Raw genomic sequence first — 115,343 nt, 5'->3', positions numbered from 1 at the left:
CACCTTTAACAGGTGATGCACCGATTGCCTATACAATCGAAGAAGCAACAGAAACGACATTGAAATCTTTGGAGCCATTAGGTGAAGAGTACCAAGGTATTTTGAAAGAAGCATTTGATAATCGTTGGATTGACTGGTACGAAAACGAAGGAAAACGTTCGGGCGCTTATTCTTCAGGGGCATACGATACAAATCCGTACATCTTGATGAACTGGCAAAACTCTATGAACCAACTGTATACATTGGTTCACGAATTAGGTCACAGTGTTCACAGCTACCACACACGTAACAGCCAACCATATGCGTATGGCGATTACTCTATTTTCTTAGCTGAGATTGCTTCAACGACAAACGAAAATATTTTAACAGACTATTTATTGAAAACTCAAACGAATCCAGCTGTTCGTATCTATGTTTTGAACCACTACTTGGATGGTTTCAAAGGAACTGTTTTCCGTCAGTCACAATTTGCGGAATTTGAACATTACATCCACCAAAAAGCGCAAGAAGGCATTCCTTTGACACAAGAGTTCATGACAGAGTACTATGCTGATCTAAATGCACGTTACTACGGCGATGCTGTTGAACGTGATGAAAATATTGCCTTGGAATGGTCACGCATTCCACACTTCTACTACAACCACTATGTTTACCAATATGCGACAGGTTTTGCTGCAGCAACAGCACTATCTAAACGTATCTTGGAAGGCGAAGAGGGTGCATTGGATAAATATCTGACATACCTGAAATCAGGAAGCAGCGATTACCCAATTGAAGTGATGAAGAAAGCTGGTTTGGACATGACAGATGCGACATACTTAGAAGATGCAATGAAAGTATTTGAAGCACGCTTGAACGAACTGGAAGAACTTTTAGCAGCGGAATAGAATAGAGTGGACGTCGGATTTGTCTTTTTGAGCAACGCCACTATTATCCGTTAATAGTAAAGGGGCCGGGAGTTTTTCCCGTCCCCTTTACTATAGATACAGAAAGAGGGTGGGACCGCGGTCCCACCCTCTGATTTTATTTAATAATCTGTAAGTAACTTTTTCCGACTGAGCGGGCTTTTTTCTGGTGTGGCATTTGTGACTGGTGATCTAATGAATTCGCATGATTGAATGCTTTTTCAATTAGTTCACAATTAATGACATCTTCCAGTAAAACACCAAATTGTTGATTGAAGTTATCAAAAATGACCAAAGAAGGGTTGTTTGAGATATTCATCTCTTGCGCTATTTTTTGGTCAGCATCGTAACTACTTTTCACAAAAGATGATGCCTTATCTTCAAGAAACATTTCTACATCCAGATTTGCGCCTTTAGCAACTTCGATCAATAGGTCAGAAGAGTACTCGGCCATATTAATGTTTAATTCTTTTTGCAGAAGCATCAAAAATTTTCTTCCGCGTTTTTTGCCTTGCATCAATGCAGCTTTATAAGCGAGACTAGCCTCATAGATGGTTTCGTAAATTTGATTACGCAATTGTAAATCATTCGTTGGCATATTTAAACGCTTCATGTACTGGGTGACGGTGCTAAAGTTATGGAATGTCAGGAAACGGAAATGGACCTTAAATCCCTCATTTAATTCAAGACTTTCAATAAAATGCAGAACTTCATGTTCAGAGTTCAGACATTTTAAACCAATTGGATTAACAAATAAGTAAAGCTCGAAAACGTGTTGAGAGGGATTTAATTTGCGATATGAATTATTATTAGATTGCATAATATCCCTTCTTTATACTGTGTTTTGTTCCATTCAAATGTGAGGACATCATCTACAGAAACGGACTTACATTTCTATTAGATGTAGTTCTTATACTGCTATTATTATATGACAAAAAAAGGATGGAAGTAAAATAAGATGCCTACGAAAGGCATCTTAAAATACACATATGTTCACAATGTTGCCACAAAAGCACAGAAAGCTTGAAAATTATGTTCTTTAACTTAGTCAATCAATAAACATATGTTACTTATTGGGGTACTTTAGAGCACGGGCAATCTTTTGGACGGTTTCCCGGCGGTTGATATTTCGAGCAATAAGAAATTGTTCAAATTCGCGAATACCGTTCTCTAAATCATCTGTTTCGTATTCCAATTCGTAATCATTTTGATCTTGGTAGTAGCTTGCATCTAGGAAGTAGGTTCCAGATTCAGCCGGAATTTCATACCGGACCGTTGAAAGTTGTCCCACCTGTTCCAAATCGGCGACATTAATGCTATGCTCCGCCAATTTTTTTGCGATAAAGCCATCTCGCTTCAGTTCGCCGCTATCGACAAAGTTCTGTCCTTCTTCATGGGTCAGGCGATCTGTCGTCTCCAACATTTTGTGTTCACTAATCGGCGACTTCAAAGTCTGTTCTGCATAATTATCATATAGACGAATACGCAGACCCATCCCCAGCTTGCGTAACTTCCAGTCCGGGCTGTCATAATACACATTTGTCTGTTGAACAGGTTCCGTATCCTCTAAGTTAAAATCAATAATAAGCATTTCATATTCTTCTTTAGTAAGTAAATTTTTGAGTTCTGTTTCTACTTGTTGGCTCATCCGCTCACGACCTTTCTTATAAAAAACGAACAAAATCGTTCTCATCTTCTCCTAATAGTATCATAACGTTCCGAAAAAGGCGCATTTAGACATACGAATAAGGTAAATTATGCTAAAATATACTTATAATCTAATCGTAAGAATGGGTGTCGGGAATGGAAAATGAATTTGTCGAAGACTGGGGTGTCTTTCTTGCTCCCTATGAACAAGCAGTTGAAGAGTTAAAAATTAAACTAAAAGGCATTCGTAAGCAATATCGTGAAACCAACTCACATGCGCCGATCGAGTTTATTACGGGGCGAGTAAAAACCAAAGAAAGTATTTTGGAGAAAGCTGAAATACGTAACATCGCTTTGGACCGTTTAGAAGAGGATATCCAGGATATTGCCGGTATCCGCATCATGTGTCAGTTTGTAGAAGATATTCATGAAGTAGTACGTTTGCTGCGCAGTCGTAAGGATTTCGAAATCACCATTGAACGCGACTACATTACGAATAAAAAAGCAAGTGGGTATCGTTCGTACCATCTGGTAATTGAGTACCCGGTTCAGCGTATTGAAGGGGAGAAAATTGTTATTTGTGAAATACAAATACGAACTTTGGCAATGAACTTTTGGGCGACCATTGAACATACTTTAAACTACAAATATATGGGGGAATACCCACAGGAATTACATAATCGTTTGATTAGAGCAGCCGAAGCGGCGTTTCTTTTGGACAAAGAAATGTCGGAAATTCGCGAAGAAATTATGGAAGCCAATTATTACTTTTCAGATAAAAAGAAGAATGTCGATTAGGAGTGCTTAATATGCGTGTAGCATTAGTCAGTTATGATAAACCGAAGACAGTTGCTCTAGCCGAGGACTTTATCCGTAAAACAGCCGGGACAGCGATTGTTATTGATGAAGAGAATCCTCAGCTCGTTGTGACAATCGGCGGAGACGGAACACTTATCTCGGCGTTTCATAAATATAGTCATTTACTAAATACGGTTCGTTTTATTGGAATTCACACAGGACATCTGGGTTTTTATACGGATTGGCGTGACTATGAACTGGATGACATGTTAGAAGGTTTAAAACATGATAAAGGGGAGAGTGTCAGCTATCCACTTTTGGATGTGCGCGTGAAGTACCGCGACGAAACTGAACCAAAGCGCTTTTTAGCTTTGAATGAAGTCGTATTAAAGAAAATTGATGGTACGATGGTGTGTGATGTTTTCGTTAAAGATGAATTATTTGAAACCTTTAGAGGAGACGGCATCTGTGTCGCAACGCCGACCGGTTCGACTGGTCTCAGCAAATCGTTAGGTGGAGCCGTTATTCACCCGCGTACCGAAGCGATTCAATTAACAGAGTTAGCTTCCGTTAACAATCGCATTTACCGAACCCTTAGTTCACCCATGGTTATTGCCAAGGATGAGTGGATTGTGGTGGAGGCGGCCGACCAAAAAGGTTTGATTTTAGCGATAGACAATTTAACGTTCGAAAATCAACAAATTGAAAAAATTGTGTATCGGATTGCCAAAGAACGTGTACATTTTGCACGTTATCGTCATATGCATTTTTGGAATCGTGTAGAAAATGCATTTATTGGGAAAGTTGGAGAACAGGATTATCAGGATGGGAGTCATTAAAGTGCCAAACATACTAATTATGCGACCTTTAAAAGATAAACATTTAGACGAAATCAGACAATCATTGCCAGATTATGAAGTTTTACTGGAGCCCGAAGAAGCAAAATTGGCCGAGACAGAAATTATTGTTCATTGGACACCGGACATTCAAGAGCTTTGGGAAGCAAGTAAATTGCCAAACTTGAAGTGGGTTCAGGCGATTTCAGCAGGGATCAATTATTTGCCGCTGGAGGAATTGCATCAAAAAGGAATTATTCTAACCAATGCCAGTGGAATCCATAAATATACCATCACTGAATATGTAATTGGTGCCTTGCTCTATTATTTACGTGACTTTGGAAAGTTAAAGAGAAACCAAGAAAATCAAAGATGGGATGTAGCGGTTCAAACAGAACAGCTGCATGAAAAGACGCTGATGATTTTTGGAGTTGGGAATATCGGGCGCCAGTTGACTGTTGTGGCCAAGGCATTCGGGATGCGGGTGATCGGTGTCAATACTTCCGGGAAAAAAGTGGAAGAAGTGGATGAGACCTATTCACAAGCGGAAAGTACCAACCACTTGAAAGAGGCAGATGTAGTTGTCAGTATCTTACCACAAACGCCCCAAACAATCGCTTTTTTTGATAAAGAGCGCTTTGCTAAAATGAAGCCAGGGACGCTGTTTGTTAACGTTGGGCGCGGAAGTTCCGTTGTAATAGACGATTTGATCGAGGCGTTGAATCAAGACATTTTAGCCTTTGCAGCTTTGGATGTTTTCAATAATGAGCCATTGGAAGAAGACAGTCCCCTTTGGCAGCACGAGAAAATAATGATTTCTCCGCATAATTCCGGAAGCATAGCGCATTTTCGTGAGGCACTCTTTTCTGTGATTGGGCCAAACGTTGCGTCGTATGCCCAAAATGGAAAACCAACTATAAATGTGATAGACTACGAGAAAAGTTATTAAGATACTAGAAACCTGCGGAATATTTCGGCAGGTTTTCTGTTGATAAGAATTGGAGCAATAGATGTGATTTATGAATGGCATTTTGAACGGGATCAGGATATTTTGTTACGCACGTTCTTGAGAGAACAAGGCGTTTCACGAAAATTATTAGCGCGAGTTCGTCACCATGGGGGCAAAGTTTGTATCAATGGTGAAGCATCGCATATGCGTACACATTTGAAACAGGGCGACTTTATCAGTCTGCATGTTCCAGATGAAGGGGAGCATGAAACGACTGTTCCGAGTGCGATACCTATTTCTATTTTATTTGAGGATGAGCACTTTTTAGTCGTTGACAAACCGTACGGCGTGGCTTCGATTCCGTCGCGACAGCAGCCGGATATGTCGATGGCCAACCGCGTAAAGGGCTACTACCAATCGCAAAACTATCCCGATCAGGTGATTCATATCATTACACGTTTGGATCGTGATACAACAGGCGTGATGTTATTTGCCAAGAATAAATATACGCATGCCTTAATGGATCAACAATTGCGTAAAAAGACAATTGAAAAAATCTATTACGCTATTTTGACAGATACGGCTCGTTTTTCCGCGGATCACGGTTTTATTGATGCGCCAATCGGCCGGACGGAAGATTCCATCATTACCCGGATGGTAAGAGAAGATGGGAAAGCAGCATTAACGGAATACTGGCGGGAAGAAAAATTTTCTGAAGGGGAACTCGTGCGCATTAAGCTGCACACAGGCCGTACGCATCAAATACGGGTTCATTTCGAACATATGGGCGCACCGCTGTTAGGGGATAATTTATATGGCGGTCGTGCGGATGATTTGATGCCGCGTCAGGCGCTGCATTGCCGTGAAGTATCGTTTATCCATCCTTTTACCGAAGAAGAAATGACCATTGTTTCGCCGCTACCGGCGGATTTTTATAACTGGATCGCATCCCAACGTGGAAAAGGAGGAGTAATGGATGCAAGAACAACAATATGAGTTCGACCTTGATTATGAATCAGCACATGTAAAAGAAATATTATTACAAGAAGATATGGAAGCTTTTCGCGAGAATTTCTTATCCTATCCTCTTTATGACCAAACCCAGATTTATTTGAGTTTGGAGCAAGAAGACCGCATCCGCATGTATCATTATTTGTCGCCAAAAGAAATGTCTGATATGTTTGAGATATTGGAAGAAGATGTCGAATCTATCGAAGTGTATTTGATGGAAATGAACAAACAATATGCGGCCGATATGCTCGCAGACATGTACACGGATAACGCGGTAGATATGTTACAACAACTACCTGAAGAAGTGATACCAACTTATTTGCGTCTGATGGATAGAGAACAGGCATCACAAATTCGCGATATTATCGATTATGACGACGAAACGGCCGGCGCGATTATGACGACGGAATTTATTTCGTTGAAGGCCAATCAAACGGTTCGTTCCGCAATGGCCTTATTGAAAAGTAAATCGTCTGAAGCAGAAATGATTTATTACCTCTATATTATTAATAATGAAAATCAATTAGTTGGTGTTCTATCTTTACGTGATTTAATTATGTCGCATGAAGACAGCATGATTAGCGATATTATGAGTGATCGGGTTGTAACTGTTAATGTCGACGATGATCAAGAAGATGTGGCGCATGTGGCGCGTGACTATGATTTCCTGGCGATGCCGGTAGTGGATGAGAACAATATCCTTTTAGGTATTATCACAGTCGATGATATTTTGGATGTTATGCACGAAGAAGCGACTAGCGACTACTCCGGTTTAGCGGCGGTAGACGTTGACGAGACGACTTCCAATCCCTTTAAAGCAGCTGGGAAACGTTTGCCTTGGCTGATTACGCTCTTGTTCTTGGGAATGGGGACTTCATCACTCATTAGTAATTATGAAGGACTTATATCAGAAGCAGCTATTTTATCAGTATTTGTAACATTGATTACGGGTACGGCCGGTAATGCGGGGACACAATCATTGGCGGTTGCCGTGCGGAAAATTGGTCAACCAGAATCAGAAAAACGGAATTGGATGGCGATGTTGACACAAGAAACAATGACCGGACTGATTTCCGGCGTTGTAACCGGTCTAGCCATTACTTTAGTAGTGGGCATTTGGCAAAACAATTTTATTCTAGGCGGTATTATTGGATTCTCTATGTTGTCAGCAATCACAGTGGCGAACTTGGCAGGGAGTTTGATTCCTATTTTGATGGATAAGATTGGTTTTGATCCGGCGGTAGCCAGTGGGCCGTTTATTTCTACTTTTAGTGACTTAACATCTGTTTTAATTTACTTTAATATCGCTAAATATTTTATCGAAAACGTTTTATAAAAGAGAAGCAACCCAAGTCGGGTTGCTTCTCTTTGTATGTTTAGATTGATGAGAGATAGGCTCCTGAATCTAAGCCTTATTGTTCTGTGTGCGTTTTTCGATTGGAACGTTATCATCCCAATTTAATTGCGTAATGTTCCAATAAACAATTATTGGAACATTCTAATCGGAAATTGGTATCGAAATGTTCCAATAACTAAAGATTGGAACGTTTTAACCAGTGTTTAATCAGCATTTGTTCTAATATCTAGATTATCTTCTCCACATCATGGTGAAGGATACCGGCTTCTTCGTATTCATCGCCAAAAACGGTATAACCTATTTTTTCATAAAAAGGCAACGCTTGGTTTTGTGCACCCAGAATAATCCGCTTCGCACCATTTTCACGCGCAATGGTTTCCATTTCGTTCATTAATAAATTACCTAGTTGCTTCCCGCGTTCGCTCAGAAGGACTGCAACGCGCTGAACTTTGTAATTTTCTTTGTCCAAAGGGAAGAGGCGGGCTGTCGCTATCGGATTATGATTGTGATCATAGCCGACGACGTGAATGCAAGAAGATTCTTTCTCATCTACCTCGATTGCAGGAGAAACGTTTTGCTCGTTTACGAACACAGTCAAACGGATTTCCAATGCATCTCGATAAATAGGAGATTCTATATCGGTCGTTCGTTCAAATCGCAGCATTATCATTCTCTTTTCTTTGGGAATTTTATTCTTTTTTATTTTAACAATTGGCGAATATGAAATCAATTGACATTTTTAAGCTTTTTTTGTTGCATTTATTCTAAATGTGAGTAGAATTCATGTAGGAGTAATCTTTTTAACACAGATTGTTCACATATTCATTTGAAGGTAAGATTCATGACGCGAAACATTGTTCATAATCATACAAATATATTTAGGGGGCTTTTTAAATGAAAGTTGTAGTAGTTGGATGTACGCATGCTGGAACGTCAGCTGTTAAAACAATCCTATCAGAAAATCCAGGAGCAGATGTAACGATCTTCGAACGTAACGATAACGTTTCATTCTTGTCTTGTGGTATTGCATTATATGTTGGTGGCGTAGTTAAAGAAGCAGAAAGCTTATTCTACTCAAACCCAGAAGAACTTAAATCACTTGGCGCTACAGTAAACATGGAACATGATGTAACAAACATAGATACAGAAAACAAAGTTGTTTCTGTGAAAAACTTACAAACAGGCGAAACTTTTGAGCAAGCATACGATAAATTAGTTATGACAACTGGTTCATGGCCAATTATCCCGCCAATCAAAGGTATCGAGAGCAAAAACGTTGTATTGTGTAAAAACTACAACCAAGCTCAAGAAATCATTGCACGTAAAGTAGACAAAACTAAAATCACTGTTGTTGGTGGTGGATACATCGGAATCGAATTAGTAGAAGCATTTGCTACTGATGGTAAAGAAGTAACACTTATCGACGGTCTTGACCGTATCTTGAATAAATACCTAGATCCAGAATTTACTGACATTCTAGAAGACGAATTGCGTAACCGTGGCGTTAAAATTCAATTGAACGAATTAGTTCAAGGATTTGAAGATAATGAAGCGGGTGACATCACTACTGTTGTAACAAGTGGTGGTTCATACGAATCTGAACTAGTTATTCTATGTGTTGGATTCCGTCCAAGCACTGAATTGTTGAAAGACAAAGTTGACATGTTGCCAAACGGCGCAATCATCGTTGATGATTACATGCGTACAAGCAACCCAGATATCTTTGCTGCAGGAGATAGCTGTGCAGTTAACTACAATCCAAACGGTGGACATGCATACATTCCATTAGCAACAAATGCTGTACGTATGGGATTCTTGGTTGGTAAAAACATTTTCGAACCAAAAATGAAATACCGTGGAACACAATCTACATCAGGACTACACTTGTTCGGATTTAACATTGGTTCAACTGGTGTTACTGACTCAAGTAGTAAAGCATTCGGACTAGAAACAAAATCTGTATTGTTCGAAGATTTCTACCGTCCAGAATTCATGCCATCAAACGAAAAAATCCTTATGAGACTTGTGTACGAAAAAGATACACTTCGTATCGTTGGTGGACAAGTAATGTCTAAATATGACGTTACACAATCTGCAAACACATTGTCATTGGCAATTCAAGGCCGCATGACTATCGAAGACTTGGCATTGGTAGACTTCTTCTTCCAACCACACTTCGACCGTCCATGGAACTACTTGAACTTGTTGGCTCACAAAGCTCTAGAACAAGAAAACATGTTAAACCATGTTGACGTAGAGTCATTTGACCAAGCATAATAATCGTGATTAAAAGACAGGGTGAGAGCCCTGTCTTTTTGTGTAGCTGGAACTAAAAGAGCTCACTCAACCGTGAATTTTAATTTGAGTGAGCCCTTTCCCAGTCGCTGGTGGCCACCACGAAAAAAAACTTGTATTTTAAGGAAATTCAAGTGATAATTAACGTATTACATTTAAAAGGAGAAATAATAAAATGAACGCAGATCCCGACAGTCAGAATTTGATATGGCAGTTGTTATTAGTAGCTTTGTTGACTGGCATTAATGCCTTTTTTGCATCAGCGGAAATGGCTTTTGTATCATTAAATAAAAATAAAGTAGCTAATGAGGCCATTAAAGGTGATGAAAAGGCGCGTAAAGTATTAGCACTATTAGATAATTCCGACGATTTCTTAGCAACCATTCAAGTTGCCATTACATTGGCTGGTTTCTTATCAAGTGCATCCGCAGCAAATTCTTTTGCGGGAATCTTAGAACCCTATCTCACAGCACTTCCTGGCGCAAAACAACTCGCAGTATTAATTGTAACGGTTTTGTTATCGTATATTTCGCTTGTTTTTGGAGAGTTATTTCCGAAACAGGTTGCGATGCAGAATTCTGAAGAAATCGCCTATCGGGGATCCGGTATTATTACGATTGTACAAAAATTCATGAAACCTTTTGTGCGATTGCTTTCTTTCTCTACTAGTCTTTTAGAAAAAATTACACCGATAACATTCAAGGATGACAGCGAAAGTTATTCACGTGAAGAAGTGCAAACATTATTGAAACAAAGTAACTCGGAGGGAACGATTGAAGCCCAAGAGTTTCGTATGTTAAAAGGTGTTTTGGCAATGGATAACAAGTTGGCGCGTGAAGTGATGGTGCCGCGTACGGATACATTTATGTTGGATATTACAGCTGACACGTACGAAAATATTAAAGAAGCCCTTGATTCTCCCTATACACGAATCCCGGTTTACAATGATGATAAAGACGATGTAATCGGCTTGTTACACTTGAAAAACTTATTAAAAGAATCGCGTGTAACGCCACTAGAAGAAATTGATTTACGAAAAATCCTAAATCGTCCCTTATTTGTTCCTGAAACAATTACAACGGATGAATTGATGGCCGTCTTAAAACGCAGTCATAACCAGTTGGCAATTCTACATGATGAATACGGTGGGATGGTTGGAATCGTCACATTGGAAGATATTTTAGAAGAAATTGTCGGAGATATCGAAGATGAGTATGATGAGGCTTACGTGTTAATTGAACGCAAAGATGAAAATTATTTTGAAGTGGATGGTGCGACACCATTGTATCGCTTCAATGATTTCTTCCGCACAGAATTAGAGTCGACTTTTGTCGATACAATCGCGGGGTATCTATTAACGGAAATCGGCATGCTACCTGAAAATGGAGAGTCAGCAACTATCCAGGTAAACGGCTTAGAAATCAAAACACTTGAATTTGACAACAATCGCTTGGCCAGAGTGGGTGTGCGTTATATTGACGGCACGCATCATGAAGTACCGGAACGACTTGTTGTGGATGAAATTCCAAAAATGAGTAAATAAAGAAAGCGAATAACTTCTAAGCTCCGGTTAACTCTTCGCAGTTGCCGGAGTTGTCATTTATGTTTATAATAGCTAAGGCTATTCACGAGAATACGAAGTAAGAAAGGATTAATCATGGCACAAACACTAACAGATAAAGTAAACACACGAAAAACATTTGCAATTATCTCTCACCCGGATGCTGGTAAGACGACGATTACAGAGCAACTCCTATTATTTGGGGGAGCAATCCGTCAAGCGGGTACGGTAAAAGGGAAGAAATCAGGGAAATTTGCTAAATCCGACTGGATGAAAATTGAGCAACAACGTGGTATTTCCGTAACAAGTTCAGTTATGCAAGTGGATTATGATGGGTTACAAATCAATATTTTGGATACTCCAGGACATGAGGATTTCTCAGAAGATACATACCGGACACTGATGGCAGTAGACAGTGCAGTCATGGTTATCGATAGTGGTAAAGGGATTGAGCCGCAAACGAAAAAACTATTTAAAGTTTGTCGGATGCGCGGTATTCCGATTTTTACCTTCATTAATAAATTGGACCGTGATGGACGCGAACCGATGGATCTTATTGCTGAATTGGAAGAAGTATTGGAAATCGATGCATACCCAATGAACTGGCCAATGGGAATGGGTAAAAACTTCCTTGGTATCTACGATATTTACAATAACCGTGTTGAATTGACACACCCTGAGCAAAACGGGGACAATGATTTCTTGCCATTGGATGAAGATGGTGCAATCATTGGCGACTATCCTATTACAGAATCAACAATCTACACACAAGCTATGGAAGATGTTCTTCTATTAAACGAAGCAGGAAATCCATTCGATGAAGAAGCAATCGCTAACGGCGAATTAACACCGGTATTTTTCGGTTCTGCTTTAACAGGTTTTGGAGTACAAACATTCTTGGACGCTTACATCGACTTTGCGCCGAGTCCAGCAGCTAAGAAAACGGAAGAGGGAGAATTAATTCCAACTTCTAAAGAAGATTTGACTGGGTTTATTTTCAAAATTCAAGCCAATATGAACCCTGCTCACCGTGATAGAATTGCATTTATGCGTATCTGCTCGGGAGAATTTGAACCGGGTGTGGATGTTACTATCCAACGTACAGGTAAAAAACTAAAATTGTCACATACAACGCAGTTTATGGCGGACTCCCGTGAGTCAGTGAAAAGTGCCGTTGCAGGCGATATTATCGGTCTGTATGATACGGGTAACTTACAAATCGGCGATACGCTGTATGAAGGTAAAAATAAAGTTCAATTCGAGGCATTACCACAGTTTACCCCTGAATTATTTATGAAAGTAACGCCTAAGAACGTTATGAAACAAAAATCATTCTACAAAGGGATTCAACAATTAGTTCAAGAGGGTGCCATTCAGCTGTATAAAACGTACCATACGGAAGAATTTATTTTGGGTGCTGTCGGACAGTTGCAATTTGAGGTATTCCAGTTCCGTTTGTTGAATGAATATAATTCTGAAGTAGATATGACTCCAATGGGATCCAAAATTGCACGTTGGATTGAAGAAGAGGATCTAGATGTGAACATGTCATCAAGTCGTAACTTGTTATGCAAGGACCGCTTTGATAACCCAGTATTCCTATTCGAAAATCAATTCGCTATGCGTTGGTTCGAAGATAAGTACCCTGAAGTTAAATTAAAATCCTTACTATAAAAACCAAAAAAAGATGCGTGCTGTAATCAGCGCGCATCTTTTTTGATATAAGATAATTCCACAAAGTTGTGTCCGGGCATCACTTCAACATCAACTTCTTCCGTCCAGTCTGTTAATTTGTTGCGAACAAAATCAATTTCATTTTGTTTAACGCGTCTGTTCCGATTCAGAAGAATGATGTCTTCGTGTGTTGGGGCACCCGTAAAAATTACTGTTGTTTGTCCGAGCGAATAAACCTTGACGAAGTTTGCGTCCGTATTGGCTAATTGCTCACGTACAAGTTCCGGATGGCTATTGGTTACGTCAATTAGTTTCATATAATACCCCCCTCTGCTTTTTCAATTACCCTCATTATAAACCTTTTCTAAAAATTAAAGAAGCATAAGGGAAAATTAAACCGGAAAGCATCATAACCTTCATAGTAACACGCAAGCAAAAAGGCCGGGAAATAACTCCCGGCTCCTCTACTATTAACGAATGATTTCCCACTTTAGGACATAACTGGGTAATGATGCCCGAATCATTCCTCACTTTAGGACATAACTTTGTAATGATAGATAATAGTGGCGTAAACGTGCTAAAATTTCTATTCTGTTTCGCGTACTTCTTCTTCATCTTGTAGCTGTTCTTCCTCTGCTTGCTTTACCTCGATATTTCCTTCTGAATCGATATCGAAGGCCAAGTTTTTAACGGAAGGGTGGTCTAGATAGTAGTCTGCGACGTGGTCTTCGATTTGTTCTTGGATAATCCGACGTAATGGACGTGCGCCCATAGCAGGGTTATATCCCAAATCGATTAACTTCGCTTTTGCTTCATCACTGACCTTAATCGTAATTTCCTTATCAGCCAAAGCGTTGTTTACATCATCCATCATCAACGTCAGGATGCTCGTCAAATCTTCTCTAGATAAGGATTTGAATTCCACGATGGCATCGAACCGATTGATAAATTCTGGTTTGAAATAATTACCCAGTTTATCAATGATAGAACGTGTTGTTCCAGAAAGAGCAGCACCGAACCCCACACTTGCTTCTTGGTCGCCGGTTCCCGCATTACTTGTCATAATGATAATTGTATCCTTAAAGCTTACCACACGCCCTTGAGAGTCCGTTAAACGCCCGTCTTCTAGAATTTGTAAGAAGAGGTGCATGACGTCTGGATGGGCTTTTTCAACTTCATCCAACAACACAATACTATATGGATTTCTACGGACACGCTCTGTCAATTGTCCAGCTTCTTCGTACCCGACATAGCCAGGAGGAGAACCAATCATTTTAGAGACAGCATGTTTTTCCATGTATTCACTCATGTCGAAACGAAGAATAGAATCTTCCGTTCCAAACATTTCATTAGCCAGTTGACGTGCCAATTCTGTTTTACCGACACCAGTAGGTCCAACAAATAGGAAAGAACCGATAGGGCGGTTTTTACGAGAGAATCCGACACGGTTACGGCGAATCGCTTTCGAAACTTTCTCAATTGCTTCATCTTGACCAATGACATGTGCTTTCAAGTCAGTATCCAGATTTTTCAATTGTTTCTGTTCTTTTTCTTGTAATTCTCCAACTGGAATATTTGTTTTAGTTTCCACGATTAATTGGATATCTTTCTCTGTCACACGGTTATTGTTATCCATCGAAGTCGGATTTTCTTTCATATTGCGCAAGTTCAGTAGTTGATCACGGTAATAAGCTGCTTTTTCGTAATCTTCAGCATTTAGGGCAGCATCTTTTTCTTTTTCCGCCGCTGCAATGCGTTCTTCGATTTCTTTTGGATCTACAATTTTCAGAGTCAGATTTTTCTTGGAACCTGATTCGTCCAATAAGTCGATGGCTTTGTCAGGCAAGAAACGATCTTGAATGTAACGATGCGATAGTTTAACAGCAGCTTCCAACGCTTCATCTGAATATTTAACATGGTGGTATTCTTCATATTTCGGACGTAATCCTTGCAGAATAATCAATGTTTGTTCAGGTGTAGGCTCGCTGACACGTACGGGTTGGAAACGACGTTCTAAAGCAGAGTCTTTCTCGATTTTACGATACTCATTTAACGTTGTCGCACCAATGAGTTGTAATTCGCCACGCGCTAGGGCAGGTTTCAAAATATTTCCGGCATCCATACTTCCTTCGGCACTACCGGCACCAACGATTTCGTGGATTTCATCAATAAACAAAATAATTTTATCGTTTTGACGGACTTGGTCCATTAATTGTTGCATCCGTTCTTCGAATTGACCGCGGATTCCTGTTCCTTGCACGAGAGAAACGACATCTAAACGAATAAGCTCTTTGTCCAGCAGTTTCTGCGGAACATCACCATCCACGATTTTTTGTGCTAAACCTTCGACAACGGATGTCTTACCAACACCTGCTTCACCCGTTAAAACAGGGTTGTTTTTACTACGGCGATTTAGAATTTCAATTACACGGGCAATTTCGCTGTCGCGACCAATCACCGGATCAATCATTCCTTGACGTGCCAATTCGGTTAAGTTAACACCGTACTGACCTAATAACCCGCCGTCCTTGCCGCCATCTTTACCTTGTTGCGGTTGTGGACCGTTTGGTTGTTTTTGGGCACGGTTTTGTTGTTGAGCTTGGCGGAAGAATTGCTCTAAGTCGCCGAAGTTAAACGGATCGTTACCCATTTGATTTCTGAAGAAGCCCGAGTTAGGATTTTGACCGCGAGAGGCCGTTAGTTGCTGATAGCAGTTTTGACATAAATCAATTTTTTGAGTTTGACCATTTAGTGACGCATAGAGATGGATGGATGCTTCATTTTGGCCACAATTTATACATTTCATATTATTAAACATCCTTTCTTTATCACGTTTTAATTTTACTTGCACTATTATTATACATTGACCAATTTTGACTTTCAAGTATTTTGAACAATTAATGACCAAATAGGTTGCAATCCATATAAAAACACCTAAAAGAGTTGTTCTAAGTTACAAAAAATGGTAATCTAGTTCTATGAAAGGGTTATATTCCTTTACTTATAGAAGAATTTTTTAGAGCGCTTTATAATATCTAAAAGTCATCGGTTGATGTATAATCTAAATGTTGAGGAATACTTTCCAAATTCATATAAAAAGGGGACCAACGTCATGGAGAAAAAAGACTTTCATATTATTGCTGAAACAGGTATTCACGCAAGACCAGCTACATTGTTAGTTCAAACAGCTAGCAAATTTAACTCAGATATTAACCTAGAGTACAAAGGTAAATCTGTAAACTTGAAATCAATCATGGGTGTTATGTCTCTTGGTGTAGGCCAAGGTGCAGAAGTAACAATCACTGTTGATGGACAAGACGAAGCTGAAGCAATGGAAGGCATCGTCGAAACACTTAAGAAAGAAGGTTTGGCTGAGTAATGACTAACCAGTTAGTAGGAATTGCTGCTAGTGATGGAATCGCCATAGGAAAAGCATATCTGCTAACGGAGCCAGACTTATCTTTTGATAAAGTTTCAATTACAGATCCAGAAGGCGAAATTAAGCGCCTTCTGGATTCTTTTGAGAAATCAAAAAATGAAATCCAAGGTATCCGTGAACATGTGGCTAAAGCTGTTGGTGAAGATGAAGCGCAAGTATTCGACGCACATTTAATGGTATTATCCGATCCTGAACTATTTGATGGCATTAAAAATGATATTACAGAAAACATGATAAACGCTGAAGCAGCTTTATCAACAGTTGCAAAAATGTATATCAACATGTTTGAGTCAATGGAAGACAATCCATATATGCAAGAACGTGCAGCTGATATTAAAGATGTAACTGAGAGAGTAATGGGACACTTATTAGGCGTTAAAATCCCTAGCCCGGCTACTATCAATGAAGAAGTTGTAATCGTAGCCAAAGACTTAACACCAAGTGATACAGCACAATTGAATCGTGACTATGTTAAAGGTTTTGTAACCGATATCGGTGGACGTACATCTCACTCCGCTATTATGGCGCGTTCTTTAGAAATTCCTGCTGTTGTAGGAACGAAAGAAGTAACACAAGTAATCGCTGAAGGTGACATGGTTATCATCGATGGTCTAGAAGGCGACATTATTATTCGTCCGAATGAAGAAACAATTGCTGTCTATCAAGAAAAAGCTGCTGCTTTCAAAGAGCAACAACTTGAGTGGGCTAAATTAAAAGATTCAAAGAGTTTGTCTAAAGATGGCAAACAAATTGAAATCGCAGCAAATATTGGAACACCTAAAGATTTAACAGGTGTTATCGAAAACGGTGCGGAAGGAATCGGTTTGTACCGGACAGAGTTCTTGTACATGGATTCAGAAGACTTCCCAACTGAAGATGAACAATACGAAGCTTACAAAGCAGTTCTTGAAGGTGTAAACGGACAAGCAGTTGTTGTTCGTACGATGGATATCGGTGGCGATAAAGAATTGCCATACCTACAATTACCTGAAGAAATGAACCCGTTCTTGGGTTACCGCGCTGTTCGTATTTCATTGGCGGAAACAGAAATGTTCCGTACACAATTGCGTGCATTGCTACGTGCATCTGTACATGGTAAATTACGCATTATGTTCCCAATGATTGCAACAGTAAATGAGTTCCGCGATGCGAAAGCTATCTTGGACGAAGAGAAAGCAAAACTAGAAGCAGAAGGAACAGAAGTTTCAAATGAAATCCAAGTGGGTATCATGATTGAAATTCCTGCTGCAGCAGTATTAGCTCATCAATTCGCTAAAGAAGTTGACTTCTTCAGTATCGGAACAAATGACTTGATTCAATACACAATGGCTGCTGACCGTATGAATGAACGCGTGTCATACTTGTACCAACCATATAACCCTGCTATTTTAACATTGTTGAAACATGTTATTGATTCAGCACATGCTGAAGGCAAATGGGTTGGTATGTGTGGCGAGATGGCCGGCGATCAAACAGCTGTACCATTGTTGCTAGGTCTAGGTCTGGACGAATTCTCAATGAGCGCTTCAAGTGTCTTGAAAACAAGAAGCTTAGTGGCTAAATTGGATTCCAAAGAAATGGAAAAACTAGCAAATAAAGCAATCAACGAATGTGCAACAGTTGAAGAAGTTATTGCTTTAGTTGAAGAAATGCAAGAATTAATTAAATAATAAAAAGCAGCTCCGTTGTTATTTTACCAATCCTGTAATGAGGGTTCGTGATGTAATGGGGGGGCTTTTTTTTATATAGCAATAAACTAAGCGAATTCGCTTCGAAGCAAAGTTTATTTTCCGATTGATGAAACTGGCGGGCTTGAAGGCCGTTATCCGCCGGAAACGCTATGCCTATAAACCGCACAAGCCAGCACATGTGGTAGAGAACATCCTGAACCGGGAATTCCGAAAGGCCTACCAGCCGATGACAGTGCTGTTGACCGATGTCACGGAATTCAAGTACGGGCAGCAATCCAAAGCTTATCTCAGCGCGATTTTGGATTATGGGGAAAATAAAATTGTGGCCTATCAACTGTCGAAGGCGAACAACAACGCCTTGGTCCGAGATACCGTCAGCCAAATCAAGGACCAGCTTATCCCAAGCAAAACGCTGCTGCACAGTGACCGCGGGTTCCAGTATACCTCGCATGGCTTCAAAAAAATCGTGGCAGAAAACCGCCTCATCCAGAGCATGTCCCGAGTGGGCAAATGCATCGACAACGGGCCGATGGAGAACTTCTGGGGAATCATCAAAGAGGAGATGTACCGCCTCAAGACCTATCAGAGTTTTGAGGAACTGGAGCAGGATATTAAACAATACATTGCTTTTTATAACACCCGACGGGTGACCTTGAAGATGGGCTTGGGGATTCCAGCTTAAAAAATATGATGCTAGTAGATATAATTTTAGGAAATCCCGCAGGCCGGAGGGCATTTCCTTCGCCAACACCCAATACGGGGGCAATTAAAAATGCCATGCACAACAAACGTTATACATGGCATAAACTATTTTGTTTTTTTACCTGTCTACTTGACAGGGGGCAGTTCAAGTTTTCTTTTTTTGTATTTATGCTAAAAACAGAGTACTGTATAATTACGTATCGTTTGGATGATGGAGGAAATCATCGTTTTTCAAGTTAATATAGGACTAAAGTGCTATGCTCTTTTAAGGATTTTTGGTTTATACTTTACTCAAATGAAAGATGTAAATGAAAAGAAGGTGAAGACATGAGAATTGGAATGTTTACTGATTCATATTTTCCACAGATAAGTGGGGTTTCGACATCCATCAAAATTTTAAAAGATGAGTTGGAAGCGCGTGGACACGAAGTGATTATATTTACGACGACAGATCCCCATGCTGTTGTGGAACCGAATATCGTCCGCTTAACTAGTATTCCTTTTTTATCATTCAAAGAACGGCGCATTGCGATTAAAGGATTTTCCAAAGCGCTGAAAGAAGCGAAGAAATATAAAATTGATATTATTCATACACATACCGAATTTAGTTTAGGGATTGCAGGGAAATATGTCGCAAAAATGCTCGATATACCAAGTATCCATACGTACCACACGATGTACGAGAAATACGTACACTATATAGCAAGAGGCAAAATAATCCGTAAAAACGATGTTATTCGTCTGAGTAGAATATTTTGTAATCGGACAGCGGGTATTATTGTTCCAAGTCAATTAATGAAAGAAATGCTTATGGATTATGGCGTGAAGGCTGAGATTCGTGTGATTCCAACAGGGATTCCTATTCCAGAAGCTATACCAGGCATACGTGAGAAGATGCGTCAGCAGCTTGGATTGAAAGATGATGAAATTGTACTTCTTTCCTTGTCACGTTTGGCTTATGAAAAGAATCTTCACAAGACAATTAATGCCTTTCCGGCAGTATTGAAGAAATATCCGAATGCAAAGCTCGTATTTGCGGGAGATGGTCCAGCTCGTGAAGATTTAGAAACACTGGTTAGAGACTCCAAACTGACTGACTCTATCTCATTTGTTGGGGAAGTTGCTTACGAAGCTGTGCCGAACTACTATCAAATGGCAGATGTTTATGTCAACGCATCAGAATCAGAAACACAAGGACTGACGTACTTGGAGAGCATTGTAAATGGCTGTCCGGTCGTTGCCAAACGAAATGACTATTTATCAGAAATTATTCGGAACCCATTATTAGGTTCACTTTTTACCGAAGATGATGAAATGGCAGAACATATCATCCAGACCATTGAAATGACACAATCTAATCAGCAACAATTAGAAGAAGCAGAGCTTATTCGTGAAATATCAGCGGAAACTTTTTCAAAGCGTGTGTTGAGCTACTATCGCAATGTGATTGCAAATGATGTCTTTGAAACGGAAAAGAAAAAGACAACGATTTTAATGAGGAAAATTAAACAGATTAACCGTTAATACTTGAAAGAGGGGGAGACAAAAAGTCTCTCCCTCTTTTTCTGTAGCTATCCAACTCAATTCTACGAATTAGAAATCTTATGAAAATCCCGAGTGATTCACGCTGTCAAAAAGCTTTTTTCTTCTGTACATTATTGGGAATGCACCTACTAGGAGTGTTATACTAAGAGTGTATGGTTAGAGCTTTAGAGGAGGTAGATTATATTGGGAGAAAAAATAGGATTTGTGGGAACCGGAGTGATGGGTGCTTCGATGGTCCGCCACCTTTTAAATGCCGGACATGAAGTACATGTCTACAATCGCACAAAGAAAAAAACTGATTCACTTGTTGAAGCGGGTGCTATTTGGCAAGAATCGCCGGCTGAAGTGATGAAACAGTCAAATGTAATCATAACGATTGTCGGGTATCCTACTGATGTGGAAGAAACCTATTTTGGCGAAAAAGGCATTTTGAATGCTGTCAAATCAGGTGACGTTTTAATTGATATGACCACAAGTCAGCCAAGCTTGGCTGTTAAAATTTATGAAGCTGCAAAAGAAAAAGGCGCTGAAGCTTTAGATGCACCAGTATCCGGTGGAGACAAAGGGGCACAAAACGGGACATTAACTACAATGGTTGGTGGCGACCAAGCAACTTTTGAAAAAGTGAAACCTATTTTGGATGTCTTTTCCGGTAAAGTGATGTTGCAAGGTCCAGCAGGCAGTGGACAGCACACAAAAATGGCGAATCAAATTATGATTGCCGGAACGATGACTGGGATGACAGAGTTAATGGCTTACGCCAAAGCAGCGGGCTTGGATGTTGCTAAGGTTATTGAGCAAGTGGGTTCGGGAGCAGCGGGAAATTGGTCACTGGCCAACTACTCACCACGTATCCTTACTGATGACTATTCACCCGGATTTTTCGTCAAACATTTTATCAAAGACCTGAAAATAGCATTAGAAGAGGCTGATAAGCTCGGAGTCGATTTACCAGGTACAACACTTGCAAAAGACCTCTATGAGCGTCTTGCAGGCAAAGGATTTGAGGATGCCGGCACGCAGGCACTCATTAAACTCTGGTGGGAAGCGTGATTTCTGAAAAAAATTAATGCCTTCTAAGTGAAATAATGCTAGAATAATAAAGAAGTTAGTCTGGAAAGGGGAAAAATATATGAAACCTTCACAATTATCAGCTATCATCCGACGTTTAGAAGTGATGATGGAAGACGACGGAGAAATCGAAGTTCGTCGCTTTGAGAAAGACGGCAACGAGCGATGCGTTGTAAGATATAACCGTGAATCCCAAATGTTTGAACTAGAAGAATCAGCGAGCAATCAAACGTACGAATTTGATGATTTAGATTTAGTAGCAATCGAAATTTTCGAATTGATACAAGACTAAGCAATTGGAAAAGGGGGTGGAACGCAAGTTCTGCTCCTTTTAGTATATATAAATGGAGGGAGAAGCACATGGAACCGACAATTAAAGTAGCGTTACTTGGGTTTGGGACGGTTGGAAGTGGTGTCTATCAGATGCTGACCGAGAATAAAAGCAAGATAACTCAAAAGAAACAAGTGGATTTTGAAATCTGTAAAATATTGGTTGGTAATAGAACCAAACACCAAGCAGCTATTGAGAAGGGCGTTCCAATTACCACGGATTTTTCGGAAATTTTGAATGATCCGACCATACAAATTGTTGTAGAGGTAATGGGGAGTGCTGAAACGGCCAGAGAATATATCATCCACTCACTTGAAGCAGGGAAACACGTGGTAACGGCCAACAAAGATGCATTGGCGTTATACGGTGATGAATTGACGCGTGTTGCAAAAGAGAATAATAAGAACTTATTTTTTGAAGCCAGTGTCGCCGGTGGTATCCCCATCATCCGGGCACTAACAGATAGTTTTATTGCGGACTCTATTCAAGAGGTCAGCGGTATCATTAATGGGACGACCAACTTCATTATAAGCCGTATGAGTGAAGAAGGAGAATCTTACGAGCAGGCGTTAGCACTCGCTCAGGAGAAAGGTTTTGCAGAAGCCGATCCGACCGGGGATGTGGAAGGTTTGGATGCCGCGCGCAAGTTAATCATCTTGGTGAAGCTGGCATTTGGCTACCGAATGAAGCTTGATGACTTTCCCGTGTCAGGTATTACCCAATTGAAACAACACGATTTTGATGCAGCCAAGCACTATGGCTTCACACTCAAGTTAATCGGTAGTGCGAAGCAATTGGAAGAAGGGTTCACAGCCCGTGTCGGTATGTATCTGGTTCCGCTCGCTCATCCATTGGCCATGGTTAAAAACGAGTACAATGGTGTTTTTGTAAAAGGTGAAGCGATAGGTGAAACCATGTTTTACGGGCCGGGTGCAGGAAGTCTCCCAACTGCCAACAGCGTGGTAGCGGATATTTTGGCCATTTCGGATCGTATCAAGTGGCAACAGACGGAATCGTTCTTGCCACTCGTTTCCAATGATTATTCATGGCATCAAGCGGGTACCTTGGTTACCGATGCCTTAGTTCGTGTTGGTGATCAAGAGGCAGTAGCATCGCTAGTCTCTCAAAAATTGAACGGCGAGGTTTCGAAATATGGGGCCGACTACATGTATCTTTCCAATATAACAGAGCAACAGTTGGAAGAGTTGGAAGCTAATGAACGCGTTGAAGCGATTTATAGAAAATTATAAAGAGGGATATTATGACACACATTATCGTACCGGCAACATCTGCAAACCTTGGGCCAGGCTTTGATTCTTTCGGAGTAGCGGTATCTTTATACCTCGACTTGGAAATCCTTCAACCTGCTTCAGAGTGGATTATCACTCATGAACTGGACGGTCTCCCCCATGATCGTTCCAATTTGATTATTCAAACGGCGCTGGAATTAGCACCAAACTTAGAACCCCATCATTTGAAAATGACTTCCGAGGTTCCACCGGCACGCGGTCTGGGCAGTAGCTCGGCAGCGATTGTAGCGGGAATAGAATTGGCGAATTTTCTAGGAAAACTTAACTTAACGGCTGATGAAAAAATCCAGATTGCGTCACGGATTGAAGGGCACCCTGATAATGTAATGCCTGCGATTGTCGGCGATTTTGTCGTCGGTGCAAATGTAGCGGGACAGGTATTTTGGAAGCAGATTCCATTCCCGGATGCATGTTTCGTATCGGTTATTCCTAAACGTGAACTAAAAACGACGGAAAGCCGTTCGGTTTTGCCGAAGGAACTACTATTCCCGGAAGCTGTCCAAGCCAGTAGTATTGCCAATGTATTGCTTTCTGCTCTGCAACAAGGCGATTTGACCACGGCAGGGAAAATGATGGAGGCAGATTTGTTTCATGAACCTTATCGGGCAACCCTGATTCCGGAAGTCGTACAGCTGCGTAAAATCGCTCATGAAGAAAAAGCCTATGGAACTTACTTAAGTGGTGCAGGTACGACGGTTATGACCGTGATTGCATCCGAATACGCACCTGCATTAGTGGAACGTGTGAAAAATGAAATGCCGGACTGTCTGGTTCATCTTACGAAAGTGGATAAACAGGGCGTTCGAATTGTAAAAGCGGACTGAGAGAAACTTCTCAGTTTTCTTGTGTTTCTTTGCTATTCTTCTATAATAAAGGTAAAATAAAATGCTTAGTAAAAAAGAAGAGGAGAACATATGCTGGATAATTTTAGGCCAACATGGATGGTGGAAAATATTTATCAAATTTCCCCGGAAAAGTTAAAAAAACATAATATAAAAGCTGTTTTCGCTGATTTAGATAACACGCTTGTTGCTTGGAATAACCCGAACGGGACACCGGAGTTGCTGGCGTGGATTGAAGACGTAAAAGCAAACGGGATTCCTGTTGTTATTGTTTCCAACAATAAAGATGAACGTATTAAGATTGTTGCAGATCATTTGGGACTCTATTATATTGCACGTGCGTTGAAACCATCGCGCCAAGGCTATAGACGTGCCAGTAAAAAAGTTGGCATCCCATTGGAGAATTGTGTCATGGTCGGAGACCAATTGCTGACAGATATTCTTGGAGCTAACCGGGCAGGGCTACGCACGATTTTAGTACGTCCTATTGTACAATCGGATGCTTGGAATACAAGCATAAACCGCTTTTTCGAACGGTTTATCATGCGTCACCTATTAAATAAAAACCCGGATATGAAGTGGAGGAATGAACTTGACTGAGGAAGAATTATTTTGTATCGGCTGTGGAGCCAAGATTCAAACAGAAAATGCTGACGAGCGTGGGTATACACCAAATAGTGCATTAGCAAAAGGAATCGAAACAGGCCAGTTGCTGTGCCAACGTTGTTTCCGTCTGCGCCACTATAACCAATTAGAAAAAGTTGAAGCTACGGATGATGAATTCTTGGCGATGTTAAACAGCATTGGCGACGAGGATGCGTTGGTTGTTAAAGTTGTCGATATTTTTGACATGTATGGTAGTATGATTCCGGGCTTGCATCGCTTTGTAGGTAAAAACCCAATCTTGATAGTGGGTAATAAAGTGGATGTCTTGCCACGATCTGTGAAACATTCACGTGTTACGCATTGGATGATGAAGCAAGCACGTGCAGCAGGACTAAGACCCGTTGACGCGATGCTCGTAAGTGGTAAAAAAGCAACGTACATTGATGATTTATTGAAGAAGGTTGAAGAACTGCGTGAAGGCCGCAATGTTTACGTTGTAGGTGTTACAAACGTTGGTAAATCAACTATAATGAACCAAATCATCAAAGCAGCAACAGGGAACAATGAAGACGTGATTACAACGTCACAATTCCCTGGAACGACATTGGATCAAATTCGTATCCCTCTTGATGATGGATCGAGCTTAATCGATACACCGGGAATTATTCACCGTCACCAAATGGCACATGTTTTATCAGAAAAAGATTTACATCTTGTGTCACCGCAAAAAGAATTGAAACCAATGACATATCAGTTGAATGCTGGTCAAACTCTGTTTCTTGGAGCAATTGCTCGCTTTGATTATGTATTGGGTGAACGTGCATCCTTCACAGGATATTTCTCAAATGATTTAAAGATTCACCGTACCAAAACTGAAAAAGCAGATGCCTTTTATGATAAACATAAAGGTGGACTGCTACAGCCGCCAAGTGAAACAGAAATTGAACAGTTTCCGAAATTAGTGCGTCGTGAATTCGTAGTGAAAGAACCAACGGATATTGTATTCTCCGGCCTTGGATGGATAGCTGTCCATAAACCGGGTAAAGTAGCCGTATGGGTTCCAGAAGGCGTAGACGCAGTTATTCGTGAGCCAATTATTTAGAATTGAGGGAAATTATGGAATTAAGAGGAAAGCAAAAACAATTTTTAAAGAAAGAAGCACATCATTTGCAACCTATTTTTCAAATAGGAAAAGCAGGTTTAACGGACGAAATCATTCGTTTAATTGATGAAGCATTAGAAAAAAGAGAATTAATCAAAATTAACTTGTTACAAAATACGGATGAAGTAGCGGCTGACGTTGCTGAAGAAGTAGCAGAACGCATTGATGCTTTCGTTGTACAACAAATTGGGAAGACTATTATTTTCTTCCGCGAATCATCGAAAGAAAAATATCAAAAGATTTCCGTACAAGTTAAAAAGATATAAGTAGAAAGGTGAATGGCATGGTCAATTTGATTAACGTGTTCGAAAAGTTGGATTTTTTCGTGCTGGCAGATACTGAACCACTTGAAGAGGGGCCAGAGCGCAAAAGAGTCGGCATTCTAGGAGGGACATTCAATCCTCCCCATCTCGGGCATCTTATTATGGCTGAGCAAGCAGGGAAGCAACTCGGACTGGACAAAGTATACTTTATGCCAGATGCCGAGCCGCCACACGTCGATCAAAAGCCATTCATCCCAGGTAAACACCGAGCAGAAATGGTTCGACGCAGCATCCAGGGCAATCCAATGTTTGAACTTGAAGATTGTGAATTGCAACGGGGCGGTAAAAGTTACACCTTCGATACAATGATGGAATTGACAAAAAATAATCCGAACACCGATTATTATTTCATCATTGGGGGCGATATGGTGGAATATTTACCGAAATGGCACCGAATCGATGAGCTTCTCACCATCGTAAATTTTGTTGGTGTGGCGCGTCCCGGATATCCAAAAGTGAGCTCCTATCCGGTTATCTGGGTAGATTCCCCTGAAGTCGCGATTAGTTCAACCCAAGTTCGTAAAATGGTAAAGAATCGTCAATCCATTCGTTATCTTGTTCCGGAAGAAGTGGAACAGTACATCGTTGAGGAGGATCTTTATCTTGACTAATATGTATACAAAATGGGATAGAGCAGCGCTTTTGGAAGAAGTCTCTTTGAGGGTGAAAAAAGCACGTTTTGCGCATATTTTAAGAGTAGAAGCGAAAGCTATTGAATTAGCGCATAAATACGCGGGCGATGTAGAAGCTTGCCAATTAGCAGCTTTACTGCACGATTATGCAAAAGACATGCCGCGTTCTGAAGTTGTAAAAATTCAGCAAGCAGCGCATATTGACGCTGAAATGCTGGCTTTTGGCAGCCAGATTTGGCATGGTCCGGCAGGGGCTTATTATGCAAAAGAAACATTTGGAGTAACTAATCAAGAGGTGCTGGATGCTATCTATCAACATACAATTGGTGGCGAACAGATGAGTCTGGTATCCAAAATTGTTTTTATTGCCGATTATATCGAAAACGGCCGTGATTTTCCGGGAGTATCTGAAGCCAGAGAACTTGCCAATCAGGATCTCGATGCAGCAGTCATCTATAAAATCAAACAAACCTTGAAACATTTAGTAGACCGGGAAGAACGTATTTATCCCGGCACCTTAACTGTCTATAACCAATGGATGCAAAAAATGGAGGATTAATATTTTGAAAAGTGAAGAAATTTTAGAAGTTGTAGTAAGAGCGGCTGACGATAAGTTAGCAGAAAATATAGTGGTAATGGATGTTCGTGGTCTAACGTCAATCGGTGACTATTTTGTAGTCATGAACGGTCGTAACGAACGTCAAATGGGTGCGATTGCGGAAGGTATTACTCAATCCGTTCATAAAAACAAAATCCCATTGAAAAATCAAGAAGGAAAAGATTCAGGTAACTGGACTTTGATCGACTTGAGCGACGTAATCGTTCATATTTTTAGTAACGACGAGCGTTCATACTATAACTTGGAAAAACTATGGAGCGATGCACCGTTAGTAGATATTTCTGAGTGGGTAACTGAGTAATGAGTTATCACATCTTCTCCTATTTTTATGATAAAGTGATGGATCAGTCCGTTTATGATGACTGGATGGCATTTATAAAAAAATACCAACCAGCTGATAAGAACCTGGAGATTTTGGAACTTGCTTGTGGAACCGGACAGATTGCGGTGCAATTGGCTAAAAGAGGTCACGATGTAACGGGATTTGATTTGTCAGAGGATATGCTTGTTCTAGCGAATGAACGGATGCAAGAAGAAAATGTTTCGTTTGAACTCTTACAGGGGGATATGCGTGAACTGGCAGATATTGGGCACTTTGATGTCTGTACGTGCTTTTCCGACTCATTATGTTACTTGAGGGAAGAAAACGACTTAAAGGCCGTTTTTGAGGGCGTGTACGCGAATCTAAAAGACGAGGGTGTCTTTTTATTCGATGTTCACTCCTTACATCAAGTGAATAACGTATTCCCTGGTTATCAATATATTCACCAAGATGAAGATGATGTTTTCTTGTGGGAGAGTTTTGAGGGCGACCTAGAGAACTCTGTTGAGCATTTATTGACGTTTTTCGTCGAAAATGAAGATGGTTCGTTTAATCGTCTCCAAGAACTACACGAGGAACGCGTATTTGAAATCGCAGTCTACAAAAAGTTACTAATCGAAGCTGGGTTCAAGTCAGTCGCTTTAACCGCCGATTTTGGTCGCGAGTCTGTTTCAGAAACCAGTCCACGGTGGTTCTTTGCATGTAAAAAGTAATAAAAGGAGGAAGCGATGAAAAGTTGTGGTGTAGTGGCAGAATATAACCCTTTTCATAATGGCCATCGTTTCCAACTGCAACAAGCGCGTGAGCAATCGGGAGCTGATGTGATGGTCGTTTCCATGAGTGGAAACTTTACTCAACGAGGTGAACCAGCTATTTATGATAAATGGCTGCGAGCACGCATGGCATTGGAGAATGGTGCTGACTTAGTTCTGGAACAATCTGTTCTGGGAAGTGTTCAGGCTTCTGATTTCTTTGCCAAAGCAAATGTCCGATTGCTCCACCAAATGAACTGCGATGCTATTTCATTTGGCGCTGAAAATGGAACGACAAGTGAATTCAGTGAATTAGCGGAAAAATTGGTCGCATCTGCCGATCAAATCGATCAGCATTTTCAGTCGTCACGTAATGACGGGAGTACTTATGCCGCTCAGATGGCGGAAGCGATTGAAGCAACAATTGGCAAAACAGCCATTCGTATGAATGAGCCCAATAATCAATTGGCGCTGTCCTACTTAAAAGAAAATCTTCTATATTCTAAGCCTATGCAACCTGTCGTTATTCAACGAAAGGGAGCCGGGCACAATGACCAAAGTGGAGACACTTCTAAGCAGGCGAGCGGCACGTATTTGCGCACGTTGCTCTTGAACCAGGAGTATGCTAATCTTGGTTTGTGGGTGCCGGATGCAAGCAGATTGATGCAAGAAAAAGCAGTTAGCTGGGACACATGGTGGCCGTACTTAAAATACCAAATTGTTTTGAAAACGCCGGATCAATTAAGAGAAATTTATCAAATGGAAGAAGGAATCGAATTTCGTTTGAAGAAAAATATCTTGGAGGCGGAAACTTTTACCACTTTTATTGAGTCGGTAAAAAGTAAACGCTGGTCCTGGGTAAGGTTACAACGCTTATGCGTCTATATTTTACTGGGAATCACGCGTGAAGAGGCAGTGATGTATTTTAAGGAAAACCAACCTGTTCGCATACTGGGTTTTACTGCAAAAGGCAGAGCCTACTTGAAGCAAATAAAAAATGACGAAACAACTTTCGTCACAAATATGAACAAATTTACAGCGGGAAAATTAGCTATTGAGATTCGAAGCGACGCCATTTATACATTTGGTCATGGTGAAGAACAGAATTTCAGGCGTTCGCCAATTATTATTCCTTAGGCTGCCAAACTTTTCGTGAGGTTGTAAAGGAAAATACATTGACAAACAATTTTTTCACTAGTATAATTCAATTTGTTATTTTAGGGGTGAAGGAAATGAAGTGGACCTTAAAAGAAATCCAAGAACATCGTGGTGAACCGGTTTATTTCACTGAAACAATTAACCGGGAAACAGCATTGATGGATAGGGATAAAGAAATCCTGGCAGTTTCAGATATCAAAGCAACTGGTTTTCTATTATATGAAAATCGTTCAGTACTTGCCAATTTCCAGATCGATTACACGGTCACCCTGCCTTCGTCTCGTTCTTTGGAGCCTGTGGAAGTAACGTTTAATATTCCAATCTTTGAAACGTATGTTGAGGATGAAATGAATTTTGAAGGGTCTAACGATCCGGAAGATGTCATTATTCCTATTGAGGACGGTTGGGTGGACTTAGTGCCAGCTATCGAAGATAATATCTTGCTTAATATTCCAACTCAAATTTTGAGCGAAGAAGAGCGCCAATCAAGTGACATGCCTCAAGGAAGTAATTGGAGTGTTGTAACGGAAGATGACCTCGAGAAACAAAGAGCGAAGGAAAAAGAAGAACAAATTGATCCGCGTTTTGCAGGTCTGAAAGCTCTTCTTCAAGACGAAGAAAACTTAGATTGATGCTTGATTGTCGATAACTCGACGAACAATACAGGGAGGTGTAAGGAAATGGCAGTACCTAAAAGAAGAACATCTAAAGCACGCAAGGCGAAAAGACGTACGCACTTCAAATTGGAAGTACCTGGTATGACAGCTTGCCCAAATTGTGGTGAATTCAAGAAAAGCCACCACGTGTGTGCTTCATGCGGTCAATACGACGGCAAAGAAGTTATTTCATCAGAAGCTTAATCAGCTTAATATGATAAAAATGAACCGGGGGACATTATGTCTGCCGGCTTTTTTTTATCATTGAATGAGAGATGAGGCAGGACGAAAAGTGCTAACTCAAACGGGATTTTGCATCTGAGTTAGCACTTTCCGATTCCCTACACCATCATTTTCAAAAATCAGACTTTAGAAGGTGCAAAGCGAAGGTCGTTCGTTGTAAAATAAATGAGGCTAGTCGGAAAGGAAGTAGAACACGTGAATAACTTTGATATTCTAGAAATATTTTTATATGTCTTTCCAATTTTACAAATTATTATTGTGCATTTATTTTTCCGCTCTTATTTAATGTATCGAAATAAATTTAAGTTCTCGGTAACGGATACCGTGTTACCTATTTTATTAGTGGGGATTCATATATTGAGCGGTCGTTGGTTGGCTTTTAGTTTACTCCCACACTATTTATTTGGTATCTTCTTGATTGGATTAGGAATAACTTTGTATTTTGAAAAATCACCCAAGCAGTTTATGGCCGGGAAAGTTTTTTCGATTATTATGAAAATGGGCTTTGTCATCGGATTCGCACTCTACTATGTCATTGTCATTGCACGAATTCTACAATTAATCCGCGGTTAAAGTAAAAAGGAGGATTAGAATGAAAGTATTATTATATTCAGGTGACTTACGCTTCATCAAACATTCTGGTCTGGGTAAGGCAGTTGAACACCAAAAAACCGCGCTCGCATCTGCTGGTGTTATATATACGACCAATCCCGCTGATACATACGATATCGTCCATATGAATACTTATTTTCCTAAATCAGTCCTTTTTGCCAAAAAAATGAAACGTAAAGGAATCCCAGTTGTGTATCATGCTCACTCTACTAAGCAGGATTTCCGCAATTCCTTTCGGTTTTCGAACGTTTTGGCACCTCATTTTGAAAAATGGATTGTTAGAAGTTATAACTTGGGAGATGTCGTAGTCACCCCAACTGCTTATGCGAAGGCGCTTTTAGAAGAGTCAGGCGTTACTACGCCCATCTATCCGATTTCAAATGGTATTGACCTTCAGTATTATGCTGCGACCGACGCCATGCGCAAACAGTTTCGGGAGGCTTACGGCTATAACGAGCAAGATAAGATCGTGATGGCAGTGGGTCACTATATTAAACGTAAAGGAATTTTGGATTTTGTTGAGTTGGCGAAACGCTTACCAGAATATAAATTCATCTGGTTCGGCTACACGAGTATGGTCGAAATTCCGAGTGAAATTCAAGAAGCGGTAAAAGTAGATTTGCCGAACCTGCAATTCGCGGGCTATATCCCGGCAGAGGAATTGCGTAATGCTTATGCAGGAGTTGACTTATTTCTTTTCCCGACCTACGAAGAAACGGAAGGAATTGTACTGTTAGAAGCAATGGCGATGCAACAAAATATTTTATTGCGGGATATCCCGATTTATTCTGAATATATTTCAGGCGAACACGTGTATAAAGCCGCGGATGTAGTTTCTTTTGCAGAGACAATCACTAAACTCTTTAACGGAGAATTACCAACATTAGTTTTTAACGCATATGAAGAAGTAAAAAAACGGGATATTAATCAAGTAGGGGAGCAATTACGTGCATTGTATGCCCAAACACTTTCCCGTTACCACGACGTAATGGGCGATGGCCCCACACCGTGAAATGATTGACAAACCTTGTAATAACAAGCTTATACGTTCCACACCTTTGGTTATCAACAAGGTGTGGGATTTTTTTTGTTAATTTTTTGATATTTGGTGGTGGGAAGTGGGGGATTGTGGTAGACTAAACTCATGTTGGGAAAATGGGGTGATTTTTCATGCTGATGGGCGAATACAAGCACAATATGGATGCGAAAGGCCGCATCATTATGCCAGCTAAATTCCGCGAGGAGTTGGGAGAGCGTTTTATTCTGACACGCGGGTTGGACGGCTGTTTATTTGGTTACCCTATGGACCAATGGAAAATACTCGAAGAAAAACTGAAAAATTTACCACTTGCTAAGAAAGATGCACGTGCTTTTGTACGGTTCTTTTATTCTGCAGCGGTTGAAGCAGAAATTGATAAGCAAGGTCGGATTAATGTCCCTAAAAATTTAATGGAATACGCAAAAATAGAAAAAGAATGCCATGTTGTTGGAGTCTCAGATCGAATTGAGATTTGGAGCAGTGAAAAATGGAATGCCTTCGCAGAAGAAGCAGAAGAGTCATTTGAAGATATTGCTGAGAACATGATTGATTTTGGATTGTAGGTGAAAAAAATGTCAGAATTTGAACACTATAGTGTGCTGTTGGAAGAGTCCATTGATGGCCTGGCTATCAAATCAGATGGTATTTATGTTGATTGTACCCTGGGAGGCGCTGGACACAGCCGTAAAATATTAGAAAAATTGAACGCGGAAGGTCATTTGTATGCATTTGATCAGGACCGTGTGGCGATTGAAAACGCTGAGAGAGAATTAAAAACATATATTGAAAATGGGCAAGTAACCCTGATTAAATCAAATTTTCGTCATATTAAAGAAGAACTTGAGAGCCGAAATGTATTTGGCGTAGATGGCATCTTATATGACTTAGGCGTTTCATCACCGCAGTTGGATGAAGCAGAGCGCGGATTTAGTTACCGCTTTGATGCGAAGTTAGATATGCGGATGGATCAAGACCAAGAATTGACGGCCTATACTGTAATCAATGAATGGTCTTATGAGCAATTAGTAAAAATCTTCTACCGTTACGGTGAAGAGAAATTTTCTAAACAAATTGCACGTCGGATTGAAAAGTTGCGCGCTGAGAAGCCGATTGAAACAACCGGTGAGTTAGTTGATATCATTCGTGATAGTATTCCGGCTGCCGCAAGAAGAAAAGGTGGACATCCAGGTAAGCGTATTTTCCAAGCACTGCGTATTGCAGTCAATGATGAATTGGATGCCATTTCCGATTCAATTGAAGATGCTTTGGAATTATTAAACGTGAACGGCCGCATGAGCGTGATTACGTTCCAATCGTTGGAAGACCGGATTGTAAAGACCATGTTTAAAGAAGTTTCTTCGAAAGAAGATATTCCGGCGAACTTACCTTTACTACCGTCCCAAATGGAACCAGATTATAAATTAATCAATCGCAAGCCGATTTTACCGAGTGACTCAGAACTGGATGAGAACCGTCGTTCGCAAAGTTCAAAACTCCGTATTATTGAACGGAAACATAAATCAGATAATTAAAACAAATCCGGAAGGAGTGTAGTCTGTGGCAACTCCAGAATATGCTAACAATTTGTACGATCCTCTTATAGACGTTCAGAATCCCAGCCCACAAGCCACACCGGTATCCCCGGTTGTTCCTGGTCGTAGAATTGCGACTAGACCATGGGCAAAAGAAATTGTTACTTTAGCCGTAATAGGGTTTACAGCACTTATTCTCGTATTTACAAGTTTGATTACACAAGTAACAATTTCCAATCAGAACAGACAATTACAGGACTTACAAAATAATAATGTAACTGTATCAATTGAAAATAATAACTTAAACCAAGAAGTTCAAGAACTTTCGCGCTATAACCGGATTATGGAAATAGCTGAATCAATGGGACTAAAAATGAATGAAACCAATGTGAGGAATGTAACGCGATGAAAGATCAAAACAATCCACAAAAAAATAGACGCAACATGACGCGCGTGATGATGCTTCTGACTGGATTGGTATTCCTTCTATTTATCGTACGCTTTTCGACTATTATGATTACCAAATCGGTAAATGGCGAAAACTTAAGCGAGCGGATTGATGACTTGTATACTAGGAGTAGCATTCTACCGGCAAAAAGAGGAACCATCTATGATATTGGTGGAAACCCGATTGCTCTGGATGCTACTTCTTATTCGTTAATCGGTGTTTTGACTGATAAATGGAGCGAAGACAAAGAAAAGCCTAATCACATCGTTGATAAGGAAAAAACAGCAGAAGTACTCGCGAAGTATATTGATATGCCACGAGAAGAAATCTATAAAATAATCAGTCAGCCGGATGTTGACCAAGTTGAATTCGGGAATGCAGGTTCTGATTTATCTTATGGTGTTAAAATGAAAATTGAAGAAGAAAATGTACCGGGTCTGGTCTTTGAAGAGACACCGTCACGCTTGTATCCAAATGGTATCTTTGCGTCGCATTTAGTCGGCTACGCAGCTTTGGATGAAGAAGCTAAAACAGAAGGCGAATCTGTTCTGACAGGGCAGATGGGTGTCGAAAAAGCATACGATGACCTCTTAAAAGGTGTAGATGGTGAAGCTGTCCAACAACAAGATTCCTTAGGCTATGTTTTGCCGGGCGGAGAGATGGTTGTGGAAGAGCCGACAGACGGGAAAGACGTTTATTTAACGCTGGATCGTCGTCTGCAAACGTACTTAGAATCGTTGATGACGCAAGTCTACGAAGAAGCCCAACCTGAATCCATGGTGGCTATGTTAGTGAATCCCAAAACGGGAGCTGTTATGGCAGCGACGCAACGCCCAACCTTTAATGCAACAACGATGGAAGATATCGATTTGAAATGGCAGAATTTACTTGTTGAAGAATCGTTTGAACCAGGTTCAACCTTTAAAATTCTAACGGTTGCGGCTGCAGTAGAAGAAGGTGTGTTTAACCCTCATGTGACGTATCAATCCGGTTCGATTGCGGTTGAAGGCGGGATTGTTTCGGACTACAACAAAATCGGATGGGGCCAAATTTCTTATTTGGAAGGATTTGCACGTTCGAGTAACGTTGCAGTCGTAAAACTGATTGAACTAATGGGCTTTGATGTATGGGAATCGTATATGAAAGCTTTTGGTATCGCTACGTCAACGAATTCGGGATTGGACAGCGAAGCAACAGGGAATTATAACTATGATTACCCGTTGGAAAAAGCCAATACATCCTTTGGTCAAGGGGTGACTGTGACACCTTTCCAACTCGTTCAAGCCTTCACGGCAATTGCGAACGATGGGAAGATGATGAAACTTCACTATATTGATAAGGTTGTGGATCCAAAGACTGGCAAAGAAACAAAAACAGTGCCGGAAGAAGTTTCTTCACCTATTTCAGCTGAGACAGCACAATCAGTCTTACAGTATTTAACGGAAGTTGTTTATGCGGAATATGGTACTGCATCTGCTTATCAAATCGATAACGCTGAAGTAGGCGTGAAGACGGGGACAGCCGAATTGGTTAATCCTGATTCTGGCCGCTACTATACAGGTACTTATGAATATTTGTATTCCACAGCAGGCTTTGCGCCTATTGAAGACCCAGAATATATTCTCTATGTGACGTTGAAATTACCAAAAAATAATGAACAAAAATTATTTGTAGACTATTTATCGGATGTTTTTAATCCGTTGATGACCCGTGCCATTTCTTATGCGGAATTGGGAGAGGATTCGGATACACCGATTACCGAGGTAGAAATTCCCTCAGTCATTAACGAGGAAAAAGCGGCCGCGATTGATGTCTTGCAAATGAATGGCTTTAGCGCGATTGGTATTATCGGAAACGGTAGTCGTATTGTGCAACAATTCCCTGTTGAAGATACAACAACTATCTTGAACCAAAAAATCTTATTAATGACGGAAGGCGCAATGACGATGCCGGATGTCAGAGGTTGGTCAAGAGATGATGTCTTGAAAGTAGCTGAGATGACAGGTGTAACCTTTGAATTCGAAGGAGAGGGCTATGTGGTCCATCAAGAGTTGAGTGAAGGCTCACTTCTGAATCCGGAAGATTCCGTGAAAATTATTTTAGAATAACAAGCGCTAAGCTTTCACGCTTACAACAACTATATGAATTAGAGGAGGAATCGGTATGCAAGGAACCGAAATGTTGCTGCCGTTAGCATTTAGTTTTGCTTTAACAGTCAGCATCATGCCTATCTTTATTGGCTACTTTAAAATGCGCCGGTATGGACAAACAACGCGAGAGGAAGGACCGCTTTGGCATGAAGTAAAAAGTGGAACGCCAACAATGGGCGGACTAGTGTTTGTCGTTTCAGCAGCGTTAATCACGATTGGAATCGCAGCCTGGAAAGAAGTCTTAAACTACACAACACTCACATTACTTTTTACGCTCCTATTTTTTGCTTTGATTGGATTCTTAGATGATTTTATTATCATTTTCAAAAAACAAAACGAAGGATTGAAATCTAAACAGAAATTTATTGCCCAACTTGTTGGATCAGCAATCTTTGTTCTTTTATTTTCAATTAGTGGGGCAGAACCATTAATTACGTTACCAATCTTCGGTGCAGTCGATAATTGGATTGTATTTGCACTGTTTGCGATAATCTGGATTACGGGCTTTTCAAACGCTGTGAATCTAACAGATGGTTTGGATGGACTTGTAGCGGGGACTGCATCGATTGCGTATGGTGCGTATGCCTATATCGCCTATATCCAAGGTCAAACGGAAGTATTGTTGTTCTGTCTAACTATAATCGGCGGATTAATTGGTTTCTTTATTTATAATAAAAAACCAGCCAAAATTTTTATGGGGGATGTGGGATCGTTAGCTCTTGGAGCCAGTCTGGCAGTAGTCGCTTTAATGCTGCGTCTGGAGTGGAGCTTGTTAATTATTGGGTTGGTGTTCGTGATTGAAACGGCCAGCGTGATTCTTCAAGTTTCTTCGTTCAAATTGCGTGGCAAACGTATTTTCAAGATGAGCCCTATTCATCATCACTTCGAAATGAGTGGATGGAGTGAATGGCGTGTCGTTATCACATTCTGGTTGATCGGGTTAGTTGCAGCAATTATTGGCCTGATGTTATTTGTTTAACGGAGGAAAACACATGGTAAAACATACACGTTACGAAAATAAAAAAGTACTCGTTCTCGGCTTGGCTCTCAGCGGGTTTCATGCGGCAAAATTGTTGCATGAACTCGGAGCAATGGTAACTGTGAATGATTCTAAAGAATTAGCGGATAATCCGGATGCACAGGAATTAATTGCATCCGGTATTCGTGTTATATCAGGGTATCACCCGGTAGATTTATTGGATGAGTCGTTTGCTTATATTATTAAGAACCCGGGAATTCCTTATTCAAATGAAATGGTTCAACGTGCATTAGCACTGAATATCCCTATTTTTACTGAAGTGGAACTGGCTTATGAAATAATGGCAGCATCACTTATCGCGATTACCGGCTCAAATGGAAAAACGACGACAACGACGATGGTTCATGAAATCTTAAAACGAAACCGAAAAAAAGGCGTTGCGCACAAAGCCGGAAATATCGGTATTCCAGCATCAACGATAGCCAAAGAAGCACCGGCTGAGGATGATATCATCATGGAACTTTCTAGCTTCCAACTGATGGGTATTGATACGTACCATCCTGAGATTGCAGTTATTACGAATATTGGTTCTTCACATTTGGATTACCATGGGACAAGAGAAGCGTATGTCGAAGCAAAATGGCGTATTACAATGAACCAAACAGCCGAAGATTACCTTGTCTTAAACTGGGATCAAGAAGAATTGCGCGAACTATCAAAAACAGCTGCTGCGCAGATTGTTCCCTTCTCACGAATTGAGGTAGTCGAACAAGGTGCGTATGTCTTAGAAGAATGGCTGTACTTCAAAGGTGAGAAGATTATGCCAGTGGATGCAATAGGTGTTCCGGGCAGTCACAACGTTGAAAATGCTCTGGCAGCTATTGCAGTGGCAAAGTTAAAAGGGGCAGACAACGAATCAATTACCGAAGCATTGCGTGCATTTGGCGGCGTCAAACATCGGATTCAGTATGTAACAGAAGTTGCGGGTCGTGTCTTCTATAACGATTCAAAATCAACCAATATTACAGCTGCTCAAACAGCCCTTAATAGTTTCCCGGATAAATCTATTGTTTATTTGGCAGGTGGATTGGATCGTGGGAATTCATTTGATGAATTAATCCCTGCGATGAAAAACGTTCACACTATTATCGTTTTTGGTGAAACGAAAGAGCGCTTGAGCGATGCTGCCGAGAAAGCTGGCATTCCTACAATAATCGAAACAGAAACAATCACTACAGCAGTTCCGTTGGCACTGGATAACAGCCAAGAGGGCGACGTTATTCTGTTGTCACCAGCGTGTGCAAGCTGGGATCAATACAAAAACTTTGAAATTCGCGGGGACGCATTTATTGATGCCGTCCATGCATTGAAACATGAACAAGAGGAGGGATGACGTGAAAATATTACTATCTGGCGGCGGTACCGGTGGCCATATTTATCCGGCCCTGGCATTAATGCGCCGTATTAAAACCGTTCATCCGGATGCGGAATTTCTGTACGTAGGAACGGAACGTGGGTTGGAAAGCACGATTGTTCCCAAAGCAGGGGTTCCTTTTCGTTCAGTCGATATTCAAGGACTGAAACGTTCATTATCGCTTGATAATTTAAAAACAGTCTACTTGATGTTAACGAGCGTCCAAAAATCAAAAAAAATTGTAAAAGAATTTAATCCTGATGTTGTCATCGGGACAGGTGGCTATGTCTGTGCACCGGTTTTATATGCAGCTTCACGCTTAAATATTCCTACCGTTATTCATGAGCAAAATTCTGTCGCAGGCGTAACCAATAAATTTCTGGCTCGCTTTGTAGACCGTATTGCAATTTGTTTCGAAGATGTACGTCAAGACTTCGGAAAATATGGAAATAAAGTGGTCTACACGGGTAACCCGCGTGCACAGGAAGTAGTCGATATTACGGAGACAGCGAACTTGACCGATTATGGTCTATCAAATGATTTACCGACTGCCCTTGTTTTTGGTGGTAGTCGTGGTGCTGAGAAAATTAATCAATCGCTGGTAGAAGCAGCCGCTCGTTTTGCTGGTGAAAATATGCAGGCTATTTTGATTACTGGTGAGAGACATTTCGAAAAAGTTGAAAAACAAATTTCGAGTTTGCTACCCGGTATTTCAAATGTAAAGGTTCTGCCTTATACCGATAACATGCCGGCACTTTTCCGTAAAGTTGAACTTGTTGTCTGTCGCAGTGGTGCGACAACATTGACAGAATTAACAGCGCTGGGGATTCCAAGTGTTTTAATTCCAAGTCCCTATGTGACAGCGAATCATCAACTGCGAAACGCAGAAAGTTTGGCTAATAATGGTGCAGCTATGATTATTGAAGAAGCGGATTTGAATGGCACACGTTTATATGACACCATTGAACTATTGCTGACGAATAAAGAAAAACGCGAAAAGATGTCTGTACGTGCGATTGAATTGGGCGTTCCGGACGCGAGTGACCGCCTCTTTGCAGTCATGCAAGAAATCATGTAATCTCAGTCGGAGGTGAGCGCACAATGAGATGGTTTGGCTCCTGGAAAGAAAAAATGAATAAGCAAGCACAGCCAAGTAAAAAGAATTATTCTGTTTTGTACTTGGTATTCACAGTCGGTTTGATGATAACGGGATTTCTCATTTCGCCATATGGCAAAGTTGGAGAACTATTTGTAGAAGGAGATTCAACCATTCCGGATCAACTCGTTTTAGATGCTTCGAAGATTACATCAAAACAGACCGTTATTGGTACGTTAGCGAGTGAAAAAGCAATTGAAGCACAAATAATGGCCTCTTTGCCACAAGTTAAGGCTGTTACTGTCAAGCGTACCGGTTTAAATGATATCATTATTAAGGTAGCAGACTACCAAACACTCGCTTATTTGAGTGAAAACAACCGTTATCAGAGTATTCTGGAGAACGGAATGATTCTGAATGAATCATTAAAATTTCCAATGGGGAATAAACCATTGCTGACTAAGTTTGAACAAGGTCCGCTTTTGAATGAGTTTATCAGCGGTTTCAAAGATATGAGTAAAGATATTCATGATACGATTTCAGAGATTCAGTATATGGGTACAAAAACAAACCCTTATAAAATCTCGATTTATATGAATGATGGGAATCAAGTGATTGCCAATATCACTGACTTTTCTAACAAGTTAGCTTATTACCCTGATATCATACAAAAGTTGAAGGGAAAAAAAGGGATAATCGACATGGAGGTCGGCGTGTTTTTCACTCCGTTTAACAGTGTGACTGAGAAAGAAATTGATATAGAAACACAAACGGAAGAATAAACAAAAAAATCCTTTGATTAATTGTTAAAAAACTTAAAAACAGTGCGTGGTTATGCTAAAATAGATAAGGTATAAACATTTTTAGTAATTAGCAAAATAAAAACGAAGCAACATTGAACCATCAATATCACAAAGGTTATTTTTGTTTTATGCATGCATCAGTAAAATGGAGGTTTCAATAAAATGAAGAAACAAGGTTCATTTGTCAGCCTAGATATTGGAACCACTTCAATAAAAGTCGTTGTAGCGGAATATTATAACAATCAATTGAACGTTATTGGAGTAGGGAATGAAGTATCAAAAGGGCTCAATCGTGGTGTGATTGTCGATATTGACGAAACAGTCGCATCTATCAAAAAAGCAGTTGAACAAGCAGAAAAAAAATCTGGAACTAAAATTCAACAAGTAGTAGTAGGAATTCCTGGAAATCAAATCAGCATCGAGCCGTGCCATGGCATGTATGCCGTAGCGAGTGAAAACAAGGAAATTACAGACCGTGATGTTCAAAATGTTTTTGAAGCAGCACGTGTTCGGTCTTTACCGCCTGAACGTGAAATTATTTCTGTTATTCCAGAAGAATTCATCGTCGATGGCTTTGACGGTATCCGTGATCCACGTGGTATGATTGGTGTCCGTTTAGAATTATACGCAAGTATGATTACGGGACCAAAAACAATTATCCACAACATCAAGCGTTGTGTGGAACGTGCGGGCTTGGTTATCCAAGACATGGTTGTCCAACCCTTAGCTGTTTCAAGCATTGCGATGAACCGTGGTGAGCGTGATTTTGGAACGATTTTAATTGACATGGGTGGCGGTCAAACGACGGCATCTGTGATGCATGATAACCAATTGAAATTCGTGTATGTCGATCCAGAAGGCGGCAGCCTGGTCACAAAAGATATCTCCATTATCTTAAATACAACGATGGAAAATGCTGAGTACATTAAACGTGAATACGGCTATGCAATTCCTGAAGATGCTTCCGATGATGAATTTTTCCCAGTACCTGTTATTGGCAAAGAAGAGCCGGTTAAGGTTGATGAAAAATATTTATCTGAGATAATTGAAGCACGTGTTGTACAAATCTTTAACACAATCAAAAAAGCATTAGATCAAGTTGAAGCGCGTGAACTACCAGGCGGCATTGTCCTAACGGGTGGTGGATCCGCAATACCTGGCGTTTTGGAACTCGCAGAAGAAATCTTCGAAGTGAACGTGAAGCATTATGTTCCTGAAGAGATGGGGATGCGTAATCCGATTTTTGCAACAAGCTTGGGACTAATCAAATATATGGGCGAGCAAGATGAAATTAATCTGGTTGCGAAAAAGAAAGCAGGGAAACCTGTTCACGAAGCAGCGAAAGTTGTCCCAATGCAACATAAACAACAAAAGCCTGTTCAAATGCAACAAGAGCAGACACACATGCAACAACCAGAAGAAATGGCTGAGAATCAAAAGCCATCATTTATCGAACAAGCTAAACAATTCATACAATCTATCTTTGAATAATAGAGACAAGTAGGAGGAAAAGTAATGGAATTGGAATTCGACTCAATCATGAGTAGTGGAGCAAAAGTTAAAGTAATTGGTGTCGGTGGTGCCGGTGGGAACGCCGTTAACCGTATGATCGAAGAAGACGTTAAAGGCGTAGAATTTATCGTAGCAAATACAGATACACAAGCATTAAACGCTTCAAGAGCAGAAGTAAAAATTCAATTAGGACCTAAGCTAACAAAAGGACTAGGTGCTGGTTCAATTCCTGATATGGGACGCAAAGCTGCAGAAGAAAGTGAAGCACAATTAGCTGAAGCATTATCCGGAGCAGACATGATTTTCGTTACATGCGGAATGGGTGGCGGTACTGGTACTGGTGCAGCACCAATCGTTGCAAAAATTGCTAAAGAACAAGGTGCGTTAACAGTCGGCGTTGTAACACGTCCATTTAGCTTTGAAGGACCTAAGAGAGGTCGTCACGCTGCAGAAGGTATTGCAGAAATGAAACAAAATGTAGACACATTGGTTATTATTTCTAACAACCGTCTACTTGAAATTGTTGACAAGAAAACACCGATGTTGGAAGCGTTCCGTGAAGCTGACAACGTATTGCGTCAAGGTGTACAAGGTATTTCTGATCTCATTACAGCTCCAGGATATGTAAACTTAGACTTCGCAGACGTAAATACTGTTATGAAGGACCAAGGTTCAGCATTGATGGGTATCGGGGTTGCTTCTGGTGAGAACCGTACAGCTGAAGCGACTAAGAAAGCTATTTCTTCTCCATTGTTGGAAGTTTCTATCGATGGCGCAGAACAAATCCTATTGAACATCACAGGTGGTTCAGACTTAACATTGTTCGAAGCACAAGATGCATCTGATATTGTTGCACAAGCTTCTACAAGTGAAGTGAACATTATCTTCGGTACATCTATTAACGAAGATTTAGGCGACGAAGTAATCGTTACTGTTATTGCAACAGGTATCGATAACGACCGTAAAAAAGAAGAAAAAAAAGCTGCTAACCGTGGCGGAAGCCCCTTTCGTGGACGCAAAGAAGTAGCGCCACAACAAGCGCCTCAAATCGAAAGAGAAGAGCGCCAAGCAGCACCTGAAAAAGAAGTAGAACCAGAGAAAGATTTGTTTGGTGATTGGGACATTCGTCGTGAATCCAGCGTTCGTGACACGAATGTACAACCAACAAATGAGAACTATCCACGTTACCAACAAACGACTGAAGAAGAGTCCGGTGATGATGAATTAGAAACGCCACCATTCTTCCGTAAAAGACGTAGATAATCATGACTATTCTTTCAAATTGTCGTGAGATAGCTGCGACTATTGAAATGGAACTGAACGCCGTAAACCGTAACCGTGACGCAGTAACTTGCGTTGCGGTTACAAAATTACGGTCGCTGGAAGAAACAGAAGTTCTTTACGAACAAGGTTTGAATCATTTTGGCGAGAACCGAGTTGAAGGCTTAATTGAAAAGCAAGCGCATTTCAAGCAAACAGACATTAAATGGCACTTTATCGGTTCCTTACAGACCCGAAAAGTGAAAGATGTGATTAACCGAATTGATTATTTCCACGCGTTGGATCGTGAATCCTTAGCAAAAGAAATAAACAAACGCGCCGAAAAACAAATGGCCTGTTTCGTACAGGTAAATGTCGCAGGCGAAGCATCGAAACATGGTCTGTCACCTGAAGAACTGCAAGATTTTATTACGCTGTTAGAAGCTTATCCACAGATTCAAGTGGTTGGTTTAATGACAATGGCACCCATTGATGCAGACGACGAAACGTTGCATCGCATTTTTTATCAATTGAAAAAATTACAAGAAGCAGTAGCGGAGAGAAATCTACCCTATGCTCCGTGTACTGAAACGAGCATGGGTATGAGCCGTGACTATCCGATTGCTATCCAAGAAGGGGCAACGTTTGTCCGTATTGGCTCATCTTTTTTTGAAGAGACTGAATAACGATAAAGTGAGGAAGTACGATGAGTATCAAAGATAGTTTTCGAAACTTTTTTGGATTAGATGACGAAATAGAGCCGGTTGACGACTATTCTCCTTCTAATGAATATGAATCCGAAGCCACTCACAGACCAATGATCCAACCGAGAGGTAAAGTTATCCCAATGGGGAAACGCCAAGCCAATCAGAAATCAAGTATTCACATTATAGAACCGCGTGTTTACTCAGAATCTGAGCGGATAGTGGATTATTTACTTAATAATGAGTCTGTTCTTCTGAATTTCCAGCGAATGGAACATGATCAAGCGGTCAAAGTCATTGACTTTGTCGCAGGCTCAGTCTATGCCATCAGTGGTGACATTAAGCAAGTAGGCGAAGGTATTTTCCTTTGTACGCCACACGATGTCGAAATCGCTAAAATGGAAACAGAAGAACCACGCGATAATTATTACTACTAATCTGACACCATGCAAAAAACATGGTAAGAAAGGAGTCACGAATGGCACGAATATTAATATGGTTGTTGGATGTGGTTCCAACTGTTATTAACGCTTATTCGACTTTACTCGTTATCTATGCGTTGCTAACATGGTTGCCAAATGCACAAACCTCCAGATTCGGGCAATTCGTTGCGCGACTGGTCGAACCTTATTTAAACGTTTTTCGTCGTATTATCCCTTCAGTAGGAATGGTTAGTTTTAGTGTTTTATTTGCAATATTATTTCTACGTTTAGTGGAGTACGGCGCACAGGCAATTCTTATATTTCTTCTTCGCTTAGTCCTATAGTCAGGAATGGAGGGGAGCACGATGGAGCAAGTGTACCAACATTTTCGTAAAGAAGAACAACCGTTTATTGATATGGTCGAATCTTGGGTCGTACAGGTGCAGCAACAATATGCACCGTACCTCACCGACTTTCTTGATCCGCGGCAACAATACATCATTGAGATGGTAATCGGTAAAAGAGGCGAAGTTCGCACACAGTTTTATGGTGGTTATGAAGCTGCCGAGAGAAAGCGTGCCTTGATTTATCCGGATTATTTCCAACCCAAGTTGGAAGACTTCGAACTGCTTTTGATCGAAGTGAATTATCCCGAAAAGTTTACAACCTTGTCTCATGGACAAATACTAGGTACCTTAGTGGGATCTGGTCTGCGCCGTGAGATGTTTGGTGATATTATGTCGGATGGAGTGCGTTGGCAGTTTTATGTATCTGAGTCAGTGCGGGACTATGTATTGTCTCAAGTGACAAAGGTAGGTAAGACAACCGTTCGCTTAGAACAAAAAGAATATACAGATTTACTGGTTCCAACTGATGATTGGGCCGTTGAACATGATACAGTCAGCTCGCTTCGCATAGATACCTTAATTTCTTCTGTCTACAATATTTCGCGTCAACGCGCAAAAGAACTTGTTTCAGGAGGAAAGGTCAAACTGAACTGGGCAACCTATGACCGTCCCGACTTTGAATTGGGTCTGCGGGACATTCTCTCAATAAGAGGGTATGGACGTATCCAACTTAGAGAAATTGAAGGAAAATCAAAAAAAGATAAATGGCGCATTGAAATAGGCGTCCTTCGTAAATGAACAAAGTTGAGAGGAATGGTAGAGACATGGCAATAACACCGTTAGATATCCAACACAAAGAATTTGATGCAAAAATGAGAGGCTATGACAAAGAACAAGTCGATGACTTTCTGGATCAGGTAAAACATGAATTTGAGTTGTTACTGAAAGATCAAAAAGATGCAGAAAAAAATCTTAAGTTCGCCGAAGAGAAATTACAACATTTTGAGACACTTCAAGATGCTCTTAATAAATCTATTGTCGTTGCACAGGATGCAGCCGATCGTTTGAAAGAAAATGCACGTAAAGAAGCTGAAATAATTTTATTTGAAGCTGAAAAAAGTGCAGATAAATTATTGAAAGAAGCCGCTGAAAAAGCAGATGACATTAATCGCGAAACAGCAAATGTTCGTCGTGAAAGTCGTAACTTCAGACAAAAACTACAATTGATGGTTGAAACGCAAATGAATTTAATCAATAATGAAGAATGGGATATCTTGTTGAACACAACACCTGAAAAAGATATTCATACACCGACATTGGATGAAGTATTGATGAATCGCACTCATAAAGTTGATGATTTGGCGAAAGCATCCAATTTTGATACAGAAGTTACCGAAGACGAAGATGAAGGACAAGTAGAAGCTATTGATATTTCTACAGAAACAAAGTAGAATACATGAGTAATTAATGATTGGAACAACCGGAATTTATATACTTATAGCGAGTTGACGAACGGTGCAAGGTCAACAGTCTCTGTAAATAAAGGATCATCCATGAAATATTTTGCTGAACAATGTAGTAAGCAAAGTCGCTTAAACAGCGTTAACCGTTTCCGAGAGAAAGCTTATTTAATGCTTTAAAATTGGGTGGTACCACGAAGACTTCGTCCCTATACCAGGGAGGAGTCTTTTTATTTTCCCGAAAAAAATAAATTAATGGAGGAATACAATTCATGAAAATGAAAGAAACCCTGCTTTTAGGAAAAACTGCTTTTCCTATGAAAGCAAACTTGCCAGTCCGTGAACTAGAACGCGAAAAAGAGTGGGAAGAAAACCGCGTTTATGAGAAACGTCAAGAGAAGAATGCTGGCAAACCAACGTTTGTCTTACACGATGGCCCGCCATATGCAAACGGTGCAGTCCACATGGGACATGCCTTGAACAAAATCAGTAAAGACATTATCGTACGTTCAAAATCAATGGCAGGCTTCAGAGCGCCGTACGTACCCGGTTGGGATACGCATGGTTTGCCAATCGAACAAGCTTTGACTAACTCAGGTGTAAACCGTAAAGAAATGAGTTTAGCTGAGTTCCGTAAGATGTGTGAAGATTACGCATGGCAACAAATTGACGGCCAACGTATCGTATTCAAACGCTTGGGAATCGCCGGCGATTGGGATGAGCCTTATGTAACGATGACTCCGGAATACGAAGAAGCAGAAATCCGTGTATTCGGTAAAATGGCTGAAAAAGGCTATATTTACAAAGGTTTGAAACCTATTTACTGGTCACCATCGAGTGAATCATCATTAGCTGAAGCAGAAATTGAATATAAAGATGTGAAATCTGCATCTATTTATGTTTCTTTCCCAGTTAAAGATGGTAAAGGTTTGTTGGAGTCAGATACATCATTTGTAATCTGGACAACAACACCATGGACATTGCCTGCTAACTTGGGTATTTCTGTCCATCCTGATTTCAAATATGTGCAAGTTGAAGCAGACGGTAAAAAATTCGTTGTGGCTGAAGGATTGCTTGAAACAGTAACCAATGAAATTGGTTGGGAGTCTGTTTCAGTATTGAAAGAGTTGGGCGGCTACGAATTAGACCGCATGACAGCACAACATCCGTTCTACGACCGCGAATCACTCGTAATGACCGGAGATCACGTAACATTGGAAGCTGGTACAGGACTTGTGCATACGGCTCCAGGACACGGGGATGACGACTACATTATTGGTCGTAAATACGGTTTAGACGTTCTTTCTCCAGTTGACGACCGTGGATGCTTCACAAATGAAGCACCTGGTTTTGAAGGTATCTTCTACGATAAAGCAAACAAATTGATTACAGAATTGTTGGAAGAAAAAGGGCACTTATTGAAATTAGACTTCTTCACGCACAGCTACCCGCATGACTGGCGTACGAAAAAACCGGTTATCTTCCGGGCAACACCACAATGGTTTGCATCAATCGATAAATTCCGTCAAGATATCTTGGACGAAATCGAGAATGTGAATTGGATTCACCCATCCGGTAAAGTACGTATTCACAACATGATCCGCGACCGTGGTGACTGGGTTATTTCCCGTCAACGTGTATGGGGTGTTCCGCTGCCAATTTTCTACGCAGAAAATAACGAACCAATTATCACACCAGAAACAATTGATCATGTAGCGAAATTAATCGGCGAAAATGGTTCAAATGTTTGGTTTGAACGTGAAGCGAAGGATTTACTACCAGAAGGCTTTACGCATGAAGGTAGCCCGAACGGTTTATTTACAAAAGAAACAGATATCATGGACGTTTGGTTTGACTCTGGTTCTTCACATGAAGCAGTCTTGCGTAAGCGCGATGATTTAACTTTCCCAGCAGATATGTACTTGGAAGGATCCGACCAATACCGTGGTTGGTTCAACTCAAGTTTGACAACAAGTGTGGCTATCAACGAAGTTGCGCCATATAAGAATGTCCTTTCCCAAGGGTTCGTCTTGGACGGCGAAGGCCGCAAAATGAGTAAATCAATCGGTAATACTGTTCTTCCTGAGAAAGTAATTAAGAACATGGGTGCTGACATTATCCGTCTATGGGTATCTTCTGTTGACTACGAATCAGATGTTCGTATCAGTGATGATATCTTGAAACAAGTATCTGAAACATACCGTAAAATCCGTAACACCATGCGTTTCTTGGTCGCAAATACAGAAGACTTCAATCCTTCAGAGCACCGCGTTGCTTATGAAGAATTGCGCTCTGTCGATAAGTATATTGTTATCCGCTTGAACGAAGTAATTGAAACTTGTTTGGCTGCTTATAAAGAGTATAAATTCTCTGCAATCTATCAAACAATCATGAACTTCTGTACATTGGAACTTTCTGCTTTCTATTTGAACTTCGCTAAAGACGTTGTTTATATCGAAAGTGAAAATGACAAAGTACGTCGTTCAATGCAAACAGTATTCTACGATGCGCTTGCGAGCATTACGCGTCTCTTGACACCAATCGTTCCACATACAACTGAAGAAATTTGGGAGTATTTGAAAGAGGAAGAGGAGTACGCACAATTAGCAGACTTCCCAGAAGCAGTTACTGTTTCTGATAAAGCTGAAGTATTAGCTGTTTGGGAGAAATTCATGGATGTCCGTGATGACATCTTGAAATCACTTGAAGAAGCACGTAACGAAAAAACAATTGGTAAATCATTTGAAGCGCATTTGACACTACATGCCAATGCAGAAACATTTGAATTACTAACAGAAATCAGTAAAGATTCTGATCTCGCACAACTCTTAATTGTATCGCAATTGGATGTTGTTCAAGCAGATCAAGCTGAAGCAATTCGTGTTGAAGTTGCACATGCAGAAGGCGAAACATGCCAACGTTGTCGTGCAATCAAACCCGAAGTGGGAACAATCGAAGATGCGCCTACACTATGTGAGCGCTGTGCAGACATCGTCCGTACAGAATTCCCAGAAGCATTGGTTCCAGAAACAGAAGCAGAATAAGAAATTTTAAAAGCATCCGCTATTCCTTTAACAAGGGATGGTGGATGCTTTTTTAGTTTAAGTAACCAAAGTCTGCACAAGTTTGAGGTAGTCTAAATAGTGGACACAGCAACTCCGCCATTTTTTTATTATAATAGGGTTAATCAAAAAAAGGATGTGTTCATGATGGTTGGTAAATATCTCGATCCAGAATATAAAGATTATCTTTGTCGTCTAGTCGTTGAAGACAAGCGAAAAGTCACCGAACTTGCCCGAGAATTGAACATCTCTCACTCCACACTTCAGAAATGGGTTGGTATGTATAAGAAAAACCAATCCGTTTTTAAGCCTCAGCCTCAGAATCCATCGCCAAAGGCGGGATTTAAAACTGTGAGCGACTTTGAAAAAGAAATACGGGAACGAGATAAGCAAATTGCCAAACTAGAAGAACAGAATGCCATCCTAAAAAAAGCGATGCATGTCTTCACGCAAAGTCCGGATTAAAATTCCAGTTTATGGCTGCCCACCGAGGTGAATTCTCAATTGTGGGGATGTGCGAAGCTTTGGGGGTATCGAAGAGCGGATATTACAATTGGCTTACCACGAAAGAGCGCGGACTGACCGAAACGCAACAGTCTCGCGAGAACCTGAAGATAGATATTACACACTCTTTCCACCAAAGTTTCGGCACCTATGGCGCTCCTCGCATTAAGAAAGATATGGAAGAAGCCGGTTATAACGTATCGGAGAAAACCGTGGGCCGTCTCATGGCGGAATTGGGATTATACGCGTGCAAGCAGAAAAACTTTGTCATCACAACAGATTCGGATCATGCCTATCCTGTATCTCGTAATCTTCTGCGCCAAAATTTTAAAGTTAAAAAACCAAACCAGGTGTGGGTATCCGATTTGACCTATATCTGGACGAGTGAGGGGTGGGTATATCTGTCCAGTGTCATGGACCTTTATTCGCGTAAAATCATAGGCTGGGAAGTGACTGATCACATGCGGACCGAAGGCCCACTGGCAGCTCTTGAAATGGCCATCTTATTCCGCAATCCTGGTAGCAATTTAATCCATCATTCGGACCGTGGAAGCCAATACGCTTCGAATAAATACCGCGACAAGTTAGAAAGTATCAAGGCAAAAAGTAGTATGAGTAGGTGCGGCAACCCCTATGACAATGCTTGTATGGAATCTTTCTTTGCGACTCTCAAGAAAGAATGGGTGTACCGGCATTCTTTCAGAACAAAAGAAGAAGCCACTCATAAAATAAACTGGTTCATTTCTTCTTTCTATAACTCAGTTCGTCGCCACTCAAACAATGAGTACCTTTCACCGGATAACTTTGAATATCGGTATCAAGTCGTCGAAAAGAGCGCTTCTTATCCTAAAAAAATTCTTTATGAATGTCTTTCGCATCTTGCCTGCGCTCTTTGATTTATTCATTTATTTTTTGACCGTATTCTCTTTTTCAGTGTCCATTTTCTTGACATAATTCCAAAGTTTGCTCAAATTTAAGAAGTTGTGCAGACATTGGGCAATAGTCTGCACAAGATTGCCTAAATTTAAGAAGTTGTGCAGACTATCAAAGATAATTAATGAGCGCGATGATAACGCCCACTCAAACGGCTTTCAAGATTTGAGTTGCCCAATTCCATGAGTCCCAAAATTTTGTGTTTCTCTTGCGAAACGGTTCAGCTTTGGTTAGAGTTAAGCCTATGAATGAGTTTAAGATTATTAGAGGAGGCAGTCATGGATAAGCAGACATTTTTAAATAACTACTATACCGATCGCAAAAATACCCGCTCAGTAAAATGGGATCTGGTAGATAGCAAATTTAAGGGCAATAATCTCTTACCGATGTGGGTGGCAGATATGGACTTCAAGGTTGCGGACGCGATTACAGCTGCATTGGCAGAAAAAATTGCACATGGCGTATATGGTTACAGCTTCACCGGCAGCGACTATTTCGATACAGTTAACGAATGGATGACGAACCACTTTAATTTTCCATTAAAGAAAGCGTGGATTCGTTATACTCCGGGAATTGTTCAGGCACTATACCATCTATTGCATGCGTTTACTGTAGAAAATGATGCGGTAATAATTTTAACACCGGTTTATTATCCTTTCCACGATGCCGTGAGAGATACGAATCGTCAGCTGATTACGTTGGATCTAGAAAATAACGATTGCCATTTCTCAATTGATTTTAAAGCTTTTGAAAAGAAAATCATTGCGGAACAAGTGAAAATGTATATTCATTGCTCCCCGCATAATCCAGCAGGACGGGTGTGGACAGAAGAAGAGCAACTACGTCTATTTGAAATTTGTGAAAGGCATGATGTTTTAGTTATTTCGGATGAGATTCATCAAGACTTTACCTTTGGCGATTCGAAGCATATTCCGAGTGCGACTGTTGCGGATGGGCGCTTCCGTAATCGGATTATAACTGCAAATTCGGCTTCTAAATCGTTTAACCTAGCTGCATTGACGCACGCACATATTATCATTACGGATGAAGTCTTACGAAAACAGTATGATGACTATGCCCGCACGGCTATTAGAAGTGAAGCGAACGTGATGGGTGTGATTGCGACTGAGGCAGCTTACCGGGGTGGGCAAGAGTGGTTGGAGGCTCTAAAGGGCGTCATTTTAGACAACTATAACGATGCTGTAATGGCTTTAAAAAAAGCACTTCCGGAGATTAAGGTCGCACCCTTGCAAGGCACCTATTTAATGTTCGTGGATTTAAACCCTGTTTTGAAGGGGATGAACACGACGGAATTTATGCAAGAAAAATGCGGCGTGGCGATTGATTACGGCGAATGGTTCGGAACGAGTTATCATGGGTATATCCGGATAAACCTTGCTACTAAGCCTGAATTCGTTGAACAAACGATTGAAGCCATTATCCGAGAAGCCAGATTACTATAAAAAAGATATTAAGTAAAAAGCATAAGCAACACTTCTGAAAGCGTTTGTAAAATAGGACTTGCATTTATATGTAAACTTTATTATACTTAACTAAGTAATTTGCAATTATAAAGTTAAGTTATCTTTTTAATTATAGACATTAAGTAAGTATAATTTTTAATTTATAAGAACGGATTACCAGAATATATTTTTTGGAGGTACTGCAAGATGGAACAAGGTAAAGTAAAATGGTTTAACAGTGAAAAAGGTTTTGGATTTATCGAAATCGATGGTGGAGAAGACGTATTCGTACACTTTTCAGCAATCCAAGGAGACGGATTCAAGACTCTAGAAGAAGGTCAAGAAGTTGAATTCGACATCGTTGAAGGAAACCGTGGACCTCAAGCAGCTAACGTTACAAAACTGTAATCGTTAGTCGGCTTTAATCCAACTACTCAAACAGGCTCGGACAAATGTCCAAGCCTGTTTTTCTGTCTATAAAAATAATAGGCCGGGATTTCTCCCGACCTTTGTTATATGAGTGTGAAGCACTCTTAAATGATTACTTAGCGTGAACGTGTGTTACGTAATACGAGGGACACGATGAAGATTAAAACAACTGCACCAATCAAAGCTGGAACAATGTAGAATCCACCAATATTAGGACCCCACTCACCAATTAGAGAAGTACCTAACCAGGAGCCTAAGAATCCGGCGATAATGTTACCGATAATACCACCTGGGACATCTTTCCCCATGATTGCACCTGCGATTGCTCCTAGAACACCACCAACAATAAGAGACCAAATTAAGCCCATCTTTATTCCTCCTTCAAAAAATAATATGTATATAGCTCTTGTTTCCTGCTATGTTCATAGTATAAAGGAAAGTTTTCCAAAAACAAAACGATAACCCCTGTCCATAAGGAAACAGGGGTTAAAAGTTAGTTGTAGAGCTTTGATTCTTCCTTTTGTAGTTCCAGTAATTGCGTACGCAGTTCGCCTTCCATCGCAGATAATTCACGTTCTGCTTCATGGCGTTTCGTACGACCTTCTTGTTGAATCTTAAGTGTTTCTTGTAACGTTTCTACAAGATCTTGTTGTGTTTTCTCTAATGTTTCGATATCAATCACACCACGTTCATTCTCGCGTGCCGTTTCAATTGCTGAGATCTTTAACATCTCAGAATTTTTCAGCATCAAATCGTTCGTAGTTTGGGAAACTTGACGTTGTGCCGTAACCGCATCTTTTTGACGCAGAAGGGTCATGGCAATCGCCACTTGGTTTTTCCATAATGGAATGGCAGTATGAATGGATGCTTGAATCTTCTCAGCTAAAGCTTGGTTGGTATTTTGAATCAAACGAATTTGCGGTGCTTGTTGAATGGTCATTTGGCGTGTTAACCGCAAATCATGGGTTCTCTTTTCCAAACGGTCCATAAATTGGTTCAAGTCGTTAACCGTCTGTACATCCATTTGACTCTGTGTTTTTTCTGCAACAGTGATTGCTTCTGGAATGATAGTCATTTTGAGTTCATCCAACTTTACTTCACCAGCAGCAATATAAATATTCAAAGCATTGAAGTAATCTTCATTCTTTTTATAAAGTTGTTCCAACATGATGTTGTCGTTCAACAAACCATTTTTTTCACGATCCAGTTTAAGGGCAATTTTATCAATCTGTGCACCAATCTGTTGGTACTTCGCCGTCATTTCATAAACGCTTTGTTTTACTTTTCCAAACATCTTTCTAAAAATGTTATTATCTTCAGCGCGTAAGTCGGAAGGGCTGGTTTCGTTTAACTTAAACATTAATTCATTCAATGAATCGCCAAGTTCGCCTGTATCTTGATTTTGAACGTGATCGAGCATCGAGTTTGAAAAGTCGCCTAATTGCTTTTGTGCCGCTGCACCATAGCTGATAATGGCAGACATATTCTTCTCATCAATCTGAGAAGCCAAGGCACGTGCTTGGACTTGTCGTTCTTCAGGAAGACGGGAAATCAGTTGATTGTTCTGAACAGTATCAGCTAGCTCACCTTTGTCAGGTTGCGTCGTAGTTGCATTAGCGAAAGGATCCGCAAAGGGATTGGCTAATAAGTCATCAAGTTCCTTGTTTACATCAGTTGCTTTTTCGTTATCCAAATAAAATACCCCCTATATCTCTGTATCTGAATGATTTGTTTCATTATCGCGTGATGCAGCATGTTTAGCAAGTTCTATCTCGAGCTCCATATTGGCAATATCATTTTCCATAAAATCGCTATATGAAACGTTGATTTTTTGACATAGGATGTCGATTGCGTTCGCACTGCTTTCAAGCGATTGATACGTTTCTCTTGTCTTCGTCACATGGCTGTCGATTTCTAAATAATTATCCGTTAATTCTTTTAAATTAGGTAATTGTGTATATAGAAAGTGACTGACTTCATGCAGACGTTGTGGCTGTTCAACAATATGTTTAAAGAAATCTTTCAAAATTGGCAGCGTGTTGTTACGAGTCGTGATTGCTTGCAACTTCGTACGACTGCTGACATTGTGCTCGATTTCTTCTATATGTGTACGTGCCGCGTGCATGGTGTTACGGAATAAATTCATCTCGTCTTTCGTAAGACCTTGTTCACGGTAGTAAGACTCTTTTTCCGGAGTCACCCGTTCAACCGGCGCAGTAGTGACGCGCTTTTGTTTGTTTTTGTAATGAAATAAAATTGACCCCAGTACAATGGTTAAAACGAGAGAAGTTATTATGTCGTAACCGAGCAGAAAATACATCAGTATTAACGCAACTAAGCAGATAGCGCTTGTAAAGGTGAATTTCAAGATATGTATTATTTTCTTAAGCATTATTTTATCCTCCTCTTACACTTGTCATTTCCTCTATCATTATTTTATCACAATTACGGAGAAACCACCTATCGGTCAAAAGGATGATTTTTAAGAAACCTGAGACTGAAATCAGTTAGATGTTATTGTAATCTGTTAAAGAGATAGGTATCATGATGAGAGAAGATTGAGGATAGGGGATAGTGCAATGGAATTTGAAGAGAAAACTTTGAGTAAAGAAGTCATATTCGATGGTGTACTTGTGCATTTGGAGCGGGAAGAAGTACTATTGCCAAATGGCGCTACTTCTGTTCGTGAAATTATTCGTCACCCTGGTGCTGTTGCGATGATTCCTTTTACTAACGATGGGAAGATGGTTTTGGTTCGACAATTTAGAAAGCCGTTGGATCGTACAGTTGTGGAAATACCTGCTGGGAAATTGGAAGGCACAGATGTGGACCCACTAGAGGCTGCCAAACGCGAGTTAGAAGAAGAAACACATTATCATGCGGATAAATGGGAAGAACTGGTTACCATGTACCCAACACCTGCTTATTTAGATGAGAAATTCACGCTCTACATAGCCGAGGATTTATCTATTATTGAAAATCCCCGTCCACTCGATGAAGATGAATTTGTTGAAGTTTTAGAATGTACGTATGAAGAAGCATTGGCATTACAAGCAAGTGGAGAAATTTGTGATGCAAAAACATTATATGCGTTGTTGTATTGGCAACTTCGATTAAAGGAAATGAACGAAAATGAATGAAAAGAAACCGATTATTACGAGAGAAACCTACCAAAAAGCTAAAACAGTAGGTGAGAAAGAAAAGAATGCAGGTAAGCGTACGACTGCAAAAGAGCAGGGGCGTAAGTTGGATAAGTTTTACAACTGGGCTATTATTGGCGTAGCGATTGCGATAGTATTGGTTTTCGTTTTAGCATTTGTAATTTAATGAAAAGAGGACAAGAAATGATTGGAATTATTGCAGCAATGGAAGAAGAAACGCGCGTTTTGTTAGCGCATATGACAGATAAAAAAGTTGAGAAAGTGCAGCATTTAGAATATATCAGTGGAAAAGTGGACGGACAGGAAATTGTTCTTTCGCAATCCGGTATCGGTAAAGTGAACTCTGCTTTGGCTACCGGCTTTATGATTAATCGCTATCAACCTGAGTTGGTTATTAATACCGGTTCAGCAGGTGGACTCTTGCCTGGATTGAGAGTCGGAGACGTATTAGTTGCCGATGAACTAGCTTATCATGATGTGGATGCAACGGCATTTGGCTACGTAAAAGGCCAAGTTCCGCAAATGCCGGCAACATATGTGAGCGATGAAAATGCCGTAACAGGAATTATGACTGCAGCGACTGCAGTAGGCTTAACACCACACCAAGGTTTGATTGTTTCTAGTGATTCTTTTATTGCTAAGAGATCAGAAGTTGATCGTATTGTGAATGAGTTTCCTTCTGCGGGTGCTACTGAGATGGAAGGAGCTTCCATTGCGCAGGCATGTCACGTAATGGGTGTGCCGTTCGTAGTGATTCGTTCAATATCAGACAGTGCCGACGAAGAAGCATCTGTGTCATTTGATGAATTTATCATTGAAGCAGGAAAAAAATCAGCAGAATTAGTTTTGGCGTTTGTTCGTCACTACAAGCAATAAAAAGAGAGTGGGAAAAAAGGCGTTTAGATCCGAATCACTGGAGCGAATAAGCACAGGATGGGCGAAGACTATCCGCGCATTATTTCAGGAGCACTGTGGGCTGAAGCCCAAGTGTATCATGTTTGTAAGCTGCTAAAGCAGCAACAACCATGACAAAGTGGATGTCGGATCTGCCTTTTTTAGCACGTTTACGCCACAATTATTCGTTAATAGTAGAGGAGCCGGGATTATTCCCAGCTCCTTTTTGGTTCGCCCAGCATGGACGAACTCTAACGTGTGCAAGTCCCAAATGCGACCTGACAGCAAGGGTGTCCAATGTGAGGTGGAATCTTAAGGAAGCTTCAGGAAAAGCTTTGGCCTGATAAACAGAAATCACATAAGAGGTGAGTCGAGTGAATAAGGCTGCGGAAGAAATCGAAGTCCGATAACTGTTATTACTCGAAGCATAAATGTGGCAGGGAGATGAAGTGAAAAAGCACGTTTGAGGTGGGCAACAAATTGTAGCACGTTGTTACGACAAGGTTTTGTGTTTTTTGCGTACCACTATCTATCATATTTGCTATACTGAAGGAACAAAGGAGTTGGTGGAATGGACTTGAATGAGCGTTTGAAGAAAAAACGAGAAGAAGGAAATTATACCCAGAAAGAACTAGCAGAATTGTTGAACGTGTCGCGCCAAACTATTTCTAGTTGGGAAGTCGGGCGGACCTATCCCGATTTGGATATCATTGTGAAATTAAGTGACCTCTATAAAATACCGCTGGATTTGTTGTTGAAGGAAGATTCAAAACTGGTTGAAACGATATCCGAAAAAGCGCGCAAGAGTGAACGCCGTAAAATATTGAACTATGTCCTACTCGGTATATTAAGTATCTTTATCGGAGTAACCATTTCAGGAATAGTACGGGAAAGTAAAAATGAGGTTGAAAATGAAGCCGGTTTGCGACCTTCCGATCTAGTAGATTCTGTATGGCAATTGCATCTTGATCCTTCCAAGACCTTTCAGGATTCGTTCATTTCGTTTGGAAAACAGGACATGCTTGTGTTGAATGAGTTCAGTGTTTGGATTCTGCCTTTTATGGATCCAACTGATATTCAAAAAAAGCAGGCTGAGTTTGAAGAAAAAGGACTAGAAAATGGTCTAACCGAATACAAGCTATTAACCATCGAAACTAAAGGCAATAAATACATTGTCTCCGCGTTGGGCTACTATCAAGAATTTACGAAGCTCAGCGATACAATCATTCGTGATATGAATGGTACTGAATATAAAATCATAGAAGAAGAATCTGCCCACGATTTATTGTATTACATTGCTGATTATAAGGACTTATAAATACCCACAATATTCAAAACCGTGTCCGGAAAAGGGGCACGGTTTTTTGCGGTTGAAGCGGGCGCAACCATCCTTGAGGCACATTCCTGACTTCAGATCAGCCATTAAAGTCCCACAAAAGAATCCAGAGACTTTAACAAAAAAACAGAACCCCGGAGGATTCTGTTTAAGAAGCTAATGATTAGCCAAGTTTGTTGTAGTACTCAACGATGTATGACTCATCAACGTCAGCAGTAAGTTCGTCACGAACTGGTAGACGGTTTAGAGAACCTTCAAGTTTTTCAGCATCGAAAGTTACGAAATCTGGACGACCGAATAATGATTCAACCGCGTTACGGATGATGCTCATGTCTTTAGATTTTTCGCGAACTGCGATAACTTGTCCAACTGCTACTTCGTATGAAGGGATATCAACACGTTTGCCATCAACAGTGATGTGGCCGTGGTTTACTAATTGACGAGCTTGGCGACGAGTAGTTGCCAAACCTAGACGGAAAACAACGTTGTCTAAACGACGTTCTAGCAAGACCATAAAGTTCTCACCGTGTTTACCTTCTTTAGTTTTACCAGCCTTTTTGAAGGCAGTAACGAATTGACGTTCGTTCATTCCGTACATCAAACGTAGTTTTTGTTTCTCTTGTAGTTGTAGACCGTATTCAGACATTTTACGACGAGTATTAGCGCCGTGTTGTCCTGGTGCATATGGACGACGTTCGATTTCTTTACCAGTACCTGTTAAAGAGATTCCTAAACGACGAGATTTTTTCCAACTTGGGCCTGTATAGCGTGACATAATTTTTTTCCTCCAATAATATGTTTTGGAGTAAAATAATAATGGAAATGTTATAGTACGTGCATTTCATCCTTCAATCTTCACCTTATGCAGCCGGCAAGGGTACACAATTGAACCTCAAAGAGGCGATGGAATGTTGACGCGATTACACTACTTCCGCTGCATTATTTTACACGTCTGTTATAATAACATATCTATAGGACAGATGCAAGCAACCGCCATAATGAAAACTTTATTTTATTCCTTAGAGAGTTGCTTTTTTTATAATTTTTTCTGTGCTATACTGAATGATGATATTATGGTCATTATGTCGCGTACACATGACAACAGTTGAATAGATGGAGGACTCTAAATGGACTTATTTTATTGGTTAGCGGGCATATTCGTTGTCATCTTGGTCGGATATGGCGTCGTTTACTACCTGAATCGTAAACAAGCGAATCGTATTAAAGAAATTGATGAAAGAAAACATAAGATGATGGCAATACCAGTTGCTGACAATTTGTATACATTGAAAAATCTGAATCTAACTGGTCAAACCAAACGGACTTACGAAAGTTGGCAAGCAACATGGCAAACAATTACACGTTTCCAATACCCAGAGATCGAAGCAGCGCTAGTGAGTGCAGAACAAAGCATTCAACAATTTAATTTCATTAAAGCGAAACAAGCAATCGAAAATGCAGAGAATTTGATTTCCGAAACAGAACCAAGTGTAGGGAAAGTCAATAAAGCATTGGAGAAGTTATTGGAAAGCGCACAAGAAAACCGTAAGGAACTGGAAGAGAACCAAGAACGCTACAATAAAATTCGGAAGCAATTATTGGCTCACAGCTTTACATTCGGACCTGCTGTGGAAACGTTAGAGAAGAATTTGAACTATATGGAACTAGATTTTACAAAGTTCAATTCGCTGACAAACGAAGGCGATCATATGGAAGCAAAAGAAGTTTTGGAACGCATCAGTCAAGATTTAACGTTGATGGAATCTGTTATTGAAACAATACCTGAATTAAATAGACAAATTAAAGAAGAATACGAAGAGCAAATTTCTGATTTGCGCGAAGGATACCAACGTTTAATTTCTGAGCATTACGTATTCGATAATGTTGATGTATTGGAAGAAATTTCAGAAATCGAAGCAATCTTAGTTGAAGCTAAAAGTTCAATTGGTCTTGCAGACGTTGAAGAAGCACAGAAAAAAATGTCTAAAGCAGAGCGCATTATCGAGAATACGTATGCAGTGATGGAGAATGAAATGGAAGCTAAAGATTTTGTAGACCGTCACCAAACGAACCTATCACGTAAGATGGATCATGTTCTACAGAGCAACCGTTACGTACTTCTGGAAATCGACCGGGTTTCTCAAAACTTCTTCTTAAATCATAACGAATTAACACGCGCACAAGAATTTGAAGATCAATTAATGGCCGAAAATGAAGCATTACGTTACCACGATAAGTTATTGGCAGAGCACGAAGTTTCGTATTCCGCAACAAAGGCACGTTACGAAAAAATGACGCAAAAACTAACGGAGATTGATAAAGAACAATCTGAATTAGTAGCGAAATTAAGTAATTTGAAAAATCGCGAAAAAGAAGCGGAAGACGCTGTTGATTTATTTGAAATGGATATGCGTAACATGAAGCGTACATTGGAAAAACAACACCTGCCAGGTTTGGCTCACGAGTATCTTGATTTGTTCTTTGCTGTATCGAAACGGGTCGAAGAAATTTCAGCAAAATTAAATCGTGTGAAGATTGATATTGAAGAAATCGAAAAACTGGTAGCGATGTGTGAAGAAGATATTCAACTGTTGGATAAACGTACAGAAGAAATTCTGGACAATGCTAACATGACTGAGTATTTAATCCAATATGCAAACCGTCATCGTGATAATCAAGCGATTGTGGCAGCAGCACGTGAAGCACTCGATTTATTCCAAACGGCATATGATTACGAAAGTGCAGCGAGCATAATGAAGAATGCATTGAATAAAGTGGATCCTGGTGCATCCAAACGCGTAGAAGAAAGTTATTTAGAAGATAAAAACCGCCGCTCGTTTACACCGAGAAAAGGGACTAAATGATGTATAAGGCTGAGACATGATCGTTAATGTCTCAGCTTTATCTTTGCAAAAAAATACAGAAAGTGTGACGAAATGATTTATTTTGACAATAGTGCCACAACACCGATATATCCTGAAGCGCTGGATACGTACATAAAAGTTAGTCAGGCTGTCATCGGAAATCCATCCAGCCTTCATAAATTAGGCGTTACTGCCGACCAACTCTTGCAACAATCACGTAAACAAGTCGCTGATTTACTGCACGTTTCCTCAAAAGAAATTTATTTTACAAGTGGCGGAACTGAAGGTGATAACTGGGTAATCAAAGGAACTGCGATTGAAAAAGCAGCCTACGGAAAACATTTAATCACTTCTGCTATCGAGCATCCGGCTGTTTCAAAAACGATGCAACAACTTGAAAAGTTGGGCTTTGAAGTCACAGTTATTCCAGTAGATGCACAGGGTGTGGTTTCGGCTGAAGCAGTCAAAAATGCCATTCGTCCGGATACAATTCTTGTATCCCTCATGGCAGTTAATAATGAAGTCGGAGCGATTCAACCGATTAAAGAGGTTGGAAATATTCTTGAAGCTTATCCCACGATTCATTATCATGTGGATGCTGTTCAAGGTCTGACTGAATTTGATGCGGTCATTCAACATCCCCGGATTGATTTCTTGGTTCTATCGGCACATAAATTCCGTGGACCAAAGGGCGTCGGGATTTTGTATCATAAAGCTGGCAAACGGTTGGCACCTTTGTTGACAGGGGGCGGCCAAGAGTCTGGTCAACGCAGTACCACTGAAAACGTACCAGGTATTGCGTCTACTGCAAAAGCCTTACGAATGGCATTGGAAGATCGTACGGTTGCACACCAAACAGAAATGCAACTGAAAGGGATATTAATCGACTTTCTAACTGGCTATGAAGATGTCCGTATTTTTAGTACTGAGCAAGGGGCAGCTCACATTATTTGTTTTGCCATGAAGGCAGTCCGCGGTGAAGTCATGGTTCATGCCTTTGCCAATGAAGACATTATCCTTTCGACTACGAGTGCCTGTTCCAGTAAAAAAGGTGATGTACCAGCGACACTAGAAGCAATGGGCGTTCCAAGCGAATGGTCCAAATGCGCAGTTCGAGTCAGTTTGTCTGGGGAAAATACACAGGCAGAAATAGAAAGATTTAAAGAAGTATTCCATCAACTCCATACAAAATTTCAAAAAATTCAGAAGTAAGAAGGGAAATACCAATGGAAACACGCATTCAAATTCGTTTTGGTGAACTCTCTACCAAAGGGAAAAATAAAAAAAGATTTATCCAACAACTGTCTCGGAATATCCGAGAAGCGACGCAAGACTATCCGCAAATTAAAATTCAACCTAACCATGATTTCATTTTCTTGGATTTAAACGATGCCGATGAAGCGGTTATCACGTCACGTTTGAAAGATATATTCGGGATTCAAAACTTTTCACCGGTTTATGTTATTCCGCGTGATTACGAAACAGCACGCGCAGCGGTCGTTGAGCTGATGCAAGGGTTAGAAACGGAAGGCAAAACATTCAAGATTGCCACCCGTCGTTCTGATCATTCTTATGAGCATGATACAAACTGGTTGAATGCTGAATTTGGAGCTGCTGTTTTACAAAACATCCCAAATATCACTGTTCAAGTGAAAAAACCGGACATCACTGTTCGTGTAGATGTGAAGAAAGAGCACTTCTTAATTAGTACGGAAACATACCAAGGAGCAGGCGGACTGCCCGTTGGATCAAGTGGTCGCGGTGTATTAATGCTTTCGGGCGGGATAGATTCACCTGTAGCAGGTTACTTGGCGATGAAACGTGGCGTGGAAATCGAAGCTGTTCACTTCCATAGTCCACCATATACGAGTCCACAGGCATTAAAGAAAGCCAAAGATTTAACAGCTAAGATTACCCGTTTTGGTGGTCAAATTCAATTTATCGAAGTACCTTTTACGGAAATTCAAGAAGAAATTAAAGCGAAAATTCCGGAAGGTTATGCAATGACGATTACCCGTCGGATGATGTTGCGTATTACTGACGCTGTCCGTGAGAAAAGAAAAGCATTGGCTATCTTCAATGGTGAAAGCTTAGGACAGGTTGCATCGCAGACGTTGGAGAGTATGATTGCCATCAACGCTGTGACAACGACACCGATTATTCGTCCGGTTGCAACAATGGATAAAAATGAGATTATCGACATTGCCCAAAAAATTGATACGTTTGATTTATCAATTCAACCCTTTGAAGATTGCTGTACAATTTTTGCTCCAGCGGCTCCAAAGACAAAACCACAGATTGACCGTGCAGAGAGGTATGAAGAGCAATTAGATATCGTCGGGTTAGTAGAACGTGCTGTTGAAGGTATGATTGTTACGCCGATTACGTCAGCGACTGCAATTGAAGAAGAAACAATTTTCAGCGATTTACTATAACAAGGCTTATCGCTTACAATTCTTTCTAACACTGGTATAATTAACGTATCTAAGTTAATAGGAGGAATAAGTATGGAAATCACAGTAAAAGGTAATCCCATGACAGTAGAAGGTCAACTGCCGGCAGTAGGAGAGGTTATTTCTGCATTCTCACTAAAAGACATGAAGGGTAACACCGTTTCGGCTGAAGAACTCAAAGGCAAAGTTACTATCTTAAGCGTATTTCCAGATATTAATACAGGCGTTTGTGACCAACAAACACGTTCATTTAACGAAATTGCATCGAATATTGAAGGTGTGCGTCTTGTATCTGTTTCTAGAAACACAATTGAAGAATTAAACGAATGGTGTGCAGCAAAAGGATTAGACATGGACATGTGGTCTGATGCCGATCGTGAATTTGCTAAAGCATTCGGTATTTTTATTCCTGAATTGGACAAATTAGCGCGCAGCGTTTTTGTTTTGACAGAGGATAATGAAGTTGCTTACCGTGAAATGTTGTCTGAATTGACTGACGAGCCGAATTACGAGGCAGCCGTTGAAGCAGCAAAAGATTTACTTTAAAATTTAGTGATTTGATGGTAGACTGTTAAAGAGAAAAATGCGATTGTACTGGGAAGAGTAAACCAATACGGTTATACAGCGAGAAGAGCAGATGGTGGAAGCTTTTCTAATCGTTTGGATGAAGGTAGCCCAGGAGCTAGTGGAATGAAGGCACAGCTGTGTAGTTCTGCTCGGAGACAGCTCCGTTATCAAAACGAGACATGGGATTATTATGCCCATAAACTCAGGTGGTACCACGAATTCAATTCGTCCTGCATATTTGCAGGGCGATTTTTTTGTATTTAAATAGAACCCCAAATCGCATTTCGTACACAACACTGGAGAGGATTGAAAAAATGACAGAGATGAATCAAATGTCTACAAAATATCAACCGCAAGAAGTTGAAAAAGGCAAATATAAAAAATGGGTAGAGGCAAAGTTATTCCGTCCAAGCGGCAATAAAGATGCAAAACCTTATTCAATTGTTATCCCGCCACCAAACGTTACCGGACGTTTGCATTTGGGGCACGCATGGGATGTAACACTTCAAGATATGTTAATCCGTATGAAACGTATGCAAGGTTACGACACGCTTTGGTTGCCAGGAATGGACCATGCGGGTATTGCGACACAAGCGAAAGTAGAAGCGAAATTAGCCGAAGATGGGATTTCTCGTCATGACTTAGGTCGTGAGGCGTTTGTTGATAAAGTATGGGAATGGAAAGAAGATTATGCCGGCTTTATCCGTGAACAATGGAGCAAAATGGGGATTTCAGTTGATTATGATCGTGAACGTTTCACTTTAGATGATGGCTTATCGGATGCGGTTCGTAAAGTGTTCGTAACCCTCTATGAAAAAGGCTTGATTTATCGTGGCGCATATTTAATTAATTGGGATCCAAAAGCTCAAACAGCGCTATCTGATATTGAAGTAATCCATAAAGATGTAAATGGTGCCTTCTATCACTTCCGCTACCCATTGGCAGACGGGTCCGGCTTTGTTGAACTGGCGACAACCCGTCCAGAAACAATGTTAGGCGATACGGCTGTAGCCGTTCATCCAGAAGACGAACGCTATGCGCACCTAATTGGTAAAACGATTCTGTTACCGTTAGTGAACCGTGAAATTCCTATTATTGCCGACGATTATGTCGATAAAGATTTTGGAACCGGCGTTGTGAAAATTACACCCGCCCATGATCCGAATGACTTTGAGGTTGGTCTACGTCATAACTTGCCACAAATCAACGTGATGAATAAGGACGCATCGATGAACGAAGAAGCTGGTAAATACGAAGGTATGGACCGCTTTGAAGCACGTAAAGCAGTTGTAAAAGATATGGAAGCAGAAGGCTTCTTAGTGAAAATCGAAGAAACGGTTCACAGTGTCGGACATTCAGAGCGTACCGATGTTGTTGTTGAGCCGTTGATCTCAACACAATGGTTTGTAAAAATGGCGCCATTAGCGGAAAAATCATTGCAAAATCAAGAGACAGATGGAAAAGTTTCCTTCTTCCCGAACCGTTTTGGAGACACCTTCACGCGTTGGATGGATAACATCCACGACTGGGTTATTTCACGTCAACTATGGTGGGGTCACCGTATTCCAGCTTGGTATCACAAAGAAACAGGCGAAATGTACGTTGGCATGGAAGATCCAACTGACGTAGAAAATTGGGAACAAGATCCAGACGTATTGGATACATGGTTCAGTTCCGCATTATGGCCATTTTCAACAATGGGTTGGCCGGATGAAAACGCAGAAGACTTCAAACGTTATTTCCCAACAAGCACGCTTGTTACGGGCTATGACATTATTTCATTCTGGGTAAGCCGCATGATTTTCCAATCGTTGGAATTTACAGAACAACGTCCATTTGAAAATGTCTTGATTCACGGACTAATTCGTGACGAGCAAGGTCGTAAGATGAGTAAATCACTTGGAAACGGAATTGATCCGATGGATGTGATTGACCAATATGGTGCCGATGCATTGCGCTGGTTCCTATCAAATGGTTCTTCACCAGGTCAAGATGTGCGTTTCAGTTATGAGAAGATGGATGCATCGTGGAACTTTATCAATAAAATCTGGAATGCTAGCCGTTACGTTTTAATGAATTTAGACGGTTTAACTTATGATGAAATTGATATTACTGGTGAAAAAACATTAGCTGACCAATGGATTCTATCTAAACTGAACCGTACGATTGCCAAAGCAACCGAATTGTTGGAGAAATTTGAATTCGGTGAAGCCGGAAAATTGTTGTACCACTTCATTTGGGATGAGTACTGTGACTGGTATATTGAGATGACTAAAGAAGTCCTACAAGGTGAGGACGAAGCAGCGAAGAAAACAGCGCGTAGCATTTTAGCATACGTACTGGATAACATTTTACGTTTACTACACCCAATTATGCCGTTTGTTACCGAAGAGATTTGGCAAAATGCACCGCATGAAGGTGAATCAATCGTTGTAGCAGAGTATCCGATTGTGGATGAAGCATTCATGAATCATGAAGCAGAAACAGCAATGGATAAATTGATTGGATTGATTCGTGGTGTACGTAACATCCGTAATGAAATGAATACACCGTTGTCCAAAAAAGTTCCAATGCAAATCAATGTGAATGATGATGCGACGGAAAATATTTTCACAGCAAATAAAGCATACATTGTGCGTTTCTGTAATCCAGAAACACTAGAAATTGGTCAAAACATAGAAACAACTGAAGAAGCTGTGACGGCGATTATTTCTGGTGGAGAAGTGCGCATGCCATTGGCTGGTCTAATCAAGTTGGAAGACGAGATTGTACGTCTGGAAGGCGAAGCAGCTAAGCTGGAAAAAGAAGTAGACCGTGTTGTTAAAAAACTAGGCAATGAACGTTTCGTAAGCAAAGCACCGGACGCTGTTGTAGAAGGCGAACGTGCAAAAGAAAAAGATTACCGTGAAAAATTAGCAACTGTTAATGAACGTATTGCGAGCTTGAAAGCGCAACTATAATTATAAAATGAAGATGGCTGAGAATAATTCCCAGCCATCTTTTTGGATAAGGGTGAAAGTATGTTTACAACTTATGATGAAGCGCTGGAATGGATTCACACGCGTAAGGGCATGGGACCCAAACCAGGCATAAAGCGAATGGAATGGTTAATGGAAAAGTTGGATCATCCCGAGGAAAAATTCTCGTCTATCCATATTGCCGGAACCAACGGAAAAGGTTCAACCGTTGCCTATCTCACTGCACTATTTCAGTCAGCCGGTCATTCAGTTGGTAGCTTTACCTCTCCACATATTACGCGTTTTAATGAACGGATTATGGTGAACGGTGAACAGATTTCCGATGAAGCGATTATTGCATTAGCGAATATCATTTATCCGCTTTATATGGAGATTTCTGAAACAGAATGGGGTCCCCTAACAGAATTTGAAGTTGTGACCGCCATGATGTTTCTTCATTTTTCCAAGGTTCGACCGGATGTTGTTCTGCTTGAAGTGGGCTTGGGTGGTTTATTCGACAGTACGAATATTGCCAAACCGCAACTGACGATGATTACCACCATTGGGATGGATCATGTACAGATATTGGGGAATACCATTGAAGAAATCGCATTCCAAAAAGCAGGTATCATTAAATCGGAAATTCCACTCGTAATAGGGAACATTCAAGAACCGGCACGCACCGTCATTTTGGATATTGCCCGGGAGAAGAACAGCGCCGTTTTGGCTTATAATACCGACTTTTCAGCGCAGAATAAGCCAAATGTGACTGATCTTCATGAACACTTTGATTTTTCTGCTCAGGAGTTTCAGTTGGCTGACATTGAAATAAGCTTGATGGGGCATCATCAAATTGAGAATGCTGCAACCGCACTGCAAGCTTTTCTGCTGTATTGTAATGCAGAGCAGTTAGCCTATACGAAAGAAAGTATTTTGACAGGTTTCGATCAGGCATTTTGGCCCGTGCGGATGGAAATCATTTCCCAAGAACCACTTATTATCTTGGACGGTGCCCACAATGAGCCGGCTATGGCTGTCTTATTAGATACGCTTCAAACAAATTTTAAGAATAAAAAAATAAAAGTTGTCTTTGCGGCTCTGACTACTAAAGAGCTGGAAGCTATCGGGCCTTGGTTAATGCGGATACCTAATCATGAAATTCATCTGACGACATTTGATTTCCCACGCGTCGCAACGTTGACCGATTTGAAAGAACGCTTAGGAGTGGAAGATGCCGCGTACCATGAAGATTGGCAAGAGTTGATTCGTGAGTTAACTGTTTCCGTTTCTAATGATGAACTCTTACTTATTACCGGTTCTTTGTATTTCTTGTCAGAAGTACGCCACTATTTAATGGAGGACGAACGATGAAGAAACAGGTTATCATTTTTGATATGGATGGACTGATGTTCGATACGGAAGTACTGGTCTGCGAAGCGCAAGCAAAAATTGCCGAAAAACTTGGAGTGCCTTTCTCAATGGACTATTACCGCGGCTCAGTAGGGTTATCTGAAAAAGACTGTATGGCGAAATATACAAAAGATTTTGGCGACCCTGCCATTGCAGAGGAACTTATTTTTGGTTACCGAGATACCTTGTATCAAATGGTTGCTGAAAAAGGGGTACCGCATAAACCTGGTTTGGTACCTTTGTTGGACCATTTGACTACTTTAGGCAAAGAATTGGTCTTAGCTTCGTCAAATCTCCATCATGATATTGCTCTGTATTTAGAAGCTGAGAATTTGAGTCACTACTTTTCACACCGGGTTAGCGGTGAAGATGTTACTTTTTCGAAGCCGGATCCGGCAATTTTTGAAAAAGCTTGTGCCTTGACCGGCTATCAAAAAGAAGATTGCCTCATCTTAGAGGATTCATTGAATGGTGTGCGGGCGGCTCATGCGGCTGGCATTGCTGTTATTATGGTTCCCGATCTAATTGCACCGAATCACGAAGCACGTGATAAAACATTCGCAATTGTGAACAATTTAAGTGAAGTGCAAGAATTATTTTAACTTTTTGCACTTTTAAAAAAGCTTTTGACGTTTTTTTGCATATCTATCTATAGAGAGTTAATGAAGGAGAGATAATATGCAAGCAACGTCATTATTGAAAGAAGTACCTAAATCATCCCGCCCGAGAGAACGCTTGGCACAATATGGTGAAAAATCACTTGCAACCCATGAATTATTAGCCATCTTATTGCGAACGGGACCGAAAGACAGCAACGTGTTACAATTGGCAATGCGCGTCATGAATGAATTCGAAGATTTACATTCGTTGAAGATGGCTTCGTTGGAAGAATTAATGACCATTAATGGGATTGGCAAAGCGAAAGCAATTGAAATCAAAGCCTGTATTGAGTTGGGCTTGCGTCTGGCACATTCAACTCAACTCAAGAGTGGGGTCATTACTTCAACGAAGACTGCAGGTGCACTTTTAATGCAGGAAATGCGTGATTTACAGCAAGAGCATGTGATAGCCTTATATTTGAATACTAAAAATGAAATCATAAAAAAGAAAACCATTTTTATAGGTTCATTGAACAGTTCCGTTGCACATCCGAGAGAAATTTTTAGAGAAGCAGTGCGTTTTTCAGCCGCTCGCATTATTCTCGGACATAACCATCCCTCCGGAAATCCCGAGCCTTCCGAGGCCGATTTAGTGTTCACGAGACGCATGGTTGAATGTGGTGAAATGATGGGAATAGAGCTTTTAGATCACTTTATTATTGGCGATCAAATTTATATCAGCTTAAAAGAATATGGAATTATATAAGCTGATACTTGCAATTATTTTATTCTATGGTTATAATAAGGGTACGTTTTTGTAAGGTAAAGAAAGTTATGTCATGAACATTCCGATCGTACCATTTGCAATAACTACAATATTTGTGCAAATTGCACGAGGAGGAATTTTTCATGGAAAATGGAACAGTAAAATGGTTTAACGCAGAAAAAGGATTTGGATTTATCGAACGCGACGGCGGAGATGACGTATTCGTACACTTCTCAGCTATCAACAGCGAAGGTTTCAAATCTCTAGAAGAAGGACAAGCAGTATCTTTCGACATCGTTGACGGAAACCGTGGTCCACAAGCAGCTAACGTAGAAAAAATCTAATTTTTTCCCCTAGTTGATAAAAAGCTGAGACATTCATTTGTCTCAGCTTTTTTGTGTTTAAATGGTTTTCTTGGGGTAGGTTCCCGGTTTAAGAAGTCCTAAAAGGCTGTTGAACCGGCATACAGCACTCTAAAATTCGGTGAAAGCCGGTGTTTTCCCCTTTTTACCGGCTTACAGCTGGTTACATATTTCTGATTGCCGGTAGTACCGGCAATCAACCTGCAACTTACGTTTTTTTGCGCTCAAATTAAAGAATTTCTCCCATTTATTATTTCCATGTTTAAGAAAACGTTACATTTTTATTTATTTTAATCTTTCGATTTTTTCACATTCTAATTTGTGGTAGAATGTGAAAGATATATGATAACCAGAGGGAAGGATGAATATATTGGCCGGAATTAGTTTAAAAGCCAAGCGAATTGGAATTGATCTAGGAACGGCAAATATTGTTGTTTGGATGGATGGCAGAGGGATTATAAACAGAGAACCCTCAATTGTTGCTCGTGATATTTCGCAAGGTCACATAGTGGCTGTTGGGAATGAAGCATTTCGATTGTTGAATGAGCGACCTGGTTATTATGTGTCCTCCAGACCTTTAAAAGAAGGCGTCATTGCAGATTATGAAACAACCGTTGCGTTGATTAAGAATATTATTAAGAAATCCGCTAAGTTTTCGTTTCAAAAACCGTACCTCATGATTTGTGTTCCAACCGGAATTACAGAAGTTGAAAAACGCGCTGTCGTTGATGCTGCTTTAGAAGCTGGCGCAAAGGATACATTTTTAGTCGATGAACCGTATGCAGCCGCAATCGGAGCAGGTCTGCCAATTTCAGCACCAACCGGTAACTTTATCGTTGACATTGGTGGGGGAACAACAAATATTGCCTTAATTTCTTTAAGTGGAATCGTCGCCAGTCGAACAATTCCCTTCGCAGGAGATAAAATGGACGAAGCAATTCGTACCTATGTTGAAAAAAAATATGGCTTACAGATTGGTTTACGTATTGCTGAAATGATAAAAATGAAAAGTGGCTCTGCAGACTTAAAAGAGTCGGTTTACTACAAGAAACAAGAAGTAAAGGGTAGAAACTGTGCATCAGGATTGCCTGGAAAAGTAACCATTGCACCGCAAGATATTTCGTTCGCAATTCAGCCGGTATTACATGCCATTGTTGAAGCGGTCATCTCCGTATTAGAGCAAGTTCCACCAGAAATTGCAGCAGATGTGATTACCCAGGGGATTGTCTTGACGGGCGGGGGCGCTTTATTGCATGATATTGCCAAGGTTATCGAAAAGAAAACCGAGATACCAACTGCCGTTTCGGCGGATCCGTTAGATTGCGTGGTCACAGGTATCGGTGAAAATCTAAAAAGAATAAAACAACTAAAAAAAGAACAGAGCACCCAATAAGTGGATGAACAGGAATGAAAAGAGGTTTTAAGGTGAATCAGTTTTTCAATAATAAAAGAATGATTGTACTGCTGATTTCCGTAATCATTTTTATAAGTACAATTGCCTTTTCTATGACGCGTAATCGCGAGGATGCATCCATTCCGCAATTATTTATGAATGATATTACGGGCTTGGCAGCGACTGTAATCGCTAAGCCGGCTGAAGCCGTGAATGGTTTTGTCGATTCTGTCGATAATTTGTTGCATACCTATGAAGAAAATCAACAGCTCAAACAAAAAATAGATGCTTTAGATAATATGCAGGCGCGTATTTATACATTAGATCAAGAGAATATGAGTCTAAAACAAGAACTAGAACTACAAAACAGTCTGTCAGAATTCAGTACGATCAGTTCCAGCGTTATTTCACGTAACCCGGATACATGGGTTGACCAAATCATCGTTGATAAGGGGAGTGAAGATGGCGTTGCTGTCGATATGTCGGTTATGTCAGGAAATGGTCTAATCGGACGTGTGGCTGAAGTCAGTCCGACTACCTCCAAAATACTATTACTATCAACAGCCAATCAATCAGTGAACCGCGTGTCTGCTGAAGTGCAAATGCCTGACGGGCCTATTCATGGGATTGTTGATGATTATGAATCAAACACAGGGTTATTAGTGATGTCTGAAATTGATCCAAGCGCGAAAATAGAAGTAGGGAAACAAGTTGTTACTTCTGGTTTGGGAGGCGTATCACCTGCTTCATTACTGATTGGAGTAGTGAAGGAAGTACGTATGGATGCGTTTGGTTTATTCCAGGAAGTAACCATCGAACCTGCCGGTAATATCGGAGAAATACGTTATGTTACGATTATTAAAAGGGGAAGCGAGGTTGCGCCATAATGGTACAAAATCGCACGCTCAACTACGTCTATTTGATTCCTATTTTTCTATTCATTGGATTGGTAGCAGATGGTGTCGTAACGAATATCTTCTCGCCTTATTTGTTGGATAATAGTGTTGTGTTTGTCCCGCGTATCATGCTGCTGTTATTCGTTGTCTTTACATTGTTTTTTCCAAAACAACCCTTGTTTCTTTATGCCTTGCTCTTTGGAATGATGTATGACAGTTATTACATAGGGATTCTCGGCATTTATGTAACGGCGCTTGCATCCTGTATTTATCTGTTAAAACGGAGCCAAAAATTTATATCCTCAGCACCTATAATGGTATTTATTGTGTATATTTTAAGTGTTTGTTATGTGGAAATATTTGTTTTTGGTACTTACAGTCTTTTAGGCCTGGCATCAATCCCGTTTGCCACCTTCCTTTCAACTCGATTGGGACCCGCTGTTTTATTGAATCTTTTTATTCTTATTATTCTTTACTATCCCTTGCGTAAGTTGAGTCAGTGGATGTACAGCGTCTAAAATGAGAAATAAATTAAAAAAATATTTTTATTTAATACTTGTTTTTAATAAATTCTGTGTTATTATGATTTTACCTAATAGAAATGCAAAGAAGAGAAAAAGTATTTTTCGAACATTCGGTAGAGAGCTTGCGGTTGGTGAAAGCAAGTGTATGTAGAAAAAGAAAACACATCTCGGAGCAAGACTACTGAAAAGAGCAATTCGCGAGTAAGTAGACTCGGTTGTGCCCGTTACAGCACTAGCGTTTAATCAATGAACGCGAAGAGGTAATACTCGTGAGAGTATTGCAAATAAAGGTGGAACCACGAAGCACTTAAGCTATCGTCCTTTGATTTTCTAGATATTAGAAAATCAAAGGGCGTTTTTTTGTTGAACTGCAGTCAGCGAAAACGTCGGCAAAATCACGTCATTTCGGATCAGGGGAAAAATTACAGGAAACCAGGAGGAAATTATCATGAAAAATCTATTTTTATTATTGGCATCCAGCGTACTTTTGGCAGCATGTGGCTCTGAAACTGCAACATCAGAAAATTCTACAGAAACAACAGATACTTTGAAAGAAACCTATGTGGTGGGCTTGGATGAGACATTCGCACCTATGAGTTTCCGTGATTCAAATGGTGAAATCGTCGGGTTTGATGTCGATTTAGCAAAAGAAATCGGCGCAATAGAAGGCATCATCTTTGAGTTCCAACCCATCGATTGGGTGATGAAAGAAACAGAATTGAATGCGGGCAACATTGATTTAATCTGGAACGGTTATACAATCACTGCAGAGCGTAAAGAAAAAGTTGCATTCAGTGATGCGTACTTACAAAATTCTCAAATCATCGTTACGTTATCAGAAAGCACAATTGCGAAAAAAGCAGATCTTGCGGATAAAGTAGTTGCAACGCAACAAGCATCTGCAACACTTGATGCGATGAATGCGGATGAAACAGGAATTGTTGCAAAGTTTGATGGTGGAGAGCCTATTTTATATCCAACATTCAATGATGTGTTTAATGACTTGGAAAGTGGCCGAAGCGACGCAATCGTTGTGGACGAAGTATTAGGACGTTACATTATGAAACAAAAAGGTGCCGATAAATTCAAAGTTTTGGATGAAGATTTCGGTGACGAAGAGTATGGAGTGGGTATCAGAAAAGAAGATACGGTCCTTCAAACAGCAATCAATGAAGGGTTGGCTGAATTAAAAGAAAACGGCAAATACGATGAAATCTATGCGAAATGGTTCGCTGAATAAGCAAAGGAGGAAGCGATGATGAAAAAACTTCTATTTCTCCTTTTGGCAGCAGTAACATTAGCCGCGTGTGGCAATGGTGCTACTGCCGACACACCAAAGACGATTACGATTGGTATGGATGAGACGTTTGCGCCGATGGGCTTTTTAGACGATAACAATGAGGTTGTTGGCTTTGACGTTGATTTAGCAAAAGAGACACTGTCCCGGCTTGGTTATGAAGTGGAATTCCAATCAATCGATTGGGCTATGAAAGAAACAGAATTAAATACGAATAATATTGATTTAATCTGGAATGGGTATGCTGTCACACCGGAGCGGGCGGAAAAAGTATTGCTGAGTGAACCGTATTTGAGCGCAACCCAAGCAATTTTTGTTCTGAAGGATAGTCCTATTCAAACAAAGAGTGACTTAGCAGGTAAGGTGCTTTCAACCCAACAGTCCTCTAGCTCCATTGACAAAATTAAAGAAGATGCTTCCGGTATTTATGAAAAATTAAGTGGGGAACTTGTTCTTTATCCTTCAAACAATAACAGCTTCATGGACTTGGAAGCGGGTAGAGTGGATGCGATTGTAGTGGGATCAACATACGGGCGTTATTACGTGAAAGAAGCGGGTAAAGAAGCCGTTTTCCGAGTGTTGGAAGAAGATTTCGGGGAAGATAAAATGGCGGTTGCTCTGCGCAAAGAGGATACAGAATTAAAAAAAGAAATTGACGCAACGATTAAAGAAATAAAAGCAGATGGAACTTACGACGATATATACGATAAGTGGTTCTTCTCTGAGTAGAAAGTAGGATTAAAATATGGAACTTATTCAAACGATTTGGCCTTCTTTATGGGATGGCTTTCTAGTATCATTACAAATATTTTTTATTGTCGGCATTATAAGTATACCGTTAGGATTTTTAATTGCGGTTATTCGGGTTTATGCACCACGTTGGATCGGCTCTATTATTCAAGTCTACATATTCATTATGCGTGGAACTCCGTTGCTGTTACAATTAATGTTTTTCTTCTTCGGCCTCCCATTTATAGGCATCGTTATGGATCGGTTCACAGCTGCAATTTTGGCCTTCATTATTAACTATGCGGCCTACTATGCAGAAATTTTCCGGGGTGGTATTCTGGCCATTCCCCGGGATCAATTTGAATCAATTACAGTCTTAGGGATTGGAAAAGTACGTGGGTTCATCCGTATTATTGTGCCGCAAGTTTTCCGAATTGTGTTGCCATCAGTCGGAAATGAAATTATCTCATTGGTGAAGGATACGTCCCTTGTCTATATATTAGGGATTGGTGAATTATTGCGTGCAGGGCAAATTGCTGCGAATACGTATGCATCATTGATTCCTTTCTTAGGAGTAGGGATTTTGTACTTATCCGTTACTGGCATTATTACCATTATATTAAATACACTTGAAGCGAAACGAAACTATTAGGAGGGTGACGGATGTTATTAGAAGCTAAAAATATTTCAAAAAAATACAATAATCAGCCAGTCATTTCTGATTTTTCATTTACAATCGATTCGGGTGATATTGTAGTTTTAACTGGTCGCTCAGGTACCGGAAAAACGACCTTAATGCGTATTTTAAATAATCTAGAAACAGCCGATAGTGGCAGTCTGAAGATTGAAGATACACCTCTATTTGAACAAACAGAGCGCGGTGCGACTTACGTTTCGAGAAAAGAGCGTAAAGCTTACCAAAGTAAAATGGGAATGGTTTTTCAAGATTATGCACTCTTTCCTAACTTTACAATTCGTGAAAATTTACTAGAGGCGCCTTTATCCCAGAAATTGGGTACGAGAGAAGAATTAAACGCAAAAGCTGAAGAATTATTGACGGATATGGGGATTGTTGATCAGTTGGATAAAATGCCCTCACAGCTATCAGGCGGACAAAAGCAGCGTGTTGCGATTGCGCGTGCGATGATGCTGAGTCCGAAAGTGCTCTGCTTTGACGAACCAACATCTGCATTGGACCGCGAATCGGCTGATAGTATTGGTAAGTTAATCCAAGGAATCGCCCAAAACGGAACGGGTATCTTAATTGTCACGCATGATACGCCATTTGGTGAAAAATATGGGACACGCTTAATCTCTTCTTCAGAATTTATCAAATAAAATTTGCAAAATCTGAAAGTCCTTGTATAATAATGAAGAACTAAAATAACGGATGACGAGAGCATCCATTTTAAGGAGAGATTATTATGGAAAAAAATAAAATACTTGTGCAGCGTGCTGCCATCATTGGGTCAGGAACAGACGATTTAACGAATATGTTTCTGTCCCTTTCTTTGTCTTCAATTATCATTGACTTGGGTATCAGCAATACTCAGGCAGGCTCCATTTCAACAATCACGAACTTTGGGATGTTGCTTGGTGGACTAATCTTTGGTTATTTGGCAGATCGATACGGCACTTTGAAGTTATTTAAAATTACCTTGTTATTATTCTCCTTAGCAACAGCAAGTATGTTTTTTGCAACAAACATGACAACGATTTATGCACTGCGTTTCTTGGCTGGAATTGGTACAGGTGGGGAGTACGGCATCGCGATTAGTTTGTTAGCAAAAGTGACGCCAGCAAGTAAAATGGGTAAAATGTCTGCTTATAACGGTGTGGCCGGTATGGTTGGGAATATTCTGGCGGCCTTATTTGCGAGTATCATTTTGCCGCTGCTTGGCTGGAATTACTTATTCCTATTAGGGTTGTTGCCATTGTTGATTGTCGCGTGGGTTCATTTCAAAGTAACGGATGAAGTGTTGGAACAATCACTTGAAACACCATTTGAAGTGAATAGAAATGAAGAAAAGCCTTCTTACAAAGAACTATTCAAAACGCCACAACTTACTCGCCAAACATTAGGCTTAATGTTTATGGCTGTTGTGCAAATAGGCGGGTACTTTGGTTTGATGAACTGGTTGCCACAAATTATGCAGCAAAACCTCGGCTTGTCCGTTTCTGGCAGCTCCTTGTGGATGATTGCTACGATTTTGGGAATGTCACTGGGAATGATTGTATTCGGCCGCACACTTGATAACTTTGGACCACGTATTTCTTACGGTGTTTTCTTATTGGCTTCTGCTTCAGCAGTATTCTTGTTCGCCCTGGTGAAGAATGAATTCGCTATGCTATTAGGCGGTGCGATGGTCGGCTTCTTCGTAAACGGGATGTTTGCCGGTTATGGAGCAATCGTTAGCAAGCTTTATCCAAAACATATTCATTCGATGGCAAATAACTTGGTCATTAATGTCGGCCGGGCAGTCGGTGGTTTTTCTTCTATTATAATCGGGTTCTTAATGGATATTAGTAATGTAACAACCGTAATGGCTTACTTATCACTAACATATTTAGCAAGTTTTGTGGTTATGATGACGATAAAAGGATTCGCTAAAGAACACTATCAAGAAATTACGGGAAATGTTAAAATTTAATTGACGGCTACAGAGTAGTTCTGGTATACTACTCATGTTGTAAATGTGCGCACCACAGCTACAACCGCACGTAAGGAGTCTAAAGTTCCAGTGGGACACTCTGGTCGGCGAGTCTAAGTCTAATGAGGAGGTGCAAGAATATGTACGCTATTATCAAAACAGGTGGTAAACAATTAAAAGTTGAAGTTGGACAACCAATCTACGTTGAAAAATTGAACGTTGAAGCTGGTGACCAAGTAACTTTTGAAGAAGTTGTATTCGTAGGTGGAGATGACACTAAGATTGGTGCTCCATTCGTAGAAGGCGCAACTGTAGTTGGTACTGTTGAAAAACAAGGCCGCGAAAAGAAAGTTACTACTTTCCGTTACATGAGAAGAAAAGACTCTCACCGTAAACAAGGTCATCGTCAACCTTATACAAAAGTTATGATCGACGCAATCAACGCATAAGAGATGTGAAGACAATGATTAATGCAAAATTTATTAACCATTCAAAAGAGGATCAAATCCTTTCTTTTGAAATAACGGGTCATGCCGGTTATGCTGAGGCGGGAGAAGATATCGTCTGTGCCGCAGTTTCAGTCCTTGCGATTGAAACCGTGAATAGCATCGACAAGATGGTCTCTCACCAAATGACTGTTAAAGAAGCAGATGATGAAGGCGGCTATTTGTTCGCTCAAGTCAAACCGAATCTTTCAGCCGAACAAGCACAGGTGACGCAAATTTTGTTGAAACATTTGTATTTCTCACTTGAGGATGTGGCTAACACCTATCCTAACTATGTAAAAATCGAGACTATTTAATCATTAAATATGTACCAGGGAGGTGCAACTCATGTTGAAACTTAATCTACAACTATTCGCTACTAAAAAAGGTGGTGGATCTACTTCCAACGGTCGTGATTCACAATCTAAACGTCTTGGCGCTAAACGTGCTGACGGACAACACGTTTCAGGTGGTTCAATTTTGTACCGTCAACGCGGAACAAAAATCCATCCAGGTGTAAACGTAGGTAGAGGTGGCGACGATACATTGTTCGCTAAAGTTGACGGTGTCGTTCGTTTCGAACGTCTAGGCCGCGACAAAAAACAAGTATCAGTTTACCCAGTAGCTCAATAATGATTGGTTAATCCAATCAACCCATTTTCATACACACAAAGACTTGCGAAGGGCTTATCCTGACGCAAGTTTTTTTTTAGGAAGCCGTTCAGAAAGGAAGATTCCCTGATGGATACATCAAAGTTAGAAGCGTTGTATCAGCTTTTAGATGAAGCTGTAACCTTACTGCAGACTGATTTGGACGTTTCATATGTTGAAGCATTGACAGAAACAATCCAAAACTTGGCTTACGAAGGTAAAGCCCAACAACTAGATGGTTTACCAACCGACGAAACTGTCGCACAATTAAATCGGATTTATCGTAAGATGAAACTGGATGAAGAAACACGTGAGGCGACTCGCAAGTTGATTCAACTCGGTTTTATTAAGGCAATCAAATCTGATAAAATTCAAGCGAATCACCAAATGACACCTGACACAATTGCCTATTTACTGGCTTTCTTTATAGATGCGATTAAAACAGATAAGACGGAACCTCTTCATATCCATGATTTGGCAGTGGGATCCGGTAACTTACTGATGGTCGTGATGGATCATTTAGAAAAACGCGGAAACACGGTCACAAGTGAAGCAGTTGATAATGATGATTTACTAATTGCCTTGGCTTCAAATAGCAGCCATTTGCAAAAGTGGGGAGAAGCAGTGACATTTACGCACTCTGACAGCCTCCAAGAATTATTAATTCTACCAAGTGACTTGGCGATTGCTGATTTACCAATCGGGTATTATCCACTCGATAATCGTGCTGAAAAATTTGAAACAGCTTATAGCGAAGGTAACTCTTACGCGCACTTCTTGCTGATTGAGCAACATATGAAATACTTGAAAGAGGGCGGCTGGGGATTCTTTATTGTTCCTAAGAACCTGATTGAGAGTGATCAAGAAGGCGTCTTTATGAAATGGTTGAATAACCATGCCTTTTTACAAGGGATGCTAGAACTTCCGGAAAGCTTATTCCAATCTGAACAAATGCAAAAATCTATTTTGATTTTGCAAAAAAGAGGGAACAACGCTGAACAAGTGAAAGAAGTCTTGTTGGGAACGATTCCAGACATAAAAAATGCGAGGAAAATGCAAGGATTTCTTGCTCAATTCAACAATTGGGCAAAGTAATTTGTTATAATACTCATAGGTTTATTAAGAGAAAATGATAGGAGCGAAAATAATGTCGAAAATTATTGCGATTAACGCAGGTAGTTCAAGTTTAAAATTTACATTGTATCAAATGCCAGGAGAAGTGGCTTTATCAACGGGACTTATTGAAAGAATCGGTTTGAATGATTCAATCTTTACAATCAAATACGGCGAAGGTCAAAAATACAACGTGGTAGAAGATATTGAGAACCACGAAATCGCTGTTGAAAAATTGATGGTACAATTAAAAGAACTAGGAATCATTACTGATTTTAACGAAATTACAGGCGTTGGTCACCGTGTTGTAGCTGGTGGAGAAGACTTCAAAGAGTCAACATTGATTAATGATGATGTATTGGCGAAAATCGAAGAATTGGGCGATTTAGCACCACTTCATAACCCTGCTAACGCAACAGGAATCCGTGCATTCAAGAAATTGTTGCCAGAAATTACAAGTGTAGCAGTATTTGATACTGCCTTCCATACAACTATGCCGAAAGAAAACTACTTATACAGTATTCCAATGGAGTACTACGAAGATTTCGCAGCACGTAAATACGGTGCACACGGAACAAGTCACCAATACGTAGCAGAGCGTGCAGCAGATATGTTAGGCAAACCATTAGAAGACTTGAAAATTATCACATGTCACTTAGGTAACGGTGGTTCAATTACTGCTGTTGACGGTGGAAAATCTGTTGATACTTCAATGGGCTTCACACCACTAGCTGGTGTAACAATGGGTACACGTTCTGGTGATATCGATGTTTCTCTATTGCCATACTTAATGGACAAATTAGAAATCACTGATATTAAAGAGATGGTTAACATCTTGAACAAAAAATCTGGTTTACTAGGTTTATCAGGCGTTTCAAGCGACATGCGTGACGTTGAAACTGCTGCAGAAGAAGGAAATGAACGTGCACAAACTGCACTAGATATCTTCTATAACCGTGTACAAAAATACATCGGTCAATACATCGCTGTTATGAATGGTGTGGACGCAATTGTCTTCACTGCTGGTATCGGTGAAAACTCAGCATCAACTCGTCAAATCATTATCGACGGCCTAACATGGTTCGGTTGTGAAATTGACGCAGAGAAAAACAACGTACGTGGCGAAGAACGCATCATCTCAACTGAAGACTCAAAAGTCAAAGTTGTACTAGTGCCAACTGACGAAGAATTAGTTATCTTGCGTGACGTATTACGTCTAGGCAACCTAGCTTAATTTAATAGATATAGAGAAGAGGCCAGGATAAAATCCTGGCCTCTTTTGTTGCCATAATGAGTGCGCGTTTTTGGTGTGCGGCTGCGCACTCAAACATAAAAGTGACTTTGAGTGCGCGTTTTTGGTGTGTATCTGCGCACTCAAACATAAAAGTGACTTTGAGTGCACGTTTTTGGTGTGTATCTGCGCACTCAACCGTAAAAACGACTTTGAGTGCGCAGTTAGTTTCATCATAATCAAAAGAATAGGCGTTTAGCTCCAAGAATTCAGAGCCAAACGCCTATTTTATATGTGTTATTATTTTTTCTCATGTAGCAGATGGTTGTCTAAATCTGTTCGAACTACTGTCACATCACAGGGTGCATGGCGAATGACATATTCTGAAACGGAACCGATAAACAAGCGTTCCACTGCATTGAGTCCGGTTGCGCCAATCATAATGAGATCTGCTTTATGTTCAACCGCAATTTCTTTGGCGATCATGACTTTAGGAGAACCGTAGTCAATAATTGTTTCGATGTCCTGTACACCGCGTTCGCGGGCTAGTGATTCATACCGATCTATCATAACTTTCGTTTGGCGAACAATCTCATCCGTAAAGTTTCCTTCAAAGCCGGAAGGGGTCTGAATCGCACGTGTATCAATCACATGAACGATGAGTAACTTCGCATTGTTTTTCTGCGCGACGTGTACTGCTTTTCTGAAGGCAAGTTCTGATTCTTCCGAACCGTCCACCGGTGATAGGATTGTTTTGTAATCTTCCATCATCTTAATCACTCCATTCGTAGTGTTGCTTACACCCTAATTGTAACCGAATTCACAAATTAAAGAAAGGAATGTGTTATTTTTTGATGAAAGCTGCAATCTGCCAAGCAACCGCTGCTGTGTAGAGCGAAACGATAATAAGGAAAATGGCCGTCGCCACATTCCAGTCTAAAAATACGCCAACATACGTAGCTAATGCGAATACAAAATAAGTCCAACCGTTAAAAGAACAAAACGTTCTGAAGGCAGGTTGTTTGTTTTCAGGAACAACAATCGTGAATGCTTCAGCAGCTTTTTTAAAGAAGAACCAAGAAATAATGATTAATAAAATTCCGAATAAAGAGAGTAGTATCGTTAGCATTTTTATCCTCCCCAAAATTAAAAGCCGCTCAAAAGAGCGGCTTCTAAAGTTTGATACTTTATGAAAAATTCCGGTGGTGCCGTTTTTGGTATTCTACTAGTTTTGAACCCGCGATTTAAGCAGGTGGGCTCCACAAAACGTCTTCTAGTGTCCAAATGAAAAGGCTTGCTATCCGAGCGTTTATCAAGGATCCCAATGTAGTAATTATTTGTTCGGTCAACACATTGAGAATATATCGTACACCTCAGAACTTCTTATATGTATAGTAGCATATCCCTTTTAGTTGTGCAACAAATAAACTCAAAAAATGAAGGAGAAACCAATTGTATCAACAATGAAAGCGCGCACGCTATTTGCCTTTTGTCAACTTTTCGAGCTGGCCTGCGAGCGCCTGTTCATATTTTCCAGTGAGTACTGGTTTGAAATAATGCGCATTTTTTATACTATCCGGTAGGTATTGCTGGGCAACCCAATGACCTTCATAAGCATGTGGAAATTTGTAAGAAACACCGCGACCTAATGCTTCAGCGCCTTTATAATGAGAGTCTTTCAAATGAGCCGGGACTTCGCCGGCGTTTCCTTCTTGGATATCTCCCATAGCCGCATCGATAGCTTCAATGGCCGAGTTTGATTTTGGTGAAAGGGCTAAATCAATGACGGCATGTGCTAATGGAATCCGTCCTTCAGGCAAGCCTAATTTTTCTGCAGCTTGAACCGCTGAGACAGTTCGTGCCGCGGCTGCGGGATTTCCAAAACTGATGTCTTCATATGCAATCACCAGTAAACGGCGACAAACAACAATCAATTCGCCAGCTTCTAAAAGGCGCCCTAAATAATGAAGGGAAGCATCCACATCGCTGCCGCGTATTGATTTCTGAAAGGCTGAAATGACGTCATAGTGAGCATCACCATTTTTATCGTGAACAAGTGCTTTACGCTGTAGGCATTCTTCTGCCACTTCCAACGAAATCATGACGACGCCATCCTCATTCGCAGGCGTTGAGAGTGCTGCGAGTTCCAAGGCATTTAGCGAGCCACGTAAATCACCCATCGAACTTCGGGCGAAATGAAGAAGGGCATTGTCATCCATTTCTACGGCCATGGTACCTAGACCGTTCACTTCGTCGGTCATTGCACGTTTAATCGCAATCACCATATCGTCAATGCTCAAAGGCTTCACTTCAAAAATTTGCGTTCTACTACGGATTGCAGGACTGATACTGATATACGGATTTTCGGTTGTGGCACCAATGAGAATAACCAAGCCACTTTCTAAATGTGGTAATAGAAAATCCTGTTTGGGTTTATCCAGGCGATGAATTTCATCCAGCAATAGAACAACTTGACCGGAGAACTTTGCCTCTTCAACGACAATTTGTAAATCTTTTTTAGTATCTGTAGCAGCATTTAACTGACGGAATGCTGATTTAGTCGAACCAGAAATCGCACTGGCAATACTCGTTTTCCCAGTTCCAGGAGGACCATAGAGTATCATGGAAGAGAGCATCTTAGCTTCTACCATTCGACGAATTATTTTATTAGGGCCGACGAGATGCCTTTGCCCGACAACTTCATCAATATTTTTGGGCCGCATTCGGTAGGCTAATGGCTTTTTCATATCTAATCGCTCCTTTGTCTTCTCTATTATATGCTATCGATAGAAAAGGAACAAACATTCGTTTGGTAAATTAGAGCTATCTTCTTATCAAAATAGCGGAATACAGGTATAATAGGAATAGTGAAAATTGTCGATGAAAGCGAGCAAATATAATGAACATTAAACAGAGTATAAAACAAAATAAACTAGAACCACTTTTCACCCAAGCTATCTTTGGGATTGAAAAAGAATCGCAGCGCATTCTATCGGATGGCACGATTACTTCAACGAATCACCCAGCCTGTTTCGGTAATCGAAACTTTCATCCGTATATCCAAACGGATTTCGCTGAAACACAGATGGAAATTGTAACACCTCCTTTGGATAAGGTTGAGAAAGTGATGAATTGGTTGGCGGCAATCCATGACGTATCACTGCGTACCATGCCAGATGATGAATATTTATTACCTACGAGTTCCCCTTTGTTTATGCCGCATGAAGATGACATTCAAGTAGCAAAACTTGATAACGAGGCGGACGTTGCATATCGCGAGTACTTAGTGGACGTGTATGGCAAAAGAAAACAAATGGTGAGCGGCATCCATTATAACTTTGAATTCCAACCAAAATTTGTTCATGCTCTTTATGATAATGAACAAGCAGACGTATCATTTAAAGATTTTCAATCAAAATTATACTTGAAATTGGCACACAATTTCTTCCGTTACCAATGGATTCTAACGTATCTTTTAGGTGCATCTATCGAAGCTAAACCGGAATTTTTCAAAAATGAAGAGAGACCGGATGATATTCCAGCAGGCCTTATTCGCAGTATCCGCAGTAGTAAATATGGTTATGTGAATAATGACGATGTAAAAGTTTCATTTGAGTCGATGGAAGCATACGTGGACACGATTGAAAAAATGGTAGCAGAAGACAAATTAATTGAAGAAAAAGAGTTTTATTCAACTGTTCGCTTTCGGGGCGGAAAGAATGCCCGGGAGATTCTTAAAAATGGTATTTCCTACTTGGAGTTCCGCTTACTCGATTTAAACCCGTTCGCGGAATTTGGAATCGCAGAAGAAGATATGCGTTTTATTCATCAATTCTTGATGTATTTGATTTGGATTGATGAAGATGCAACTGAGGCGGAATTGGAAATAGGGAAAGAAATGAACTTTGCAACTTCGTTCGAAAATCCACTGGAACACTCTTCTTATGAATTAGAAGGAAAAGCCATTTTGAACGGTGTGAGTGACATGTTGAAACAATTGAATCTTTCGGATGACATTGTGCAAGAAAAACTAAAGGCATTCGACAATCCGGAGCTGACTTTGGCGGGTCAATTGGCACTTATTTACAACCAAGGGAATTATATAGAGTGGACGATTAAGACGGCAATTTCGAACAAAGAAGCGGCCTTGGAAAGACCGTATGCACTGCGTGGTTTTGAATCCATGGAGTTATCTACTCAAATTCTGATTTATGATGCTATTCAAAAAGGCTTGCATATTGAAGTTTTGGATACAGAAGATCAGTTCCTTTCCTTGAAATATAAAGACCATTTGGAATATGTAAAAAACGGTAATATGACATCACTCGATACCTATATTTCTTCATTAGTGATGGCAAATAAAGTGGTTACCAAAAAAATTCTGGCTAAGAATGGTTTTATTGTTCCAGACAGTATGGAATATCATAATGCAGAAGAAGCCTTCCGTGATTATGGCTTGTTCAACAACAAGCGTTTTGTAGTGAAGCCAAAATCGACGAACTACGGATTGGGTATTTCCATCTTTAAAGAGGGTGCGAGCGAAGAGAATTATCGTAAGGCGATTGAGATTGCGTTTGAGGAAGACTCTGCTGTTTTGGTAGAGGATTTTGTACCGGGAACGGAGTATCGTTTCTTCGTAGCGGGTAACGAAACAAAAGCAGTGTTGTTGCGTATCCCGGCAAACGTTGTGGGGGATGGCACGCATACGATTGAAGCGTTAGTGAACATGAAAAATGAAGATCCTTTACGCGGAAAGAATCACCGGACGCCATTGACACTGATTGAGCTTGGTAAGATAGAGCAATTAGCCTTGGCTGAACAAGGATACGTCATGACGGATGTTCCATCTGAGGGTACAACGGTTTATTTGCGTGACAATTCAAATATTAGTACGGGTGGAGACTCCATCGATATGACGGAGGAAATGCACGAAACATACAAAGAAATCGCAGTCGGTATTGCGAAAGCAATGGGAGCGACATTCTCCGGTGTTGATATGATGATTCCAGATTATACGAAACCGGCGACAGAAGCGGAACCTGGTTACGGCGTTATTGAGGCAAACTTTAATCCAGCGATGATGATGCATATTTATCCGCATGAAGGAAAAGGGCAACGTCTAACATTGGATGTACTGGATCTGTTATTCCCTGAAATGGCTGTTAAGGGGGACCAATCATGAAAATCACTTCCAAATTACTAACGTTTGTAGCGGTTTTAGCATTGGGAGCAGGCTATCTGGTTGGGAATGATTTGACGATACAGGGATTTGTTAATTCTGTTCCCTTCATTCAATTGGCTATCGTTGCTTTGATTGCGGTCTATTCCAGTTATGTGCATATCATTTTGCACGAACTGGGACATTATGTTTTTGGGAAAATGACCGGATATCAACTAATTTATTTCCAACTGCCGTATTTCCGATATGAAGCAAAAAAGAAGACATTTTCCAAGCTTGGAAATCGCATACCCGGAATGATGGGACAATGCCTGATGCAGCCGCCAGTTAAAGGTACTTATAAGGAGAAACCGTATTTTCTTTATTTAGCGGGTGGGTTAATTGTTAACTTTCTAACTGCTTCCTTGTTTTACTTGGGTTCATTTATTATTCCTGGAACAATAAGCTTCACTTTTTTTGCGCTAAGTATACCGCCATTTCTCTTATTTATGGCGAATGTCCTGCCTTATTCATTTACCGATGGCGGTGTTATTCGTGAACTACGTAAGTCAGAAGTCTCACGTACGCTCTACTTTAAGCAACTCGAATTAGCGGCATTGTTCGAAGAAGGGAAAGAATTTTCGGAGATTCCCGATTCTTACTTCTCTGAAATTGGGGATGGCACGTATACAGAATCAAAAATGGGCGAGTATATCTTACTGATTGCTTATCAAAAGTATGTAGCAGAACTGGATTTTGAAAAAGCTGATAAACTTTTACAAGCCTATCAAGCAAATTGGAACTACTTAGCTTCTCCGTATGCCCGTATTCTTGCGAGTGAAATCTTGTTTATCCATGCAATTTTTGGACGTAAAAAAGAAGCGGAGCAACTGATGGCTCAAATTGAATCGTATCCATTACTAAAAAATTATTATGACCATTCAAAAGTAACTAAGGCCGCGTATCAATTTTTCGTAAAGACAAACGTAGCAGAAGCGACAAAGAACTTGAATCAAACTTCAACAAACAGTGAAGCAGGTTTTAATGAAGCGGAACTCTCCCTGCGAGATAATCTCGTGAATTGGCTCGAAAGCTACCTGGGTTCAGAGGTACGATAGAAAGAAGGAATAAGATGATTTATTTTGATCATGCAGCGACAACGCCGGTTGATTCGGATGTTCGGGCTGCCATCACAGATACACTGGAAAATGTTTATGGCAATCCATCCAGTCTCTATCAAAAAGGGCGTGAAGCCCGCCAATTGGTTGATGAAGCCCGCCGTATACTTGCACAATCAATACAGGCAAAACCTGCAGACCTCATCATTACGAGCGGGGCAACAGAATCAAACAATACAGCAATTATTGGAACAGCCTTGGCTTTAAAAGATAAGGGAAGGCATTTAATCACTACTGCTATTGAACATCACTCGGTCTTGTATCCTATGCAATACTTGGAAACCTTGGGATTTGAAGTGACATATCTGCCGGTGGATGAAACCGGACGTGTCACAGCTAGACAAGTAGCAGAGGCCTTACGCCCGGACACTATTTTAGTTTCCATCATTTATGTAAATAACGAAGTCGGGAGCATTAATCCTATTGAAGAAATTGGTGCAGTAGTCGCAGACCATTCCGCTTATTTCCATACCGATGCTGTGCAAGCTTACGGTGCACTTCGAATTGATGTCGAAGCCGCTCACATTGATATGTTGGCAACAACAGCGCATAAAATTAATGGTCCGAAAGGGATTGGTTTTTTATACCGCCGCAATGAGTTGCATTTACCGAATTACTTACATGGTGGGACCCAAGAAAATGATCACCGTGCAGGGACAGAAAATACTGCCTATATTCACGGATTTGCGACAGCTGTCCGAAAGATGCTCCAAAATAGAGAAGCCGACGATACACATAAGAAAGCCTTACGCGGGTATTTCTTGTCACAGTTACAAGAAAAAAATGTTGCTTATTCTCTCAATGGCGATAGTGGAGCGAGTGTTCCCCACATCCTAAACATCTGGTTCCCATTTTTAAAATCGGATAAATTTCTAATTCAATGTGATTTGAAAGGGATAATGATTTCCGCAGGATCTGCTTGTACAGCCGGTAGTTTAGAGCCGAGCCATGTGTTGACAGCGATGTTTGGCACTGAAGCTACGCGTATTGGCGAATCTGTGCGCATTTCATTCGGCGCAACGAACACATTAGAGGAAATAGCTATATTTGTAGAAATGATTGCTTCATTGCAAGAAAAATATATAAACTAAGTAGTTACTAGTTCAGGAGGGTATTATATGGCATTCGCACAAACAGCAAGTTTGAAAGGTTCAGCAAAGCAATACCGACTTAACTCTGCAGTCAAACGTTACACACTGAGAGATCACGGTTTCCAAGAGACAAAGTCTGGCAACTTTCTTTATACACGCAGCTTGAATACCGATAAAACGAATAAAGCCGGCGCATTACTAAAAATTACGATAGCAGGCGACTTTTCAGGTGTGAAGTTATCAACAACAACTGTAAATGGACTTAAAGCCATTGATATTTATGGAAATACAAACATGAGCCAATTGGTGGAACACTTCGAGTATATTATGGCTCATTTCATCACAGAAGGTATTTTTGAAGAAGCATAAAGCTGAATAAAAGCAGTCAGAGAAGTGAACAGCTTCATTTCTGACTGCTTTTTATACTAATAGTCATTGAAGGAGATAGAGAATATGAAAAATAAAGCACTAACACTAAAAGAATTCAACGCGCTTTACACACTGGAAGTCGCAAGTACAAAAAAAGCAGCGGTTAAAGACAACTTGATGGAATTGGATTATCAGAATGACCAAGCTAATCAAACTTATCGAATCATTACGAGTGATACGAAGGAAGTCGTGTTTGAATTTGAAACGGACACCGATGAGAAATTCATTCGCGCTTTGATGGAACGCTTCAAGATTAAAGAACTGGAATTATATTATATGTGTGACTAATTACCATCCAAAATAACGACGAATGCTGTTCCCCCTCAATACTTTCCGTGGTATACTAGTTCAGTAAATCACATTATGGAGGTTGAATGTTTTGGAACTGGGCAATCACGGACTGATGGGTTTGATTGATAATAGTGTCACCAAGAAATCACACCTGTTTGAGAATTCTATCTGGAAATATGTTGTACGCGCAATGTTCGCAGGGATGTACCTAACAATAGGAACCGCAATCGCTGTAGTAGCGGCGGAAAAGGCGAATCATATTCACCCGGATCTCGGTAAGTTTGTTTATGCAATGCTGTTTAGCTGGGCATTGATTATGATTATATATATGGGTGCTGAATTAGGTACGAGTAATATGATGTATTTAACGGCGGGCGCTAGTCGCAAGAGTATTAAGCCTAAGCGAGCTCTTCAGATTCTCTTAGTTTGTATAGTAGGTAACTTGATTGGTGGGATTATTTCTGGCGCATTAGTAATGCGTACAGGTGTATTTCTTGATTTTAACGCGAGCCATTATTTAGCCGAAACAGTTGCAATCAAATTATCTAAACCTGCCTTCCAAATTCTAATAGAAGGAATCTTTGCCAATGTTATTGTTAATACTGCGATTGTTGCTTCTGCGCGGATTAAAGATGATGCCGGTAAAATAATAGCAATCCAGTTCATTATCGCTTTCTTCGCATTCTTAGGTTATGAACACGTTATTGCTAACTTCTCTTCATTTGCGATGGTATTCTTTGGTGGCGGAATTGCTGAAATGACAGTCAGTTCAGTTCTAAATAACTTTTTCTTCGCTACAATTGGTAATTATATAGGTGGGGGCTTAATTATTGGCTTCACTTACGCTTGGATGAATAAAGGTGAGGCACTTTACTTCGATTAAGTTTATATGAATAACAGAACGTTTCGCTTTAGCGGAGCGTTTTTTAAATGGAGCTAAGTACTTGAAATAAAGCCGGGTTTAGTGTATTATTTCTATTTGTATATTAATCACTTATTTTTTGGAAGTGATTATAAAAATCGAAAGGAGATTGTGACAATGACGGAAAATAAAAAGACACGTGTTGTTGTGGGTATGAGTGGTGGCGTTGATTCTTCTGTTACTGCCTTATTGCTAAAAGAGCAGGGCTATGACGTGATCGGTATTTTTATGAAGAATTGGGATGATACAGATGAATTTGGATTCTGTACAGCAACAGAAGATTATAAAGATGTCCAAGCTGTCGCACAACAAATCGGAATTCCATATTATTCTGTTAACTTTGAAAAAGAATATTGGGATAAAGTATTCGAATATTTCTTGGATGAGTATAAAAAAGGTCGCACTCCGAATCCTGATGTTATGTGTAATAAAGAAATCAAATTCCGTGCGTTCTTGGATTACGCTATTGATTTAGGTGCTGACTTTGTAGCAACAGGTCACTACGCACAAGTGAAGCGTAATGAAGACGGTACGACAAGTATGCTGAGAGGTCTGGATAATAATAAGGACCAAACGTATTTCTTAAACCAACTTTCCCAAGAACAATTATCTAAAACGCTATTCCCATTGGGAGGTATGCAAAAATCTGAAGTACGCCGCATTGCAGAAGAAGCAGGTTTGGCTACAGCTAAGAAGAAAGATTCAACGGGTATTTGCTTTATCGGCGAAAAGAACTTCACAGAATTTTTAACTAATTACTTGCCAGCACAATCCGGACCTATGTTGACTTTGGATGGCAAAAAAATGGGCGACCATGCCGGCCTGATGTATTATACAATTGGTCAGCGTAAAGGCTTGGGAATCGGCGGAAGCGGCGATTCAACAGATCCATGGTTTGTAATCGGGAAAGACTTAGAAACGAACACATTGTACGTAGGCCAAGGCTATCACCATGAACGGTTATACGCAGAAAGCTTATTTGCAACGGATGTTCATTTCACAACGGATAAAAAAATGCCAACAACATTCAAATGTACGGCTAAATTCCGTTACCGCCAACAAGATACCGGCGTAACGGTAACATTGAACGAAGACCAAACAGAAGCAACAGTTGTTTTTGATGAGCCGGTTCGTGCGATTACTCCCGGACAAGCAGTCGTATTTTACGACGGCCTAGAATGTCTAGGTGGCGGTACAATTGACAAAGCATTCCAAGCAACGACTGAATTGCAATACGTATAGAATAACGAGCACTTCCAATGTGGAGGTGCTTTTTTTCTTGATGAAGCTAAAATCGGACATGTCAGAGCAATCATGACCGGTTTAGCGTCTCAATCCGGACATGTTAGAGCAATCATGACCGGTTTAGCGTCTCAATCCGGACATGTTAGAGTAATCATGACCGGTTTACCGACCAACCCCGGACATGTCAGAGTAATCATGACCGGTTTACCGACCAACCCCGGACATGGTAGAGTAATCATGACCGGTTTAGCGTCTCAATCCGGACATGTTAGAGTAATCATGACCGGTTTACCGACCAACCCCGGACATGTTAGAGCAATCATGACCAGTTTTTATTTTTTAACTCTCCAGATAATGGTATGATAATAACTAAAGAATAAATAGAGAGGAGAAAGATGGCGTGGAACTGAATGAACAACCTTATGTTGCCGGAGAAATGAAAGCTATATTCTTCGAAAACCCATCTAACTTCTATAAAGTAATCCTTCTTGAAATTGAAGAATGTAATTTTAAAACAGAAAAAGATGAAATTGTCATTACGGGGAATTTTGGCGAAATTACAACAGATACACATTACCGTTTTGTAGGAAATGTTATTAATCACCCACGTTATGGTACCCAATTCCAAGCAATTAGCTATGAACGTGAGAAGCCAACCGGAAAAAACGGTTTGATCGGCTATTTATCGAGTGACCGTTTCCCAGGTATCGGTAAGCGGACAGCGGAGAAAATTGTTGAACACTTTGGAGAAAATACCATCGATGCGATTTTGGATGATCCCGATTCATTGGCAGCGATTAGTGGACTAACGAAGCAAAAGCAGGAGTTAATCCACGACGTTCTACAACAAAGCCAAGGAACTGAAAAAACACTGATTGAGCTGGCGAATTATGGCTTTAGCAATAATATGGCAGCGACCATCATGAATTTTTATAAAACAGAGACCTTGAAAACGATCCGTGAGAATCCTTATCAACTTGTGGAAGACATTGAGGGGATGGGGTTCAGGACAGCAGACCGTTTAGCGGAAGATCTCGGATTTCCTGCTGATGATAAAAACCGGATTAAAGGAGCATTGTTGGCGACAGTAAATGAACTTTGTCTTTCAAATGGTGATACATACGTTGAAAGTGAGGAGTTGATGACGCGTGCGTTGCAGCTGCTCGAATCATCTCGCCGCTTTATAATAGAAGATTCTCAGTTAATTGAAGCATTGGTTGAAATGGTTCAAGATATGAAAATCATCGAAGATCAAAAACGATTTGCCCTCCCTTCATTGTACTTTTCAGAAGAGGGGATTGCCGGCAGTTTGGATCGCTTACTAAATAGAAAACAGGCGATCGAGTATCCAGGAGTCGATTTAGAAAAAGAAATTCATAAGATGCAAAAGGAACTTGGCATCACGTATGATGCTGTCCAAGCACATGCGATTACCCAAGCGATTTCAAGTGCTTTCTTTATTTTAACTGGTGGCCCCGGAACAGGGAAGACGACTGTTTTAAATGGAATAGTAAAACTGTTCTGCGAATTAAATGGGCTCCCGGCTAATCCTTTAGAATATCATGAAGGTATTTTCCCAATCATTATGGCTGCACCGACTGGTCGTGCGGCTAAACGTATGAACGAAATGACCGGAATTCAGAGCAGTACGATTCACCGTTTGCTTGGTTTAACCGGTCAAGAGAATCCGAATGAAGATGTTTATACTGCTGAATTGGAAGGGAAACTGCTGATTATTGATGAAGCGTCCATGATTGATACTTGGCTATTGCATCGCTTGCTGAAGTCGATACCACCGGGGATGCAAGTAATCATTGTAGGAGATAAAGATCAACTGCCTTCAGTCGGTCCTGGTCAAGTTCTGCATGATCTGTTGGCCAGTGCTGTTATTCCGCAAATTGAGTTGGAACAAATTTATCGACAAGCCGGCGGTTCATCCATTATTCCATTGGCGCATGATATTAAGAATGGTAAATTACCAGCTGACTTTAACATAAACCAATCCGATCGTTCCTATTTCCCGTGTCAGGCGGCGCAAATTGAACCGTTGATTCGTATTGTCGTTGAGAAAGCAAAAGCGAAAGGATTTACATCTAAGGATATCCAAATTTTGGCTCCGATGTATAAAGGCCCCGCAGGAATCAATGCTCTTAATACGATGATGCAAGAAATCTTAAATCCCAATACAGATAATAAACGACGGGAAGTAAAGCACTTTGACTTTGTTTATCGCGTCGGGGATAAAGTATTGCAACTTGTCAACCAACCGGAGTTGAATGTCTTTAATGGAGACATCGGTGAAATAACCAGTATTCAGCTTGCGAAAGAAACAGAGGATAAAGTAGACGAAATAACAGTTCTTTTCGATGCAACTGAAGTCACATATCAGAAAACGGATTGGAGTAAATTTACTTTGGCTTATTGTTGTTCGATTCATAAGGCCCAAGGGAGCGAGTTCAATATGGTTATCCTCCCGATGGTTAAGCAGTATGGGCGTATGTTGCGCCGTAATCTATTATATACAGCGATAACACGGAGTAAAAATAAACTTATCCTTTGCGGTGATGAAGGAGCCTTTCGTTTCGCAACCGAAAATGCGGGCGACTTGCGCCGTACAATGCTGGTCGAGAAACTCTTAAGGAATAGTGAAAGTGATAAAATTATATTTACCGTTGATGAGCCGAAAGCCCTTGAGCCTTCGAAACCAAAGAATTTTACACTCTCTATTGATATGGTATTAGGTCAGGAAATTAATCCGATGATTGGGATGGAAGGTGTGACACCGTATCAGTTTATGAAATAAAAAAACGACTGGGGAAATAATCCCAGCCTCTCTGTCCTATATACGAACAAGGGTTTCGTAAACATGCTCAAAAAGGCAGTCCCGACGTCACTCCAGTGATTCGGGGCTGCCTTTTTTCCCACTCTGTTTTAACGCCATAGTTGAAAGGAAGTAAGTGTGTATTCCATCTGGTAGGCAGCTTTAGGCATCACTTCACCATCTACTTGCCCCAACGCTGAATCGTGTAGGCGGATAGAAATTTCTTTGCCACTGATGCGTTTAAAATACTTGGTTTTGATATGGCCACCGGTCGTCAAAACGAGTGGGAAAATTCGCAGAAGGGTGAGGAAACTCAGATTAAAAATAATCATGACCGCCAGTTCGTTATTGTTCATTTTTGAAAGCGGATCGATTTTAATTCCGCCGCCGAAATAAGGATGATTCATTACGCCTGTAACCATAACAGCCTCATAAGTATTAGAAACCCCGTCAACAGTCACGTCCACTGAATAGGTAGTACGTTCTTTAAAGGCATCCACAATCTTTGTTAAATAAGATGAACTTTCAAGATTAAAGGGAGCAGGTACATGAGCGGTGGATTTATTTTCGCCAGCGAGCGCATTCACTTCAGCATCTAACCCAAAGCCCATACTATTTAAGCCAATTCCCACTTTGTTATGCAAATGGTCATGGTATTTCATGCATTCTATTTCAACTGGTGTCTTCGCTTCTAAAATTGCCAACAAGCCTTTTTTGGCATCTTTTGTTAACCCAACAGAGCGGGCAAAATCGTTCCCGGTACCTGCCGGAAGGTAGCCAATAGGCAGTGTGCTTTCAACTGCATGCAAGCCACTGACCACTTCATGTAACGTTCCATCTCCACCAATTACGATAATGCGATTAGCAGCATCAGAAAGCGTCTGGCCTAATTTTTGAGCAATCTCAAAGCCGTGATTTGGATATTTTGTCTGATGGAAGACAAAAGGGATGTTTCTGTTATTCAGTATTTTTTCGACTTCAAAACCAATGCGTTTCCCTTTTCCAGAACCTGCATTGAAATTTGCGATGATATGATAATATACGTCCATGCCATAACCTCTTTAAATTTAAGTGATAGCCTAAGTATATCAGAAAATTATGCGTAGGTACTTGCTAGAATGCATAAATTTAGCTATACTAAATGCGACTGAAAAGGCCATATCGTTTGATACGAACCAGAGATTCTGCCACCCGGTGAAAGGCAGTGCTTCAGATGATGCTCCCTTTTTAATATACGATAGAAATATCGTCGCTACCAGCGTTATCGGTATGAAGACGTGATGATGAATGAATAACATTCCATTGCAATCAAGGTGGTACCGCGGTAAAACGCCCTTGAATGCAATGGGGTGTTTTATTTTTTTCACGAAACCACTCAGAAAAGGATGATTTAATAATGAAAAATCTTACGAGCAGTGAAATCCGTAAAATGTATTTGGATTTTTGGGCATCAAAAGGGCACAAAATTGAACCAAGTGCTTCATTAGTTCCAGTGAACGATCCAACTTTACTATGGATTAACTCCGGTGTTGCAACATTGAAAAAATATTTCGATGGTTCTGTTGTACCAGATAACCCAAGAATCACAAACTCACAAAAAAGTATTCGTACCAATGATATTGAAAACGTTGGCGTGACCGCACGTCACCATACATTATTTGAAATGTTGGGGAACTTCTCAATTGGTGACTACTTTAAAGAAGAAGCAATTCCTTGGGCATGGGAACTCCTAACCAGCAAAGAATGGTTGGCGTTCGATCCAGAACTTCTTTATGTTACATACTATCCGAAAGATGAAGACACAAAACGCATTTGGAAAGAAAAAGTAGGCTTACCTGAAAGCCATATTGTGCCATTTGAAGATAACTTCTGGGATATTGGCGCAGGTCCATGTGGTCCTTGTACGGAAATTTTCTATGACCGCGGTGTAGCATATCAAGACTTACCGGATGGTGATCCTGAAATGTATCCAGGTGGAGAAAATGAACGGTATTTGGAAATTTGGAACTTGGTATTCTCAGAATTTAACCATATGCCAGATGGCAGCTATGAGCCGTTGCCACATAAAAACGTTGATACAGGAATGGGTCTTGAACGTGTAACTTCAGTGATTCAAAACACACCAACGAACTTCGAAACGGACTTATTCATGCCAATTATCCGTAAAATTGAAGCATTATCTGGCAGCGTTAAATACGGTGATAATCCAAAAACAGATATTTCATTCAAAGTAATTGCCGACCATGTGCGTGCTGTCAGCTTTGCGATTGGTGATCGCGCGTTGCCATCTAATGAAGGCCGCGGTTACATCTTACGTCGTTTGATTCGTCGTTCTGTTATGCACGGTCAAAAATTAGGAATCAACCGTTTATTCTTGTTTGAACTGGTACCGGTTGTAGCTGAGATTATGAAAGGTTACTATCCGGAAGTTGAGACTGACTGTGATTTCATTATCAAAGTTATTACAAATGAAGAGCAACGTTTCCAAGAAACCATTCACGGAGGCTTGGACATCCTACATGAGGTTTTCAACACGATGACTGAAACAAAAACGACTGTCATTTCAGGAACGGATGCTTTTAAACTGTACGATACATTTGGCTTCCCGTTGGAATTAACAGAAGAATATGCTGAAGAAAAAGGCTTTACTGTTGATAAAGATGGCTTTAATGAAGAAATGCAAAGCCAACGGAATCGTGCACGTGCAGCTCGTCAAGTGGAAGACTCTTTCTCGGTTCAATCCGCTGTCTTAGGCGATATTACCGTTGAAAGTACATTTGATGGCTACGATAAGACAAGTCTTTCATCTGAATTACTTGTTGTCATCGAAAATGATGAAATTAAAGAGTCTGCATCAGCAGGAAACACAGCACAATTGATTTTCAAAACAACACCTTTCTATGCTGAAATGGGTGGACAGGCTGCTGATATGGGAGTTATTAAAGCTGAAAATGGCGAGATTGTTGCAACGATTGTGGATGTGAAACGTGCACCAAATGGTCAACATTTACACACTGCTGAAATGAATATGGACTTAAACAGCAACCAAACATATTTCCTACAAGTAGATGAAAACCGTCGTCGTGGTATTACAAAAAACCATACTGCTACTCACTTGTTGCATCAAGCACTTAAAGATGTCTTAGGAACACACGCAAATCAAGCTGGATCCCTTGTTGCACCAAATCATTTGCGTTTTGACTTTACGCACTTCGGACAAGCAACACAGGAAGAATTAAGCGAGATGGAACGCATCGTGAATCAAAAGATTTGGGATGCATTACCTGTTGTAACAGTTGAAACGACAATTGATAAAGCTAAAGAAATGGGTGCAATGGCACTCTTTGGTGAGAAATACGGCAGCGAAGTACGTGTCGTTGATGTTGCAGGTTATTCTGTCGAGTTGTGTGGTGGTATCCACGTACAAAACAGTCAGGAAATTGGCGTATTTAAGATTCTTTCTGAGTCTGGTATCGGTGCAGGCGTTCGCCGTATCGAAGCGATTACTGGCCAAGCAGCCTACGAATACTTCCGTGAAAAAGAAGAAGAGTTATTAGCAGCCGCACGTCTCGTAAAAGCGCAACAAACGAAAGAAGTAACAGGTAAAATCGAAGCCTTGAGACAAGAATTGAAAGATTCTGAATCAGAAAAGGATTCACTTCGTGCGAAACTGTTGGCGATGGAATCACAAGATATTTTTGCTGATATCAAAGAAGCGAATGGAATTACGTACATTACATACCAAACAAAGAATCAAGGTATGAATGATTTACGTGAATTAGCAGACCAATGGCGTCAAAAAGCAGTGAGTGATGTTTTTGTTGCTGCATCTGATTTGGACGGCAAAGTTAGCTTGTTGGCAGCTGTTGCGAAAGATAAAATCGGCACAGTAAAAGCAGGCGATTTGATTAAGGAAATCGCACCACTTGTTGGCGGCGGCGGTGGCGGCCGTCCGGATATGGCACAAGCCGGCGGAAAAAATCCAGCAGGGATTCCGCAAGCGATTGAACGCGTTGGAACATGGCTGGCTGAATGATAATGTTTTCATAAGTTTGGCGCATTGGGTTGTAGTTTTGGCGTAAGTTCTGTAAAATATAGATATCATAGAAATTGGGGTGTCTGTATGAATTCAAAAGATGAAACAATGCTATTCAACCTCGGCGATCGTGACAAGAATAATGTTAAAGATACCTTGACGATTGTATATCAGGCGCTAGAAGAAAAAGGCTATAACCCAAACAACCAAATAGTTGGCTTTTTATTATCGGGCGACCCTGCATATATTCCGCGTCATAATGATGCTCGGAACTTGATTCGTCGTTTCGAAAGAGATGAAATAATGGAAGAGCTATTAAAGAATTATCTTTCGATTGATGAGAGTGGCCATTAATGAGATTGATGGGACTTGATGTCGGATCAAAAACGGTTGGTGTAGCAGTCAGTGATTTAATGGGCTGGACTGCGCAAGGTGTAGAAATTATCTCCATCGATGAAGCTGCCGGAGAATTTGGTGTGACACGATTAAAAGAGTTAATAGCTGAATACGAAGTTTCAAAAGTCATTATTGGCTTTCCTAAAAATATGAATAATACCATCGGCCCACGAGCAGAAGCATCAATGGCTTATGGTAGAATGGTAGAACTGGAAACAGGACTGCCAGTAGACTACGTAGATGAGCGGCTAACGACCGTTCAGGCTGAGAAGATGTTAATCAATGAAGGGAACGTTTCACGAAAGAAACGCAAAAAAGTGATTGATAAAGTCGCAGCTGTTATATTGTTGCAAAACTATTTAGATTCACATTAATAATAAGAGGTGTTAACATGACAGAACATAATCACGACCATAATCACGACCATAATCACGACCACGATCACCATGACCACGAACATATTACTATCGTTGATGAGCATGGGAACGAAGAACTTTACGAAATTTTATTTACTTTCGATTCAGAAGATTTTGGCAAATCATACGTTCTTGTTTATCCTGCAGGAATTCCTGAAGAGGATGAGATTGAACTACAAGCATTCTCTTACATTGAAAACGAAGACGGAACAGAAGGCGATTTAGAACCAATCGAAACTGAAGAAGAGTGGGATATGATTGAAGAAGTTCTAAATACGTTTATCGAAGACGAAGAAGAATAAAAAGAGCTTTCTATTTGAAGAGGCTGGAGAATACTCCAGCCTCTTTAATCTTGTTGACAAATCCGATAAAAAGTTCATTTTTTTTATGTTATCATGTATAATGATTTGAGTTATAAGACATGACGACAAAATGATGTTAAATGAGGAGGTTAGATTTTGGTAGATAAACATACCAATCAACCTGGGAGCTTACCGGAGTCAGAGACTCCCAAAAGAGAAGAAGTACGACAAACAAGAAACGACCGTTTCGAAGTTCGTAAAAAAGAAAATTCATTGATACGAAAAATTGTTTTTTCGATTATATTTATCGTTTCACTGCTCGTCCTAATCATCGGGGTGGTAGGCTATAACTATATCAATACGGCTTTGAAACCGTTGAATCCAGAAGAGTCGGAACTGCATGAAGTCGAAATTCCCTTGGGAACATCAACATCGGGCATTGCCGAAATTCTAGAAGAAAAAGGTATTATTAAAGACGGGACTGTTTTTAGTTACTATATGAAAACAAAGAGCGTACCTGAATTTAAAGCTGGATTCTATCAAGTTTCGCCAGCAATGGATTTAGACGATATCATTGAAGTGCTGGAAGAAGGTGGAACAGCTACGCCTGTTTCAGAAGATTACAAGATTCTTGTTCGCGAAGGCGCAACGGTAAAAGAAATTGCGGCAGAGTTTGCAGCTAAAACAGACTTTACTGAAAAAGAATTTTTGGATGCAATCAATAATGAAACGTTTATTGATTCCTTGATAGCCGAATATCCGAATACGATTACGGAAGCTGTTAAAAATGAAGAGATCTTATATAAGTTGGAAGGATACATTTTCCCCGCAACTTACGATTATATGTCTACCTATGAACCAGAAGACATGATTGAAGTGATGGTTCAAAAAACAGATGAAGTTCTTAAAACGTATCAAGAAAAGATTAAAGCGAGCGGTTATACAGTTCATGAAATTTTGACTTTGGCATCACTTGTTGAAAAAGAAGGAATTGCCTATGAAGACCGTCAAATGATTGCGGATGTATTTTTCAATCGTTTGGAAGATGATATGGCACTACAATCTGATATCAGTTTGCTGTATGCTCTTGACAAACATACTGAGTATGTCACAATCGCTGATACAGAAGTTGATTCGCCCTATAACTTATATATAAATAAAGGATTTGGACCTGGTCCGTTTGATAATCCGAGTGAACAAGCGATTCAAGCAACTTTGAATCCAATTGATGGCGATTATCTTTATTTCCTAGCCGATTTAGAGACAGGAGAAGTTTATTTCTCCGAAACATATGAGCAACACCTTGAATACCAAGATTTGTATATTCAAGAACCAACTGAAGAATAAGAGAGGAAGCCGACACCGTGAAAAAGCCTATTGTAATTGGAGTAACTGGAGGGTCGGGCAGTGGGAAGACGAGTGTTAGTCGTGCGATATTTGAGAAGTTTTCTGATTTATCGATTCTACTGTTAGAACAAGATTATTACTACAAAGATCAAAGTCATTTACCGTTTTCAGAACGTCTGAAAACAAACTATGATCATCCTTTTGCCTTTGATAACGACCGTTTTATCGAAGATTTAGAGAGCCTAATTGCTTGGAAAGAGATTGATCAACCCGTTTATGACTACGCTGAACATACGCGCAGTGCTCAAACGATTCATCGTGAACCAAAAGACGTTATTATTGTCGAAGGTATCTTGATTCTAGAAGATGAACGTCTACGTAATTTGATGGATATTAAGGTATATGTTGATACAGATGATGATATTCGTATTATCCGTCGTATTAAACGTGATATCGAAGAACGGGGCAGAACATTGGATAGTGTCATTGAACAGTATCTCAATGTTGTTAAACCGATGCACCATCAATTTATCGAGCCAACTAAGAAATTCGCTGATATTATCATACCTGAAGGCGGAAAAAACCAAGTTGCTATCGACTTAATGACTACAAAAATTGCATCGATATTAATAGATTAACTGAGAAAGATTGTCTTTATAATAAATAATTATTTAGATATTGCATTTTTTGTAATAAGATGGTATTTTATTACCATTGTAATGACTAATAGAAGCGCGCTCAAACAGGTATTTGCTACTGCAAATGCCTGCTTTGTTAGATTTTAGGACAGAATCGCTACTTTATTAGGTAAAGATTTAAATACGAAGGAGAAATAAATGATGATAGAGAAAGTATATCCAATGACTCTAGAAGGTAAGCAAAAACTAGAAGAAGAATTAGAAGATTTAAAAATTAATAAACGTAAAGAAATCGTAGAACGTATTAAGATTGCGCGTAGTTACGGGGATTTATCAGAAAACTCTGAGTACGAATCTGCTAAAGATGAGCAAGCTTTTGTAGAAGGACGTATTTCTTCTCTTGAAAAAATGATTCGTTTCGCAGAAATCATTGATGACAAAAACGTGGAAGCAGACATCGTATCTTTAGGAAGAACAGTTACCTTTGTAGAATTACCGGATGAAGAAGAAGAATCTTATTCAATCGTTGGTAGTGCAGAAGCAAATCCACTACAAGGCAAAATTTCAAATGACTCGCCAATCGCGAAAGCATTGCTTGGCAAACGTGTAGGCGACGAAGTTTCAATTGCTACTCCAGGTGGCGATATGAAAGTTAAAATCGTAAACGTGACTGTTTTATAATAAACGCAGACCAAATCCATTGATGAGTGATTTGGTCTTTTTCTATGTTATGGTAAAATTTAATTAATATAAAAAGTACGACCTTAGACCGAGACGCCAATCAACCTTTTGAAGCCGTACAGGACTTGTAAATTCAAGTATAATGGAGAAAATGACCAAGATAGGGGGGGAAGCAATTGGGTAAAGGACTTACAAAACTATTTTTAATTATTGAAGGGTTGCTTCTTTTATTAACTGCTTTTCAATTAGTACAAGATTGGGAACTGTTAATATTATTGCTTATTGGGTTAATTATGACTAGAGCTAGTAAGGGAGCATTTGAAAAGCGCACACTCAGACATTGGGTGGGATGGTTTTTTATTATTTTAAGTGTTCTCTCAACCGTTACTATTTGGGTGATGTTGGCGGTAGCTGTGATTTTCTTTGTTATCAATGGCGGTAACATCATGGAAACTTTGAATTTAGGGACATCATTTAATGCGCCTTGGAAGAAGAAGCAGTATTACGGCGTTGAAGTGGTCGAGCCGACTAATCGATCCGGTAAACGACGCAAACAGAAGTGGTTGGGCGATACAACAATCGGCAGTTCTATTTTCGAATGGGATGACATTAACATTTCAGTATTGATGGGCGACACGATTATCGATCTAGGCAACACGTTATTACCCGACGAAGATAACGTCATTTTAATTCGCAAAGGTATTGGACAAACGCGTGTTATCATTCCGATGGGCGTGGGAATATGTCTGCAACATTCGGCAGTCCAAGGGCTGGCACTGTTCGACAATGAGCCTTTTCATTTAACGAATGAATCCATTACGCTGTACAGCAAAAATTATGCAACTGCGACACGTAAAATTAAAATAGTATCAAGCTCATTCTTTGGTGATTTTGAGGTGATTTATTTATGAGAAGTTCGTCTTTCTTAAAAGTATTCTTTGTCACCTTTGTCGTCTTGTCTTTAACAGTTGTGGCGACACTCTTCTCGTTGCGACCTGTTCTAACCTTGGGGGACCTCTGGAAAGTTGAGAACTTCTATGTTCCTGTTCTATTTTTATTGGGGACCATTGTATTTTTTTTAGCACTTTTATTAGCAATCCTTATTTCGTATTCCCTATTTAAAACGGAAAAAAATGTAAGCGGAAGACTTCACCAATTAAACAGTGGTAACTATAATAGTGCTACTCAAGCAATTGATTTGTTTCACGGAGTAGGAATTAGCTCAGAACAGATTGAAGAAGAAGTTGAACAATTACGCAAAAAGTTACTTTCGCTTTCGCGAGAAGTGCAAGAATTAAGTAGTGTTCCACAGATGCTTGGAAATGAATCGAAAGAAGAAATTCTTGAAAATGAGAGACACCGAATCGCCAGAGAATTACATGACTCGGTGAGCCAACAACTCTTTGCGGCGATGATGATGCTCTCCGCTCTGAATGAACAGTCAGCTACTTTACCAGAAAAAACACAAAAATCATTAAAGTTAATCGAGTCTATTATTAATGAATCACAATCAGAGATGCGTGCTTTACTCCTTCACTTAAGACCCGTTAAGTTGGAAGGGAAAACGTTACGTAAAGGGATTGAGCAATTATTAACGGAACTACAGACCAAAGTCCAGATTAATTTAAAATGGGAGATTTCGCCAATCGATACAATCCCCGGTGTGGAAGATCATTTGTTCCGGATTATTCAGGAACTGCTTTCCAATACATTGAGACACGCTAAAGCAAAAACGTTGGAAGTTCACCTTCTGCAAAATGAGCAGGATATCAACTTACGCGTTTTCGATGACGGGGTTGGATTTGATACAAAAGTAAAAAAATCAGGAAATTATGGGCTAATGAATATACGCGAGCGTGTAAGCGGTCTGGGGGGTACGTGTAAAATTATCAGCTTCCCGAAACAGGGAACGATAATCGACATTCGAATCCCGAATACAACGGAAGATTAAGGAGGAAGATGCAATGATAGATGTACTAATAGTGGATGATCACGAAATGGTTCGCCTCGGCTACTCCGCTTACTTATCCATTCAAGATGACATAAACGTCGTTGGAGAAAGTGAAAACGGACAAATTGGGTATGAAATGGCCTTGGATTTAAGACCAGATATTATTCTGATGGATTTAGTTATGGAAGTCATGGACGGCATTGAATCAACCAAAGCCATCTTAAAAGAATGGCCTGAAGCCAAAATAATTATTGTAACCTCCTTTATTGATGACGAGAAAGTGTACCCAGCCCTTGAAGCTGGAGCAGCGGGGTATATGCTCAAGACGTCATCGGCGAATGAGATTGCGAATGCAATTCGTTCGACTTATAAAGGCGAACGAGTATTGGAGCCACAAGTAACCGATAAAATGTTGGAACGTTTGACCCGTAAAATTCCGCATTTCTTACACGAAGATTTAACAGCTCGGGAAATGGAAGTTCTGTTACTAATCGCTGAAGGTTGTTCGAACCAAGAAATTGCTGATCAGCTTTTTATCACTTTAAAGACAGTAAAAACGCATGTTTCAAATATCTTATCGAAATTAGAAGTAGATGATAGAACGCAAGCTACCATTTATGCTTTCAAGCATGACTTAGTAAAATAATACAGTATTTCTAGGTGTTTCACTCAGAATAGCTAATATCAGAACAAACAATTAACACAGAGTTATAATGCTGTGTTATGATGGTATTATCAAAAGCACCTGGAGAGGGGGAGTCGGATAATCACTCCGACGCAAATAATCATGAAAATTATTATTGATGAACGTGCACAAAAATGGTTTGAAGAAGAAATCGGTATTCCAGAAGGTAGCGGGGTTCGTTTCTTGGGGAAAGTGTATGGCAGCAGTCCGTTGCATGAAGGGTTCTCACTGGGTATTATCGTGGACAAACCAAACGATCCTCTTGCGATTACAACACTAAATAATATTCCATACTTCATCGAAAAAAATGATGACTGGTTCTTCAGTGGTCATGACCTAGAAGTTATTATGGATGATAAATTAAATGAACCAGACTATCTCTATCACAAAAGAGAACAGTAGATAAAAACAGAAGGGCCAATTGTTGGTCTTTCTATTTTTTTGTTTAAAAAACGACGACTTAAACGTTATTTTGATTCTGAGTCAGTGTTTTCCAACAAAAGTGCTAACTCAAACTGGAAAATGCATTTGAGTTAGCACTTCAATCAAAATCCCATAATCCGGACAGAGAAAAACCCCCTCGCTACTGAATAAAGATAGCGAGGGGATTTATAGTTTTCGTTATAGTGGCATGATAACTGGAACGATCATTGGGCGACGTTCTGTTTTTTCATACAAGAAAGGTTGAACGGCATCAATAACCGTATCTTTCAAGCGACGTTCGTTTAATTTGTTGTTAGAAGCGAGTGCTTCATTAACGTTTTTCTTGATGATTCCTTGCGCTTCACTGATGAGGTCGCCAGATTCACGCATATAGATAAAACCACGTGAAAGGATATCCGGACCTGCAACCAATTGGCGCGAATTAAAATCAACTGTCATAACAACAACGACTAAACCATCTTGAGAAAGAATACGACGGTCACGTAAAACGATATTACCGATATCACCGATTCCTTTTCCATCTACATACACATCCATTGCAGGAAAATCTCCCGCTGGACGCGCTGTATCGCTGGTAAGAGCAATAATTTCACCGTTATCCAAGATGAAGCAATTTTCACGCGGTACGCCACATAGTTCAGCTAGACCAGCATGAATCTTCAACATTCTGAATTCCCCATGGACAGGCATGAAATATTTAGGCTTCAATAGACGAAGCATCAGTTTCATTTCTTGTTGTCCACCGTGTCCAGAAGTATGAACATTGTTTAAGCGACCATGAATAACATGTGCGCCAGCTTCCAATAGTTGGTTGATTACGCGGTTTACACTCGCTGTATTCCCAGGAATTGGTGAACTTGAGAAAATAACTGTGTCAGATGGTTGAATTGTAATTTGACGGTGCGTACCATTCGAAATACGACTTAAAGCGGCCATTGGCTCACCTTGAGAACCGGTACAAACGATCAATACTTTGTCGGCCGGGTATTGGTTCAATTCGCGGCCATCGATAAAAGTATCATCCGGTGCTGAAATATAACCAAGTTCCCGGGCAGTGCGGAAAGAGTTCTCCATACTACGACCGAAAATAGCAATTTTTCTTCCTGTTTCAATGGCAACCTCAGCTACCTGTTGCAAACGGGAGATGTTTGAAGCGAAAGATGCAAAGATAATCCGTCCTTCAACTTTTTGAATAATGTTGGATAGGGACTGGCCCACAACTTGCTCAGATTTAGTAAACTCAGGAATTTCTGCGTTTGTACTGTCACTTAGAAGCAATAGGACGCCTTCATCACCAAGTTGTGCAAGACGGTGCAAATCAGCAGGACTTCCATCAACGGGCGTGAAATCAAACTTGAAGTCACCGGTAAAAACAATGTTACCAGGTGGTGTCTTCACGACAATTCCGCGTGTATCCGGAATACTGTGAGTGGTACGGAAGAAGCTGACGCTTGTTTTGCGGAACTTAATCACTGTGTCGTCTTTAATTTCATGGAGAACAGCGTCACGTAAGAGGCCGTGTTCTTCCAACTTGTTGCGGATAAGCGCTAAGGCGATTTCGCCCGCATAGATAGGAATATTTAATTCTTTTAGTAGGAAAGGAATACCACCGATGTGGTCTTCGTGTCCGTGAGAAATAAAGAGACCTTTAATCTTGTTTTTGTTCTGTACGAGATAAGAGTAGTCTGGAATAACATAGTCAATTCCTAATAGATCATCTTCGGGGAACATGACGCCAGAATCAAGAATAATAAGTTCGTCTTGATATTGAACGGCGTACATATTTTTACCGATTTCGCCTAAACCCCCTAAGGCAAAAACTCCTACTTCATTATTGCGTATATTTGGTTTCATTGAGGGAACTCCGTAACTTCGAAGTTAGGTTGGTTTTGCTCATACTCTAAATGCTTACCCTCTATAGGTTGGATAAATTCAATATTGTAGGGGGTGTGTTTATCCAAAATTTTTCTTGCTTCAATTTCATTCTCTGCTTCCAAATAAAGCGATAGTGTCGTTTCTCTTGTAGGCACATCGAATTTATTTACTTGGTATGTTGCTTTAAATAACATATTTAATCACTCCTGAAAATTCTTTTAATTCGCATTGAAAAAACAAAATAATTCCATACCGGTTCCATTATTGTATTTTCTATACAATTACTAGTCTCAGTTTACCACAATCAAGACAGGTACGCATAGAAATCTAACTAAATTACTTGAAAACACATTTCAAAATAAAGTAAAATTCCTGTAGACCTTTTGCAAAACTTTGGATACACTAGGGGGATGGATGTAAAAAAATGAACTGGAGGATGGAAAGTGAGCTTAATATGGCGTTATATTAAACGATACCGATTAATTCTGCTCTTGAATGTTGTGGGTTCTTTTGGCTTTATTTTTGTAGAACTTGGCCTGCCGACAATGTTGGCAAAATTAATTGATGGCGCAATCGCTGGTGTAGAGCAATCGTTTATTACAAGGACAATTATTTTGATGTTATTATTTTCTGTTGCCGGGTTGTTAGGGCGGAGTTTGGTTGCATATACAACCAGCCGTTTAACAACAAATATGGTAGCTGAAATGCGAAATGATATGTATAAGAAAATTCAAACCTTCTCCCATGAAGAGTTTGATAAATTAGGTGTTTCATCATTAGTTACGCGCGTAACCAATGATGCTTTTATTTTGATGCAGTTTGGACAAATGGTTTTACGTTTGGGATTAGCTACATTATTGATGATGTTTGCCAGCTTCTATATGATTTTCCAAACAAGTCGCGAGTTATCTGTTATTTTAATACCGGCATTTCCGGCATTATTAATATTTGTTTTAATTATTGGTAAGAAATCCCGTCCCTTGTCTGAAGCGCAACAAGAGAATTTAGATAACATTAACCTGACTTTGCGTGAATCCTTAACCGGATTGCGTGTTGTTAGAGCATTTGTACGTGAGAAATTTCAATCGTCACGTTTTGCCATTGTGAACGAGGCATACAGTACTGTCAGTCGTCGTCTCTTCTATTTAATGGCCTGGACGCAGCCGCTATTTTCTCACATCATTAATTTGATTATTATTGCGATTGTCTTTATGGGAGCGCCGCTAATTGAAAGTGGCGATCTGCAAATAGGGAACATGGTTGCCTATGTGGAATACAGTTTCCACGCGCTTTACTCATTCTTGAACTTTGCTATCGTCTTTATGATGTACCCACGTGCGGCAGTTTCAGCAGCACGTATCCAAGAAGTTTTCGATACCGTAAGCTCGATTTCGCCAAATGAAGCCGGCATTACGGAAACAGAAACACATGGTTACATCACTTTTGAAAATGTTTCATTCTCGTATCCGGACAATAAAGAAACGCCGGTTATCGAAAATGTTAACTTTTCGCTGGAACCAGGGCAGACCATTGCGTTCATAGGAAGTACGGGAAGTGGGAAGTCGACTCTTCTACAATTAATTCCACGCTTCTATGATGTTACCGCAGGTCGCATCATTATTGACGGACATGATGTACGTGATTATAACTTGAAAGCACTCCGTCAAAAAATTGGTTATATCCCTCAGAAATCCTTGCTATTTACCGGAACAATCGCTGAAAACTTGCGTTACGGCAAAGTGAATGCGACTGAATTAGAAATGGAAGAAGCTTCTGATATTTCGCAAGCAAAAGATTTTATTTTGGATAAGACAGAAAAATTTGAAGAGCATCTGTCAGAAGGCGGAAGCAACTTATCTGGTGGACAAAAGCAAAGATTGTCAATCGCACGTGCGGTTGTGCGTCGGCCGGATATTTATATCTTTGACGACAGTTTTTCGGCTTTGGACTATCAAACGGATAAACGCTTGCGCGGTCGTTTGAAAAAAGAAACCGGTCGTTCAACAGTCATTATCGTTGCGCAACGTGTCAGCACAATCCTTCATGCGGATAAGATTATTGTCTTAAATGAAGGGAAAGTTGTAGCAGAAGGAACACACAAAGAACTGCTAAAAACGAGCCAAATTTACTATGATATTGCGGCTTCTCAAATGAGAGAGGAGGAGTTAGCATGAGTGAACCGAAAAAAGTAAGTCAATTGTTTCAATTATGGACTTATATTAGACCTTACAAACTTCATTTCTTCGCAGCTATTTTCTTAACAGTAGTCATGTCGATTTTGAATGTGGCCGAGCCCTATATTTTGGGGTTAGCCATTACTGAAATTGGTAATAATGTGGCGGATATGCTGCGTAACGAGACGAATGCGGGCATTAATTATCCGTTTATCTACCGTATTATGCTGATTTATTTCCTTCGTGCTTTGGTTTATCAAGCTACGATTCTCTTCTCACAACGCTTTATGACTAAAGTGGTTCAGGCTGCGATGCAAGATTTAAGAGCAGATTTAGATGAGAAAATCAACCGTTTACCTGTTTCATTCTTTGATTCACAGTCTTTTGGGGATGTATTGAGTCGGGTAACGAATGACGTAGATGCAGTATCAAATGCTTTACAACAATCACTCCTGCAAATCGTGAATGCGATTCTCGGTATTTTCTTCGCAGTAACGATGCTAGTATTGATCAGTTGGAAATTGGCAATTGTTGCCTTCATTATGATTCCAACTTCATATATTTTATCGAAAAAAATTACCATCATTTCACAGCCGTACTTCTCTGGCCAAGCGAAATACTTGGGGCAATTGAATGGGTTTGTTCAAGAAAATCTTTCAGGCTTCAATGTCATTAAGTTATATGGTAAAGAAGATGATTCTGTAGGTGAATTCGAAACGATCAACAATAACCTTCGTCAAAGCGGATTTAAGGCGGCCTTTATTTCTGGATTGATGTCTCCGTTAACGGCCTTAGTTTCCAACTTGGCGTATATCGCAATGGCTGGATTTGGGATTATGCAAGTTGTTGCCGGCATGTTAACAATCGGTAACGTGCAAGCAGCCGCACAATATGTGTGGCAGATCAACCAACCAATTACGATGATTACACAATTGGCAGGCGTCATTCAGTCTGCTGCTGCGGCAACACAACGTATCTTTGGCTTCATGGCTGAAGAAGAATTGGTTGAAACAGATACACAGTCCATTCCAATGACTATTAAAGGGGATATCTCTTTTGAGGATATTTCATTTAGTTATACAGAAAAAGAACCGCTTATCCGTAATTTTAATGTGGATGTTAAGAGTGGGGAAACTGTTGCCATCGTTGGTCCGACTGGTGCAGGTAAAACGACGATGATTAACTTGCTGATGCGCTTTTACGATGTTGATTCTGGCTCTATTAAATTAGATGGCGTCGATATTCGTTCATACAGCCGTCAGGATTACCGTTCGCAATTTGGGATGGTTCTGCAGGATGCGTGGTTATATCAAGGAACGATTGCGGATAATATTCGCTTTGGTAACTTGGAAGCCACTGATGATGAAGTACGTGCAGCCGCCGAAGCCGCGAACGTTGATCACTTTATTCAAACGTTGAGTGAAGGATATGATACGGTTATTAATCAGGAAGCATCGAACATTTCCTTGGGTCAGAAGCAACTCCTGACGATTGCTCGTACTTTTATTGCCAATCCCAAAGTATTGATTTTGGATGAGGCGACAAGTTCTGTTGATACACGTTTAGAAATGTTGATTCAAAAAGCGATGTCCAAGATTATGGAAGGGCGGACAAGTTTTGTCATTGCCCACCGACTTTCAACGATCCGGGATGCTGATTTGATTCTCGTGATGGATAAGGGGCAAATTATTGAACAGGGCTCACATGATCAACTGATGGAAAAAGCAGGCTTCTATTTTGAATTGTATAACAGTCAGTTCCAAGAAGAAGCAGAGTAGAAAATTATCTAAATAACAAAAGAAGCCAACGCATTTGCGTGGCTTCTTTTGTTATCCAAGAATCTTAACGTCTTCATCAAGCGCCATTGGACTTTCTTGGTTAATGTGATCGTAGAACATCACACCATTCAAGTGGTCGATTTCGTGTTGAAGCACGATTGCAGGGTAACCCTTGAATCGTTTTTTAAACGTTTTTCCCGTCACATCTTGATATGAAAGGGTAATGCGACTGTGTCGAACAACGTAACCTGGAACGTCACGGTCAACTGATAGACAACCTTCGCCATCTTTCAAGCAGATATCTTCTACAGAATGGCTCACTATTCTTGGGTTAACCATTACCTCTTGTAGTTCGGGCGGATCATCTTCGTATTCGCCGGGAATGAGTAATGCAATCATACGCTTTTTAACGGCTAACTGCGGAGCAGCCAAACCAACGCCAGCCCGTAATCCCATTTCTTCAGAAATTTCTGGGTCTTGACTGTTTTCTAGAAATTCCATCATTTCGTTCGCTAGTGTTAGGTCTTCTTCACTAAGTGGAAAAGATAACGGTTCTGCAATTTCCCGCAATGCAGGGTGCCCTTCCCGAACGATATTTTCCATCGTAAGCATCGGAAACATCTCTCCTTTATTGTCTGTATATAGCCTATAACAACTTTGTTATCTGTTATATATTACTACAAAGTTAGAGAAAATGCGAAAAAGATTGTTTGTTGTATATCTAATTAAAAGAGTGTACAATTGTAAAATGATAAAACAATTAAAATCTCTGGGTTGAACCGTTAAAGGTGGAATTAAAATGACAGCAGCTAAAGAATATATCGAAGCAGTTTACCAAAAAGTTGAAAAAAGAGGACCGCACCAAAAAGAATTTTTGCAAGCAGTTCGTGAATTTTTCAATACCATTGAACCTGCTATTGAAAAAAATCCAGAGTATAAAAAATGGAATATTCTGGAACAGATGGCTGAACCGGAACGGATTATTACGTTTAAGGTGCCTTGGATGGATCAAGCGGGCCATATTCATGTAAATAAAGGCTACCGCGTTCAATTTAATTCAGCGAATGGTCCTTACAAAGGCGGATTACGTTTCCATCCTACTGTATCAGAAAGTATCTTGAAATTTTTAGGCTTTGAACAGACATTTAAGAATAGTTTGACTGGACTTCCAATCGGTGGCGGGAAAGGTGGTTCAGATTTTAATCCTAAAGGAAAATCAGATGCGGATATTATGCGCTTCTGCCAGTCCTTTATGACAGAACTCTATCGCCACATTGGTCCGCAGTTGGATGTTCCGGCAGGGGATATCGGTGTGGGTGGTCGTGAAATAGGTTATTTATATGGCCAGTACAAGAGACTTGTGAGCCCTGAGACAGGTGTGTTGACAGGGAAACCCGTTGTTATGAATGGAAGCTTGGGTCGTACTGAAGCAACAGGCTACGGTTTAATTTATTACACAGAAGAAATGCTGCAGAGCAATGGGAAATCGTTTAAAGGTCAGAAAGTAGTCGTATCCGGTAGTGGGAACGTGGCTATTTATACCATTAAGAAAGTACATGAGTACGGAGGTACGGTTATTGCCTGTTCAGATTCTAGTGGTTACATTTATGACGAGAATGGTATTGATAGTGATATGCTGCAAGATATTAAAGAAGTTCGTCGTGAGCGCTTAACTGAATATAACAAAGAAGGAAGTCGTTATATAGAAGGAAGTGTTTGGGATCTGGCAGTTCCGTATGATATCGCGTTGCCTTGTGCCACACAAAATGAAATTGACGGCACTAAAGCGAAACAGCTACTTGAGAATGGCGTCTATTGTGTCAGCGAAGGTGCAAATATGCCAAGTAATATAGAAGCAATTGATTTATATATTGAGAATAACATCCTTTACGGACCAGCTAAAGCAGCTAATGCTGGTGGCGTAGCAACAAGTACTTTAGAAATGGCACAAAATGCGTCTCATGGACATTGGACTTTAGAACAAGTGGATGAGCAGCTAAAACAGATTATGATCAATATTTTCAAATCAGTAGACGAGACTTGCCAAGAATATAATCTGGGTAACAACTATCTAGCAGGGGTTAACATCACATCATTTGTTAAAATAGCGGATGCGATGCTGCATCAAGGAATTGTTTGATTAGATATAGGCAAAATGAGACTGACTTTTATCTCACATTTAGAATAATCAGTAAGGGAGTGGGAATTATTTCCCACTTCTTTTTTATTATATTATTAAAGAAAATAACTAAACAGCAGGAAAAGGGCCGCTTATTCCATTTAAAAACAGATTAGAAAAAATTAATTTTATGTTTGTGAATGTTTTCATAACCCAAATACACTCAGGAAAATGTAACAGTCTTACGAAGTGTTTGTTTATATACTTAAATATAGAGAATGAAAAGTCACGTAACACTCGGGTAATTAGGCTGTTTCAATTGTAAAGTTGGTATTAAGACTATTCTATGAGGTTATTACTAATACAGTTCGTTTGTTATAATATAACAGCCTAGCACAGATGAGCCGCTTTCAGACTTATTAAGTCGTAATAAAACAAGGAGAAAAGAGCAATAAAACGTTCGTTAACAATTGAACAAGTAACGAAAGAGAAGCGCTTCCATTGTTGTTAGGGCAGTTAAAGAACATAAAAAAAGAAATTCAATGCCTTGCATTAAATGGGGGTCAGTGGTAAATTATTGATGTGAGGTAACAAGAATAATACAGTTTTTTGGAACTGTACAAAAAAAGCTCATCAAAATTGATGAAATCTCAAATGTAAAGAGAGGAATGTGTTAGCATGGTTACAAAAAAAGAGAAAATTGATATTGACGCATTACTAAATCCGTCAAACACAGATTTTCGCATGGTTCAAATCTTGGATGAGGAAGGTAATATCGTAAATCCTGATTTAATGCCTGATGTTTCTGATGAAGAACTTGTGCAATTCATGACTGATATGGTTTGGTCAAGAATTCTACATGAACGCTCAACTGCATTAAACCGCCAAGGACGTTTAGGATTCTACGCACCAACTGCTGGACAAGAAGCGAGCCAATTAGGATCTATCGCTGCAATCGAAAAAGAAGACGTATTGCTTCCAGGATATCGTGATGTTCCTCAATTAATCAAACATGGTTTGCCTTTAGCGCAAGCATTCTTGTGGTCAAGAGGACACGCTGATGGAAACTTATACCCTGAAGACTTGAAGGCTTTACCGCCACAAATCATCATCGGTGCTCAATACATTCAAAATGCTGGTGTAGCTTTAGGACTTAAAAAACGTGGTAAGAAAAACGTAGCAATCACTTATACAGGTGATGGTGGTTCTTCACAAGGGGACTTCTACGAAGGTATTAACTTTGCTGGTGCTTACAAAGCTCCTGCACTATTCTTTATCCAAAATAACGGCTGGGCTATTTCGACACCTCGTCACGTTCAAACAGCTGCTGTAACATTGGCTCAAAAAGCTGTTGCTGCTGGAATCCCTGGTATTCAAGTTGACGGTATGGACTTCTTGGCTGTTTATGCTGTAACTAAGAAAGCACGTGAATATGCAGTTGCTGGAAACGGACCTGTTCTTATTGAAACAATCACTTACCGTTTTGGACCACATACACTTTCAGGTGATGACCCAACACGTTACCGTGACAATGATGAATTAGAAGGATGGCAAGCAAAAGACCCTCTAATCCGTATGCGTAAATTCTTGGTTGGAAAAGGTCTATGGACTGAAGAAAAAGAAAACGAAGTAATTGAAGCTGCAAAAGAAGAAATTAAAGAAGCAATCAAGGAAGCTGACAAAGCTCCTAAACAAAAAGTATCTTCATTCTTGAAGAACATGTTCGAAGAACCAACACAAGGTATCAAAGAACAAATTGAAATTTTCGAAGCAAAGGAGAATGAATAGGCATGGCTCAAATGACTATGATCCAAGCGATTACAGATGCGCTTGCAAATGAACTTGAAAGTGATCCAAATGTACTGATTTTTGGTGAAGACGTTGGTAAAAACGGTGGTGTTTTCCGTGCGACTCAAGGTCTACAAGAAAAGTTTGGTGAAGACCGCGTATTCGATACTCCTTTAGCTGAATCAGGTATTGGTGGATTGGCAATCGGTCTTGCACTTGAAGGTTACCGTCCAGTTCCAGAAATCCAATTCTTCGGTTTCGTATTCGAAGTAATGGACTCAATCGTAGCGCAAATGGCTCGTTACCGTTACCGTATGGGTGGTACACGCCAAATGCCTATCGTAGTTCGCTCACCTTTCGGTGGTGGTGTGCATACACCAGAATTGCACTCTGACAACCTAGAAGGTCTAATGGCTCAATCTCCAGGTGTTAAAGTTGTTATTCCATCAAACCCTTATGATGCAAAAGGTCTTATGATTTCTGCTATTCGTGATAACGACCCAGTTATCTACCTAGAGCACATGAAACTTTACCGTTCATTCCGTGACGAAGTTCCAGAAGAGTCATACACTGTTCCTATCGGAAAAGCAGCTATTACTCGCGAAGGTAAAGACGTTTCTGTCATTACTTACG

At 40.3% G+C, this 115,343-nt stretch carries 116 protein-coding genes, 1 other RNA gene and 4 other annotated features (2 of these 121 running past the window's edge); of the genes, 100 read left to right on the top strand and 17 right to left on the bottom strand.

The features are described 5' to 3' along the window. Window positions 1–887 carry the 3' end of an oligoendopeptidase F gene (gene pepF, locus G7058_RS02955; protein WP_166062154.1) on the top strand. Its footprint begins 925 nt before the window's first position, so only the last 887 of its 1,812 coding nucleotides appear in the window; the start codon falls outside the window, past its left edge; its stop codon occupies window positions 885–887. A gap of 136 nt (window positions 888–1,023) precedes the next feature. Here the strand turns inward: pepF and G7058_RS02950 are convergent, their stop codons facing one another. Continuing rightward, window positions 1,024–1,725, bottom strand: coding sequence for a DsbA family protein (locus G7058_RS02950; protein WP_166062153.1), 702 nt, complete (start codon window positions 1,723–1,725; stop codon window positions 1,024–1,026). 246 nt (window positions 1,726–1,971) lie between these two features. Beyond that, on the bottom strand, window positions 1,972–2,598 hold the full coding sequence (locus G7058_RS02945) for a CYTH domain-containing protein (RefSeq protein ID WP_166062152.1): 627 nt from the start codon (window positions 2,596–2,598) through the stop codon (window positions 1,972–1,974). A 110-nt stretch (window positions 2,599–2,708) separates the two neighbouring features. Here G7058_RS02945 and G7058_RS02940 point away from each other — a divergent pair, with 110 nt between their 5' ends. The 5 genes from G7058_RS02940 (at window position 2,709) to mgtE (ending at window position 7,482) form a co-directional block, all read left to right on the top strand. Continuing rightward, the gene (locus tag G7058_RS02940; RefSeq protein ID WP_166062151.1) at window positions 2,709–3,350 is read left to right on the top strand and encodes a GTP pyrophosphokinase; all 642 of its coding nucleotides are present in this window, start codon (window positions 2,709–2,711) and stop codon (window positions 3,348–3,350) included. A gap of 11 nt (window positions 3,351–3,361) precedes the next feature. Beyond that, the gene (locus tag G7058_RS02935; protein WP_166062150.1) at window positions 3,362–4,189 is read left to right on the top strand and encodes an NAD kinase; all 828 of its coding nucleotides are present in this window, start codon (window positions 3,362–3,364) and stop codon (window positions 4,187–4,189) included. A gap of 1 nt (window position 4,190) precedes the next feature. After that, complete coding sequence (locus tag G7058_RS02930) at window positions 4,191–5,135, top strand: NAD(P)-dependent oxidoreductase (protein WP_166062149.1); 945 nt, start codon at window positions 4,191–4,193, stop codon at window positions 5,133–5,135. 63 nt (window positions 5,136–5,198) lie between these two features. Further along, the gene (locus G7058_RS02925; RefSeq protein WP_166062148.1) at window positions 5,199–6,131 is read left to right on the top strand and encodes an RluA family pseudouridine synthase; all 933 of its coding nucleotides are present in this window, start codon (window positions 5,199–5,201) and stop codon (window positions 6,129–6,131) included. Continuing rightward, the gene (mgtE, locus tag G7058_RS02920) at window positions 6,112–7,482 is read left to right on the top strand and encodes a magnesium transporter (protein WP_166062147.1); all 1,371 of its coding nucleotides are present in this window, start codon (window positions 6,112–6,114) and stop codon (window positions 7,480–7,482) included. The genes G7058_RS02925 and mgtE overlap by 20 nt, the downstream gene beginning before the upstream one ends. Window positions 7,483–7,729: 247 nt before the next feature. Here the strand turns inward: mgtE and G7058_RS02915 are convergent, their stop codons facing one another. After that, a complete protein-coding gene (locus G7058_RS02915; RefSeq protein ID WP_227004482.1) occupies window positions 7,730–8,167 on the bottom strand; it encodes a GNAT family N-acetyltransferase in 438 nt (145 codons plus the stop codon). Window positions 8,168–8,397: 230 nt separating this feature from the next. Between G7058_RS02915 and G7058_RS02910 the strand changes: the two genes are divergently transcribed. From G7058_RS02910 to G7058_RS02900, 3 genes are all read left to right on the top strand, one after another. After that, window positions 8,398–9,780: an FAD-dependent oxidoreductase gene (locus G7058_RS02910; protein ID WP_166062146.1), complete on the top strand. Its 1,383-nt coding sequence runs from the start codon at window positions 8,398–8,400 to the stop codon at window positions 9,778–9,780. A gap of 193 nt (window positions 9,781–9,973) precedes the next feature. Next, a complete protein-coding gene (locus G7058_RS02905; protein ID WP_166062145.1) occupies window positions 9,974–11,341 on the top strand; it encodes a hemolysin family protein in 1,368 nt (455 codons plus the stop codon). Between the two features lie 114 nt (window positions 11,342–11,455). After that, entirely contained in the window at window positions 11,456–13,033 is a 1,578-nt protein-coding gene (locus tag G7058_RS02900; protein WP_166062144.1) for a peptide chain release factor 3, read from the top strand. Between the two features lie 26 nt (window positions 13,034–13,059). Here the strand turns inward: G7058_RS02900 and G7058_RS02895 are convergent, their stop codons facing one another. Together G7058_RS02895 and G7058_RS02890 are read right to left on the bottom strand one after the other, a co-directional pair. After that, window positions 13,060–13,350 carry a DUF1827 family protein gene (locus G7058_RS02895; RefSeq protein ID WP_166062143.1) on the bottom strand — a complete coding sequence of 97 codons (291 nt, stop codon included), beginning with the start codon at window positions 13,348–13,350 and terminating at the stop codon, window positions 13,060–13,062. A 269-nt stretch (window positions 13,351–13,619) separates the two neighbouring features. After that, entirely contained in the window at window positions 13,620–15,839 is a 2,220-nt protein-coding gene (locus tag G7058_RS02890) for an ATP-dependent Clp protease ATP-binding subunit (RefSeq protein WP_166062142.1), read from the bottom strand. Between the two features lie 306 nt (window positions 15,840–16,145). Here G7058_RS02890 and G7058_RS02885 point away from each other — a divergent pair, with 306 nt between their 5' ends. The 40 genes from G7058_RS02885 to G7058_RS02690 all read left to right on the top strand — a co-directional run bounded on the left by G7058_RS02885 (window position 16,146) and on the right by G7058_RS02690 (window position 52,585). Continuing rightward, complete coding sequence (locus G7058_RS02885) at window positions 16,146–16,412, top strand: phosphocarrier protein HPr (RefSeq protein WP_166062141.1); 267 nt, start codon at window positions 16,146–16,148, stop codon at window positions 16,410–16,412. After that, window positions 16,412–18,142 carry a phosphoenolpyruvate--protein phosphotransferase gene (gene ptsP / locus G7058_RS02880; protein WP_166062140.1) on the top strand — a complete coding sequence of 577 codons (1,731 nt, stop codon included), beginning with the start codon at window positions 16,412–16,414 and terminating at the stop codon, window positions 18,140–18,142. The genes G7058_RS02885 and ptsP overlap by 1 nt, the downstream gene beginning before the upstream one ends. A 127-nt stretch (window positions 18,143–18,269) precedes the next feature. Next, window positions 18,270–18,845, top strand: coding sequence for an IS3 family transposase (locus G7058_RS02875; protein ID WP_166062139.1), 576 nt, complete (start codon window positions 18,270–18,272; stop codon window positions 18,843–18,845). A 347-nt stretch (window positions 18,846–19,192) separates the two neighbouring features. Beyond that, window positions 19,193–20,389, top strand: a complete 1,197-nt coding sequence (locus G7058_RS02870) for a glycosyltransferase family 4 protein (RefSeq protein WP_166062138.1) — start codon at window positions 19,193–19,195, stop codon at window positions 20,387–20,389. A gap of 240 nt (window positions 20,390–20,629) precedes the next feature. Continuing rightward, window positions 20,630–21,463 carry an NAD(P)-dependent oxidoreductase gene (locus G7058_RS02865; protein WP_264372327.1) on the top strand — a complete coding sequence of 278 codons (834 nt, stop codon included), beginning with the start codon at window positions 20,630–20,632 and terminating at the stop codon, window positions 21,461–21,463. Window positions 21,464–21,542: 79 nt separating this feature from the next. Then, a complete protein-coding gene (locus G7058_RS02860) occupies window positions 21,543–21,773 on the top strand; it encodes a YkuJ family protein (protein WP_166062136.1) in 231 nt (76 codons plus the stop codon). 68 nt (window positions 21,774–21,841) lie between these two features. After that, window positions 21,842–23,062 carry a homoserine dehydrogenase gene (locus G7058_RS02855; protein WP_166062135.1) on the top strand — a complete coding sequence of 407 codons (1,221 nt, stop codon included), beginning with the start codon at window positions 21,842–21,844 and terminating at the stop codon, window positions 23,060–23,062. An 11-nt stretch (window positions 23,063–23,073) separates the two neighbouring features. Continuing rightward, the gene (gene thrB, locus G7058_RS02850) at window positions 23,074–23,946 is read left to right on the top strand and encodes a homoserine kinase (protein ID WP_166062134.1); all 873 of its coding nucleotides are present in this window, start codon (window positions 23,074–23,076) and stop codon (window positions 23,944–23,946) included. A gap of 90 nt (window positions 23,947–24,036) precedes the next feature. Next, a complete protein-coding gene (locus G7058_RS02845) occupies window positions 24,037–24,564 on the top strand; it encodes a YqeG family HAD IIIA-type phosphatase (protein ID WP_166062133.1) in 528 nt (175 codons plus the stop codon). Beyond that, window positions 24,557–25,672 (top strand): ribosome biogenesis GTPase YqeH, encoded by a 1,116-nt coding sequence (gene yqeH, locus G7058_RS02840; protein WP_227004481.1) that lies wholly within the window; start codon window positions 24,557–24,559, stop codon window positions 25,670–25,672. The genes G7058_RS02845 and yqeH overlap by 8 nt, the downstream gene beginning before the upstream one ends. Before the next feature lie 14 nt (window positions 25,673–25,686). After that, window positions 25,687–25,998 carry a ribosome assembly RNA-binding protein YhbY gene (yhbY, locus tag G7058_RS02835; RefSeq protein WP_166062130.1) on the top strand — a complete coding sequence of 104 codons (312 nt, stop codon included), beginning with the start codon at window positions 25,687–25,689 and terminating at the stop codon, window positions 25,996–25,998. 17 nt (window positions 25,999–26,015) lie between these two features. Further along, entirely contained in the window at window positions 26,016–26,666 is a 651-nt protein-coding gene (locus G7058_RS02830; RefSeq protein WP_166062129.1) for a nicotinate-nucleotide adenylyltransferase, read from the top strand. Between the two features lies 1 nt (window position 26,667). Next, a complete protein-coding gene (gene yqeK / locus G7058_RS02825) occupies window positions 26,668–27,246 on the top strand; it encodes a bis(5'-nucleosyl)-tetraphosphatase (symmetrical) YqeK (RefSeq protein WP_227004516.1) in 579 nt (192 codons plus the stop codon). A 4-nt stretch (window positions 27,247–27,250) separates the two neighbouring features. After that, complete coding sequence (rsfS, locus tag G7058_RS02820) at window positions 27,251–27,607, top strand: ribosome silencing factor (RefSeq protein ID WP_166062127.1); 357 nt, start codon at window positions 27,251–27,253, stop codon at window positions 27,605–27,607. Beyond that, window positions 27,607–28,341 (top strand): class I SAM-dependent DNA methyltransferase, encoded by a 735-nt coding sequence (locus tag G7058_RS02815; protein ID WP_166062126.1) that lies wholly within the window; start codon window positions 27,607–27,609, stop codon window positions 28,339–28,341. Before rsfS ends, G7058_RS02815 begins: the two co-directional genes overlap by 1 nt. Before the next feature lie 15 nt (window positions 28,342–28,356). After that, window positions 28,357–29,517: a nucleotidyltransferase gene (locus tag G7058_RS02810; RefSeq protein ID WP_166062125.1), complete on the top strand. Its 1,161-nt coding sequence runs from the start codon at window positions 28,357–28,359 to the stop codon at window positions 29,515–29,517. Window positions 29,518–29,612: 95 nt separating this feature from the next. Next, window positions 29,613–30,170, top strand: a complete 558-nt coding sequence (locus G7058_RS02805; protein ID WP_166062124.1) for a YceD family protein — start codon at window positions 29,613–29,615, stop codon at window positions 30,168–30,170. A gap of 48 nt (window positions 30,171–30,218) precedes the next feature. Further along, window positions 30,219–30,398, top strand: coding sequence for a 50S ribosomal protein L32 (gene rpmF / locus G7058_RS02800; protein ID WP_166062123.1), 180 nt, complete (start codon window positions 30,219–30,221; stop codon window positions 30,396–30,398). 234 nt (window positions 30,399–30,632) lie between these two features. Further along, entirely contained in the window at window positions 30,633–31,010 is a 378-nt protein-coding gene (locus tag G7058_RS02795) for a DUF3397 family protein (RefSeq protein ID WP_166062122.1), read from the top strand. A 19-nt stretch (window positions 31,011–31,029) separates the two neighbouring features. Next, window positions 31,030–32,061 carry a glycosyltransferase gene (locus G7058_RS02790; protein ID WP_166062121.1) on the top strand — a complete coding sequence of 344 codons (1,032 nt, stop codon included), beginning with the start codon at window positions 31,030–31,032 and terminating at the stop codon, window positions 32,059–32,061. 158 nt (window positions 32,062–32,219) lie between these two features. Continuing rightward, a complete protein-coding gene (gene mraZ, locus G7058_RS02785) occupies window positions 32,220–32,651 on the top strand; it encodes a division/cell wall cluster transcriptional repressor MraZ (RefSeq protein ID WP_166062120.1) in 432 nt (143 codons plus the stop codon). Window positions 32,652–32,660: 9 nt separating this feature from the next. Further along, window positions 32,661–33,620 carry a 16S rRNA (cytosine(1402)-N(4))-methyltransferase RsmH gene (rsmH, locus tag G7058_RS02780; protein WP_166062119.1) on the top strand — a complete coding sequence of 320 codons (960 nt, stop codon included), beginning with the start codon at window positions 32,661–32,663 and terminating at the stop codon, window positions 33,618–33,620. Between the two features lie 25 nt (window positions 33,621–33,645). After that, window positions 33,646–34,029, top strand: a complete 384-nt coding sequence (gene ftsL, locus G7058_RS02775) for a cell division protein FtsL (protein WP_166062118.1) — start codon at window positions 33,646–33,648, stop codon at window positions 34,027–34,029. Then, window positions 34,026–36,176 (top strand): penicillin-binding transpeptidase domain-containing protein, encoded by a 2,151-nt coding sequence (locus G7058_RS02770; protein WP_166062117.1) that lies wholly within the window; start codon window positions 34,026–34,028, stop codon window positions 36,174–36,176. Before ftsL ends, G7058_RS02770 begins: the two co-directional genes overlap by 4 nt. A gap of 55 nt (window positions 36,177–36,231) precedes the next feature. Then, complete coding sequence (gene mraY, locus G7058_RS02765) at window positions 36,232–37,197, top strand: phospho-N-acetylmuramoyl-pentapeptide-transferase (protein ID WP_166062116.1); 966 nt, start codon at window positions 36,232–36,234, stop codon at window positions 37,195–37,197. Between the two features lie 13 nt (window positions 37,198–37,210). After that, window positions 37,211–38,590: a UDP-N-acetylmuramoyl-L-alanine--D-glutamate ligase gene (gene murD, locus G7058_RS02760; RefSeq protein WP_166062115.1), complete on the top strand. Its 1,380-nt coding sequence runs from the start codon at window positions 37,211–37,213 to the stop codon at window positions 38,588–38,590. A gap of 1 nt (window position 38,591) precedes the next feature. Next, on the top strand, window positions 38,592–39,689 hold the full coding sequence (murG, locus tag G7058_RS02755) for an undecaprenyldiphospho-muramoylpentapeptide beta-N-acetylglucosaminyltransferase (RefSeq protein WP_166062114.1): 1,098 nt from the start codon (window positions 38,592–38,594) through the stop codon (window positions 39,687–39,689). 23 nt (window positions 39,690–39,712) lie between these two features. Continuing rightward, window positions 39,713–40,489 (top strand): cell division protein FtsQ/DivIB, encoded by a 777-nt coding sequence (locus G7058_RS02750; protein WP_166062113.1) that lies wholly within the window; start codon window positions 39,713–39,715, stop codon window positions 40,487–40,489. A gap of 183 nt (window positions 40,490–40,672) precedes the next feature. Further along, complete coding sequence (gene ftsA / locus G7058_RS02745; protein ID WP_166062112.1) at window positions 40,673–42,001, top strand: cell division protein FtsA; 1,329 nt, start codon at window positions 40,673–40,675, stop codon at window positions 41,999–42,001. A gap of 24 nt (window positions 42,002–42,025) precedes the next feature. Then, window positions 42,026–43,285 (top strand): cell division protein FtsZ, encoded by a 1,260-nt coding sequence (gene ftsZ, locus G7058_RS02740; RefSeq protein ID WP_166062111.1) that lies wholly within the window; start codon window positions 42,026–42,028, stop codon window positions 43,283–43,285. Between the two features lie 2 nt (window positions 43,286–43,287). Beyond that, window positions 43,288–43,968, top strand: coding sequence for a YggS family pyridoxal phosphate-dependent enzyme (locus G7058_RS02735; RefSeq protein WP_166062110.1), 681 nt, complete (start codon window positions 43,288–43,290; stop codon window positions 43,966–43,968). A 20-nt stretch (window positions 43,969–43,988) separates the two neighbouring features. Further along, on the top strand, window positions 43,989–44,423 hold the full coding sequence (locus G7058_RS02730; protein ID WP_166062109.1) for a cell division protein SepF: 435 nt from the start codon (window positions 43,989–43,991) through the stop codon (window positions 44,421–44,423). A 41-nt stretch (window positions 44,424–44,464) separates the two neighbouring features. Further along, window positions 44,465–44,752: a YggT family protein gene (locus G7058_RS02725; RefSeq protein ID WP_166062108.1), complete on the top strand. Its 288-nt coding sequence runs from the start codon at window positions 44,465–44,467 to the stop codon at window positions 44,750–44,752. 21 nt (window positions 44,753–44,773) lie between these two features. After that, complete coding sequence (locus tag G7058_RS02720; protein ID WP_166062107.1) at window positions 44,774–45,553, top strand: YlmH family RNA-binding protein; 780 nt, start codon at window positions 44,774–44,776, stop codon at window positions 45,551–45,553. A 26-nt stretch (window positions 45,554–45,579) separates the two neighbouring features. After that, entirely contained in the window at window positions 45,580–46,206 is a 627-nt protein-coding gene (locus G7058_RS02715) for a DivIVA domain-containing protein (RefSeq protein ID WP_166062106.1), read from the top strand. 7 nt (window positions 46,207–46,213) lie between these two features. Continuing rightward, window positions 46,214–46,429 (top strand) — a binding site (T-box leader). 58 nt (window positions 46,430–46,487) lie between these two features. Further along, complete coding sequence (ileS, locus tag G7058_RS02710) at window positions 46,488–49,259, top strand: isoleucine--tRNA ligase (RefSeq protein WP_166062105.1); 2,772 nt, start codon at window positions 46,488–46,490, stop codon at window positions 49,257–49,259. Between the two features lie 162 nt (window positions 49,260–49,421). Next, complete coding sequence (locus tag G7058_RS02705; RefSeq protein WP_166062104.1) at window positions 49,422–49,742, top strand: transposase; 321 nt, start codon at window positions 49,422–49,424, stop codon at window positions 49,740–49,742. 11 nt (window positions 49,743–49,753) lie between these two features. Continuing rightward, window positions 49,754–50,677, top strand: coding sequence for an IS3 family transposase (locus G7058_RS02700; RefSeq protein ID WP_166062103.1), 924 nt, complete (start codon window positions 49,754–49,756; stop codon window positions 50,675–50,677). 315 nt (window positions 50,678–50,992) lie between these two features. Continuing rightward, entirely contained in the window at window positions 50,993–52,177 is a 1,185-nt protein-coding gene (locus G7058_RS02695) for a MalY/PatB family protein (protein WP_166062102.1), read from the top strand. Between the two features lie 207 nt (window positions 52,178–52,384). Then, window positions 52,385–52,585, top strand: coding sequence for a cold-shock protein (locus G7058_RS02690; protein ID WP_166062101.1), 201 nt, complete (start codon window positions 52,385–52,387; stop codon window positions 52,583–52,585). A 137-nt stretch (window positions 52,586–52,722) separates the two neighbouring features. Here G7058_RS02690 and G7058_RS02685 read toward each other — a convergent pair whose 3' ends face one another. The 3 genes from G7058_RS02685 to G7058_RS02675 all read right to left on the bottom strand — a co-directional run bounded on the left by G7058_RS02685 (window position 52,723) and on the right by G7058_RS02675 (window position 54,998). Continuing rightward, window positions 52,723–52,974, bottom strand: coding sequence for a GlsB/YeaQ/YmgE family stress response membrane protein (locus tag G7058_RS02685; RefSeq protein ID WP_166062100.1), 252 nt, complete (start codon window positions 52,972–52,974; stop codon window positions 52,723–52,725). 125 nt (window positions 52,975–53,099) lie between these two features. Then, a complete protein-coding gene (locus tag G7058_RS02680; protein ID WP_166062099.1) occupies window positions 53,100–54,299 on the bottom strand; it encodes a toxic anion resistance protein in 1,200 nt (399 codons plus the stop codon). A gap of 12 nt (window positions 54,300–54,311) precedes the next feature. Next, on the bottom strand, window positions 54,312–54,998 hold the full coding sequence (locus G7058_RS02675; protein WP_166062098.1) for a 5-bromo-4-chloroindolyl phosphate hydrolysis family protein: 687 nt from the start codon (window positions 54,996–54,998) through the stop codon (window positions 54,312–54,314). A 187-nt stretch (window positions 54,999–55,185) separates the two neighbouring features. Here G7058_RS02675 and G7058_RS02670 point away from each other — a divergent pair, with 187 nt between their 5' ends. From G7058_RS02670 to G7058_RS02655, 4 genes are all read left to right on the top strand, one after another. Then, a complete protein-coding gene (locus tag G7058_RS02670; RefSeq protein ID WP_166062097.1) occupies window positions 55,186–55,746 on the top strand; it encodes an NUDIX domain-containing protein in 561 nt (186 codons plus the stop codon). After that, a complete protein-coding gene (locus G7058_RS02665; RefSeq protein ID WP_166062096.1) occupies window positions 55,739–55,933 on the top strand; it encodes a hypothetical protein in 195 nt (64 codons plus the stop codon). Before G7058_RS02670 ends, G7058_RS02665 begins: the two co-directional genes overlap by 8 nt. A gap of 17 nt (window positions 55,934–55,950) precedes the next feature. Further along, window positions 55,951–56,643 (top strand): 5'-methylthioadenosine/adenosylhomocysteine nucleosidase, encoded by a 693-nt coding sequence (locus tag G7058_RS02660; RefSeq protein WP_166062095.1) that lies wholly within the window; start codon window positions 55,951–55,953, stop codon window positions 56,641–56,643. 589 nt (window positions 56,644–57,232) lie between these two features. Further along, the gene (locus G7058_RS02655) at window positions 57,233–57,979 is read left to right on the top strand and encodes a helix-turn-helix transcriptional regulator (RefSeq protein WP_166062094.1); all 747 of its coding nucleotides are present in this window, start codon (window positions 57,233–57,235) and stop codon (window positions 57,977–57,979) included. Between the two features lie 181 nt (window positions 57,980–58,160). Here G7058_RS02655 and rpsD read toward each other — a convergent pair whose 3' ends face one another. Next, entirely contained in the window at window positions 58,161–58,772 is a 612-nt protein-coding gene (gene rpsD / locus G7058_RS02650; RefSeq protein WP_166062093.1) for a 30S ribosomal protein S4, read from the bottom strand. A gap of 352 nt (window positions 58,773–59,124) precedes the next feature. Here rpsD and G7058_RS02645 point away from each other — a divergent pair, with 352 nt between their 5' ends. From G7058_RS02645 to G7058_RS02540, 22 genes are all read left to right on the top strand, one after another. Next, window positions 59,125–60,861 carry a septation ring formation regulator EzrA gene (locus G7058_RS02645; protein ID WP_166062091.1) on the top strand — a complete coding sequence of 579 codons (1,737 nt, stop codon included), beginning with the start codon at window positions 59,125–59,127 and terminating at the stop codon, window positions 60,859–60,861. A gap of 72 nt (window positions 60,862–60,933) precedes the next feature. Then, window positions 60,934–62,073: a cysteine desulfurase family protein gene (locus tag G7058_RS02640; protein ID WP_166062090.1), complete on the top strand. Its 1,140-nt coding sequence runs from the start codon at window positions 60,934–60,936 to the stop codon at window positions 62,071–62,073. Between the two features lie 14 nt (window positions 62,074–62,087). Continuing rightward, entirely contained in the window at window positions 62,088–63,296 is a 1,209-nt protein-coding gene (gene thiI, locus G7058_RS02635; RefSeq protein WP_166062089.1) for a tRNA uracil 4-sulfurtransferase ThiI, read from the top strand. Between the two features lie 72 nt (window positions 63,297–63,368). Further along, window positions 63,369–63,860 carry a thiol peroxidase gene (tpx, locus tag G7058_RS02630; RefSeq protein WP_166062088.1) on the top strand — a complete coding sequence of 164 codons (492 nt, stop codon included), beginning with the start codon at window positions 63,369–63,371 and terminating at the stop codon, window positions 63,858–63,860. 33 nt (window positions 63,861–63,893) lie between these two features. After that, window positions 63,894–64,117 (top strand) — a binding site (T-box leader). Window positions 64,118–64,195: 78 nt separating this feature from the next. Continuing rightward, a complete protein-coding gene (locus tag G7058_RS02625; protein ID WP_166062087.1) occupies window positions 64,196–66,841 on the top strand; it encodes a valine--tRNA ligase in 2,646 nt (881 codons plus the stop codon). A gap of 60 nt (window positions 66,842–66,901) precedes the next feature. Next, on the top strand, window positions 66,902–68,209 hold the full coding sequence (locus G7058_RS02620) for a bifunctional folylpolyglutamate synthase/dihydrofolate synthase (RefSeq protein WP_166062086.1): 1,308 nt from the start codon (window positions 66,902–66,904) through the stop codon (window positions 68,207–68,209). Next, window positions 68,206–68,850 (top strand): HAD family hydrolase, encoded by a 645-nt coding sequence (locus G7058_RS02615; RefSeq protein WP_166062085.1) that lies wholly within the window; start codon window positions 68,206–68,208, stop codon window positions 68,848–68,850. Before G7058_RS02620 ends, G7058_RS02615 begins: the two co-directional genes overlap by 4 nt. Window positions 68,851–68,926: 76 nt before the next feature. Continuing rightward, window positions 68,927–69,613 (top strand): RadC family protein, encoded by a 687-nt coding sequence (gene radC, locus G7058_RS02610; RefSeq protein WP_166062084.1) that lies wholly within the window; start codon window positions 68,927–68,929, stop codon window positions 69,611–69,613. Window positions 69,614–69,756: 143 nt separating this feature from the next. After that, a complete protein-coding gene (locus tag G7058_RS02605) occupies window positions 69,757–69,957 on the top strand; it encodes a cold-shock protein (RefSeq protein WP_166062083.1) in 201 nt (66 codons plus the stop codon). Between the two features lie 379 nt (window positions 69,958–70,336). Continuing rightward, entirely contained in the window at window positions 70,337–71,368 is a 1,032-nt protein-coding gene (gene mreB / locus G7058_RS02600; RefSeq protein WP_166062082.1) for a rod shape-determining protein, read from the top strand. 32 nt (window positions 71,369–71,400) lie between these two features. Further along, on the top strand, window positions 71,401–72,255 hold the full coding sequence (mreC, locus tag G7058_RS02595) for a rod shape-determining protein MreC (protein WP_166062081.1): 855 nt from the start codon (window positions 71,401–71,403) through the stop codon (window positions 72,253–72,255). Beyond that, window positions 72,255–72,782, top strand: coding sequence for a rod shape-determining protein MreD (mreD, locus tag G7058_RS02590; protein ID WP_166062080.1), 528 nt, complete (start codon window positions 72,255–72,257; stop codon window positions 72,780–72,782). The genes mreC and mreD overlap by 1 nt, the downstream gene beginning before the upstream one ends. Window positions 72,783–72,861: 79 nt before the next feature. Next, window positions 72,862–73,114 (top strand) — a binding site (T-box leader). Window positions 73,115–73,236: 122 nt separating this feature from the next. Next, window positions 73,237–74,028 (top strand): amino acid ABC transporter substrate-binding protein, encoded by a 792-nt coding sequence (locus tag G7058_RS02585; RefSeq protein WP_166062079.1) that lies wholly within the window; start codon window positions 73,237–73,239, stop codon window positions 74,026–74,028. A 15-nt stretch (window positions 74,029–74,043) separates the two neighbouring features. After that, on the top strand, window positions 74,044–74,814 hold the full coding sequence (locus tag G7058_RS02580; protein WP_227004480.1) for an amino acid ABC transporter substrate-binding protein: 771 nt from the start codon (window positions 74,044–74,046) through the stop codon (window positions 74,812–74,814). A 16-nt stretch (window positions 74,815–74,830) separates the two neighbouring features. Then, window positions 74,831–75,466, top strand: a complete 636-nt coding sequence (locus G7058_RS02575; protein WP_166062078.1) for an amino acid ABC transporter permease — start codon at window positions 74,831–74,833, stop codon at window positions 75,464–75,466. An 11-nt stretch (window positions 75,467–75,477) separates the two neighbouring features. Continuing rightward, entirely contained in the window at window positions 75,478–76,152 is a 675-nt protein-coding gene (locus tag G7058_RS02570) for an amino acid ABC transporter ATP-binding protein (RefSeq protein ID WP_166062077.1), read from the top strand. Window positions 76,153–76,238: 86 nt separating this feature from the next. Continuing rightward, window positions 76,239–77,465, top strand: a complete 1,227-nt coding sequence (locus G7058_RS02565) for an MFS transporter (protein WP_166062076.1) — start codon at window positions 76,239–76,241, stop codon at window positions 77,463–77,465. A gap of 52 nt (window positions 77,466–77,517) precedes the next feature. Next, window positions 77,518–77,590, top strand: a sequence feature (ribosomal protein L21 leader region). A gap of 15 nt (window positions 77,591–77,605) precedes the next feature. Beyond that, a complete protein-coding gene (gene rplU / locus G7058_RS02560; protein WP_166062075.1) occupies window positions 77,606–77,914 on the top strand; it encodes a 50S ribosomal protein L21 in 309 nt (102 codons plus the stop codon). Window positions 77,915–77,928: 14 nt separating this feature from the next. Continuing rightward, a complete protein-coding gene (locus tag G7058_RS02555; RefSeq protein WP_166062074.1) occupies window positions 77,929–78,267 on the top strand; it encodes a ribosomal-processing cysteine protease Prp in 339 nt (112 codons plus the stop codon). A gap of 31 nt (window positions 78,268–78,298) precedes the next feature. Further along, window positions 78,299–78,583: a 50S ribosomal protein L27 gene (rpmA, locus tag G7058_RS02550; protein ID WP_166062072.1), complete on the top strand. Its 285-nt coding sequence runs from the start codon at window positions 78,299–78,301 to the stop codon at window positions 78,581–78,583. A gap of 108 nt (window positions 78,584–78,691) precedes the next feature. Further along, complete coding sequence (locus G7058_RS02545; RefSeq protein ID WP_166062071.1) at window positions 78,692–79,696, top strand: class I SAM-dependent methyltransferase; 1,005 nt, start codon at window positions 78,692–78,694, stop codon at window positions 79,694–79,696. Between the two features lie 52 nt (window positions 79,697–79,748). After that, on the top strand, window positions 79,749–80,948 hold the full coding sequence (locus G7058_RS02540) for an acetate/propionate family kinase (RefSeq protein ID WP_166062070.1): 1,200 nt from the start codon (window positions 79,749–79,751) through the stop codon (window positions 80,946–80,948). 297 nt (window positions 80,949–81,245) lie between these two features. On the opposite strand, the gene G7058_RS02535 is transcribed toward G7058_RS02540, so the two are convergent. The 4 genes from G7058_RS02535 to G7058_RS02520 form a co-directional block, all read right to left on the bottom strand. After that, window positions 81,246–81,716 (bottom strand): universal stress protein, encoded by a 471-nt coding sequence (locus G7058_RS02535; RefSeq protein WP_166062069.1) that lies wholly within the window; start codon window positions 81,714–81,716, stop codon window positions 81,246–81,248. 73 nt (window positions 81,717–81,789) lie between these two features. Continuing rightward, window positions 81,790–82,074, bottom strand: a complete 285-nt coding sequence (locus G7058_RS02530) for a hypothetical protein (RefSeq protein WP_166062068.1) — start codon at window positions 82,072–82,074, stop codon at window positions 81,790–81,792. Between the two features lie 63 nt (window positions 82,075–82,137). Continuing rightward, window positions 82,138–82,328: non-coding RNA, 6S RNA (gene ssrS / locus G7058_RS02525), on the bottom strand. A 95-nt stretch (window positions 82,329–82,423) separates the two neighbouring features. Next, entirely contained in the window at window positions 82,424–83,692 is a 1,269-nt protein-coding gene (locus tag G7058_RS02520; RefSeq protein ID WP_166062067.1) for a replication-associated recombination protein A, read from the bottom strand. A 149-nt stretch (window positions 83,693–83,841) separates the two neighbouring features. Between G7058_RS02520 and gshAB the strand changes: the two genes are divergently transcribed. The 9 genes from gshAB to recD2 all read left to right on the top strand — a co-directional run bounded on the left by gshAB (window position 83,842) and on the right by recD2 (window position 94,062). After that, window positions 83,842–86,127 (top strand): bifunctional glutamate--cysteine ligase GshA/glutathione synthetase GshB, encoded by a 2,286-nt coding sequence (gene gshAB, locus G7058_RS02515; protein ID WP_405002867.1) that lies wholly within the window; start codon window positions 83,842–83,844, stop codon window positions 86,125–86,127. Next, window positions 86,124–87,221, top strand: a complete 1,098-nt coding sequence (locus G7058_RS02510) for a zinc metalloprotease (RefSeq protein ID WP_166062065.1) — start codon at window positions 86,124–86,126, stop codon at window positions 87,219–87,221. The genes gshAB and G7058_RS02510 overlap by 4 nt, the downstream gene beginning before the upstream one ends. Before the next feature lie 14 nt (window positions 87,222–87,235). Continuing rightward, window positions 87,236–88,372, top strand: coding sequence for a cysteine desulfurase family protein (locus G7058_RS02505; protein WP_166062064.1), 1,137 nt, complete (start codon window positions 87,236–87,238; stop codon window positions 88,370–88,372). Window positions 88,373–88,399: 27 nt separating this feature from the next. Continuing rightward, a complete protein-coding gene (locus G7058_RS02500) occupies window positions 88,400–88,741 on the top strand; it encodes a DUF1831 domain-containing protein (RefSeq protein WP_166062063.1) in 342 nt (113 codons plus the stop codon). Window positions 88,742–88,825: 84 nt separating this feature from the next. Continuing rightward, window positions 88,826–89,089, top strand: coding sequence for a hypothetical protein (locus tag G7058_RS02495; protein ID WP_166062062.1), 264 nt, complete (start codon window positions 88,826–88,828; stop codon window positions 89,087–89,089). A gap of 91 nt (window positions 89,090–89,180) precedes the next feature. Beyond that, window positions 89,181–89,975: a formate/nitrite transporter family protein gene (locus G7058_RS02490; RefSeq protein ID WP_319593432.1), complete on the top strand. Its 795-nt coding sequence runs from the start codon at window positions 89,181–89,183 to the stop codon at window positions 89,973–89,975. Between the two features lie 156 nt (window positions 89,976–90,131). Then, window positions 90,132–91,256 carry a tRNA 2-thiouridine(34) synthase MnmA gene (mnmA, locus tag G7058_RS02485; RefSeq protein ID WP_166062061.1) on the top strand — a complete coding sequence of 375 codons (1,125 nt, stop codon included), beginning with the start codon at window positions 90,132–90,134 and terminating at the stop codon, window positions 91,254–91,256. A gap of 72 nt (window positions 91,257–91,328) precedes the next feature. Next, window positions 91,329–91,622 carry a hypothetical protein gene (locus G7058_RS02480; protein WP_166062060.1) on the top strand — a complete coding sequence of 98 codons (294 nt, stop codon included), beginning with the start codon at window positions 91,329–91,331 and terminating at the stop codon, window positions 91,620–91,622. Window positions 91,623–91,659: 37 nt separating this feature from the next. Then, window positions 91,660–94,062 carry an SF1B family DNA helicase RecD2 gene (recD2, locus tag G7058_RS02475; RefSeq protein WP_319593431.1) on the top strand — a complete coding sequence of 801 codons (2,403 nt, stop codon included), beginning with the start codon at window positions 91,660–91,662 and terminating at the stop codon, window positions 94,060–94,062. A gap of 128 nt (window positions 94,063–94,190) precedes the next feature. Here recD2 and G7058_RS02470 read toward each other — a convergent pair whose 3' ends face one another. Continuing rightward, on the bottom strand, window positions 94,191–95,129 hold the full coding sequence (locus G7058_RS02470) for a diacylglycerol/lipid kinase family protein (protein WP_166062059.1): 939 nt from the start codon (window positions 95,127–95,129) through the stop codon (window positions 94,191–94,193). Window positions 95,130–95,476: 347 nt separating this feature from the next. On the opposite strand from G7058_RS02470, the gene alaS reads away from it, so the two are divergent. The 11 genes from alaS (at window position 95,477) to G7058_RS02415 (ending at window position 104,934) form a co-directional block, all read left to right on the top strand. After that, window positions 95,477–98,116: an alanine--tRNA ligase gene (alaS, locus tag G7058_RS02465; protein WP_166062058.1), complete on the top strand. Its 2,640-nt coding sequence runs from the start codon at window positions 95,477–95,479 to the stop codon at window positions 98,114–98,116. An 87-nt stretch (window positions 98,117–98,203) separates the two neighbouring features. Next, complete coding sequence (locus G7058_RS02460) at window positions 98,204–98,470, top strand: IreB family regulatory phosphoprotein (RefSeq protein ID WP_166062057.1); 267 nt, start codon at window positions 98,204–98,206, stop codon at window positions 98,468–98,470. Beyond that, window positions 98,470–98,886, top strand: coding sequence for a Holliday junction resolvase RuvX (ruvX, locus tag G7058_RS02455; RefSeq protein WP_166062056.1), 417 nt, complete (start codon window positions 98,470–98,472; stop codon window positions 98,884–98,886). The genes G7058_RS02460 and ruvX overlap by 1 nt, the downstream gene beginning before the upstream one ends. A gap of 17 nt (window positions 98,887–98,903) precedes the next feature. Then, window positions 98,904–99,230 (top strand): DUF1292 domain-containing protein, encoded by a 327-nt coding sequence (locus G7058_RS02450; protein WP_166062055.1) that lies wholly within the window; start codon window positions 98,904–98,906, stop codon window positions 99,228–99,230. 156 nt (window positions 99,231–99,386) lie between these two features. Continuing rightward, a complete protein-coding gene (gene mltG, locus G7058_RS02445) occupies window positions 99,387–100,577 on the top strand; it encodes an endolytic transglycosylase MltG (RefSeq protein WP_166062054.1) in 1,191 nt (396 codons plus the stop codon). Continuing rightward, on the top strand, window positions 100,574–101,215 hold the full coding sequence (gene udk, locus G7058_RS02440; RefSeq protein ID WP_373706055.1) for a uridine kinase: 642 nt from the start codon (window positions 100,574–100,576) through the stop codon (window positions 101,213–101,215). Before mltG ends, udk begins: the two co-directional genes overlap by 4 nt. A gap of 201 nt (window positions 101,216–101,416) precedes the next feature. Then, window positions 101,417–101,896 carry a transcription elongation factor GreA gene (gene greA / locus G7058_RS02435; protein WP_166062052.1) on the top strand — a complete coding sequence of 160 codons (480 nt, stop codon included), beginning with the start codon at window positions 101,417–101,419 and terminating at the stop codon, window positions 101,894–101,896. Window positions 101,897–102,072: 176 nt separating this feature from the next. Further along, entirely contained in the window at window positions 102,073–102,807 is a 735-nt protein-coding gene (gene liaF, locus G7058_RS02430; RefSeq protein ID WP_166062051.1) for a cell wall-active antibiotics response protein LiaF, read from the top strand. Continuing rightward, a complete protein-coding gene (locus tag G7058_RS02425; RefSeq protein ID WP_166062050.1) occupies window positions 102,804–103,847 on the top strand; it encodes a sensor histidine kinase in 1,044 nt (347 codons plus the stop codon). Before liaF ends, G7058_RS02425 begins: the two co-directional genes overlap by 4 nt. A gap of 13 nt (window positions 103,848–103,860) precedes the next feature. After that, the gene (locus G7058_RS02420; protein ID WP_166062049.1) at window positions 103,861–104,493 is read left to right on the top strand and encodes a response regulator transcription factor; all 633 of its coding nucleotides are present in this window, start codon (window positions 103,861–103,863) and stop codon (window positions 104,491–104,493) included. A gap of 141 nt (window positions 104,494–104,634) precedes the next feature. Beyond that, window positions 104,635–104,934 (top strand): HesB/YadR/YfhF family protein, encoded by a 300-nt coding sequence (locus tag G7058_RS02415; protein ID WP_166062048.1) that lies wholly within the window; start codon window positions 104,635–104,637, stop codon window positions 104,932–104,934. A gap of 219 nt (window positions 104,935–105,153) precedes the next feature. On the opposite strand, the gene rnjA is transcribed toward G7058_RS02415, so the two are convergent. After that, entirely contained in the window at window positions 105,154–106,830 is a 1,677-nt protein-coding gene (gene rnjA / locus G7058_RS02410) for a ribonuclease J1 (protein ID WP_166062047.1), read from the bottom strand. After that, on the bottom strand, window positions 106,827–107,045 hold the full coding sequence (locus G7058_RS02405) for a DNA-dependent RNA polymerase subunit epsilon (protein ID WP_166062046.1): 219 nt from the start codon (window positions 107,043–107,045) through the stop codon (window positions 106,827–106,829). The genes rnjA and G7058_RS02405 overlap by 4 nt, the downstream gene beginning before the upstream one ends. Before the next feature lie 249 nt (window positions 107,046–107,294). Here G7058_RS02405 and G7058_RS02400 point away from each other — a divergent pair, with 249 nt between their 5' ends. Both G7058_RS02400 and G7058_RS02395 read left to right on the top strand, forming a co-directional pair. Beyond that, entirely contained in the window at window positions 107,295–109,025 is a 1,731-nt protein-coding gene (locus G7058_RS02400; RefSeq protein ID WP_166062045.1) for an ABC transporter ATP-binding protein, read from the top strand. Further along, the gene (locus tag G7058_RS02395) at window positions 109,022–110,803 is read left to right on the top strand and encodes an ABC transporter ATP-binding protein (protein ID WP_166062044.1); all 1,782 of its coding nucleotides are present in this window, start codon (window positions 109,022–109,024) and stop codon (window positions 110,801–110,803) included. Before G7058_RS02400 ends, G7058_RS02395 begins: the two co-directional genes overlap by 4 nt. A 51-nt stretch (window positions 110,804–110,854) precedes the next feature. On the opposite strand, the gene def is transcribed toward G7058_RS02395, so the two are convergent. After that, entirely contained in the window at window positions 110,855–111,415 is a 561-nt protein-coding gene (gene def / locus G7058_RS02390) for a peptide deformylase (RefSeq protein ID WP_166062043.1), read from the bottom strand. Window positions 111,416–111,602: 187 nt separating this feature from the next. Between def and gdhA the strand changes: the two genes are divergently transcribed. The 3 genes from gdhA to G7058_RS02375 form a co-directional block, all read left to right on the top strand. Next, window positions 111,603–112,943: an NADP-specific glutamate dehydrogenase gene (gene gdhA, locus G7058_RS02385; protein ID WP_166062042.1), complete on the top strand. Its 1,341-nt coding sequence runs from the start codon at window positions 111,603–111,605 to the stop codon at window positions 112,941–112,943. Between the two features lie 657 nt (window positions 112,944–113,600). Then, the gene (pdhA, locus tag G7058_RS02380; protein WP_166062041.1) at window positions 113,601–114,710 is read left to right on the top strand and encodes a pyruvate dehydrogenase (acetyl-transferring) E1 component subunit alpha; all 1,110 of its coding nucleotides are present in this window, start codon (window positions 113,601–113,603) and stop codon (window positions 114,708–114,710) included. 2 nt (window positions 114,711–114,712) lie between these two features. Next, window positions 114,713–115,343: the 5' portion of an alpha-ketoacid dehydrogenase subunit beta gene (locus G7058_RS02375; protein ID WP_166062040.1), read on the top strand. The gene runs 347 nt beyond the window's last position; the window shows 631 of its 978 coding nt (coding positions 1–631); the start codon lies at window positions 114,713–114,715; its stop codon lies beyond the right edge, outside the window.

The sequence above is a fragment of the Jeotgalibaca porci genome (genome assembly GCF_011299095.1).
Lineage (GTDB): Bacteria > Bacillota > Bacilli > Lactobacillales > Aerococcaceae > Jeotgalibaca > Jeotgalibaca porci.
Note: the sequence above shows the minus strand (reverse complement) of the source record. Positions and strands in the feature narration are given on the sequence as shown.

What these genes read in the sequence shown, in the direction of transcription:
- G7058_RS02950 (WP_166062153.1), bottom strand. Translation starts at nt 1,725, where the DNA reads ATGCAATCTAATAATAATTCATATCGCAAATTAAATCCCTCTCAACAC.
- G7058_RS02945 (WP_166062152.1), bottom strand. Translation starts at nt 2,598, where the DNA reads ATGAGAACGATTTTGTTCGTTTTTTATAAGAAAGGTCGTGAGCGGATG.
- G7058_RS02940 (WP_166062151.1), top strand. Translation starts at nt 2,709, where the DNA reads ATGGAAAATGAATTTGTCGAAGACTGGGGTGTCTTTCTTGCTCCCTAT.
- G7058_RS02935 (WP_166062150.1), top strand. Translation starts at nt 3,362, where the DNA reads ATGCGTGTAGCATTAGTCAGTTATGATAAACCGAAGACAGTTGCTCTA.
- mgtE (WP_166062147.1), top strand. Translation starts at nt 6,112, where the DNA reads ATGCAAGAACAACAATATGAGTTCGACCTTGATTATGAATCAGCACAT.
- G7058_RS02915 (WP_227004482.1), bottom strand. Translation starts at nt 8,167, where the DNA reads ATGCTGCGATTTGAACGAACGACCGATATAGAATCTCCTATTTATCGA.
- G7058_RS02910 (WP_166062146.1), top strand. Translation starts at nt 8,398, where the DNA reads ATGAAAGTTGTAGTAGTTGGATGTACGCATGCTGGAACGTCAGCTGTT.
- G7058_RS02905 (WP_166062145.1), top strand. Translation starts at nt 9,974, where the DNA reads ATGAACGCAGATCCCGACAGTCAGAATTTGATATGGCAGTTGTTATTA.
- G7058_RS02900 (WP_166062144.1), top strand. Translation starts at nt 11,456, where the DNA reads ATGGCACAAACACTAACAGATAAAGTAAACACACGAAAAACATTTGCA.
- G7058_RS02895 (WP_166062143.1), bottom strand. Translation starts at nt 13,350, where the DNA reads ATGAAACTAATTGACGTAACCAATAGCCATCCGGAACTTGTACGTGAG.
- G7058_RS02890 (WP_166062142.1), bottom strand. Translation starts at nt 15,839, where the DNA reads ATGAAATGTATAAATTGTGGCCAAAATGAAGCATCCATCCATCTCTAT.
- G7058_RS02885 (WP_166062141.1), top strand. Translation starts at nt 16,146, where the DNA reads ATGGAGAAAAAAGACTTTCATATTATTGCTGAAACAGGTATTCACGCA.
- ptsP (WP_166062140.1), top strand. Translation starts at nt 16,412, where the DNA reads ATGACTAACCAGTTAGTAGGAATTGCTGCTAGTGATGGAATCGCCATA.
- G7058_RS02875 (WP_166062139.1), top strand. Translation starts at nt 18,270, where the DNA reads ATGAAACTGGCGGGCTTGAAGGCCGTTATCCGCCGGAAACGCTATGCC.
- G7058_RS02870 (WP_166062138.1), top strand. Translation starts at nt 19,193, where the DNA reads ATGAGAATTGGAATGTTTACTGATTCATATTTTCCACAGATAAGTGGG.
- G7058_RS02865 (WP_264372327.1), top strand. Translation starts at nt 20,630, where the DNA reads ATGGGTGCTTCGATGGTCCGCCACCTTTTAAATGCCGGACATGAAGTA.
- G7058_RS02860 (WP_166062136.1), top strand. Translation starts at nt 21,543, where the DNA reads ATGAAACCTTCACAATTATCAGCTATCATCCGACGTTTAGAAGTGATG.
- G7058_RS02855 (WP_166062135.1), top strand. Translation starts at nt 21,842, where the DNA reads ATGGAACCGACAATTAAAGTAGCGTTACTTGGGTTTGGGACGGTTGGA.
- thrB (WP_166062134.1), top strand. Translation starts at nt 23,074, where the DNA reads ATGACACACATTATCGTACCGGCAACATCTGCAAACCTTGGGCCAGGC.
- G7058_RS02845 (WP_166062133.1), top strand. Translation starts at nt 24,037, where the DNA reads ATGCTGGATAATTTTAGGCCAACATGGATGGTGGAAAATATTTATCAA.
- yhbY (WP_166062130.1), top strand. Translation starts at nt 25,687, where the DNA reads ATGGAATTAAGAGGAAAGCAAAAACAATTTTTAAAGAAAGAAGCACAT.
- G7058_RS02830 (WP_166062129.1), top strand. Translation starts at nt 26,016, where the DNA reads ATGGTCAATTTGATTAACGTGTTCGAAAAGTTGGATTTTTTCGTGCTG.
- yqeK (WP_227004516.1), top strand. Translation starts at nt 26,668, where the DNA reads ATGTATACAAAATGGGATAGAGCAGCGCTTTTGGAAGAAGTCTCTTTG.
- G7058_RS02815 (WP_166062126.1), top strand. Translation starts at nt 27,607, where the DNA reads ATGAGTTATCACATCTTCTCCTATTTTTATGATAAAGTGATGGATCAG.
- G7058_RS02810 (WP_166062125.1), top strand. Translation starts at nt 28,357, where the DNA reads ATGAAAAGTTGTGGTGTAGTGGCAGAATATAACCCTTTTCATAATGGC.
- G7058_RS02805 (WP_166062124.1), top strand. Translation starts at nt 29,613, where the DNA reads ATGAAGTGGACCTTAAAAGAAATCCAAGAACATCGTGGTGAACCGGTT.
- rpmF (WP_166062123.1), top strand. Translation starts at nt 30,219, where the DNA reads ATGGCAGTACCTAAAAGAAGAACATCTAAAGCACGCAAGGCGAAAAGA.
- G7058_RS02790 (WP_166062121.1), top strand. Translation starts at nt 31,030, where the DNA reads ATGAAAGTATTATTATATTCAGGTGACTTACGCTTCATCAAACATTCT.
- mraZ (WP_166062120.1), top strand. Translation starts at nt 32,220, where the DNA reads ATGCTGATGGGCGAATACAAGCACAATATGGATGCGAAAGGCCGCATC.
- rsmH (WP_166062119.1), top strand. Translation starts at nt 32,661, where the DNA reads ATGTCAGAATTTGAACACTATAGTGTGCTGTTGGAAGAGTCCATTGAT.
- G7058_RS02770 (WP_166062117.1), top strand. Translation starts at nt 34,026, where the DNA reads ATGAAAGATCAAAACAATCCACAAAAAAATAGACGCAACATGACGCGC.
- mraY (WP_166062116.1), top strand. Translation starts at nt 36,232, where the DNA reads ATGCAAGGAACCGAAATGTTGCTGCCGTTAGCATTTAGTTTTGCTTTA.
- murD (WP_166062115.1), top strand. Translation starts at nt 37,211, where the DNA reads ATGGTAAAACATACACGTTACGAAAATAAAAAAGTACTCGTTCTCGGC.
- G7058_RS02750 (WP_166062113.1), top strand. Translation starts at nt 39,713, where the DNA reads ATGAGATGGTTTGGCTCCTGGAAAGAAAAAATGAATAAGCAAGCACAG.
- ftsA (WP_166062112.1), top strand. Translation starts at nt 40,673, where the DNA reads ATGAAGAAACAAGGTTCATTTGTCAGCCTAGATATTGGAACCACTTCA.
- ftsZ (WP_166062111.1), top strand. Translation starts at nt 42,026, where the DNA reads ATGGAATTGGAATTCGACTCAATCATGAGTAGTGGAGCAAAAGTTAAA.
- G7058_RS02735 (WP_166062110.1), top strand. Translation starts at nt 43,288, where the DNA reads ATGACTATTCTTTCAAATTGTCGTGAGATAGCTGCGACTATTGAAATG.
- G7058_RS02730 (WP_166062109.1), top strand. Translation starts at nt 43,989, where the DNA reads ATGAGTATCAAAGATAGTTTTCGAAACTTTTTTGGATTAGATGACGAA.
- G7058_RS02725 (WP_166062108.1), top strand. Translation starts at nt 44,465, where the DNA reads ATGGCACGAATATTAATATGGTTGTTGGATGTGGTTCCAACTGTTATT.
- G7058_RS02720 (WP_166062107.1), top strand. Translation starts at nt 44,774, where the DNA reads ATGGAGCAAGTGTACCAACATTTTCGTAAAGAAGAACAACCGTTTATT.
- G7058_RS02715 (WP_166062106.1), top strand. Translation starts at nt 45,580, where the DNA reads ATGGCAATAACACCGTTAGATATCCAACACAAAGAATTTGATGCAAAA.
- ileS (WP_166062105.1), top strand. Translation starts at nt 46,488, where the DNA reads ATGAAAATGAAAGAAACCCTGCTTTTAGGAAAAACTGCTTTTCCTATG.
- G7058_RS02705 (WP_166062104.1), top strand. Translation starts at nt 49,422, where the DNA reads ATGATGGTTGGTAAATATCTCGATCCAGAATATAAAGATTATCTTTGT.
- G7058_RS02700 (WP_166062103.1), top strand. Translation starts at nt 49,754, where the DNA reads ATGGCTGCCCACCGAGGTGAATTCTCAATTGTGGGGATGTGCGAAGCT.
- G7058_RS02695 (WP_166062102.1), top strand. Translation starts at nt 50,993, where the DNA reads ATGGATAAGCAGACATTTTTAAATAACTACTATACCGATCGCAAAAAT.
- G7058_RS02690 (WP_166062101.1), top strand. Translation starts at nt 52,385, where the DNA reads ATGGAACAAGGTAAAGTAAAATGGTTTAACAGTGAAAAAGGTTTTGGA.
- G7058_RS02685 (WP_166062100.1), bottom strand. Translation starts at nt 52,974, where the DNA reads ATGGGCTTAATTTGGTCTCTTATTGTTGGTGGTGTTCTAGGAGCAATC.
- G7058_RS02675 (WP_166062098.1), bottom strand. Translation starts at nt 54,998, where the DNA reads ATGCTTAAGAAAATAATACATATCTTGAAATTCACCTTTACAAGCGCT.
- G7058_RS02670 (WP_166062097.1), top strand. Translation starts at nt 55,186, where the DNA reads ATGGAATTTGAAGAGAAAACTTTGAGTAAAGAAGTCATATTCGATGGT.
- G7058_RS02665 (WP_166062096.1), top strand. Translation starts at nt 55,739, where the DNA reads ATGAATGAAAAGAAACCGATTATTACGAGAGAAACCTACCAAAAAGCT.
- G7058_RS02660 (WP_166062095.1), top strand. Translation starts at nt 55,951, where the DNA reads ATGATTGGAATTATTGCAGCAATGGAAGAAGAAACGCGCGTTTTGTTA.
- G7058_RS02655 (WP_166062094.1), top strand. Translation starts at nt 57,233, where the DNA reads ATGGACTTGAATGAGCGTTTGAAGAAAAAACGAGAAGAAGGAAATTAT.
- rpsD (WP_166062093.1), bottom strand. Translation starts at nt 58,772, where the DNA reads ATGTCACGCTATACAGGCCCAAGTTGGAAAAAATCTCGTCGTTTAGGA.
- G7058_RS02645 (WP_166062091.1), top strand. Translation starts at nt 59,125, where the DNA reads ATGGACTTATTTTATTGGTTAGCGGGCATATTCGTTGTCATCTTGGTC.
- G7058_RS02640 (WP_166062090.1), top strand. Translation starts at nt 60,934, where the DNA reads ATGATTTATTTTGACAATAGTGCCACAACACCGATATATCCTGAAGCG.
- thiI (WP_166062089.1), top strand. Translation starts at nt 62,088, where the DNA reads ATGGAAACACGCATTCAAATTCGTTTTGGTGAACTCTCTACCAAAGGG.
- tpx (WP_166062088.1), top strand. Translation starts at nt 63,369, where the DNA reads ATGGAAATCACAGTAAAAGGTAATCCCATGACAGTAGAAGGTCAACTG.
- G7058_RS02625 (WP_166062087.1), top strand. Translation starts at nt 64,196, where the DNA reads ATGACAGAGATGAATCAAATGTCTACAAAATATCAACCGCAAGAAGTT.
- G7058_RS02620 (WP_166062086.1), top strand. Translation starts at nt 66,902, where the DNA reads ATGTTTACAACTTATGATGAAGCGCTGGAATGGATTCACACGCGTAAG.
- G7058_RS02615 (WP_166062085.1), top strand. Translation starts at nt 68,206, where the DNA reads ATGAAGAAACAGGTTATCATTTTTGATATGGATGGACTGATGTTCGAT.
- radC (WP_166062084.1), top strand. Translation starts at nt 68,927, where the DNA reads ATGCAAGCAACGTCATTATTGAAAGAAGTACCTAAATCATCCCGCCCG.
- G7058_RS02605 (WP_166062083.1), top strand. Translation starts at nt 69,757, where the DNA reads ATGGAAAATGGAACAGTAAAATGGTTTAACGCAGAAAAAGGATTTGGA.
- mreB (WP_166062082.1), top strand. Translation starts at nt 70,337, where the DNA reads ATGAATATATTGGCCGGAATTAGTTTAAAAGCCAAGCGAATTGGAATT.
- mreD (WP_166062080.1), top strand. Translation starts at nt 72,255, where the DNA reads ATGGTACAAAATCGCACGCTCAACTACGTCTATTTGATTCCTATTTTT.
- G7058_RS02585 (WP_166062079.1), top strand. Translation starts at nt 73,237, where the DNA reads ATGAAAAATCTATTTTTATTATTGGCATCCAGCGTACTTTTGGCAGCA.
- G7058_RS02580 (WP_227004480.1), top strand. Translation starts at nt 74,044, where the DNA reads ATGATGAAAAAACTTCTATTTCTCCTTTTGGCAGCAGTAACATTAGCC.
- G7058_RS02575 (WP_166062078.1), top strand. Translation starts at nt 74,831, where the DNA reads ATGGAACTTATTCAAACGATTTGGCCTTCTTTATGGGATGGCTTTCTA.
- G7058_RS02570 (WP_166062077.1), top strand. Translation starts at nt 75,478, where the DNA reads ATGTTATTAGAAGCTAAAAATATTTCAAAAAAATACAATAATCAGCCA.
- G7058_RS02565 (WP_166062076.1), top strand. Translation starts at nt 76,239, where the DNA reads ATGGAAAAAAATAAAATACTTGTGCAGCGTGCTGCCATCATTGGGTCA.
- rplU (WP_166062075.1), top strand. Translation starts at nt 77,606, where the DNA reads ATGTACGCTATTATCAAAACAGGTGGTAAACAATTAAAAGTTGAAGTT.
- G7058_RS02555 (WP_166062074.1), top strand. Translation starts at nt 77,929, where the DNA reads ATGATTAATGCAAAATTTATTAACCATTCAAAAGAGGATCAAATCCTT.
- rpmA (WP_166062072.1), top strand. Translation starts at nt 78,299, where the DNA reads ATGTTGAAACTTAATCTACAACTATTCGCTACTAAAAAAGGTGGTGGA.
- G7058_RS02545 (WP_166062071.1), top strand. Translation starts at nt 78,692, where the DNA reads ATGGATACATCAAAGTTAGAAGCGTTGTATCAGCTTTTAGATGAAGCT.
- G7058_RS02540 (WP_166062070.1), top strand. Translation starts at nt 79,749, where the DNA reads ATGTCGAAAATTATTGCGATTAACGCAGGTAGTTCAAGTTTAAAATTT.
- G7058_RS02535 (WP_166062069.1), bottom strand. Translation starts at nt 81,716, where the DNA reads ATGATGGAAGATTACAAAACAATCCTATCACCGGTGGACGGTTCGGAA.
- G7058_RS02530 (WP_166062068.1), bottom strand. Translation starts at nt 82,074, where the DNA reads ATGCTAACGATACTACTCTCTTTATTCGGAATTTTATTAATCATTATT.
- G7058_RS02520 (WP_166062067.1), bottom strand. Translation starts at nt 83,692, where the DNA reads ATGAAAAAGCCATTAGCCTACCGAATGCGGCCCAAAAATATTGATGAA.
- G7058_RS02510 (WP_166062065.1), top strand. Translation starts at nt 86,124, where the DNA reads ATGAAAATCACTTCCAAATTACTAACGTTTGTAGCGGTTTTAGCATTG.
- G7058_RS02505 (WP_166062064.1), top strand. Translation starts at nt 87,236, where the DNA reads ATGATTTATTTTGATCATGCAGCGACAACGCCGGTTGATTCGGATGTT.
- G7058_RS02500 (WP_166062063.1), top strand. Translation starts at nt 88,400, where the DNA reads ATGGCATTCGCACAAACAGCAAGTTTGAAAGGTTCAGCAAAGCAATAC.
- G7058_RS02495 (WP_166062062.1), top strand. Translation starts at nt 88,826, where the DNA reads ATGAAAAATAAAGCACTAACACTAAAAGAATTCAACGCGCTTTACACA.
- mnmA (WP_166062061.1), top strand. Translation starts at nt 90,132, where the DNA reads ATGACGGAAAATAAAAAGACACGTGTTGTTGTGGGTATGAGTGGTGGC.
- G7058_RS02480 (WP_166062060.1), top strand. Translation starts at nt 91,329, where the DNA reads ATGACCGGTTTAGCGTCTCAATCCGGACATGTTAGAGCAATCATGACC.
- G7058_RS02470 (WP_166062059.1), bottom strand. Translation starts at nt 95,129, where the DNA reads ATGGACGTATATTATCATATCATCGCAAATTTCAATGCAGGTTCTGGA.
- alaS (WP_166062058.1), top strand. Translation starts at nt 95,477, where the DNA reads ATGAAAAATCTTACGAGCAGTGAAATCCGTAAAATGTATTTGGATTTT.
- G7058_RS02460 (WP_166062057.1), top strand. Translation starts at nt 98,204, where the DNA reads ATGAATTCAAAAGATGAAACAATGCTATTCAACCTCGGCGATCGTGAC.
- ruvX (WP_166062056.1), top strand. Translation starts at nt 98,470, where the DNA reads ATGAGATTGATGGGACTTGATGTCGGATCAAAAACGGTTGGTGTAGCA.
- G7058_RS02450 (WP_166062055.1), top strand. Translation starts at nt 98,904, where the DNA reads ATGACAGAACATAATCACGACCATAATCACGACCATAATCACGACCAC.
- greA (WP_166062052.1), top strand. Translation starts at nt 101,417, where the DNA reads ATGATAGAGAAAGTATATCCAATGACTCTAGAAGGTAAGCAAAAACTA.
- G7058_RS02425 (WP_166062050.1), top strand. Translation starts at nt 102,804, where the DNA reads ATGAGAAGTTCGTCTTTCTTAAAAGTATTCTTTGTCACCTTTGTCGTC.
- G7058_RS02420 (WP_166062049.1), top strand. Translation starts at nt 103,861, where the DNA reads ATGATAGATGTACTAATAGTGGATGATCACGAAATGGTTCGCCTCGGC.
- G7058_RS02415 (WP_166062048.1), top strand. Translation starts at nt 104,635, where the DNA reads ATGAAAATTATTATTGATGAACGTGCACAAAAATGGTTTGAAGAAGAA.
- rnjA (WP_166062047.1), bottom strand. Translation starts at nt 106,830, where the DNA reads ATGAAACCAAATATACGCAATAATGAAGTAGGAGTTTTTGCCTTAGGG.
- G7058_RS02405 (WP_166062046.1), bottom strand. Translation starts at nt 107,045, where the DNA reads ATGTTATTTAAAGCAACATACCAAGTAAATAAATTCGATGTGCCTACA.
- G7058_RS02395 (WP_166062044.1), top strand. Translation starts at nt 109,022, where the DNA reads ATGAGTGAACCGAAAAAAGTAAGTCAATTGTTTCAATTATGGACTTAT.
- def (WP_166062043.1), bottom strand. Translation starts at nt 111,415, where the DNA reads ATGCTTACGATGGAAAATATCGTTCGGGAAGGGCACCCTGCATTGCGG.
- gdhA (WP_166062042.1), top strand. Translation starts at nt 111,603, where the DNA reads ATGACAGCAGCTAAAGAATATATCGAAGCAGTTTACCAAAAAGTTGAA.
- pdhA (WP_166062041.1), top strand. Translation starts at nt 113,601, where the DNA reads ATGGTTACAAAAAAAGAGAAAATTGATATTGACGCATTACTAAATCCG.